Source organism: Salipiger aestuarii (assembly GCF_003259905.1).
Classification (GTDB): Bacteria; Pseudomonadota; Alphaproteobacteria; order Rhodobacterales; family Rhodobacteraceae; genus Salipiger; species Salipiger aestuarii.
The window spans coordinates 1-92,877 of sequence record NZ_QLMG01000012.1 but is presented as its reverse complement, the minus strand read 5'-3'; the positions used below and the strand labels follow the sequence as shown (position 1 = coordinate 92,877).

Below are 92,877 nucleotides of genomic sequence, written 5' to 3'. Positions count from 1 at the left end.
TCGACGCCATCCTTGACATCGAACGCCAGATCAACGGTCTGGACATCGCCAGTCGGCTCGACGCCCGGCACCGGCTGGTCCGCCCCCTGGTCGAGGACCTGCACGACTGGATGCGGGCCGAACAGGGCACCATGTCGAAGCACAACCCCGTCGCCAGGGCCATCAGCGACATGTTCAAGACGGACCGGTGGAACGCCTTCACGTTGTTCCTTGAGGATGGGCGCGTCCGCCTGACAAACAACGCGACCGAGCGCGCGCTGCGCGGCATCGCCTTGGGGCGCAAGTCTTGGCTCTTCGTCGGCTCCGAGCGTGGAGGCGACCGTGCCGCCTTCATGTATTCCCTGATCGTCACCGCCAGGATAAACGACATCGACCCGCAAGCTTGGCGCGCCGACGTCCGCGACAAGCTCCCCAACACAACGGCTTCACGGGTGCCGGACCTTCTGCCATGGAATCGGCAGACATCGCAGCGCCAACTCGCTACATGACCGCGGCCTACGCCGGATGCTTACGCTCGGTCTGCTGGCAGATCGGACAATATGCGGGCTGTCGGCCTTTTTCATCGGCACGAGCGCATTCCTGCGCCATTCGCGTTACGGCGAGCGGTGCCACCACGCCATGCGCGGGTCGATGGTTCGGCTGCGGGCGTCCGGGTCGATTTCGAGATCTATGACCGCAAGCCGAACTCGGCGCGAATGGCAGCGCCATCCGCATCGAACGCAGGAGAGAGGCCAAGAGCGGTCTCAATGTTGCTGCGCCGAATCGGAGGCATCGCGACACTGATCGGTCCGGAAGGGGTCTCGATGGTCGAACGGTCAAGTTGAGGGTGATCTGACAACGCGGCCACATCGTTCACCGCCGCCGAGGCAATTCCGGCACCGTCCAGTAAGTTCAGCAGTTCGGCACGGTCATGCGCCCCGAACGCGGTTGCAATAAGCGTTTCCAGCGCGGATTTGTTGTTAATTCTGGCGGAATTGTCATGAAAGCGCGGGTCGGTGGCCAGCGCCGGGTCTCCTAGAATTTGCGCGCAGAACCGATCCCATTCGCGGCTGTTCTGGACCGATATGACAACCTGGTCGCCGCCCCGGCAGCGAAACGCGCCGTAGGGGCATATGACCGAATGTCCAAGTCCGGTCCTGGGTGTGGGCAAGCCCGCGTAGTCGTGAAAGAGAAGGGGAACCGCCATCCAGTCTGCCATCACGTCGAACATCGCGACCGAAACGCCGCTGCCGGTGCCGGTGCGGTCGCGCGCGACCAAGGCTTCGCAGATCCCGGCATGGGCGGTCATGCCGGTGGCAATATCGCAGACCGAAACGCCAACCCGGCCCGGCGCATCGGGCGTGCCGGTCACCGAGGCGAGGCCACTTTCACACTGCACCAAAAGGTCATAGGCCTTGGCGTTTCGCATCGGGCCGTCTTCGCCGTATCCGGTGATGTCGCAGGTCACGAGGCGCGGAAATTTTTCCCGCAGGGAGGCGGAATCCAGCCCCAGCTTTTTCAGCGCGCCGGGCAGCAAATTCTGGATGAACACATCCGCGCTTTCCAGAATCTTCAACAGGATCTCCCGGTCGTCTTCGGCCTTAATATCCAGCGCGACGGATTCCTTGCCCCGGTTCAGCCAGGTGAAATAGGCACTCTCGCCGTTTGCGGCGGTATCGTAGGCGCGGGCGAAATCGCCGGCGCCCTTGCGCTCGACCTTGATCACGCGCGCTCCGGCGTCGGCCAGCCGCGATGAGCAGAAAGGCGCAGCAACGGCCTGTTCGAGCGCAACAACAAGTTTGCCGGAAAGAGGAGCTGGGTTCGTGTCTGACATGGGTTTCTCGCGGATCATCCTAAGGGCTTGACAAAATCTAACATATGTTAGAATTAGGATCAATGCGCTTTGCCGCAAAACCGATCACCCCGTCATCGGAAGGAGACCGCAAGTGTCGAACACCACAGGGCCAGACCAGATTTTCAGGACCGCGCTCGCCAAGAACGATATCGTGCTTCCCAGGTGCGATGACTGCGGAGCCTTTCATTTCTTTCCCAGGGTCCTGTGCCCGCATTGCCATGGCACCGCGATCTCGTGGAAACCCGCCAGCCGCAAGGGCAAGGTCCACACCACCACCGTCGTGCGCCAGAAGCCCGAGCGCGGCGGCGACTACAACGTGTGCATGGTCGAGCTGGAGGAAGGCGTTCGGATGATGAGCCGCGTCGACGGAATCGCCCCCGGCGAGGTTGTCATTGGCATGGACGTGACCGCCTTTGTGGGCGAGGCCGACGGGGCCCCGGCCGTGTTTTTCAAGCCGGCGGAGGCATAACGCATGACCGATCAACTTCGGGGAAAATCCGCGATTGTGGGCACCGGCCACGCCGGTTTCGGCGAGGCGCACGGCCTGACGGCCTATGACGTCATGGCGCAATCCGCGCTGGCGGCTCTGGGCGATGCCGGGCTGAAGCTGTCGGACGTGGACGGGCTGTTCTGCACCATGATGGAAGACAGCATGCCGGCGCTGATGGCTGCCGAATACCTGGGCATCCAGCCCCGCTTTATCGACGGCACCATGTCGGGCGGGTCATCCTTCGTGAACTACCTGACATCCGCGACGATGGCGCTTGACGCAGGCCTGTGTGATGTCGCGCTGATCGTTTACGGCTCGAACCAGCGCACCGGGTCGGGAAAGCTGGTAACGGCGTCGCGCCCGCCGGCCTATGAAGCGCCGTATAACCCGCGCTATCCGATCTCTGCCTATGCGATGGCGGCGGCGCGGCACATGCACGAATACGGCACCACCCGCGAACAACTGGCGGACGTGGCAGTTTCTGCCCGGGCCTGGGCGCGGCACAACCCCGAAGCGTTCGAGCGCGGCCCGCTGACCCGCGAGGACGTGTTGGGCGCGCGCATGGTGGGGGATCCGTTGACGGTGCGTGACTGCTGTCTGGTGACCGATGGCGGTGGCGCGGTGGTGATGGTGCGGGCTGACCGTGCGCGGGATTTCCCCAAGCCACCGGTCTATGTGCTGGGCAGTGCGGCCGAAAGCTCGCACAGGCAGATTTCGCAGATGAAGGATTTCACGGTGACCGCGGCGCGCGCATCGGGCCAGCGCGCCTTTGCGGCGGCGGGGGTTTCGCCGGGGGATATACAGGCGGTCGAGCTGTATGACGCCTTTACCATCAACACCATTCTGTTTCTCGAAGACCTTGGTTTCTGTGCAAAGGGCGAGGGCGGGGCGTTTGTGGAAGGCGGGCGTATCGCGCCCGAGGGCGTCTTGCCGGTAAATACGAATGGCGGAGGTTTGTCCTGTGTACACCCCGGCATGTATGGCATTTTCACCGTGATCGAGGCCGCGCGCCAGATTCGGGGCGACGCGCCGGGCATTCAGTTGAACGATGTCGATCTGGCGCTGGCGCATGGCAACGGCGGTGTGCTGTCCAGCCAGGTCACGGCAATTCTGGGGTCACAAAACACGCTCTGACAGCGATCAAGGGAGGAAAGATCATGCCATTGGATTTCGAAGCTCTTTCAGACTGGGATTTCGAAGAAATCCGGCAAACTCTGACCCAGCGGGATACCATCCTGTATGCGCTGGGGCTGGGGTTCGGCGAGGATCCGACCGACAAGAAGGAACTCGCCTTTGTTTATGAGGACGGTCTGAAGGCTGTTCCCTCGATGGCCGTCACCATGGGGTATCCCGGCTTCTGGCTGCGCAACCCCAGGACCGGCGTGAACTGGCAGAAAGTGCTGCACGGCGAACAGTGGCTGGATATCTACAAGCCGCTGCCCGTGAACGCCAATATCATCGGCCGCAGCAAGATCGACTTCATCTCGGACAAGGGCGAGGGCAAGGGCGCGGTCATCTATCAAAGCCGTGACATCATCGACGCAGACACCGGTGACAAGCTGGCGCGGGTCGCGATGTCGGCCTTTTGCCGGGGCGATGGCGGTTTCGGCGGCGAGAACCGGCCGGGCCCGAAGCCGGCGAGGCTGCCGGACCGGGATCCCGATCACATATGTGATATCGAAACGCTTCCGCGCCAGGCGCTGATCTACCGGCTCAGCGGCGACATGAACCCGCTTCATGCCGACCCCGATGTTGCGCGCTCGGTCGGATTCGACCGGCCGATCCTGCACGGTCTGGCGACCTATGGTCTGGCTGCCCGCGCGATCCTCAAGTCGGTGCTGGATTACGACTCCGCCCGGCTTGTCGGGCTGGACGTGCGGTTCTCCGCGCCGGTCTATCCCGGCGAAACGGTACGGTTCGAAATCTGGGAAGAGGGCGGCGAGGCCCGGTTCCGCGCGTCGATCCCGGCACGCGATGTCCTGGTGTTGAACAACGGCGCCGCGCGCTTCGCATGAGGTAACGGCGATGACCCAACCGCTCAAGGACATACTGGTGCTGGATTTCAGCACCCTTCTTCCCGGCCCGATGGCAACGCTCATGCTGTCCGAGGCCGGGGCCGAGGTGGTCAAGTTCGAACGACCCGTAACAGGCGAGGACGCGCGCCATACGGATCCCAAGATCGACGGTGAAAGCATCGGGTTTGCCGTGCTGAACCACGGCAAGCGATCTGTGGCCATCGATTTGAAATCGAACGACGCGCTCGATGCGCTGCGTCCCTTGCTTGAAAAGGCCGATGTTCTGGTCGAGCAGTTCCGCCCCGGCGTGATGGAGCGGCTCGGGCTGGGATACGAGGCGGTGCGCGCGATCAATCCGCAAATCGTCTATTGTTCGATCACCGGCTACGGGCAGACCGGGCCAAAGGCCACGGCGGCGGGGCATGATCTCAACTATGTGGGCGATGCGGGGGTTCTGTCGTTGAGCCGCGGGCCGGATGACCGGCCGACGATGCCGTTCGGGCTGATGGCCGATATCGGGGGCGGCACCTATCCGGCGGTCGTCAATATTCTGCTTGCCCTGATGGCGCGGCAAAAGACCGGACAGGGGGTTCATCTCGATATCGCCATGTCCGAGGGCGCATTTGCCTTTGCCTATTGGGCGCATGCGGAAGGCGTGATCGCCGGGCAGGAAATTGCCAGCGCCGACAGCCGTCTGACCGGTCGCCTTGCGCGCTATCGGCTTTATTCGGCTGCGGATGGCCGGCAGATCGCGGTCGGCGCGCTGGAAGAGAAATTCTGGCAGGCCTTCTGTGATGTCATTGGTCAGCCGCAGGATCTTCGCGACGACTGGGTCGATCCCGTTGCCTGTGCCGCAGAGGTCGCGCGCCGTCTGGGGCGCCAGCCGTCAACGCATTGGGGGCCGCTGCTGATGGCGGCGGATTGTTGCTGTTCGGTGGTGAAAACACCCGCCGAATCCGCAGCCGATCCGCATTTCACCGCGCGGGGTGTGTTCGAGCGAAAGTTGGACATTTCCGGTCGGGAGGTGCCAGCCCTGCCGCTGCCGATCGCGCCCCAGTTTCGCACTGGCGCGGGGTCGGTCGGACGCGCGGCGACTCTCGGAGAGGACAATGCCCGCTTTGGCGTGGATCCGCGAAAGACAGAATGAAACCCGTTGACGGGCAGATTTTTAGCCCTTATTCTAACAATCGTTAGAAAACGGGGGGGACACAGGGATACAATGACTCAGTCGAAAGATGACCTGTCGGCAGAAGCAGATCGCTATGTCATGCCGTCGCATTTTGTCGAAAGCGACAACCCTGAAGTGCAGGGTTTCGTGACCAGGGCGTTGCGTGATCTTCCTGCGGATGCATCCAGCCGTGACAAGGCGATTCGTCTGTTCGAAGCGGTTCGTGACGATATCCGTTACGATCCTTATTGCTTCGCGCTGGACGAAGAGTCGTATCGGGCCGGCCGGATTGCCGGGGCAGAAGCGGCGTTTTGCGTGCCCAAGGCAATCCTTCTCGCGGCCTGTCTGCGGGCTGTCGGTATCCCTGCCGCGCTGGGGTTTGCGGATGTGCGCAACCACCTGAATACGCCCAAGCTGCAAGAGCTGATGGACAGCGACCTGTTCATCTATCACGGCTACGTCCAGTTGTGGCTCGACGGCGAGGCCTACAAGGTCACGCCCGCGTTCAACATGGAGCTGTGTGAAAGATTCGGGGTCAAGCCGCTGGTCTTTGACGGGCATCACGACGCTCTCTTCCACGAGTTCGACGAACAGAACCAGCGGCACATGGAATATGTGAATGACCGCGGGCTCTATGTCGATGCGCCGATCACGGAGTTCCTCGCGGCCTTCCGGGAAACCTACCCGAAACTGGAAGAGTTCAACCGCGTGCGAATTTCGAAAGATTCGAGCGGGTACGATGCCGGGTTCTCCAAGGAGGGCGCGTCTTGAAGTATCTGGACGATTTCGCGCCGGGCCAGGTTTTTCGCTTCCGCAGCGACCCGATGAGCTCGGACTCTATCAAGGCATTCGCCCAGGAATGGGACCCGCAAAGGCTGCACACCGACGAGGACTATGCCACCGGCATACACGGCAGCCTGATCGCGTCGGGCTTTCAGACGATGCTTGAAGTGTTCAAGCCGGTCATGACGGAAATGATGGTCGAAACCGCCAATATCGGCGGCATGGGCTTTGACAATCTGCGTTGGCTGCGGCCCGTGCGCCCGAACGAAACCCTCGATATCGAATTGAAGGTCAACACGGTCACACCGTCGAAAAGCAAGCCCGACAGAGGCGTTTTGCACTATACGCTCAGCGCCAAAAACCCCCAGGGCGAGGTCGTTTTTACAACCGACACCCCCGTTATGATCCAGCGAAAACAACATGACACAGACTGAATTGCCTACCAGCGACCAGGAAGACCTTCGCTTGCTGCGCGAAAGCGCGCGCACCTTGTTTGAGCGCGCGGGCGGTAGCGGAAGATCCAGAAAACTGCGTGATTCCGGTGGCGGCTGGGACGCGGACATGATCCACGAACTGGCCGAGGCCGGCGTTTTCGGCGTGACCGTGCCAGAGGAAAACGGCGGGCTTGGCATGGGTCTGGCTGCCGGGGGCGTCATCGCCGAGGAGGTCGGCCGGGTGATCGCCCCGGAACCGGTGGTGGTGACAGTCGGACTGAGCCTTGGCCTTCTTCGCCGGCTCTGCCCGGATCACGCCAAAATGGAACAGCTTGTCGGCGGCGAAACCGTTCTGGCCGTCGCCTGGCAAGAGCGCGGACCGAACGGCGGCCCCGCCGAGGCAAGCTGTCGTTACGCCGACGGAAAACTGACCGGCGGCAAGGCCTGGGTTGTTGGCGCGTCCAGCGCGCAGGGTTTCCTGGTGGTGGCCCAGGGGGATGCCGGCCCGGTTCTTGTGCTGGCACAGGCCGGTGCGGACGGGCTGTCCGTTGACGCGCGCAGGCAGGCCGATGGCAGCGCCATGGGAGAGCTTTCGTTCTCGGGCACCCCGGCCGAGCAACTGGCCAGCGGCGACACGGTTCAGGATGCGCTCGCCGACGCGGTCAGCGATACAACGGCGCTTGCCGCCGCGGAACTTGTCGGCCTGAGCGCGCGCGCCTTCGAGATCACGCTGGAGTATATCAAGACCCGCGAGCAGTTCGACAAGCCTATCGGGTCGTTCCAGGTCATCCAGCACCGTGCCGTCGATCTGAACGTGATGTGCGAGGTCGCACAGTCCGGCGTGCGCGAAGCTCTGGGGCTGATGGATGGCGAAGCCGATCCAAAAGTCCGGGCGCGGCTTGCCAGCCGGGCCAAGGCTCGCGCGGTCACCGCCGCCAAGAAGATCACGCGCGACGCCATCCAGCTGCACGGGGCCGTCGGTTATACCGACGAGTTCGACATCGGGCTTTATCTGAACCGAGCGCTGGTTCTGTCCGCTTGGCTGGGCGACGACGCCTATCACAGGCGACTTTGGTTCATGGCGCGCGAAGCGGAGGGAGCCGCATGATGACCGACTGGAACGCAATGAGCGATGCGGATTTCCGCAAAGAGGTGCGCGGGTTCTTCGAAGCGGAATATCCCGAAGAGCTGCGCAACCTGCCGCACCGCCCGAAATTCGCCGAGATCGCGCACTGGCACCGCAAGCTGCACGCGAAAGGCTGGGTCGCTCCGGCCTGGCCCGCGGAATACGGCGGCATGGGGTTGAATGCGGCGAAATTGCTGATCTTCTACGAAGAACAGCAACGCTGGGGCGTGAACCGCGGGCGCGACATGGGCGTGCAGATGGTCGGCCCGCTGATCATCAAGTTCGGCACCCAGGAACAGAAAGACTATTGGCTGCCGCGTATCCTGAGCTGCGAAGACATCTGGTGCCAGGGCTATTCCGAGCCGGGCGCCGGGTCTGATCTTGCCAATCTGCGCACACGCGCGGAAATTGACGGCGACGACTTCGTCATCAACGGCCAGAAGATCTGGACGACGATGGCGCATGATGCCACGCACATCTTCATGCTGGTGCGCACCGATCCCGATGCGCCGAAGAAACAGCAGGGCATCAGTTTCCTTCTTGCACCGATGGATCAGTCCGGTGTCGAGGTGCGCACGATCACCACTCTTTCGGGTGAGACCGAATTTTGCGAGGTGTTTTTCGACAACGCCCGCACGCCTCGGGAAAACCTTGTCGGCGAGCTGAACAAGGGCTGGACGATGGCAAAGGCGCTCTTGAGCTTCGAGCGCATCTTCATCGGCTCGCCAAGTCTGGCGCAGAACGCTCTGGGACAGCTGGAAAGCTTTGCCCGCGGGCGCGGCGCGTTCGACGATCCTGTGTTTCGCGACCGTTTCGCGCAGGCCGCGCTTGACGTCGAGGACCATGCCGCGCTTTACGCGCGCTTTGCCGACCAGCTCAAGCGCGGCGAGACGCTGGGCGCCGATGTCTCGATGCTCAAGATCTGGGTGACCGAGTGTTTTCAGCGCATCACCGAACTGATGATCGAGGCTGCGGGTCCCGATGGCGGAACGATCGGTCCGCTACAGGTCGGCAACGTTGGCGTGGACGTCCTGTCGAGTTTCTACAAAGCCCGGCCGGGAACGATCTACGGCGGATCGAACGAGATCCAGCGCAACATCCTGTCCAAGGCCGTCCTCGGACTGCCTGGTTGAACCAATATAGGCACCAAAAAGGGAAACGAAGTATGTCTGACCGTTATGCAAAATACGACAAGTTGAAATTCGACTATCCGGCGGATCGCGTTCTGCGCATCACCTTCGACCGGCCCGAGACGTTGAATTCCGTCGATGCGGAAACCCATACCCAAATGACGGATATGTGGATCGACATCGACCGCGACCCCGACATCAACTCGGTGATCGTGACCGGTGCGGGCAAGGCGTTCTCGGCAGGTGGTGATTTCAGCCTGATCGAAAACATGATGGGCAACTCGCACGAGATCATGAAGACGTGGAAAGAGGCCAAGGATCTCGTCTACAACATCATCAACTGCAACAAGCCGATCATTTCGGCGATCAACGGCCCCGCTGCGGGCGCTGGCCTGGTCGTGGCGATCCTTGCGGACATCTCGATCGCCGGTAAAAGGGCCAAGATCGTCGATGGTCACCCGCGTCTGGGTGTCGCCGCCGGCGACGTCGCGGCGATCATCTGGCCGCTGCTGACCTCGATGGCCAAGGCGAAATACTACCTGATGACCTGCAAGCCGGTGTCCGGCGAAGAGGCCGAGCGCATCGGTCTTGTGTCGATGTGTGTCGAGGATGACGAGCTGCAGCAGATCGCCCTGGATACCGCTGTCGAGCTGGCCAACGGCTCGCAAAGCGCGATCCGCTGGACCAAGTATTCGTTGAACAACTGGCTGCGCCAGGCCGGTCCGATCTTCGATGCCTCGACCGCACTGGAAATGCTTGGCTTCATGAGCGAGGACGTCAAGGAAGGTGTGCTGTCGCACCGCGAAAAGCGCGCGCCGAACTTCCGCAAGGACTGCCCGCTGTAAATCCGGATTGGACAAAGAGGCATGAACATGTCTGAAGACATCTACAGAGACATCGCTCAAGCCTATGCCGCCGCGGCGGAAAAGGCCCCGGGTCTGAAATCACGATTTGCGGCTGCCGGATTCAATCCGGCGGCCGTGACCTCATTGGCGGATTTGTCGCGTCTGCCGGTGATGAAAAAAGAAGACCTTCTGAAGATCCAGCGCGACAATCCGCCCTTCGGCGGTTTCCTCGCCTCCGATCTGAAGAATGTCGGCCGGATCTACGTCTCGCCCGGCCCGATCTTCGAACCGGCGCTTCCGGGCGCTGGCGGGCACGGGCTGGACCTGCTGTTCAAGGCAGCGGCAGTGGGTGCGGGGGACATCATCCTCAACACCTGGATGTATCACCTTGTGCCGGCGGGCCTGCTGTTCGACGAGGCGGCACAGGCCGCCGGCGCGACGGTCATTCCCGGCGGCGTGGGCAATACCGAACTTCAGGCACAGATCGTCGTGGAAACCGGTGTGACCTCGATCTGCGCCTCGACCGCCTTCTTCCTGACACTCGCGGACAAGGTGATCGAAACCTATGGCCGCGACGCGTGGAAGGTAAAGACCGCCTTCCTGGGCGGCGAGATGGGCGACTGGATGGCCAAGCGCCGCCGGATCGAGGCGGACTACGGTGTGTCGACCTGGGCCGCCTACGCCACCGCCGATCTGGGCCTTGTCGGCTATGAGGATGGCGGCGAAGGCTATGTGGTCCATCCCGACCGCGTGGTGCAGATCTGCGATCCGGTCAGCGGCGCGCCGGTGGACCAGGGCGAACCGGGCGAGGTTGTCGTCACCGCCCGCGACGCGACCTGGCCGATGATCCGGTTCGGCACCGGCGACAGCGCATTCGCGCTGGAAAGCAACGAGGATGGCAGCGTCAGCCGCCTGTCCGCCTTGCAGGGCCGGGTCGGGGCGGCGGTCAAGGTGCGCGAGATTTTCGTCTATCCGCGCGTGATCGAGGAAGTCGTCATCGCCACGCCGGGGGCAAAGGCCGCGCAGGCCGTGGTGACGCGGGAAAACGACCGCGACATGATCCGCGTTTCTCTTGTGTTGGAGGATGGCGCCGACGCGGCCGAGGCTCAGGCCGCCGGAGCCGAGGCTTTCAAGCTGCATTCGAGAATTCGGGCCGACGCGGTGACGGTCGTCGCGGGGTTGCCGGAAAACGCGGACCTGATCGTCAATCAGAAAGACAACTGAGACCTTCTGAACCGTCCGAAGTCGGCGGTTGCAACAGCGAAGGGCGGCGGGGCAACCTGCCGCCCTTGTGCGTCGTCAGGCGCACAGCGCCGTCTTCGCAGCATGGTATTCCCTGTCGAGACGGTCAACATACGCCGCTGTCGTCGTCACCGCGTGCACGGCGCCGATCCCCTGGCCGCTGCCCCAGATGTCGCGCCAGGCCTTCGGACGGATGTCGCCGGTGGCCAGATCCAACTTGTTCCCGTCGCCGGACAGGTTGTCCGGGTCAAGCCCAACCGCACGGACAGACGGTTTGAGATAATTGGCGTTCACGCCGCTGAAATGGCTGGTGTAAACAATATCATCGGCCCCGCTGTCGACGATCATCTGCTTGTAGCCCTCCGACGCGGCGGCCTCGGTCGTCGCGATGAAGGGCGATCCGATATAGCCGAAGTCGGCACCTATGGCCTGCGCGCCCAGAATGGAGCTTCCGGTGGCGATGGAACCCGACAGCGCCAGCGGACCGTCGAACCATTCGCGGATTTCCTGCACCAGCGCAAAGGGCGACAGCGCGCCCGCGTGGCCCCCAGCACCGGCGCAGACCGCGATCAGCCCGTCTGCGCCTTTGTCGATGGCCTTTCTGGCGTAGCGGTTGTTGATCACGTCGTGCAACACAACGCCGCCGCAGCCATGTGCCGCCTGGTTTACGTCTTCCCGCGCGCCCATCGAGGTGATCCAGACCGGCACCTTCCAGCGGGCACAGATCTCGATATCGCGTTCGACCCGGTCATTCGAGCGGTGCACGATCTGATTGACGGCGAAGGGCGCGGCGGGCCGGTCGGGGTTGGCCTGGTTATGCGCGTCGAGCTCTTCGGTGATGCGCTTGAGCCAGGCGTCCAGCAGGGGTGGTTCGCCCTCGGCCTCGCGCGCGTTCAGTGCCGGAAAGCTGCCGATCACGCCGGCCTTGCACTGGGCGATGACCAGATCCGGGCCAGACACCAGAAACATCGGAGAACAGATCACAGGCAGGCGCAGGCGGCCCAGAGGGGAGTCGGAGTACATGGCCAAATTTCTTCATTGTTTCTATAAGGTTCGGCGAATCTGGGGCCTCACCGAAGTGTATGGCAGACAGACATTCAGAGCGAAACATCCCTGCCGGAAGATCACAACGGGAAAAGCCTGCGCCGCGAATTTCACATGAGTCTGTTTTTCGACGCCAGCATATGTGCGCCGAGCCAGCGCACCCTTAGCTTGGCAGAAGCCGACTCATTCGGGAGGAAGAAGCGGTGCCATTGCTCTACAGCCGCTCGGAGGGGGTCGGTCGAATGACCTTCGACTTTCCCGAGAAAAAGAATGCACTCGACCAGGATGCACGCAAGGAGATGGAGCGTATCGTCACGGAAGTGCGGGATGACGACCGGGTCCGCGCGCTGCTGATCAGCGGAACCGGGGGCGCGTTCTGCGCGGGCGGTGACATCAACACCTTTGCCAGCTCGACGCCCATCGCCATGCGCGACCGCATGAAGCAGCAGCATCGCGTCACACGGATGCTCTATGATCTGGAAAAGCCGGTGATCGCGGCGGTTGCCGGGCCTGCGTTCGGTGTGGGGTTCAATATCGCGCTTCTGGCCGACGTGATCCTCGCCGCACCTACGGCCAGATTCTGTCAGGCCTATGCGCGGGTTGCGATCGTGCCCGATGGGGGCGGGCTGTACCTGCTGGCGCGGGTGGTCGGGACGCAGCGCGCCAAGGCCATGTTCATGACCGCCCAGGTGATCGGCGCGCAGGAGGCGCGCGATCTGGGAATCGTCCATGCGATTTACGACGAAGACGCGCTGGAGGCGGAAGCCGCGGCACTTGCCACGCGTCTGGCCGAGGGGCCGACCCGTGCTTTCGGGCTGGGCAAGGCGATGCTGAACCGTGGCATGGATTGCGACCTTGCGACATATCTTGAGATCGAGGCCACCGCCGAAGCCTTTATCATGCAGACCGAGGATCATCGCGAGGCGGTCGCCGCCTTCAGGGAAAAGCGCCAGCCGCGCTTTCGTGGATCATGACGGCGGCGGGGCCCCTGTCCGGTCTCAGGGTGATCGACCTGGGCCAGGTTTATCTGGGGCCGTATTGCGGTCTTATGTTCGCGCTTATGGGGGCCGAGGTCATCAAGGTCGAACCGCCCGGCGGCGACGGCATCCGCGGCATCGCGGGCGGGCGCGAAAACCCGGCGGCAATGATGCTGAATTCGAGCAAGCAAAGCGTGACGCTCGATCTTCAGTCGGACGAAGGGCGGTCCGCGCTGCTGGCGCTGGCCGATACCGCCGACGTGCTGATCGAGAATTCCCGGCCCGGCACGATGGAAAAGCTCGGTCTGGGGTGGAAGACGCTCTCGGCGCGCAATCCGCGTCTGGTCATGGGATCGGGCAAGGGCTACGCCGCCGATTCCGTCTACCGCGATGCGCCGGCGATGGATTTTCCCATTCAGGCGCTGACCGGGCTGATGTCGGTGACCGGATTTCCCGATGGCTCGCCAGTGAAATGCGGTGCGGCGATCACCGATTTCCTTGGGGGGATCCACCTGTTCGGCGGGATCATGGCGGCGCTGCATGCCCGCGGCACGACCGGGCTCGGCGACTTCGTTCAGATCGCGATGCAGGACGTGGCGCATCACGCGCTGGCGTCGAACATCTCCAGCTTCCTGCTGGCGCCTGACGGGTTTGCCGACCGTGCCGGCAACAGTCAGGCGGTGCTCAAGGTCGCGCCCTACGATCTGTTTCCCGCGCGGGACGGGCAGGTGGCGATCATGTGCCTGAACGACCGCCACTGGCAGCAATTGAGCCGCGCGATGGGCCGGCCGGATCTGGCCGAGGATCCCGAATTGGCCGAGGGCCCCGCGCGCTGTGCGCGGCGCGCCGAGGTCGATGGCTGGGTCTCGGACTGGACCACCGGGCACACCCGCGCCGAGATTTTCGCGGCGTTGAGCGATGCGCGCGTGCCGGGCGCCCCGGTGCGCACGCTGGCTGAGGTGGTTTCGGACGACGACATGCGCACCCGCGGCATGATCCACGACCTTCCGCACCCGGATCTGGGTACGATCCCTGTTCCCGGATTGCCGATGACATTCGCGCGTCATGACCGCGTGCCCCCCAGGCCCGCCCCGGCAGCGGGTGTCGATACGGCGCGCGTTCTGGGCGCATTGCGCCAGGCCGGGCTTTCCACACCATCAGAGGATTCAAACTGACATGTTCAAGCTCGATCCGGAACTGGAAGATTTTCGCCACGAGGTCCGCAAGCTGGCGGAACGGGAATTCGCCTCAAAGGCTGCCTATTGGGACGAGAAAGAGGAATTTCCCGCCGCCAATCGCGACAAGCTGGCCGACCTTGGCTATCTGGGCATGTTCATCCCCGAGGAATACGGCGGCTCCGGCGCGCCGGTGGTGCAGGGCACCGTCTTTCTGGAGGAAATGGCGCGGGTGTGTTTCAACACCGCGCTGGTCTCGCAGCTTTACCTGAACGGTCCGTCGCGGGCGATCAGCGTGTTGGGCAACGACGAACAGAAAAAGCGGTTTCTGCCGGACATGGCGGCGGGCAGGAAATTCATCGCCATCGCCATCAGCGAGCCCGAAGCGGGATCCGCGGTCACCGATCTGCGCACCACGGCCACCAAGGATGGTGACGGCTGGGTGCTGAACGGCAATAAATGCTGGTCCACCGGGGCGCACATCGCCGATTACGCGCTGGTCTTCTGCCGCTTCGGCAAGGCCAGCGGGGCAAAGGGGATCGGCGCCTTCGTCGTTGATCTGAAGAAACCCGGCGCGCGGATCGGCCACATATCGCTGAAGATGGGGGGCCGGGGTCTGACCGAGGCCGAGATCATCCTTGAAAATTACAAGGCCGGTCCCGAGGATGTGCTGGTCGAGGGGGATCCGGAAAGCTCGCGCTCCTTTGCGCTGTTGATGAGCAGTTTCGGGCCCGAGCGTGTGGGCAATGCGGCGATGTGCGTGGGTCTGGCGCAAGGCGCCTTCGAGGCGGCCAAGGAATATTCCGAGATCCGGCATCAGTTCGGCCGTCCCATCAACGAATTCCAGGGCCTGCAATGGAAGATCGCCGACATGGCGACGCAGATCCATGCCGCGCGGCTGATGGTCTATCGCGCCGCCACCAACCCGGCGCCGAACGGCTTTCCCGATCCGATGGACGCAACCATGGCCAAGCTCTACGCCAACGAAATGGCGCAACGGGTCACGAACGAGGCGCTGCAGATCCACGGCCACAATGGCTATACGCGGGAATACCCGCTGGAACGCATGGTGCGCGACGCGCGCGGCTTCGCGCTTGGCGGTGGCACGGTCGAGATCCTGCGCAACACGATCGCCGCCATGGTCTATGGCCACAGCTTCAACCAGCGGCGGGGAGGGTAGGGCACATGCATCCCTCATTGCTGAACGAGGAACAGATCGCGCTGAAAGACGCGGCGCGCAAGCTGGCGCTGGGGGAATTCCGCGACCGCGCCGCGCGCTGGGACCGCGAGGGCATCTACCCCGACGAAAACCACCATCGCCTGAGCGAACTTGGCTATCTGGGTATGACCATCCCCGAGGAATATGGCGGCGGCGGCGTTTCGCTCGTGGATTGCTATCTGGTGGTCGAGGAACTGGCGAAGGTGGATTTCAACACCGCGCTGATCGTCCACGATCAGAACGTCTCGCCCCGGATCATCGCCACCTGCGGCAGCGACGCGCTCAAGCGCGCCTTTCTGCCGCGCTTCGCGGCGGGCGAGATCGAATGCGCGATTTCCTGGACCGAACCCGAGGCGGGGTCGGACGCCACGGCAGTGACGACCTCACTGCGACAGGACGGCAACGGCTTTGTGCTGAACGGCGGCAAGATCTTCACCACCTTCGGCGACCGGGCCGATTACCTTCTGGTCTATGCGCGGTTCTGCGACAGCAAGGGCGCGCGCGGCATCGGCACGGTTCTGGTGGAACGTGACAGCCCCGGCGTCACGGTGCACATCCTCGAACAGAAGATGGGCGCGCGCGGCTGCAACGAATGCGAGATCCATTTTGACGATGTGCGGGTGCCGGCGGAAAATATCGTGACCGAAGGTCTGGCCGGAAATTCCAGCGGCTTTGTCCGCCCGCTGGGCGTGTATAACGGCACCCGCGTCGGCATGGGGGTTCTGGCGCTTGGTGTGGCCGAAGGCGCGTTCGACCTTGCCTGCGATTACATGAAAACCCGCCGCCAGTTCGGCAAGGCGCTGTCGGACATGCAGGGCCTGCAATGGATGATGTCGGACATGAAGGTGCAGATCGAGGCCGCCCGGGCGCTTTGCTACACCGCGCTGTCGCTGATCGACCGGGGCCAGCCCGATCCGACGCTGTCTTCGATCGCCAAGGTTCAGGCCACCGAGATGGCGCAGCGCGTGACCCACGACGCCATGCAGATGTTCGGCGGCTACGGCTATTTCGGCTCGCTGCCGCTGGAGCGGATGGTGCGCGACGTGCGGATGCTGACAATCACCGGGGGCACGACCCAGATCCACAAGAACGGGATCGCAAGGGCGCTGTTTGCCGATTGACAGATTTTCGCCTTGGGGAGGGGCGGTCATGGCAAGTGAAATCACAGTTGAACGCAAGGGCGGTCTGGCCGTTGTATCGTTGAATCGGCCGGACAAGCTGAACGCGCTGACCCTTGAAATGCGGGTCGAGCTGATGGAGAGCTTCCGCCAGATGCACACCGACCCCGAGGTTCGGGCGGTGCTGCTGAGAGCCGAGGGCCGTGCCTTTTGTGCTGGCGCGGATATTTCCACCATGGGCAAGGACGATGTCTGGGGCGACCGTGCGCGTCTGCACCGGGCGCACCAGATGATCCTGTCCATATACAACTGTGAAAAGCCGGTGGTGGCGGCGGTGCGCGGTCCGGCGGTGGGGATCGGGCTGAGCATGGCGCTGGCCTGCGACGTGCTGCTGCTTTCCGAGACAGCGAAACTTGGTCAGGTCTTTCGCAAGATCGGCCTGGCCCCGGATGGCGGCGCGGCGTTCTTTCTTCAGAACCTGATCGGACGGCAGCGGGCGACGGACCTTGCTTTCTCGGCCCGGCTGGTGCCGGCGCCAGAAGCGCTGAGCCTGGGGCTGGCCAGCCAGGTGCATCCCGACGTCGCGCTCGATGACGCCGCCACAGAATATGCGGCGGACCTGGCTGCGGGGCCGACCTTTGCGCTGGCCGGGGCCAAGCGGTTGATGCGCGCCGCGCTGCAACCCTCGCTTGAAAGCTTTCTGGAAACCGAGGTCATCATCCAGGGCCAAATCATCAAGAGCGCGGATCACGCCGAAGGCATCGACGCCTTTCTGAGCAAGAGACAACCGGTATTTCGAGGGGCATAGCCATGCGGACCGAGACCTTACCATGACAGGGGAGATACAGCGATGGAATCCGTAATTGTCCGTCTCGGCTGGGTGTCGCGGATCATTACCTATGCCGCCACCGCTCTGGCGACCCTGATGATGGTCCACGTCACGCTTGACGTCATCCTGAGCCAGTTCATCGCCGAGCCGCTGCCGGGAACGGTGGATTATGTGTCCTATTATTACATGGTCGGGCTGGTCTTTCTGCCGCTTCCGTTCGTGGAATATGGCAACGAACATATCAAGGTCGACCTGATCCACGATCTGCTTCCGACGGGGGCGAGGACCGTTCTCGACATGCTGGCTCTGGCGCTCTCTGCGGTGTTCTACGGGCTGCTCACGTGGCAGACCTCGATCGACGCTGTCGAGAAATACCTCATCGGAGAGCAATCGATGGGCATGGCGGCGGTGACCGTCTGGCCCGGTCGGTTCTTTCTGCCGATCGGCGCGGGGCTGATGGTGCTGCTTCTGCTGGCCAAGTTGATCCAGAGGCCGTTCACCGACGCTGGCATGGCCGGCCCCAATCACGACATGTACGAATAGGAGCGGAACGGTGAGCTTTTTCCAGATCGGCCTTTGCGGCGTCGTCTCTGTCATTCTGCTGGTCTTGCTGCGCGTTCCGATCGCGGTGGCCCTGGGCATCGTGTCCTTCTTCGGGTTCTGGGCCATGCTGGGCAGCGGCGCGGCATTCGGCCTGCTGACCGCCGTGCCCTATGATTTCGCCGCGCACTGGACGCTGAGTTCGATCCCGATGTTCCTGTTGATGGGCTACGTCTGTTACCAGACCGACATCACGCGCGGGATCTTCAAGGCCGCGCGGGTCTGGCTGTCGTTTCTGCCGGGGGGGCTGGCGGTCGCCAGCGTGGGCGGCGCGGCGCTGTTTTCGGCGGCGGCGGGTTCCAGCCTGGCCTGCGCCGCGGCCATGGGCCGGATCGCGGTGCCGGAAATGCTGAAACGCAACTACGATCCTGGTCTGAGCACCGCGGTGGTGGCCGCGGCCGGCACCATGGGTTCGCTCATTCCGCCGAGTATTCTTCTGATCATTTACGGAATTTTTGCCGAGGTCGCGATCAGCAAGCTGTTTCTGGCGGCGATCGTGCCGGGCGTGCTGACGATGCTGGGGTACTGGGCCGTGATCATCGTTCGCACGCGGCTCAATCCCGCGCTTGCGCCGCCGCTCGACGAACGAGCGACCTGGTCCGAAAGGCTGGAGGCCCTGAGCGAAACATGGCCGGTGATCTTGCTGGTGCTGGGCGTTTTTGGCGGTCTGTTCACCGGGATCTTCACACCGACACAGGCGGGCGCCGTCGGCGCGGCCTTGTCCTTCGTGATCGCGGCGGCGCGCGGCACCCTGAACTGGAGAGTTTCGAAAATCGCGCTGATGGACACCGCAAAAATGACGGCGGCGATCTTTATCATCGCGGTTGGCGCCAACCTGTTTTCCCGGTTTCTGGCGATCAGCGGCATCCCCGAAGCGATGTCGGATCTGGTGATCGATCTGGGGGCCAGCTATGTGATGCTGGTTTTCGGCACGGCGGTGCTTTTTTGCCTGCTGGGTATGATCCTCGATCCGCTGGGTATCCTGCTGCTGACGCTGCCGATCCTGCTGCCGATATACGAGGCGAACAATATCAGTCTGATCTGGCTGGGCGTGCTTGCGACCAAGCTGGTCGAGATGGCGCTTATCACGCCGCCCGTGGGGCTGAACGTCTTCGTGATCAAGGGCATTGTCGGAGACGCGGTTCCGATTTCGCTGATTTTCAAGGGCGTCATGTGGTTTCTGGCTGCCGATGTGGTGGTCCTGATCGTCATGGTCGCCTTTCCCGAACTGATCATGTTTCTGCCGGAGCTTGGAAATTGAACTTGCGGTGACGAAACCCGCGCAACAGCGGGACTTTGACAAGGAGGAGGAGACCACATGAAACTGACGAAAATCCTGACGATAGTGGCGACGGGTGCCGCAATCTCGGCCACGCCCGCCCTGGCCGAAAAACGGGTAACGGTGAGCAACTGGACCTCGCCCAATCATGCGACATCGCGCGGCCACGCTGCCTTTGTGGAAATGACCGAGGCCGAATTTCCCGACGCCTTCGATTTCAAGCTGTTTAACGGCGGGGCCCTGCTCGCGGCCAAGCCGACGCTTTCCGGTCTGCGCGACGGTGTGGCCGATGTGGGCCTGCTGGCGCTGACCTATTTCCGCTCGGAAATGCCCTATGCCCAGCTTGTTGCCGATATGGCGCTCTTGGGCGATGATCACTATGCGATGGCGGGTGCCACCAGCGAATTCGTGATGCTGCACTGTCAGCCCTGCAAGGACGAATTCGCCAAGAACGGCATGGTGGCGCTCAGCGGGATCAGTACCGCGCCCTACGTTCTGCTGACGACCAAGCCGATTGTGAACATCGAGGACATGCAGGGCGTCAAGCTGCGCACCGGCGGCTCGGTCTGGGACCGCTGGTCGACACGCCTTGGGGCGGAGCCGGTCAACGTGCCAACGAGCGAGATGTACGATACGATGAGCCACGGCGTTGTCACCGCCGCGGTGCAGCCGGTCGGGGCGCTCAAGGGGCACAGCCTGATCGAAGTTGCCAAGCACCTGACAGAGTTGCCGCTGGGCACCTATCATTCCGGGTCGATCTTTGCCCTTGGCCCGAAGTTCTGGCAGTCCCTGTCGAGCGAGCAACGTACGCAATTCGTCAAGAATATCCCCGAGGCCGTGGCGCAGACGACGGTCAATTACGAAACCGACGATCTGGATGTGCTGAAAGAAGCCGCGGGCCTTGGATTGACGATTCACGAACCTTCGCCCGAGTTCCTTCAGGATCTGATCGATTTCCGCACCGCTGATCTTGAAGAAATCGCCCGCATCTCGCGCGAAGAGCGCGGCATCGAAGACCCCGAGCCGCTGATCGCGACCTATCGCGAACTGATCGAGAAATGGCACGGGCTGGTGGCGCCATTGCAACCGATCCGCGACAACCCGCAGCCCTATGCCGATCTTCTGCGTCAGGAAATCTATTCCAAGATCGACCTGGCAACATATCCGAACTGAGCCACCTCAGGCAGAAATGAAAAGCGGCCCTCCGAAGGGGCCGCTTTTGCCTTGGGGCGATCCTTCGATCAGAGCGTCGACTCGGTGCCCAGGATATTCGTCACCTGACTGGACAGGACACCGCCGTTGCCGTGCGCCAGTGCCAGCTCGGCACCCGCGATCTGGCGGTCTCCGGCCTCGCCGCGCAGCTGACGCACCGCTTCGACCAGCGTGAAGATGCCGTACATGCCGGGATGCACGCAGGACAGCCCGCCGCCGTTGGTGTTGACCGGCAGATGGCCGCCGGGCGCGATGCCGCCGTTTTCAACAAAGGCACCACCTTCGCCTTTCTTGCAAAAGCCCAGATCCTCAAGGAACAGGATCACGTTGATGGTGAAGGCGTCGTAAAGCTGTACAACGTCGATGTCGGCGGGCTTGACGCCGGCCATCCCCATCGCGGACGCGCCCGATTGGGCGGCCCCGGTCACGGTCAGGTCCGGCATCTCGGAAATGTCGCGATGGGTCGTGCCTTCGCCGCCCCCCAAAAGATAGACTGGCGGCTTCGGATGGTCCTTTGCCGCTTCGGCCCGCCGCATCACGATTGCGCCGCCACCATCGGTGACAAGACAGCAGTCACGCACCCGCAGCGGATCCGAGACCAGCCGCGAGGCGATGACATCCTCGCGCGTCAGGGGGTCGCGTATGAACGCTTCGGGGTTCTTCTGCGCCCATGCACGCGCGGCCACCGCCACGTCGGCCAGCTGTTCGCGCGTGGTGCCGAACTGGGTCATGTGACGGTCCGCGGCAAGCGCGTAGGACGACAGCGGGAACAGCGGCTTGTAGGGGGCCTCATAGGTTGGCAGGCCAAGCGCGGTCATCAGCTTGCCCGAGGCGGTGCGCTGGTTCGACCCGTAGCAGATCAGCACGGTGTCAGCGAGCCGCAGCTCCAGCAGCATGGCGGCCCAGAGCGTGTGCGACAGGAACGACGAACCGCCCATGCGGTTGTTCATGGTGAACTTGGGGTTCAGCCCAAGTTCCTGCGCCAGTGTCAGCCCCGACAACATGTCCAGCGGCTGACAGGTGGCGATGGCATCGACGTCGCCAAGCGACACGCCGGCATCGGTCAGCGCGCCATGTACGGCCTCGACGGTGATCTCCATCGCGCTCTTGCCATGGGCCTCGCCACAGCCGGCCAGCGCGGCGCCGACGATGGCGGCTTTTCCCCGCAAACTCATGATGCACCTCTTTCGGGCCGGAACACCACGGCGGGTTCGCCGTTCGCGCCTTCGGCGATCGACGCGCTGACCTGCAGCCCGGCGGCGATTTCGTCATGCGCGATGCCGTCAACGCGCGCCATCATGCGCACACCTTCTTCAAGGTCCACAAGCACCACGTTGTAATCGCCGCCCCTTTCGGGTTTTCGGCGTACGATTGTCCGCGCGTAGATCGTTCCCCGCCCCGTGGGCGCGACCCATCCAAGGTCTGCGCTGCCACAGGCCGGGCAGATCACGCGCGGGTGAAAGACATGCGCACCGCAGCCATTGCATTTCTGAATCTCGAAGACGCCCTCGGCCAGCTTGGCGGCAAAGACGGCGTCGGGCCCCTGGTCCTTTTGCATGCCTGTCATCTCAGAATCCGATGTGGAACCCGCCGTTCACGCTCAGGTGCTGGCCGGTGATGTAGGAAGCTGCGTTTGACAACAGGAAACAGACCGGCTGCGCCACTTCGTCCGGGGTGCTCATCCGGCCCATTGGGATCTGTGCCATGTACTTGTCGGCGAACTTGTCCGAGCGGATGGTTTCGGTCATCGGCGTTTCGACCATTCCGAAACACACAGAGTTGACGTTGATCCTGTAACGGCCCCATTCCCGCGCGGCGCTCATCGTAAGGCCGAGCACGCCGGATTTGGCGGCACCATAGTTGATCTGTCCGATCGTGCCGCGCCGGCCGGCGTCGGAGGAAACGTTGACGATGGCACGGCGCGCCGCGCTGTCCGGGTCTTTCTGGGCCTGATCCCTGTAATAGCTGCCCACGGCCTGCAGGCAGGCGAAGACGCCGGTGAGGTTGACGTCGATGACCTGCTGCCATGTGGCACGGTCCATCTTGTGGATCATCGCGGCGCGCACGATGCCGGCGTTGTTCACCAGCCCGTTGATGTCCCCGAATTCGTCAAGCGCGAATTTCACCAGTTTCTCGGGAAAGTCCGGGTCAGCCACGTTCCCGACGAGGGCGCGGGCATTGCCACCGATCTTTTCGGCGGTTTCCTTGACCCCGTTTTCGTTAAGATCGTTCACGACGACCCTGGCACCCAGCTCGGCCGCCAGTTGCGCCACGCCGCGGCCAATACCCTGACCGGCGCCGGTAACGATAACCACCTGATTTTCCAATGACATCGGGTTGATCATTTCTTTCTCCTCACTTCATGCGTTGTTGCGACTCGGTTGTCGCCGCCCGGCTCGGGCTGGGCCGATGGCGGCGTGACCCGCTTGATTACGGCATCGCCATGCGCCAGGCGGCGCCCGTCCTGATTGACGATCTCGCCCTGCACGAACACCAGCTTGCGCCCGCCACCGGCAATGTGCGCGCGTGCCGTCAGCACGTCGCCCTCGACCGCCGGGCCGACGAAGCTCGTGGTGAGCGAGAGCGTCAGGCAGCGATGACCGGGGCGGCCTTCGCCCGCAAAGGCGGCGCAAAACGTGACCGCGTTGTCCAGCATGGTCGCGAACACCCCCCCATGCACCGCGAAGGCGCCGTTCAGGTGGTCGTGGGTGATTGTCAGTTGCAGCTCGGCGTTGCTCTCGGACCAAGAGATGAAACGGACGCCCAGCAGGGTGTTGAACGGGGCGGGAACCTCGGGTTTGCCATCCTGTGCGCTCATCTCAGGCGGCCTTTCGGTTGCGCGAGAACGTCACGATGACCGCCGCCAGCGCCGTCACCGCGACACCGACGCCCACCGCCGCAGCGATCGGAATTGCCAGAATCGCGGTCGACGGCAGCGCGAAAGCCAGACCGGCAAACCCGAGCAGAAGCCGCGCAATCGCGCCCGTGGGGCCGGGTTCGATACGGCCGACACCCAGCAGGTACCCTTGCAATCCGGCGCAGATCAGCAGGACTCCGACACCCGCGCGCAGGACCGTGAAGGCACTGTCAAACAGCCCCGCCTGCAAGGTATACGCGGGGTCGAGCACAAAGAAGAACGGCACGATATAGATGATGGTGCCGAGCTTCATCGCTTCGAATGCCGCAGCGAAGGGCCGGGCCTGGGCGATCGCCGCCGCGGCGAAAGCCGCCAGCGCCACGGGCGGGGTGATGTAGCTCAGCATGCTCCAGTAGAGGATGAACAGATGCACGCCGATCGGGTCAAGCCCGCCGGCGATCAGGGCCGGGGCCAAAGACACGGCAAGGATGACATAGGCCGCCGTTACCGTCATGCCCATCCCAAGGATGAAGCTGGTCAAAGCCCCCAGAAGCAGCAGCAGGAAGGTGTTGCCGCCCGCAATGAAAAGCAGATCGTTCGAAATCGTGCCGGACATGCCGGTCACCGCCAGCCCGCCGACAATCAGCCCGACCGCCGCGAGGATCGCCACCAGTTCGACAAACAGCCGACCCGTCGCGATCAGGAAGTTCATCAGCTCCTGCCGCCCCCAGCGCGATTTCGACATCAGTTGGTTCAGGCCGATCAGCAGCGCGGTCGCATAGAACGGGGCAATCGCCTCGCGCTTGAGATAAAGCAGCATCCAGATAAGCAGCCCGAAGACGGCGAGAAAATACCAGCCCTCGCGCAGGACCTTTCCGAACCTGGGAAGATCGGCGCGCGGCACGCCTTTCAGCCCGTGGCGCGCCGAATAGGCGTCGATCTGGGCGAACAGGCCGAAGAAATACAGCAGCGAGGGCAGCACCGCCGCAACCACGATGTTGGCGTAATCGGTCAGCAGAAAGCTTGCCATGACAAACGCCGTGGCCCCCATGATCGGGGGCATCAACACCGCCCCGGTCGAGGCCGCGGCCTCGATCCCGGCGGCATAGCTGGGCCGGAACCCCACCTTTTTCATGGCCGGAATGGTGATCGACCCGGTGGTCAGCACATTGGTGATGACGCTGCCGCTCATCGAGCCGGTCAACGCGCTGGTCAGGACGCCGACCTTGGCGGGCCCACCCCGGACATGCCCGAGCGCGGCAAAGGCGATGTCGATAAAGAACGGCCCCGCGCCGGTGTGCTGCATCGCCACCCCGAAGATCATGAAGCCGACCACAAGGTTGACGAAACTGCGCATCGGGATGCCCAGAACGCTTTCGCCGCTCATGGCGTGGAAGATCGCCGTTTCAACCGGCGGGCGCTGGAACCCCTGGATCGGTCCCGGCGCATAATTGGCGACCATCGGATAGACGGAAAACACCAGGATGACGCCGAACAGCATCCAGCCCCCCGTGCGCCGCGCCGCCACCAGCAGCAGGAACCAGAACGCGAAGCTGGCAATCACCGCATGGGTGGGGGCCGAAAAATCCCAGCCCTTGTTCACGACGCTGCGCCCGTAATAGGCAAAGAACGCGCAGGTGCTCAGCGCCAGGAGAGCCAGAAAATAGTCCCACCATCGCGTTGATCCGTACGGGTTTGTCCTGCTGCACGGAAAGATCAGGTAAACAAGCGGCAAGGTCAGCAGCAGCATCACATAGAGGTAGTGAATCTCGAGCAGGCGGACGTTCATGAAGAACCCGAGATTGAAGAGATGGTTGATTGACGCCGTCGACAACAGTATGGCCGATGCGGCAAGCAGCCAGCGAAGGTAAGGGGGCAGGGTGCCCATGCCCACCGGCTGCGCCGCGTCGTCCTGTATTTCCTGTGACATGCCTGATTCCCCGTGTTGTGCCGGCCTTTCCGATTATACGCGGCGCCACAAAAGCGCCGCGCAGCGACGTGTCAGCGGAAAAAGACTTCGTGACCGGCGCTTTCCAGCGCTTCGGCGCGCACCTTCATCCAGCTTTCGGCGAACGCTTCCTCATCGTCCGGGGCGCCGTCGACAAAGCTTTCCCAGGAGTCGATCAGAACCTTCTGCCGGTCCACCAGCCTGTCCTGGTTTTCCTGAGCCTCGGCTGTCCAGAGACCCTTTTCCTTGAAATAGGCGACGCTTCCATCGCTCCACGGCATCACCCAGTTCAGGATCTGGCGATCTATTTCGTAGGCATTGGCGCCGGGCGCGGCATCCTTGAAATCGTCGAACCCGGCGTCAAGCGCGGCCACGATGTTGCGCACCTCGGTGGTGTCCTGAGCGGCTTCGGTGACGAGGATCGGATAGGGGTACAGCGCCATCGGCAGCGGTGAGGCGGGGTCGATGGCCGGCCCCACCGACACCATGTGCGGCGTTACGAAGGGCGTGACCCCGGTATAGCGGGCCCAGGCTTCGGTATCCTCCGCCGGGGTTTCGAGCCACTTGAGACCCCGGGGGCTGGATTCGATCTGATAGTTCACGGTGGTTGTCGTCAGCGCAAAGGCGGCATCCACGCGATCTTCGAGAATGCCCTTGAGAGAATTCACATAGCCCGAGAATTCGACAGCCTCCACGTCATCCCATGTCAGGTCCGCAAAAGCCAGCAGACCCTCCATATTGACATCAATCGCGGGCGAGCTGACGGCGCGGCCGACCCGTTTGCCCTTGAGATCGGCAACCGTCTCGATCCCGGCATCGGCCGCGACGGCTACACCCAGACCGTAATCGCCGACAGCCTGAAGCACCGCGCGGATCGGCTGCGGGCCCCATTCCGGCGCGGCGAACAGGAACACCCCTTCGCCGGCAAAGTAGGACGCGATGCCGCACAGGCAGTAATCCACCGTGCCATTCTTGAGAGGCGTCATCCGCGAGACGTCGTTGCGCCCCGGAAGCACCCGGATCGTCGTGCCGTAACGGCTGCGCATCATGTTGCCGATGGCGATCGAATGCGCGTGGCCCGCCGATCCCGTGTCATAGGCCGACCAGGCGATGACGTCGGGCAATTCGATGTCTTGCGCGCCGACCGGCGCGGCCATCGCCAGACACCCGGCAGCCGCGATGCTTGTCCATCTGAAATTCATGGTATTCTCCTCCTTGTTGGTTCTTTCGGCGCAGCCGGGCGGTCAGCCTAGAGTTCCGAAAATGGCACGGTCTTGTCCACGCGCATTTCCGGCGGCAGCCCGAGAATGCGTTCGCCGATGATCGTGCGCTGGATCTCGTCGGACCCGCCGGCGATGCGGTTGCCCGGCGCCGTAAGATATTCGTTGCGCCAGCGCGCGGCGTCGTCGTCAGCCACCGCCGACACGCCCGCCGCGGTCCCGGCCAGTTCCAGCCCGAAGGCGCCCATTTCCTGGCGCAGCTTGCCCAGCAGCAGCTTTCCGATCGAGCCTTCCTCGCCCGGAGCGTCGCCGCGCGACAGAGACGTCATGACCCGGTAGGAGGTAAATTCGAGCCCGCGTTGCCGTGCGACGAAATCCGCGATACGCGCGCGCACTTCGCCGTCCTGGATAGCCGGGCGCCCGTTGCGTTCGACACGGGCGGCAAGGGCAATCAGTTCCTCGGCGCGCGCCCCGCCGCTGGCGCGACCGACCGAGATGCTGAACCGTTCGTTCATCAACGTCGTCAGCGCCACCTTCCAGCCTTCGGATTCGCCGCCCAGACGGGCGCTGTCGGGCACGCGCAGGTCGTCGATGAACACCTCGTTGAAGCTGGCACCACCCGAGATCTGGCGGATCGGACGCGTTTCGATGGCCGGATCGGACATGTCCACGAGGAACATCGTCATACCCTTGTGCTTGGGCACCTGCGGGTCTGTGCGTGCCAGAAGGATGCCGTGGCTGGAATAATGCGCGCCCGAGGTCCAGACCTTCTGGCCGGAAATCACCCAGTCGTCGCCGTCGCGCCGCGCACGGGTGCGTATGCCTGCCAGATCGGATCCGGCAGCGGGTTCGGAAAACAACTGACACCAGATATCCTCGCCGGTCAGGGCGCGCGGCAGAACCGCGGTTTTCTGGCTCTGGGTGCCGTGGATCATGACCGTGGGCCCGACCAGCCCGATGCCGATCAGGAAGACGTTGGGCGGCACGGCATAGCGCCCTTCCTCCTGGTTCCAGATCACCTGTTCGATCGGAGTCGCGTCGCGTCCGCCAAAGGCGCGCGGCCAGGTCAGTCCGGCCCAGCCCGCTTTGGCCTTGCGGGCCTGCCAGTCGCGCGCCCGCGCGACCTCGTCGGCGTCGCGGGCCATAAAGTGATCCTGAGCTTTCTCGCTGCCGTCCCGCAGGGTTGCGTTGGCATTCAGCCAGTCCCGCGCTTTCGCGCGAAAGGTGGCTTCTTCGGGGCTGTCGCTAAAATCCATGTGTCTGATTTCCCTGTCAGCTTGCGGCCCATGGGGCGTCGGCCAGATTGTCAATCAGCCGTTCGCGCCACAGAACGGCCGGGCCAAGTTCTGCCTTCAACTGCCAGCCACGCCGCAGAAACAGATGCGGGTCGGCGGCCCATGTGAACCCGATACCGCCGTGCAGCTGGATCGATTCCTCGGTGACGAATTGCACCGCATCAAGCGCCGACAGGCGCGCGACGGCGGCGGCTTCGGGCAGTCGACTGTCGCCGCTCGCCAGCGCCCAGGCACCGAAGAAGGCGTTGGACCGCGCCAGCTCGATCTTGGCGAACATGTCGGCGAGCCGATGCTTGACCGCCTGAAAGCCGCCGATCGGACGCCCGAAAGCGTGCCGCTCGCCGGCATAGGCGGTGGTCAGGGCAAGGGCGCGCCCGGCAAGGCCGATCTGTTCGAAGGCGGCCAGCACCGCGGCGCCGCTCAGAAGGCGATAGATCGCCGCGGGATCCGAGCCGGGCAGCAATTCGACCGGCGCGTTGTCGAAGACGATCTCGGCCGTCGGGCGTGTGCGGTCGATCGGGTCAAGCGCACTGGTCGTCACACCCGACGCGGTGAGATCCGCAAGATAAAGACGCGGCGTGTCCTCTTCATCGGTTGCGGCGACAAGTGCGTGGGTCGCCTCGGCGCCAAAGGTGACCGGCGATTTTTGTCCCGAAAGACGGCCCTGCGCCACTTTTGCCGATACGGTGTCCGGTGCCAGACCCCCGCCCTCGGCAAGCGCCATGGCGATGATCGTGCGGCCCTCGGCGATGCCGGGCAGAAGCGATCTGCGCTGGTCTTCCGTCCCGGCGGACTGAAGCGCCGGAACCGCCATGCACAGGACCGGGAGGCAAGGTACGGCGGCCATACAGCGCCCGACCTCCTCGGCGAGGATGGCCAGTTCCACCGCACCCATCCCCGAGCCGCCATGTGCTTCCGACATGGCAAGGCCAAGCCAGCCGCCTTCGGCCAGTGCGGACCAGGTGGCCGTATCGAACCCTTCTCCGCTGTCGAGCCGGGTGTGCGCGACCTCCAGGGTCGCGTGATCACCAAGCATCCGGGCCAGGGTTTCGCGTATGGTATCCTGCTCCTCGGAAAAGCCGAAATTCATGCCAGAGTACCTCCTTGCGATTGTGGATGCCGAACGATTGTTGGCAGACCGTAGGTTGGCGGCCGCGCCCGACCAAACGCTAACCGCCGGCGGTTGTGCAAAAGCACATATGTGCAATGTCGCGTTGAGAACGGCGAAACCGACCGACAGGCCGAATTCATCATGAATGTGCTTGATTCATCCCGGACCCGCAAAAACGGTCGCTTCGATTGATTGGTCTGGCGCTTGCACTCTACCCTGCCGAGAACGGGAAATCTCCCGGTTGTGGGGCCGGCGCGGCCGAGCCTTCGCAGAAGACTGGACCTAACGAGGGAACGAACGGCATGGAAACTGTGGGCCTTGGATTTTGTTACGAAGATTTGCCGGTGGGGCGCAGGTTCCGGACCATCGGTCGCACCGTGACCGAAACAGACATCACGAATTTCGTCAGCGTCACCGGCATGCTTGAGGTGTTGTTCATCAACAGCGAGTTTCGCGAAAAGGAATCCAACATCGCGGGCTTTGCCGCCCCCGGCGCGCTGGTCTACACCCTCATGGAGGGTCTGCTGACACAGTCCACGATGCAGCACACGGGCTTTGCCTTTCTGGAAATGGAACTCAAGGTTCTGGGACCCACGTTCGCGGGCGACACGATCCATTGCGAAGTCGAGGTGACGGAATCGCGCCGCTCGAAAAGCCGGCCGAACCGCGGCCTGGTCCGGACCCGGAACAAGATCTTCAAGCAAACTGGCGAGCAGGTGCTGGAATACACACCCCTGCGGATGATCAAGGCACGCACGACGGACAAGGAGCCGGGAGAGGCATAGACCCGTTTCAGACGCGCTGTGGAGGGCCCGGTCCGGTCCGAATATGGCTGGACTGCCGCTTCGGTTTTGCCAATACCCGGTCGCATCGCGAAACTGGAGACGATGACCATGACAACCGCGCAATCTGACGGAATCGAACCTGCCGGGCGCACGTCGGAAGGGCCGCGATCGCTGAACCGCATCCTGGCGCTTTTCGATGTGGTGGCGCAAAGCGACCGGCGCATGTCCCTGTCCGAGCTCAGCAGCGCGTTGGATTGCCCCAAGAGCAGTTTGCTGGTGCTGCTGCGCCCTCTCACCGAAAAGGGTTACCTGATGCGCGAGAACGACGCGTATTTTCTCGGCCCGAGAATTTTCCAGTTCGCGCAGACCATTCTGACAAAGCACCCGTTCGCGTCGGTCCTGCGCGGGGTGATGAGCGACCTTGTGAAACAGACCGGCGAGACGGTTCTTTTTGCGGTTCGCGATGGTGATCGCGTCGTCTATTCGTCGGTCATCGAAAGCCCGCAGCCGGTGCGGTACGTTGCCCAGACGGGGGCCGACCGGCCCCTGTTCTGTTCGGCATCGGGGCTTGTCATGCTGGCCTACGACACCCCCGAGGAGCTTGACGCGTATTTCGCGCGGACCGAACTGACGCCGCTTACCGGCAATTCGATCACCGACGAAAACGCATTGCGGCGCATGATATCGGAAATCCGCAAAACCGGGTACGCCAGAACGGTCGGCACGGCGCATGTCGACGCCGCGGGCTTCGGTGTGCCCGTGTTTCGCGCCGATGGGAACCTGGCAGGGGCGCTGGTGATCGGCGCGCCCCTGGAACGCGCCGCCCGGAACCGGAAACTGTGCGTGACAGCGGCCAAAGCGAGCGCCGAACAGCTTTCGCTGGCGCTAGGCTATCGTCCGGGCGGGACCGGAACGGCCCTGAATTAGGCGCGCGCCGATCCTGCAGGTCGCCCCCGTCACCGCAAGCCCAGTCCGCGTGCGATGATGCCGCGCAGAATCTCGCGGGTGCCCCCCCGAAGCGAGAAAGACGGCACCGCAAGTTCGGTATAAGCCAGCACCGCCGCATAGCTGTCGCGCCCTCCGGGCACCGCCGGGCGGGATACGAGGCTGCGCGCCAGACGCGGGATATCCTGTTCATAGAGCGCGCCGAGATCCTTGACGATGGCGGCCTGAAGCGCGGGGTTTTTGCCCTCGTTCAGCATGCCGGCCACCGAGCGCGACATTTGCCGCAGCACCATCAGATGCGCGGACAGGCGGCCGATCTCGGCCTGCTGGGCCTCGGTGGCGTCCTGGCGCAGCACCCGGATCAGTTCCTCGATCAGGGCGAAGGACGACAGGAACCGTTCCGGCCCGCTGCGTTCGAAGGCCAGTTCGCTCATGACCTGCGACCAGCCCTCGCCCTTTTCGCCCAGCAGCGCGTCGGATGGCAGGAACGTGTCGTCGAAGATGACCTGGTTGAAATGATGTTCGCCGCCCAGGTCGATGATCGGGCTGATCTGGATGTTTTCGGTGGCCTTGAGATCAATGAGGAACTGGCTCATCCCGCCGTGGCGGTCGTCGCTCTTGCCGGTTCGGCAGAACAGGATCATGTAGTCGGCCACATGCGCATAGGTCGTCCAGACCTTGGTGCCGTTGACACGAAAACCGCCTTCGACCTCGGTGGCGACGGTGCGCGTTGCAGCAAGGTCCGAGCCGGAATCGGGCTCGCTCATCCCGATGCAGAAACACAGCTCGCCCGCGGCGATGCGCGGCACGATCGCGCGTTTCTGTTCCTCGGTTCCCTTGGCCAGAATGAGCGGGCCGCTCTGACGATCGGCGATCCAGTGCGAGATCACCGGCGCGCCGGCGGCCAGCAGTTCTTCGGACACGACATACCGTTCCAGCGCGCTGCGCGCGTGCCCGCCGTATTCCCTGGGGAACGTCATGCCGACCCAGCCGCGCTGCGCCAGCTTGCGCGAAAACGCGCGACTGAACCCGTTCCACGATTCCGCGCGCTTTTCGGGCGGGAAACCGGCCAGTTCCTCGGCCAGAAACGCGCGGACCTCTTGGCGCAGATCGTCGTAATCGGCGCCGGGCGGGGGCGGGGGAAATGCGGTAAGGGTCATGCCGGGATGCCTTGTGCAGTGCTGTCGGTGATGAAATGCCAGAACGTGTCGCGGGGGCTCGACAGGGCGGCCCGCCCCAGCTCCCTTGTCCAGTCCAGCTCGGTGCCGAACTCGTCGCGCCAGCTCCAGATCCGTTTGGTGAAATGGTGCAGCGCGTGTTCCTGGGTATAGCCGATGGCCCCGTGAACCTGATGGGCCAGCGCACCGACTGTTTCCGCGGCTTCCCCGGAGCGGCTCTTGGCGGCGGCAACGGTCAGCGCAAAGGCGGGTGTATCGTAGCTGTCGGCCGCCATTTCGGCGGCGGCGCGCGACGCGGCGGTTTCTCCGGCCATCGTCGCGAGGTAGTGTTGGATCGCCTGAAACTTGCCGATCGGCCGTCCGAACTGGACCCGGTCGTTGGCATATTCGACAGTCATCGACAGGATGGTCTCCATCGCGCCGGCGGTGGCCAGACTGCGGGCAAGCGCCCCCAGCCCGCGCATTCCGCCAAGCGACCGCGGCAGGGGGGCGGCATCGGCATCGGTCAGCGCAAGGTCGACCCCGGCATCGTCGCGCGGCATCCCGGCGAGATCCTGCGCCGGGGTGACTGTCAGATCCTTGACCGGCAGGGACAGAACATGATCGACGCCGTCCAGCGCGGCGATGGTCACGATCCGGTCCGCCCAGCGGGCAAAAGGCACCAATGTCAGCGGCCCGCTTGCATGGATGGCAGCCCCGCGCCGGTCCAGCCGCAGCGCAGCACCCTCGGCGATGGTCAGTCTGCCGCCGGGCAGCGTGAGCCCCGCGCGCGCCAGCACCGCGTTCGCGATCAGGGTTTCGGCCAGTGGCAGCGGCAGGCCATGCGCCCCGGCGATGCGCACCAGCCCCAGCGCCTCGGCGGCGGGCACGCCGAAACCGCCGGCCTCTTCGGGCACCAGCGCCATGGGCAACCCGGCCTCCTCGATCCGCGTCCAGAGCGCCTCGGGGCATTGCCCGGCAGCGGCGCCCTCGCGCAGGCCGTGGCCGATGTGGTCGCGGAACAACCGCTCGGCCATGTCATGGATCATCGATTCCATCAGGCGGTCCTTTCAGACGGTGCATGGTTGGCGGCGGAGCTGCCGTGTTCCGGCTTGCCGGCGGGGGCGGTCGAATCGCGCAGCGGCGGCAGATGCAGCCGTGTGCGCAGATCCTGACGGAAAACCGCGACAGCAGGCGGCGTGCCCCCGTCCCTGCGGTATTTGTCAAGACAATCGGCAATCTTGTCGCCGATCTCGGCAGGGCTCGCCGGGTCCGAGGGCGAACCGGGATGCGCCGCGACCGACGTTTCGGCCAGGGTTTCGTTTCCGTGACGCAGGCGGACATGGACCGCCCCATGGTCCACACCGACGCGATCCTGCCCCGCGTCCGGTTCGGTTTCGATGGTTACCATGTCCATGAGACGGCGGATCTCGGGGCGGTGAGGGCTGTCGTCCTCGAAATCCGCAAGCCCGACCCGGCCCTGGTGCAGGGCCGCCGACAAGGTATAGGCGGCGCAGAACTTGGCTTCCATTCCATCCTTGGGATCCATGACATGCAGGGGCACCATAGCGCCCTTGGGCGCCGTCATTTCGATCACCGAGCCCTCGGGCACCGCGTCTCCGCCGCGTTGGGCGTAAAGGTGCCGCCCCGCGGCGATCATCCTGTGCGTGAGATAGCAGCAGGGATAAAGCTTGCGCGACACGCTGCCCAGATCGATCCTTGGCTCCACCCCGGCGGGATCGCCCGCAAGCCCGTCCGGGCCGGCATAAAGATCGAAAAAACCGCGCGGCGCAAAGATATCGGGGGCGCCGGTAATGCCGGCCTCGGCCATACGGGCGGCGCGCAGTCCGACAAGGGCGGCGTTGCCGGCCTGGATCGGCTTGGCCATCGCCCCGAAATTTATCTGCAATCCGCCCGCCAGCGACGCGGCCAGCGACAGGGCGTTACCGATGGCGTCTTCGTCAAGGTCGAGCTGATGCGCGACCGCCGCCGCGGCGGCCACTGCCCCGATCGTCGATGTGGCGTGCCAGCCCTTGTCGTAGTGGCCAAAGCCCAGAACCTGTCCCAGCGCGACATTGACGGCCGCTCCCACCGCAAGCGCGGGGGCAATGCGGTCGGCGGTCTCGGGCCGCGCGTCGGCCATCGCCATCAGCGCCGGCACGAAGACCACACTGGGATGCGTGACGCTGAGTGTGTGAACATCGTCGAAATCCAGCGCATGACCGGCGACGGCATTAAGGAACCCGGCCCGTTCGACCCCGCCCTGTCCGACCGTGCTCGCGGGTGTCGCCGCTTCGTCCCCGTCAAGTGCCGCCAGCCGGCGGACCACCGGCTCGTGCCATCCGCCATAGATGACAGCCACCGTATCCTCCACGCAAAGCGCGGCCTCCTCGGCATTTGCCGCGTCCAGCCGATGCCGCGCGGCGATGAACCCCGTCAGACGGCGGGTGAAATCATTGGTCATGTTCTGATCCTCTCTGGTACTGTACTTTGCCTCATGTCGGGAGGTGCTATCAATTCGGGTGGCCACCTGTTTGCACATATGTGTTGAACTGGGCTATCGCGTTGTGATCGCCACCGGGATGAGGCAGCCTGCGTGCAAACCCTCATTTGAATCCCTCATTTGAATCCCTTTGAGATCGGGCGCCGGGCGTGTCAGAAAAGCTGCGACAAGAAGGGCGAGCGCGGCTGGAGGTCTCGGCGTGAATGGACTGGAAGGCAAGGGCGCGAATTCGCCAAGGCATTGTACCACACCGTATCCGTCAGACGTTCTTTTCGCAAAGACCCGCTACCGGGGCTATCGGGCGGTTGCTCTCGCCGGTCCCGCGCCGGCGACAGGGGCGCGTTGCGCGCCGCACGGGATGAGGCAGGAACTGACGACAGCGCTGCCCGCCCGGCGTGTCGGGCGCGGCCGGATCTGGCGCGGCCTTGCAGAGAGGCCATATGGCTTTGGAAAAGCGGGTGCAGATGTCGGCCATTGATGTTCTGAAACGGTCCGCCGTACGCAACCCGGTTGCCGCTGTCTGTCTGATGATCTGTCTTGGCGGTGGTATCGCGCAGGGTGTCTTTCCCGGCAGCGGTGTATCGGCTGCGGTCGTACCGTTTTTCGGCATCTATCTCGTGATCGCGTTCCGCAACATTGCCCGCGTCGGATGGGTGCTGCTTTTCTTTTCGTTCGCGATTGCCGGTCTGGCGCTGGCCGATGGTATCGAAGCGCGCATTTTCGCCGAGGCGGCGGGGCGTGTCGTTTTCCTGTCAGCGCTGCTTACGGCTGTCGCCTTCTTGCGCATCGCGGCCACGCAGGACCCGGTTGTAGAGGTTGCCGGAGAGTTCCTGACGTTGCAGCCGCCGACCCGCCGCTACGCCTCTCTGGGTGCGGGGGGCCACCTGTTCGGCGTGCTTCTGAACCTCGGCGGGCTGGGCGTGATGCTTGAAGTCATCATGAAAGGCTTGGAGGCCCATCGCCATGAAATGGACGATGTGGTGTACGAGGCCCGCAAGCGCAGGATGGTAAGCGCCTGTATGCGGGGGTTTTCCTCGATCGCGTTCTGGACGCCGTTCGGCGTCGCCCTGAATCTGATGATTCTCACGATTCCGGATCTTGAATGGGCGCATCTGGCGCCTTTCGGAATCGCGCTGGCCGGGGTGCTTTTCCTTGTCGGGTGGCTGTTCGACACGGTGGAATGGTGGCGCCCGCCGTCGGCGCGCGGTCGGGTCGCGGCCCTGACCGGGGACTTGCCGGGCTGGGCGCATTGGTCGGTCGTGATCGTTGCCGGTCATATCCTTATACTCGGGGGCGCTGTGGTGGCACTGGACAGGGCGACGGAATACAGTTTCCAGACCGTCCTGATCGCCATCGTGCCGGTTTACGCGCTTCTCTGGCTGGGTCTGCGAAAGGGCACCGGCAGCATTCCGGACATGTCGCGCCGGTTCGTGACGCAGGCACCGGGATTCGCGACCGAAATGAGCGTTATCGCGTCGGCGGGGTTCATCGGCCTCGTCGCGCTGGAGGTCGTTCCGGTCGAATGGATTGCCGACCATCTTGGCTGGATCGCAACGCGGCCTGTGCTGACCGTTGTGCTGTTGATTATGACGGTATTCCTGACCGGGCTGCTGGGTGTGCATCCGATGATCTCGGTGGTGCTGCTGGCGGAAGTGGTCAACCGCATCGGCGTGGATGGGTTGTCGCCGCTTGCTCTGGGCCTTGCGCTGGCTGGAGGCTGGAGCAGCATCATTTGCATGGGGCCCGCCATCACAGCCGTCGTTTATGCGTCTTCCATCGTGGGGGAACGGCCCCTGACCATCGGGTTGCGCTGGAACGGACTGTTCGGTCTGGCCAGCATCCTCCTTATTGCTCTCATTGTCGCTGGCGGTGTCGCGGCGGGGCTGCTCTGATGTCCTGATCCCGCACCCGGAGCGGCCAATCGCACATATGTGTTCGATCATGGCTGTCACACGCCGGAAAGTGCCGGATCGTGTCCGTTCCAGTACAGTTGCTCTGCGCAAATCCCCCGGCGGTCCGCCGGGGAAACAGAAGCATCGGAGCGACGATCCACACCATGCAAGGCCACACGAAACCCACGCGGCGCAGCAAGATCACGGCGCTGCACGACGCAGCGCGTCTGGCCCGGAGCGCTTTGCTGGAACGACCGGAACTTTGCCTTGGCGGTCTGTTCAAGCAGGGCCGGCCGGTCGCATTGGTGCGCGCGCTGCTGGCTGCGGGCGCAAAGGACCTGCATGTCTATTCATCTCCCGGCGCCGGCTATGACGTCGATCTGATGATCGCGGCGGAAGCGGTCGAACAGGTGTTCATTCCCGGCGTCACGCTGGAAAACCGTCTCTGCCCCAACTTCCGAAGCGCGGTCGAGTCAGGGCAGGTGACGGCCCATGCGCTGGATGCGCTGACCGTGGTGGGGGGGCTTATGGCCTCGGCCCATGGTGTTCCGTTCCAGCCGATCGACGCGCTGCGCGGGTCGGACGTGCTGAAGCACAACCCGCTTCTCCGCGAAATCGACTGTCCCTTTTCGGGTCGCCGCATCCACGCCGTCGGCCCCATCCGGCCCCGCGTCACGTTTCTGCACGCGCAAGAGGCCGACCGCTGGGGGAACCTGCGCCATCTCAGCACGATGGTCTATGCCGATCAGCTGATGGCGCGCGCCTCGGACATGGTCATTGCCAGCGTGGACAGGATCGTGCCGGACGAGGTGATCCTTGACGATCCATCGCGGGTCAGCGTGCCATCGCACTATGTGGATGCCGTGGTCGCGGTGCCTTACGGCGCGCATCCCACCGCGAGCTTCCCCCATTACGCAATGGACGAGGATCATATCGACGCCTACGCCGATCTGGGCGATGCCGCCCGGGCCGGCGACCGCGCGGGTCTGGATGCCTACATCGCGCGCCATGTGACAGGCCCGACGACCCAGGAAGACTATATCAATGCGGTCGGGGGCGCGGACTATTTCGCCCGGCTCGAAGCGGAGGCCCGGCAGGAATGAGCGCGGCGATTTCCCCCCTTGAGCAAATGGTCGTCGTGCTGGCCCGCGACCTGGCCGATGGCGAACTGGGCGCCGCGGGTGCTGCGGCCCTGGTGCCGATGGCGGCGATCGCCCTGGCGCGCGAACTGCACGCACCCAACCTGACAGTCGGCGGGGAGATGTTTTTCAACCCCGAGCCGGGACGGCTCTATCCCTCGATGCTCGACGACCGCGCCCTGGGCCGCTGCGAGGCTGCCGAGACGTTCATCGAGCTGTTCGGCCACAGCCATCACGGGCTGGATTTCTTCTTTCACAGCGGGTTGCAGCACGACGCCTTCGGTAACATCAATCTGCATCACGTCGGTGGCACGCTGCACGCGCCCAGGATGCGCGGACCGGGGGCGGCCAACCTGTCCTACTGCCACACGTCGACGCGGTTCTACATCTGCCCCACCGTTCATACGGCGCGAAATTTTGTCGAGAAAGCGGATTTCATCACCATACCGGGGCATCTTTCCGGCCCCGAGGCGAAGCGCGCCGCCGGCTTGACCAAGGAAGGGCCGCGGTTCGTGGTGACACCCCGCGCGGTCATGGATTTCGACCCGGAGACGCTGCGGATGCGGCTGAAATCGGTCCATGCCGGCAATACCGCCAAGGAGGTTCAGCGTCACACCGGGTTCGATCTTGGGATCAGCGGAGACGTGCCACAGACCCCGCCGCCAACAGAGGAGGAACTGACTGTCCTGCGTGCGCGGATCGACAAGACCGGAACCTTGCGCGCCTGACGCGCGGGGGCCGACAATTTTGAACAACGACTGGGAGGAAGACATGTTCAAACTCATAACAAACGGAAGCCGGGGGACCATCGGTGCCGCGGTCGTCCTGAGTGCCATTCTTGTGGGCGGGTCGGTTTCGGCCAAGGATCTCACGATGGGGACCACAAGCCCGACGTCCAGCCATTTCACGATCTCGGTCGCGATGAGCAAGGCGATCGAGACCGGTCTGGAAGATGCCACCGTCAACGTGATCGAGACCGGCGCCAGCGTGGACAATGTCCTGCGCCTCGCGCGGGAAGAAATTGATCTGGGTCTTGCCACCACCGACATCCTGATCTCGGCCCGCAACGGAACCGGCAAGTTCGAGGGCAACGCCATTGCCGATACGGTTGCGCTTTATCCCTACAGCGCATCCGTGCTGTTGATTGCCGCAACCGAGGAATCGGGCGTGACCTCGCTTGACGATCTGGATGGCAAGAAATTCAATCCCGGCATCCGGGGATCGGCCGCCGAGACCCTGACCACCAACGTGCTGTCGATGTTCGACATCAACGCAGACCTCGTGCACGGCGCCGTCGGGGACGCGGTGGAAGGTATCAAGAACCGCCAGATCATCGGCTACAGCAAATACGGTGCCGCAAACTCTGTCGATGCGACCCTGCAAGAGCTGATGACAAGCACCAGGATGCGGTTGATCGGCTTCTCCGAAGAGCAGGAGAAAGCGGCGAGGCAAGCCATGGAAGGCGTCGGTTTCACAACCCTTCCCGCCGGGCTTATTGCGGGGTCCGAGGCGATGCGGGTGCCCAAGCTCAATGTCTTCTTCCTGACCCGCACCGGCGTCATGGACGACGAGACCGCCTATGACATCGCCCGCAGCATCCACCAGAACATGGACCTTCTGGTCGAGGCCTGGCCGCAACTGGCAGAGTACGACATCGCCGCCGATGCCGTCGCCACGATGGAGGCCGGTATCGCCTATCATCCGGGCGCGGCGCGATACTGGAAAGAAGCCGTCGGCAACTGAATCCGCGCTGCGCGGTCGTACCGCCGGTCGAACGGACCGGCCCAGCGGGGCGCCACATGCGCCCCGCCGTCTCGGGAGGAAACATGAAACACTCATCGACCGAAGCTTCGCTCTGGGAACGGCGCGGCGCGCAGGCGCTCGGCGCGTTGTTTGCGGCATTCGTCGCGCTGCATTTCTACAATGCCCTGTTCGGACAGTTCGAACCGCTGGTTCAACGACCGATCTTTATCGGCTTCGGTCTGGGCGGTGCCTTTTTCCTGTACGCCGCGCGCGCGTCGCGGACGGGCGGTCGAAACCGCCTGGAACGGGCCATCGACATCACGCTCGGGCTGCTGGCCTTTGGCGTTTGCCTCTATGTGATCGTCAACCGGGATCGCTTTTCCGACATCATGGTGCAGTACGGCCCGCTTGACAAGGCTGCCGGGTTGCTGGCCGTTCTGCTGACGCTTGAAGCGGCCCGCCGGGTGATCGGCTGGTTCCTGCCCCTGCTGGCACTGATCACCGTTCTTTATTATTACTTCGGGTACGATCTGATTGACGGGGGCTGGCGCCCGCCGCGTGTTTCGGCCCGCACAGCGGTCGAGACCTTCTACAGTTCGACCACCGGCATGTTCGGCTATCTTGCCGATGTAGGCGCGCGGGTCATCACGATCTATGTGCTTCTGGGGGCGTTGTTGCTGTCCACGGGGGCAACCGACGTGTTCATGAAAATGGCCACCTGGATCGCCGGACGCACGTTTGGCGGCCCCGCCAAGGTCTGCGCCCTGTCCTCGGCGATGTTCGGGACAGTGACCGGATCGGCGGTGGCCAATGTGATGGCGACGGGTTCGATCACCATCCCCACGATGAAGCGGCTGCGCTATCCGCCGGCCTTTGCCGGGGCGGTCGAGGCCGTTGCGTCTTCCGCCGGTCAGCTGACGCCGCCGGTGATGGGGGCGGGGGCGTTCATCATGGCCGAGTTCCTGAACATTCCCTACACCCAGATCGCCGTGGCAGCGGTCGGTCCTGCGTTTCTCTACTACCTCGCGATATGGCTCGGGGTGGACCTTTATGCGCGCCGCGCGGGCCTTCAGCCCACGCCGAAAAACGAAATGCCGAAACCGGCGGATTTTCTGGCGCCCGACAAGGCGATCCCGCTGTTTCTTCCTATCGCGACAGTGGTTTACTTTCTGTTCCAGGGTTACACGCCAAGCTTTGCCGGTGCCGCGTCGATCATCGTTTTGATCTTGGCCTGTGCGGCCGTGCGCCCCTTTGGCCGCGCCACAAGGGGGCAGGGGCTGAAGGCATGTTGGACCGGGCTGGCCCGCGACGTTTACGAGGGGATGGTCGAGGCCGGTCGCGCGCTGGTGATGATCGCCGCGCTGCTGGCCTGTGCCGCGATCGTCGTCAAGGTTCTGACAGCGACGGGCGCGGGGGTGAAAATCTCGAATCTGCTGTTTTCGGTGTCCGATCAGGGCCTGATCGTCGCCCTGCTGCTGGCGGCTGTGCTGTCGATCGTGCTGGGCATGGATGTGCCGACCACGGCCTCTTATGTTCTGGCGGCGGCGGTTGCCGCGCCCAGCCTCGTGCGGCTTGGCCTGCCGGAACTGACGGCGCATCTGTTCGTCTTCTACTACGCGATCCTGTCAGCCATCACGCCGCCGGTCTGCGCCAGCGTCTACGCCGCCGCCGCGTTGGCCGGGGCCAATTTCTGGAAAGTGGCGGGTCGGGCGCTGTCGCTGGCCGGGGCGGTCTATGTGGTGCCGTTCCTGTTTGTGTTCCGGCCGGGGATCCTGGCACAGGGCGGCACCGGTCAGGTCATTCTGGACGTTGGCGTGGCAAGCGCCGCGGTTTTTGCTGTCAGTGTCGGGTTCAGCGGTTACCTTCGGGGAACGCTGTCCTTTATCGGCCGGGGCTTGTTTCTGGCGGCGGCCGCGCTGCTGTTCTATGCCGCGCCGATGGCCGATATTATCGGCGGGCTGGCATTGACCGGTCTCATTGCATGGCGTTTTCTTCGCGGAGAGCGAAAGACCCTCAGTTCCGGGTGACAGGTGACATCTGCGCCTTTTTCACAAAGAAGGGCCGCCGCAGGTATTCTGCGGCGGCCCTCTTACGATTGGTTGCGCGGACCTGTGCCCGCTGTCTCAGGTCATCCTGAAATAGGGAAAGGTGATCTCGTCGGTGGCTTTCACGAAGGTCACTTCGACCTTGGCCCCGATATGCACTTTCTCCGGGTCGTCGGTCTGGATCCGGCTCATCATCCGCGGGCCTTCTTCCAGTTCGATCAGCGCGACGACATAGGGAACGTTGTCGGCAAAGGCCGGGCCTGCCGGGCGGCGGGCGATGGTGAAGGTATGCACCTCGCCACGCCCGCTGACCGTGTCGAATTTCAGGTTGTCGGAATGGCAATGCGGGCAGATCGCCCGCGGATAGAAGTGATGCTTGCCGCAATCGCCGCACAGCGGGATGTCAAGACGGCCCTCGTGTGCGGCCTGCCAATAGGGGGCGCTGTCGTGGTCGATCACCGGAAGCGGTTTTTCAGTGCTCATCGGCTCAGTCCTTCTGCAAAATCACGGTCGCGCCAGAGGACAGCGTGCCCCCCGTGCCATGCACCAGCGCGGTCTCGGCACCCGCGACCTGCCGGTCGCCGCAGACGCCCCGCAACTGGCGGGTGGCCTCGATCAGCAGGAACATCCCGTACATGCCCGGATGCAGCGCCGACAGGCCGCCGCCATTGGTGTTCATCGGAAAGGCGCCGCCCGGCGCCGTGCGTTGGCCAGAGACAAAATCGCCGCCTTCGCCGATCTTGCAGAAACCCAGCGCCTCCAGCGTCAGCAGGACGGTGATGGTGAAACTGTCATAGACCTCGACCACGTCGATGTCGGAATGGCTTACGCCGGCCATTTTCATCGCGGTTTCGCCAGCCTTTTGCGCCGGCAGCAGGCGGGCGAGATCGGGCATCTCTCCGATGGCCCAATGGGTGTGTGCCTCGCCATAGCCCTTGACCGCGACGGGTTTGGTCTTGAGGTCCCTGGCGCGTTCGGCGGTGGTCATCACGATGGCGCCCGCGCCGTCGGTGACAAGGCAGCAATCAAGCAGGTGCAGCGGTTCCGAGATCATCGTGCTGGACAGGACGTCGTCGACGGACAGCGGATCGCGCCGCGTCGCGGCGGGGTTCAACTGCGCCCATTTCCGGGTGGCGACGGCGATCTCGGCCAGGTTCTCGGAGGTGGTGCCGTATTCGTGCATGTGGCGCTGCGCCGCCATCGCGTAGCCACCCACCGGCGTCGGCATCCCATAGGGTGTTTCATGCTGCATCGACAGGACCGAGGGGCGCCCCCCCAGATTGCGGCTGCGCAAGGATTTCTGGTCGGAGCTGTAGACGATCAGCGCCACCTCGCAATAGCCCTCGCGCAGCGCCATCGCGGCATGGGCGACATGCGCCTCAAACGCCGAGCCGCCGATATTGGTGCCGTCGACATAGGTTGGCATGATGCCGAGATATTCGCCCAGCGTCACCGTCGCAAGCTGCCCCGGCCCCGGTACGCCCCACATGCCGGCGGTCAGAAGACCGTCCACATCGTCCAGCGTCAGGCCGGCTTCTTCGACGGCGGCCTTTGCCACCAGGGCGGCATGGCCCAGAACCGAAGCCTTCGTGACAAATTTCCCGTCCTCGATTGGCGCGTCGGCAAGGCCGACGATCACCGGATCGCGTCCGTTCTTCATATGCTCTTTCCCTTTGTTGTGCGGTCGTGTCCCCAAGCGGCCCCGATGTCAGTTCGGGCGCATGGTCTTTGCGATCAGCGTGCGCTGAATCTGCGAGGTCCCGCCACCGATGGTGCTTTGCATTCCTTCGCGGAAATAGCGTTCCATATCCGCCTCGGGCAGCATGGAATGGCCGCCGAGGATCTGCATGCCGTTGCGCGTGACGGTTTGCAGGGTCTCGGAGGCAAAGAGCTTTGCCATCGACACTTCGCGCGTGCAGGGCGTCTTGGCCGCGGCCAGGCTGGCGGCGCGATAGACCAGCAGCCGCGCGGCGTCGACCTGGGTCTGCATGTCGGCCAGCATGTGGCGGATCACCTGAAAGTCAAAGATCGGCTTGTCGAACTGAATCCGCTCATGGGCGTAGCGCAGGGCATCGTCCACCGCTGTCTGGGCGTTGCCGACATAGGCGGCGGCCACGGCGACACGTTCCAGTTCCAGGTGGTCGGTGATGATTTTCCAGCCTTCGTTTTCGGTGCCCAGCAGGGCATCGGCGGGCAGTTTCACGTCATCGACGAAAATCTCGGTGGTGCCTGTTGCGCGCCGTGCCAGGGTCGGCAGCTTGCGGATGTCCAGCCCTTCGGTGTCGTTGGGGATCAGGAACACCGACAGGCCCTTGTGCTTGGGGGCATCGGGATCGGTGCGGGTCAGCATGGCAAGGATCGCATTGTCGGCCTTTGCGCCCGAGCACCAGAGCTTTTGCCCCTTGACCACCCAGCCGTTGCCGTCGCGCCGCGCGCGAGTCTTGGTCGAAGCCGCGTCCGACCCGGCGCCGGGCTCGGAAATCGAGATCGAGAAGCGGATGTCGCCATCGAGGAACGGCCGGATGTAGCGCTCTTTCTGTTCGGGCGTGCCGAATTTCTCGATGTTCATCGCGGTGAAGGTGGCGACCATCAGGCCGGTGGAAAAGTCGAAACCGTATTTCGCCAGCCCCTCGCACATCAGGGCGTAATCCATGATGTCGCCGCCCAGCCCGCCGCTTTCCTCGGAAAACAGGATGCCCAGCCAGCCCTGCTTGGCAACCTTTTCGTAGGCCTCATAGGGGTATTCGCGATCGAGGTCGCATTTGCGGATGTAGTCGCGACCGATCTCTTCGTCGATGAAACGCTCGACGGTCGCGCGCCACATTTCCTGTTCGGGTGTCAGAAAGTTCATGCGCTCTCTCCTTGCGTGGCGTCGTGCGCGGCCCTGACTTTGGGCGGTTCTCCGGGACGATCGAGGCGGGTCTTGCGGATCAGCAGGCTGAACTCGCAGCGCATCACCGTTTCGTCACGCTGGTTGATGCCTTCCAGCTTGCTGGTCACGACACCGTGCTTTTCGTCATGGTCCTTGAGATTGACGATTTCCACGCGGGCCCAGAGGGTGTCGTTGATGAAGGTCGGGCGCAGAAAGCGCAGCCTGTCGCAGCCGTAGAAGGCAGCGAGCACGGAGCTGTCGAAGGGAATCATCGCGTTGACGATGGAAAACACGAGGCTGCCCTGAACGAGGCGCTGGCCGTAGATCGCCTCCTTGGCATGCTCGATGTTGGAATGCAGCTCAAGCCAGTTCCCGGTGAGCATGCAGAAATTGACGACGTCGGTTTCCGTCATCGTCCGCCCGCTCGAAACGCCGGTCTGGCCCAGTGACAACTCTCCGAAAGGGTGACGTATCACGTTAAACTCTCCTGTTCATCCGCGTTGGGTGACAACACGATCAAGGCGTCGGCAGCGGCCAATCCTTTCCCGTCCGCCCGAACCATCACAGGGTTGATTTCAATTTCCGAGATCAGATCGGCGTTTTCGGCGAAGAAAACAGATATGCGTGAAATCAGGTCCGCCAAAGCCCCCTTGTCGGCGGGTTCCGCGCCGCGCAGCCCCGCCAGCAACCTGGCACCGGGGCCCGAATCCACCATCGTCTCGGCGGTTTGCGGCCCCGCGGGCGCAAGCCGGATTTCGGCCGCGTCGATCAGTTCCACCAGAATGCCGCCTGGACCGGCCAGAACGATCGGGCCAAAGGTGTCGTCGCGTTTGCAGCCGATGATCCATTCGGCCACCGACCCCTCTTCCATTTCCTCGATCAGCGGGGTGCCGCCCGCAAACCGTTGCGCCATTTCGGCCGCGGCCTGCTGCGCCTCTTCGGGCGCAAGACCCAGACGGACAAGGCCATGATCGGATTTATGCGGATAGTCGTCGTGACAGAGCTTGGCGACACAGCGCCCCTCGGTGGGGTCGCGTTTCGGCACCGGTATGCCGATGCGTTGCAGCAGGTCCTTCGCGTCGGCCTCGTGCACCACTTTGCGCCCGGCACGCTGCCAGTTTTCCAGTGTTTCCCTCGGGGTCATGCCACTTCTCCCGTCATGGCCGCCAGCGCCGCAAGCCCCGACGCCGCACGCGCCGGCGAATCATACACCGGAACAGCCCGTTCGCGCAGCGCCTCGCCCGAGGCATTGCTGCGCGCCGCGCCGGTCCAGACGATCAGGATCGGCTTGCCGGTGCTGTCGAACGCCTCGGCCAACGCCTCGATGAACTGCTGATCCGGCACAAATGTGATAATTGCGATGGCGATATCCACGCCCGGATCAGCTGCGACGGCCTTCAGGCAGCGGCCCACATAGGTGGGATTCGCCAGAACGACGCCGGTCAGATCGACCGGATTCGACACCGAGCCGTAGAACGGCACATAGTGCGACAGCGCGGTCTGCGTCGCCTCGTCCAGGACCGGCACCTCGAACCCGGCGCTTTCGGCAAGGTCGGTCATCTCGACGCCGAGCCCGCCGGTGACAGAGATGATGCCGACCCGGTTGCCGGCAGGCCGCCGCCCCGCGGCGAGGGCCGTGACGGCATCGACGGCGGCCACGGATTCCCGCGCGCGGATAACCCCGGTTTCACGAAACACCGCGCTGATCACCCGGTCGTCCCCGGCCATCGCGCCGGTATGCGACTGGACCGCGCGCGATCCGGCGCGGCTTCGCCCGCCCTTGACCGCAACGACATGCTTTCCGTCCTGCGTCAGCCGCCGGGCCACCTCGGCGAACCGTCGCCCGTCGCGCAGTTCCTCGACGTAGCACAGCACCACGCGGGTCTCAGGGTCGTTGCCCAGATATTCAAGCAGATCCGCCGCGGTCAGATCGGTTTCGTTGCCGCTGGAGACGATGGCATTGATCCCCACGCCGCGTTCGCCCAGACGCAATGCCATAAGGCCCGCAAGCGCGCCGGACTGGGAAATCATCGCGACCGGGCCGGGCCTGAGACCGTTGAACATCGGGCTGAAAGTCAGTTGCAGGTCCGTTGCGGGGCGCACCACGCCTTCGCAGTTCGGCCCGACCAGACGAAAGGGCGCGTCCTGCATGATCCGGCGCAGCCGCATCTCGTTGCTGCGCCCGTCTTCGCCGGCCTCCGAAAATCCCGAGGTCACCCCGACCACGGCCTTGACATCGAGCCGGGCGCAGCTTTCCAGCGCATCCAGAGCGACACCGACCGGGGTTGCCAGAACGACCACGTCGATCGGGCCGTCGATCTCATCCAGACTGCGCACAGCCGCAAGCCCCTCGATCTCGCCGCCCGACGGGTTCACCGGGATGATCTTGCCGCGATAGCCGTTGCTCTTCAGCAGCGCCAGCACGGCCTGCCCGAGCTTGCCCTTGGTGCGCGACGCCCCGACCACCGCGATGGTGCGGGGATCAAACAAACCATCCAATGCCTGTGCAACCGAAGGCCGGCGTGTCGCCATTCGATTCGTCTCTGGTTCAGCCATTTCTTTCTCCGTCAAGTGAAAATTTCACCGCCCGTTTCGAAGATCTAACGGGCGTTCGATTATTCTCGCAATGGATTTCGGTTCCGGGGAGAATAGGGGCGCTGGACCCGGAGATTGGGGCTTGACGATCGAGAAATGGCAATCTGGGAGAAGACCGCGTGACGATAAAAGACGGGCCGCTGAGCGACCTCAGGGTGATTGAAATGGGGCATGTGATTGCCGCGCCGATGTGCGGCGCTCTGCTCTCGGATTTCGGCGCTGAGGTGATCAAGATCGAACGACCGGGGCAGGGCGACATGCTGCGGGTTCTGAGCGCGCGCGCCAAGGATGGCGTCGGCGTGTGGTGGAAGACGCTGGCCCGAAACAAGCGACTGGTGGCGCTGGACTGGAAGACCGACGACGGCCGCGAGGTTCTGCGCCGCCTGGTCGAAAACGCGCAGGTTCTGATCGAGAACTTCCGCCCCGGCGTGCTTGAAAGGGCGGGGTTGGCGCCAGAGGTTCTGCATGAATGGAACCCGGATCTGGTGATCGTGCGGATCTCGGGCTATGGGCAGACCGGGCCGCGTTCCTCCTGGCCGGGTTTCGGTCGGGCCGGCGAGGCCATGAGCGGGCTGGCCAACATGACCGGCTTTGCCGACAACGCGCCGATGCACCCCGGCTTTCCCGCCGCGGATTCAACCACGGGCCTCATGGCGGCCTACGGCGCGATGATGGCGCTTCATGCGGTGCGCAACGGCAGCGCCAGGGGCCAGGTGGTGGACCTCGCCATCTTCGAGCCGCTGTTGCGCCTGATCGACTATCACGTTCCGACGCGGACCGGCGCGGGGCTTCCGGTTGACCGAAACGGGCTTCAGGCCCCCAATTCCTACGCCCCGGCGGGGGTGTTTCGCGCCCGGGACGGGAAATGGGTCACAATCAGCGCCGGCAGTGCGGCGACCGGACGTCGGCTTCTGGAGGCCGCGGGCGGAAAGGAATGGGCGGAACAGCCGCAATTCCAAAATCTGGACGGCTTCGTGGAGCACATGGACGAAATCGTGGACCGGCTTGGGGCATTCGTGGCCCGGCATGACGCGCAGAAGGCGATCGACATCTTCCAGGCCCACGATGCCGTGGCGGCGATGGTCTATGACGTCGATGACATCCTGGCCGATCCGCAGATCGCGGCGCGCGGCGATATCGTCGGGGTCGAGGGCGACGACACCAAGGTCGTTGGCCCCATCCCAAAGCTGGACAAGACGCCGGGGCGGCTGCGCTGGCTCGGGCGCAGCGAGCTGGGCGTCGACAGCCGCGCGGTGCTGGAAGAGCTCGGATACGACGCCGGGCAGATCGACACCCTCACCCAGAACGGCACCATCGCCGGGCCGGACCGCTGAGAGCGGATTGCGAGATTCGAGGAGAACACCATGACCTATCAGATGACATCCGATCAGCAGGGAATCCGCGATGCGATCCTGCGGGTTTGCGCAGAATTCGACGATGAGTTCTGGCAAAACCGGGATCGCGAAGGCGGTTTCCCGCACGAACTGCACCAGAAGCTGGCCCGCGATGGCTGGCTGGGAATCGCCATCCCCGAGGAATACGGCGGGGCCGGTCTTGGAATCGTCGACGCCGCCATCATGATGCAGGCGATCGCGGAGTCCGGTGGCGGCAACAGCGCGGCTTCGGCGGTGCACATGAACATCTTCGGCCTCAATCCGGTCGTCAAGTTCGGCACCGACGACCAGAAGAAAAAGTACCTTCCGCCGCTGGTGGCCGGTGAGCAAAAGGCCTGTTTCGGCGTCACAGAACCGACGACTGGCCTGGACACGACGAAGCTGAAAACCCGCGCCGTGCGCCAAGGTGACCGCTATGTCGTGCACGGGCAAAAGGTCTGGATTTCGACCGCCCAGGTTGCGGACAAGATCCTGCTGCTGGCGCGCACCACCCCGCTTGAGGATGTCAAGAAACCAACCGAAGGCCTAAGCCTGTTCTACACCGATCTTGACCGGACATTCGTCACCGTGCGCGAGATCGAGAAGATGGGCCGCAAGTGTGTCGATTCAAACGAGCTGTTCATCGACGGGCTGCCGATACCGGCCGCCGATCTGATCGGCGAGGAAGGTCAGGGCTTTCGCCAGATCCTGCACGGGCTGAATCCCGAACGGGTGCTGGTCGCCGCCGAGGCTGTGGGCATCGGGCGCAACGCGCTGCGCCGCGCCGCCAATTACGCCAATGAGCGCGTCGTGTTTGGCAGGCCGATCGGCCAGAATCAGGGCGTGCAGCATCCGCTGGCCGCCTGCTGGGCGGAACTGGAAGCGGCCAATCTGATGGCGATGAACGCCGGCGCGCTTTACGATGCCGGCAAGCCCTGCGGAAACGAGGCCAACGCGGGCAAATACCTGGCCGGCGAAGCGGCGGTCAAGGCGACGCAGACCGCGCAGCTGACTTTCGGCGGTTTCGGATATGCCAAGGAATACCATGTCGAACGCCTTGTGCGCGAAGCCATCCTGTTCCGCATCGCGCCGGTAACACCGCAACTGGTGCTGTCGTTCATCGCGGAACACGCGCTCGGCCTGCCGAAATCCTACTAATTCGAACATCAAAGGAAGACCCATGCGTATTGACGGAATGGATGCCATTTTCGCCCCTCGTTCTGTTGCCGTGATCGGCGCGTCGAGCGACCCGAAACGCATCGGCGGACGGCCGGTGGATTTTCTCAAACGGCATGGGTTCCAGGGCACGATCCTGCCGATAAACCCGAAATCGCCCGAAGTGCAGGGCCTGACGGCGTATCCGTCGATCACCGAGGCCCCGTCGACACCGGATCTGGCGGTGATCGCGCTGCCCGCGCCGCTGGCGGTTCAGGCGGTCGAGGATTGCGCGGCGCGCGGCGTGCGGGGCGCGGTGATCTTCAGCTCTGGGTTCTCCGAGGTTAATGCCGAAGGGGCCGCGCTTCAGGCGCGAATGGTCGATATCGCGCGCGAAGGCGGTATGCGGCTTGTCGGGCCGAATTGCCTGGGCATCGCCAATGTGCGCCACAATCTTTACGCCACCTTTACACCGGGGGTCGAAAAGCACCTGCCCAAGCCCGGCGGCGTGTCGATCGTCAGCCAGAGCGGCGCCTTCGGGTCGTATTGCATGACGCTGGTCAGGATGCGCGGACTGGGTGTGAACCTCTGGGCGACGACGGGCAATTCCTGCGACGTCGATTTCGCCGATGCGGTAGCCTATTGCGCGCAGGATGACGAAACCCGCGTAATCATGGGATACCTCGAAGGCGCGACTGACCGCGACAGGCTGGTCGAGGCCCTTGAACTGGCGCGCGCACGGGAAAAGCCGGTGGTCATGATGAAGGTCGGCCGCAGCGCGGTCGGTGCCGAGGCCGCGCAATCGCATACCGCCTCGCTGGCGGGGTCCGACGCGGTCTATGACGCGGCTTTTCGGCAATACGGCGTGTACCGGGCGCAATCGGTCGATGAAATGTTCGATGTGACCTATGCCTGCGCCGAATCCGCGTCGATGATGCAGGGCGACCGACTGGGCCTTGTGACGGTGTCCGGCGGCGTTGGGGTGCTGATGGCCGACGAGGCCGAGAAACTGAAACTGGACGTGCCCGCGCTTCCCGATCACGCGCAGAAAAAGCTGAAAGAGGTGCTGCCTTTCGCAGGCGTCCGAAACCCGGTCGATGTGACGGCGCAGCTGGTCAACCAGATCGACCTGCTGGAAACCAACATGGATGTGTTGTTTGGCGACGGCGAAATTGACGGTGCCATCATCTTCATGTCCACGGTCGGTCTTGTCGCCGACCTGAACGAAGCCATCCGGACCGGGCTGGAGCGCATCCGCGAGAAGTTTCCCGGCCGGCCGATGCTGTTCTGTTCGCTGACCGAACCCGAGGGCCGTGCCGCATATGAAAAGTCGGGGTTCATCGTGTTCGAGGAACCGACCCGCGCGGTCCGTGCCATGGCCGCATTGCGCTATTTCGCCAGATCCTTCGCGCGGGCCGGCGAACATGACCCGATACCCGAACTGTCCGACCTGTCGCCGTTGCCGGACGACATGGTGAACGAGATCGAGGCCAAGGCGCTGCTGGCCGAAGCGGGCATCGCAATCGTGCGCGAAACCCTGGCCAAGACCCCGGAGGCGGCAGCCGAGGCGGCGCAGGAGATGGGCTTTCCGGTCGTGCTGAAGATCGCTTCGCCCGACATCTTGCATAAATCCGATATCGGCGGCGTGGCGCTGAACCTGCGCTCGGCCGAAGACGTCCGGTCCGCCGCGGTGCAAATCCTGAAGCTGGCGTCCGAAAAAGCGCCCGATGCGCGGATCGACGGTCTGGTCGTGGCGGAACAGGCCGCACCGGGGCTGGAGGCCATACTCGGTGTGACCCAGGATCCGGCATTCGGCCCGGTGGTCATGTTCGGCCTGGGCGGCGTGCTGGTCGAGGCCCTGGGGGACGTGTCCTTCCGGGTTGCCCCTTTCGGGCCCGCCGAAGCGCGTCGGATGATCGACGAAATCCACGGTCGCAAACTGCTGGACGCCTTCCGCGGCGCGCCCGAACGCGACATCGGCGCGCTTGCCGACGCCCTTGCGCGCCTGTCCGCCTTTGCGGCCCATCACGGGGCAGCGCTTGAGACCATTGACGTCAACCCGTTGATCGTTGGACCCAGCGGCCAGGGTGCCGTGGCTGCGGACGCCGTAATCGTTCCCACCAGGCGAGGAGGCCACTGACACCCGGACCCGGCATCTTTCCGATCCCCTCGCGGCATGCGGCGCGTCTTCTGCGATCTTCTACCAGTTGACAGAAATCACATCCGCAGCCATTCTACTTTCTGAATACTGTTCATATAATAGTATGCTGGGAGGGGATCATGGAAGACGCGGAACAGACTTCGGTGAAGACACGCGGGGACAATATCGTAAAATCGGTCGCCCGCACCTGTGAAACGCTGGTGTATTTCGACGAGGTGCGGCGCCCGCTGTCGGTCGTGGAAGTCTCGAAGAAACTGGGGTATCCGCAATCGAGCACTTCGGCGCTCTTGAAGAGCATGGTCAAGCTCGGCTTCCTGAGCCACGATGCCCGGAACAAGAACTACTTTCCCACCGAACGCGTCCCGCTTCTGGGCTCTTGGATGAGCCCGGATCTGTTCGGTGAAGGCATCATCCAGCGGCTGCTCAAGGCGATCGCGCAACGGACGCAGCATGTCGTCGTACTGGGAACAAAGAACGGCGACGAAGCCGAGTATGTGCAAGTGATCCGTCCAAAGAAGTCGCCGATCCACCACATTTCACTCGGCACGCGGCGTCCGCTGGGGAATTCCGGGGTGGGGCGGGTTCTGATGAGCCGCTTCAGCGATGAAGAAGTGTGCCGCCTGTTACGAAAGATCAATGCCTATCGTGCGCCCGACAAACCGGCGGTGGACGTGAAGACCTTCGTCGCCTCCTTGGCCGAGACCCGCGCCAAGGGGTATTATCTGTCAACCGATCAGGTCGTCAAAGGCGCCGGGTTGATCTCCATGCCGTTTCCCAGCCACCAGAGTTCTCGTCTGTTTGCCGTTGGGGTTGGCGCACCGACGGATGTCATCCTGCGATCCGAGAACGAGATTGTCAGGATCATGCGTGAAGAAATCGTTCAGCATCTGAGAAAGAAAGGTCAAGACCCCAGGGTTTGCTGAACGCCGGTGTTCTTATCCACCATGACCCCCGCCCGGCCCAAGATCATGCGGCGGCGATTCCCCCCGATCTGATTGTCGGGGTCCGGGCCGGGTGCCGCCCCTCTGCCGCAGGTGGCCGTTCTGGCCACGGCGCCACCACCCTGTCGTAAAATGACGTTCAGAAACGTGCCAGTGTTCGATATTCGATCCGGGTATCTTCTGGACGGGATTTCAAAACCTGTACGACACCCGACGATTTCCGACAGCGCGGTCGGGTTGCGGATGCACCAGATCGCGGTGCCGCACGTCCCGAAATGCCCGATCGACCAGCTTGCGGGATAATGCGGGATAATGCGTCCGCCGGGAAGCGCCGCAGGCCATCGCCCGGCGCGGATCGTCAGCTGCCCCGCCATCAATGTCCCTCCGAAAACTGTCATCCGGCCATTCGACTGTCGTGCCCACATCCCGCAACTGTCAGCCTCAGGGAGGCGATGCAGATGGCCGTGTGGCGCGCCGCATTCTTTGGCTGGACAGGCGCCCGAAGCGTGAGTGCAAACGGGGTAGAGCCCCTGCGCGCGCCGGGCCCCCGCGCAATCGCATATATGTGCGATCTGGTGGCCGGATCGGGGCGGTCGGCGCTTCCGCATTGACCGGATGGCCTGCCGTTTGGTTGGCTCGGGCGAGGAAGGCCGACCAACGGACGGGTCCGTGAGGCTCTCGCCAAAACAAGGGAGAGGGCCTGGTTCGGGGAGCGTCGGCTGACGCAGGGAGGAAGACTTACGATGAGCATTTTGAACGGACTGGATCGGCTTGCCGCAGGCGCGGCGCTGATGGTCGCGGGCGCGCTGACGCCGCAGATGGCCCTGGCCGAAACAACCCTCAAGGTGGCGGACACCTTTCCGCCGGGCCACTACATCGTCGAGACCGGCACCAACTACTGGATGGAGCGGGTGACCGAACTGACCGACGGCGAGGTCAAGTTTCAGTATTTTGGCGCCGGGCAGATGGGCTCGCTTCGCGACATGTTCTCGATGGTGCAATCGGGCGTGGTGGACGTTGGCTATGTTCCACCGGCCTATAACGGAGGCACCATGCCGCTGGCCGGTGTGCACACGCTGCCGGGCCTGTTCTCGCAAAGCAAGGTCGGCACACCGGCATTCTACGATACGGTGACCTCGGAGCCGATCCTGGGGAACGATTTCCTGAAGAACGGGATGCGTCCCCTCTGGGGCGTGATGACCTCTACCTACAATCTTTTTACCCGCGGCAAAGAGATTGACGGCCTGGAGGATATCAACGGGCTCAAGCTGAAGATCATCGCCGGCAACATGTCGGAATCGATCAAGGCCCTGGGCGGGGCTCCGGTGGATATTCCCAGCCCCGAAACCTATCAGGCGATCCGCACCGGCACGGTTGACGGCGCGATCTTTCCGACCACGAGCGTCTATTCCTACAAGCTCGAAGAGGTGATCGATACCGCTGTGCTTGGGCTGGATGTCTTTGTGTACTGGGCGCCTTATGTGATCCGCGAAGAGGTCTGGCAAGGGCTTGCGCCCGAGCATCAGCAGGCCATGCAGCAGGCGGCTCAGGAGGCGATGCAGCGCGTCGCCGAGGAAACCGACCGCTCGGCAGCCGAACTTGAAAACAAGATGCGCGAAGCCGGTATCAAAGTCATCGTGCTGGACGAAGCGCAGCGCGAACAGGTCAGGGCGACCACGGCGCCGGTCTTCCATGCCTGGGTTTCGGGACTGGAAGGGCGCGGCATGCCCGGCGGCGAGGTGGTGGAGGCTTTTCGCGCGAATATCGAAAAGTACCAGACGCAATAAAGGAGCTCGTCCGTGCATCCCCATGATCTTGATCCCGAAGGGGAAGCCGTGCCGCCGCCCAAGGCAGGACTGCACGGCCCCCTTGGCCGCGCGATGGACCGGGTCGACACCTGGGCGAACTGGCTGTCGCGTGCGGCAATGATGGTCATGCTGGTGCTGATCCTCGTCCAGGTCTTCACCCGCTATGTCCTGAACGACCCGATCGAGGGCGTCATAGGGATCACCGAACTTTATCTGATGCCCATCATCGTGTTCGGAAGCCTGAGCTATCTTGAGATGCACGATGGCCATGTGCGGGTGGGGATCCTGTTCGAGACGTTGCCAGACAGGCTGCGCGCCGGTCTAGACGTGGTCCTGCGCCTTGTGGCGGCCGCGTTCTTCGCACTGGTGTGCTACGGCGCCTCGCGCGAGGCGCTCAAGGCGTGGGATTTCGGGTATCGCACGTCGGGCGACATTGACGCGCCGCTCGTTACCGCCCTTGTGATCGCGCCGATCGGTTGCCTGCTGATTGTCCTGCGGCTTCTGGTGAACGCGGCCGGCGACGTGCAGCGGCTTCGCCACACCCCGGATCGGACAATCTGAATATGGAATATCTCGCACCCGTGTCCTTCCTGCTGGCGGGACTTCTTATCGTCGGAACGCCGATTGGCTTTGCAATGGGCATCGCCGGCACTGTCGGGCTTTATCTGATCGGCGGGCTCAACCTTGCGCTCGGGATCCTGTCGGTCGCTCCCTATCGCAACACAGCCTCCTGGTTGCTGACCGCCATCCCCCTGTTCATCCTGATGGCCGAGATCCTGTCGGCCAGCCGGATCTCGTCGGACATGTTCCGCGCCGCCAACAAATGGGTCGGGCATCTGCCGGGCGGGCTGGCGGTGGCCACCGTGTTCACCAGCGCCGGTTTCGGTGCGGTGTCGGGCTCGTCCACCGCCGCCACCGCGACAATGGCCCGCACCGTCGCGCCCGAGGCCAACAAATACGGCTATGACCGCGGTATGATCGTGGGCACGGTGGCGGCCGCCGGCACGTTGTCGATCATGATCCCGCCGTCGGTGGTGCTTATGGTCTATGGTATTATTACCGAAACCTCGATCGGCGGGCTCTTCATCGCCGGCATCGTGCCCGGACTTATCACCGCGCTGTCCTTTGCCGGCATCACCATGGGCTGGGCGGGCCTGAACCCCGATCTTGCGCCGCCGGTGCAAAGCCACAGCTGGCGAGAGCGCATCCTGTCGCTGCGCGAGCTTTGGCCGGTGATCGTATTGTTCGTGTTCGTCGTGGCCGGAATCTATTCCGGCGCCGTCACCGTCACCGAAGCCGCGGCGGCGGGCTGTTTCGGCGCGATCCTGATCGCCGCCGTGATGCTGCGGCGCATGGGCTGGCGCGACTTCATGGACGCGCTTGAACGCACCACCCGCCCCACGGCAATGATCTTTACCATCATCATCGGGGCCCATATCTTCGGCTATTTCGTGACCCTCACGATGGCGCCGCAAGCGCTGGTTTCCTATGTGCAGGGGCTGGAGGTCAGTCCGGGAATGGTGATCCTGATCCTGATCGTGATCTTTGTGCTGCTGGGCTGCGTCATGGATCAGCTGGCGATCCTGATCCTGACCATGCCGATCGTCTTTCCGATGGTGATGGAACTTGGCTACTCGCCGATCTGGTTTGGCATCCTCATCACCAAGACCGTCGAGATCGGGCTGATCACGCCGCCCATCGGCATGAACGTCTTTGTCGCCAGCTCGATCACCGGGGTGCCGCTCAAGCGGGTCTTTGTGGGTGTGCTGCCTTTCGTTCTGGCAGAGTTCGCGGTTCTGGCGTTGATCGCCTTCTTCCCGGAAATCGTGACCGCGTTCTCGGGCGAATATTAAACAACGCAAAGGAGCCGAAAGTGGAATTGGGACTGAAGAACAAGGTGGCAATCGTCACCGGATCGGGGCGCGGAATCGGTGCAGTGACGGCGCGCGCGCTGGCCGAGGAAGGGGCAAAGGTGGTGATCACCGATATCGACGCGGAAACCACCGAAGCCACCCGCGCCGAGCTGGAGGCCGACGGTTACGCAGCGATCGGCGTCGTCTGCGACGTCACCGACGCGGCACAGGTCGATGCGCTTGTCGCCCGCACGGTCGAGGCATTCGGCGCCGTCCATATACTTGTGAACAACGCCGGCTTTCCGCGCGACAATTACATCACCAAGATGCCGGAGCAGGATTGGGATGCGGTGGTGGGGGTGATCCTGAAAGGGGCCTACAACTGCTCGCGCGCCGTGGTGCCCCATTTCATGGAACAGCACTGGGGCCGCGTGGTCAACATTTCGTCGCGCGCCTATCTCGGCAATCCCGGGCAGACCAACTATGCGGCGGCCAAGGCCGGCATCATCGGTTTCACCCGTGCGCTTGGAATGGAGCAGGGGCGTTTCAACGTCACCGTCAACGCCATCGCGCCAGGCTTCATCGCAACCGACATGATCGAGGCGCTTCCGAACTACGACCGGATCAAATCCCGCGCGCTGGCAATGAACACCGTGCCGCGTCTTGGCACCGAGCGCGACATCGCCAACGGCGTGGTGTTCCTCGCCTCGGATGCGGCGGAATACATCTCGGGCGAAACGCTTCACATCACCGGGGGGCGGTATGGCTGAATACATCGCGCCACCCGCCGATGATCAGGAACAGGAGACTCGGATGCTGAGGGACAGCATCCGGGGTTTCATGGCGCGCGAGCTGACCGAGGCGCGCATCGCCGAATGCGAGGCGGCGGGCGAGCTGCCATGGGAAATGGTCGGCGCGCTGCGCCAGTTCGGCTATCTCGGCGGGCTGCTGCCCGAGGAGGCGGGCGGCTACGGTCTCAGCTACCGCACCTGGGCGATGATGATGGAGGAGGCGGGGTATCGCTGGCTGTCGCTTCGGGTGCTGCTCAACACCGTCAACATCGTCGCCGCGCTGCTGCACCATCTGGGTGACGCCCGGCAAAAGGAAAAATGGCTGAACCCCGTCATGGCCGGCGAAATGCCGGTCTGGGTAGGGATCACCGAACCCGACCACGGCTCCGACGTCGCCTCGGTGCAGACCCGTGCCGAGGACAAGGGCGACCACTGGCAGATCAACGGCGGCAAGCTGTGGACGACAAACGGCGTTCACGGCCGGGTCGGCATCCTGGTTGCGCGCACCTTCACCACCGGCTGCGATGGCGATCTGAGCCTGTTCATCGTGGACCCTGAGGAGACCGATTTCGAAGCCTCGCGGGTGGGCACGATGTTCATCAAGGCCACGGCGACATCGCAGCTGGCCTTTCGCGACGCAAGGGTGCCCAAGGAAAACCTGCTGGGTCCGGCGGGCAAGGGGCTGAAGGCGATCCTCACCGGGCTGAACTACGGTCGGCTCAACGTGGCGGCGGGCGCGGTGGGCGCGGCGCAGCGGTCGCTGGACCTGTCCACCGATTACGTCAAGACGCGCAAGCAGTTCGGCAACGTGATCGGACGCTATCAGCTGGTGCAGAAGCTGATCGTCGACATGACCATCCGCACCGAAGCGGCGCGCGCCCTGACTGACCGGGCTGCGCTGGCGCTTGATGCGGGGCTGCCCGGGCGCAAGGAATGCTCGATCGCCAAGCTTTATGCCAGCGAGGCGGCGCATGAGGTGGCCTCGATGGCGCTGCAGGCGCACGGCGGGCTGGGATATTCCACCGACTACCCGGTCGAGCGGTTGTTCCGCGACACGCGCGGCGGGCTGATCCCCGAGGGCACGTCGGAAATCCAGACATTGATCATAGGGCGCGAGGTTCTCGGGATCTCGGCCTTTACCTGAGGAGGCGGCCATGCCGATGACCTTTCTCCATGCCCTCAGGCTGAATGCACGGCGGTTTCCGACGAAACCGGCGGTGGTGTTCGAGGGGCACGGCCAGACCTATACGGAGCTCCTCGACCGGGTGGAACGGATGATGACGGTGCTGGCGCGACGCGGCACCGGGCCCGGCGACAAGGTCGCGGTGATCTCGGAGAACCATCCCGATTTCCTTGCCGCCTATGTGGCGGTGACCGGGTTGGGCGCGATCCCCGCGCCGATCAACTATCGCATCGCGCCCGAGGTCATGGCCGATGTGGTCGCCCGCTCGGACAGCAAGACGCTGCTGCTGGGCGACGCGGCGCTGGACCATGCCGATCTGTTCCGGACCGTGGTGAGCGACATCATCGCCCTGGGCGATGTGGCGGAGGGTGCGCAAGGGCTGCCACGGCTGTCGGACCTTCTGGCAGACACCCCGCCCGATCCGCCGCAAGGACAGGATGGCACCACGATCATGCTGCACACCTCGGGGACCACCGGCAAGCCCAAGGGTGCGCTGCGCAGCCTGTTCGGCATGGAGGAACGCGCTATCGAGCAACGCTTCCGCCCCGACGATCGGGCGCTTTCGGCGCTGCCGATCTGCCTGTCGGCTGGCTGCACCTACACGCTGCTGCCGCTTTACCTGGGCGCCAGCGTTTACCTGATGCGCCGGTTTGACGGGGTCGCCGCGCTGCGCCTGATCCAGGACGAACGGCTGACCGCCACCATGTTGCTGCCGGCCATGCTTCAACGGATGGTCGAGGTCGAGGGGTTCGCGAACGCCGACCTGTCGTCGCTGCGCACGCTGCAATCGGGCGGCGGCGAGATGTATCCCGACCTCAAGCGCGCGGCGCTGGACAAGTTCGGCGACGCGCTGATGATCTATGCCGCCTCCAGCGAAGCGGGGCCCTACGCCAACCTCACGGCGCGGGATCTGCGCCGCAACTTTACGGGCAATTGCGTCGGACGGCCGTTCTTCGGGGTCGAACTCAAGCTTTTGGACGACGATGGCACCGAGGTGCCGCAGGGCGAGGTCGGCGAGATCTGCACCCGCAGCGAGAGCCGCTATGACGGGTATTACAAGGACGAGACGCTGACCGCCGAAACCCGGCGCGGCGATTATCTGACCGTGGGCGATCTGGGCCGGATCGACGCCGAGGGGCTGCTCTGGTTCACTGGCCGCAAGCGCGACATCATCAAGAGCGGCGGCATCAACGTCTACGCCCCCGAGATCGAGGAGGCGCTGGCCGGTCACCCGGCGATTGCCGAGGCGCATTGCATCGGCCTGCCCGATCCGCGCTGGACCGAGGCGATCTGCGCGGTGATCGTGCCCGCGCCGGGCGCCGGGCTGACAGCGGCCGATGTGATCGCCCATGCCGAGGCCCGGCTGGACCGCTACAAGCGCCCGCGCCGCGTGGTGTTCATGACAGCGGTGCCGCGCAACCTGACCGGCCGCGTTCTCAAGGCCGATCTCAAGGAGGCGGTGCTGGCGCTGCCCCAGGAGGAGGAAAGCCGATGACCCGCCCCGACCTTTCAGCCCGGACGGGCCAGCAGCTCTACTGGGAGGATCTCAGCGAGGGAGACGCGTTCGACAGCCCCACCCGTACCATAACCGAGGCCGATGTGACGGGATTTGCCTGCCTTTCCGGCGATTTCAACCGGCTGCATGTCGATGCCGAGTACGCCGCCGGATCGGCCTACGGCCAGCGCATCGCGCACGGGCTTCTGGTGGTGTCGGTGATGTCCGGGCTGACCACGCGGATGTTGATGAACAATTTTCTCGAACCTTCGCTTCTGGGGCTTCTGGACATGCAGTGCAGATTCCCGAAACCCACCTTCATCGGCGACACGATCGGCGTGCGCGTCACCGTGACCGAGAAACGCGAGACGTCGAAACCCGAACGCGGCATCCTGTCGTTCCGGCGCGAGGTCATCAACCAGCGCGGCGAAACCGTGGTGGAAGGGATCTGGAAACTGCTCGTGCGGCGGGCACCGCAAGGTGCCTGAACGAATGGGAGCGGGCGGTTTCCCCAGTCCTGCGCGGGTTCCTGCACGGCGGATCGTGGCGATTCCCGGCCTCGGCGACCGGCCCGCGGTGCGGGCTGCAAAATCGCGCCGCGCATTGCGACTGCGACAGAGACGTCTTCCCGTTCAATCCCGGGCCCGAGGAGGTTTCGGGTCCGAGCGTCGATTTGCCCCGTCGATGCGGCCATGCCGAGGCGTCCCACCGGGGCGTTGGCCACCATCGCGGCGATGGACCTCACTCCGGCGCGCGCCGGTCCGGCGGGCACCATGGGGCTGGGCGCAATGATTCCGCGTGCGGCCACCGAAACACAAGGAAGAGCAAGGCAATGACGGTCAAGACGAAGATAGGCTTCACCACCCGCGACCGTATCTTCGTGCGCGGGCGCGACCTGGCGGATGACGTCCTCGGCAAGATGGATTTCATCGACATGATCTATTTCACCGCCACCGGAACGGAACCCGACGCCCGCACCCGCGCGATGACCAACGCGATCATCGTCACCGCCACCGACCACGGCCTTACCCCCAGCGCAATTGCCGCGCGGATGACCATTCTCGGCGCGCCGGAATCGCTTCAGGGCGCTGTGGCCGCCGGCTTGCTGGGGGCGGGAAACCATTTTCTCGGCACAATGCAGAACGCCGCCGCCTTTACCCGCGACGAGATCGGCGGGCTGACCGACAACGACGACGAGGCCGCCTATGCCGCCCACGCGCGCGAGGTGGTGCGCACCTTTCGCGCGGCGCGGCGCGTCCTGCCGGGCATCGGCCATCCGATCCATGTGGCGGGTGACCCCCGCACGCCGGTCCTGCGGCGCATCGCGGGCGAGAACGGGTTCGACGGGCGGCACTGGCGGTTCATGGCGGCCGTCGAGTCCGCCGCGCGTGAGGAATATGGCCGCCTGCTGCCGATCAACGCCGCCGGCGCGGTCGGGGCCACCGTGTCGGACATGGGGCTTTCCCCCATCTGGGCGCGGGCCTTCGCGCTGATCGGACGCTCGGCCGGGCTTCTGGCGCATCTTATGGAAGAACTCGACAACCCGCAGGGTCAGAAGATCTGGGACATGATCCTGGAGCAGGACGATTCGGCGGAATGCGCCGGCATCGCCGACCCGGCCCGCGGAGACAGAAAGGAACAATGAAAATGACCGGCACTGCACCGCTTTCAGGGCTTCGTGTCCTGGATCTGACCGAGCTTCTGCCCGGTCCCTATGCCACGCAACAACTGGCCGAGATGGGGGCCGAGGTCATCAAGGTCGAGCGCCCCGCGGGCGACGCCGCGCGCGTCATGTTCCCCGGTCTCTTCGCGGCGGTGAACCGCGGCAAGAAAAGCATCGTGCTGAACCTGAAGGACGACGCGGACCGCGCGGCTTTCCTGCGGCTGGCCAAGCGGGCGGACGTGGTGATCGAGGGCTATCGCCCGGGTGTGACCGCGCGGCTCGGGATCGACTACCAGACGCTTTCAACGCTCAATCCCGGCCTCGTCTACTGCTCGGTCAGCGGATATGGTCAGACCGGGCCAGCGCGGGACTGGCCGGGGCATGATCTGAACTACGCGGCGATGGCGGGCGCGGTGGCGATCTCGGGCGCGCCCGACGGACCGCCAGAATACACGACGGGCGTGCCGATCGGAGATCTGTCGGCAGCGATGTATGCCATCATCACCATCCTGGCCGCGCTGCGCGGACGCGACGCCACCGGGCGGGGCCAGTACCTCGACGTGGCGATCACCGACGCGCTGGCCAGTTGGATCGCCCCGCGCTACGGCGTATGGGATGCCGGACGCCAGGCCGGGCGCGAAATCACCAAGGCCGACATTCTGCGCCGGGCCGCCTATGGCATCTTCGGGACGGCCGACGGCAAATACATCACCATCGGCGCGATCGAAACGCATTTCTTCCGCCGCCTCATCCGCGCAACCGGGATGACGGGGTTCGACGATCCGGCGCTTGACGACTTCGCCGCACGCACAGATCGCACGGATGACATCCGCGCCGCCCTGACCCCGCTGATCGCCGCGCGTCCCTATGCGCATTGGGCACGGGTTTTCGAGGCCGAGGACGTTCCCTTTGCCCCGGTCAACCGACTGGAGGATCTGGCCCAAGACCCGCATCTCAAGGCGCGCGGAATGGTACGCGCCGCCGGTGCGGCGCAGGTGATGGCCTTTCCGGTGCCGATGGCGGGGATAAGCGAGCCGGCCGGCCAAGTCCCGGCGGTGGGCGAGCATCAAACCGAAATACTGGGCCAAGCCGAAGAAGCCGACTGAGCGCCTCTGCAATTCGACCGGAACGACTGACAGGAACCGTGCGGCGGAGGTCCTGACACCGAGATGGCACCCCGGTCGAGCGGCGCAGGGTTGTCCGCCGTCGAAATGATGCAAGAACCGGGTACGTCGGCCTTCGGGGTTGCCTGCTGCCCCAGGCGCGGCGGGCGGACCGCCTCGGCTGGCGCACTCGCAAATTTATGTCGGATCGCCGCTGCGCAGCCCCGTCAGCCCGAGAACCCGGCCCTGATGATCCGCCCGTTGCGCGAATGCCCATAGCAGCAGAAAAAATGGCGGATCGGTTCGCAGTTTGCGCGGACTCCGCCGCCGGTCTGCGTTGCAAGCGAAATGCGCGCACAGGTCGGATCACATTCCCAAATGGGAACGGCACACGCGATTGTCGCGGCGTTCAGGGGTAACGCGGGATCATGACATCTCGAAGCGGCGGGAGTGCCCGGTTGCCGGTGGCAATCATGGGGCATGAGACCGAAAAGGCGAAAGTGGACGGTTTTTAGTCCGCCCGGAGTCAGGTCATCCCGCCATTCCCAAGGGCGAGACTGTCACTGCCGTTCACAGAGGGCCAACGCTCAGGTTGTCAGAAAGGGCGGCACGGCTTCTGTGATCGTTAACTTCGATGAATTTTCCGAGCAATCGAACAAATTCCTTGGCCTCTTCCGGTTCGAATGCTGCCATAATATCATCATGCAGAATCTTTATGCGCGGATAGAACGCATGAACCAGTTTATCGCCTTTGGTGGTGGTATACACCCGCCGCTCGCGTTTGTCGTGCGCACTGCGCACAACGCGGATCAGGCCAGAGCCTTCAAGATTGCGTATAGTGCGACCCGTTGAAGCTTTGTCCACGCCCGTCATAAAGGAGACCTCGGCCATCGAGAGGCCGGGACGCAAGCGAATTGTCGCGATGAGAATCCAGCGCACCGGAGAAAGGTCGACGTCCTTTCCGACTGCCTCAAACATTGAAAGGAATATCTGATAGCTACGACGGATCAAGTGCGCGGGGTGGCTTCGCAAAGTGTGTATATCAATTTCGCTGTGTGTTGCTTCGTTCATGCTAACGGTGCCATATAAGATTCCAAGGTGACGTTATTGAATCACAAGCGTCCTGAAGTCGCGGTGAATTCTGCAATACACATGTTCGGCGACTTCAGAAAACGTGACTTGATGGAAAGAATAGCGCAACAATCTGGGTGTTACTACAGGTCCCCTCGAAAAATTACCTTGTTCTTGACGCTGCGACATCAATAAATCGGTACAGCGCATGAAGCGATGGCGCAGATGGGGTTCTTCGATCTTTGAAAACGCTGCGCGACTCTCGATGCCACGACAGATCCGCTGATCGATGCGCTCGTGCGGTCAGAGGAGTTTCGCCTGGCGCTTGAGCAGGGCCACCGCAAACCGGGTGCGGAAAGCGAGTCGCGCGTCGATGGATGCGGTCGCTGATGTTCAAGACGCTCGTGCTGAACACGGTCTACACCCTGTCCGGCAACCAGATCAAGTATCAACTGCGCGAGCGGCTGTTGTTCATACGCTTCTTTGGCCTCGATCTCGTGGGCCGGTGCCGAATGATATAGCGGTAATAATTTACCGCTATACGCTTTCGCACGCGGGCAGGACAGATCCTCGGCGCGGCCGTCGTACAACCTCAACATGCGAGACGAGAACGGCAGGGAACCCGAGGGCCGGGCGGACGGACCCTGACGATCGCCGGAAGAAGAAGCACGGCAAGCGCCACTACGGCGAGAAGAACCACGTCAGTGTGAAGCGAAAGCACAGGCAGCTGCGAGGCTACATGGACCTGTCGCAGTTTCGTGCCGCCCCAAGTGCTCGTTTAAGCGTATCCCTCCGGCGGGGGCCGTCTGACGGGGCGTTGGAGGCGATGATAAGTCCGACGTTATGGTCGACCTTACGTTCACACCCCGGATCGAGATCCTGTCCACCGAGGATGCGCCGCGTCGTCGGCACTGGAGCGATGCCGACAAGATCAGGGTGGTCGAGAAAGCCTTGGGGGACATCGGCAGGTCTCAGCGACAGCGCGGCGGCATCGGGAGAACCAGCCTGCAACAGAGTGCCTGTGAGCACGCGGTGTTGATCTGGACCCGACCTTCGCACACCATACGGGCCCGCGGCATGTTGATGGCCGCATCATGAGACCGGTCTTATGTCAGCATCCGACAACGCGCCAAAATCAGATCTGAAGATACCTCTTGCGCTTGGGGCGGTTACATATGTTGCAAAACTGGCGCCAAAGGCGTGACTTCGCCTTTGCCCACCGACGCCATCCCACGCGGACAATTTCGGGGATTTCGCCGGCACTGACGCGGTTCATGAGTGCGGTTTGGAACAGCCGACATCGTTCGCGTAGCCTGAACAGCGAACGCCACCCGCACCGTTGCGCGGCCGCCAAATTGGCAGGAATGTAAGTCCCCTATGGCTTCATTGTCCGTCCTCAAGTCAGGTCGAACTTTAATCAACGGGGGAGGAACAATCCCGTGGCAGATCAGATACGGTCGCGCGGGAGGAGACTTCGGGCTAGAGATCGTCCACCGGCAGAGCGGTTCTATATTTCACCTGTTTGAGCGCAAAGCTTGAACGAATGTTGGCCACACCCGGAATATTTGACAATTTCTGCAGGATGAAGCGCTGGAGTTCAGCGATATCGCGGACAACCAGGCGGATCAGATAATCGCTGTCTCCGGTCATCAGAAAGCACTCCATAACTTCCGGGTAAGCCTCCATCCGGTTTTCGAACGTTTCCAACGCCTGCTCGATCTGACGCTCCAGGGTGATCTGGATAAAGACGTTGACGCCCAATCCGATGGCTTCGGGGTTTACCAACGCAACATAGCCGGAAATCACGCCAGACTGCTCCAGCGCGCGCACTCTTGAAAGACAGGGGGACGGAGACAGCCCGATCCGGTTTGAAAGCTCGATGTTGGTTAGTTTGCCTTCATTCTGCAGCTGCTTCAGGATTCTTCGGTCTGTCGCGTCAAGATCACTCACCGGCATAATTCTCTCCAATTCATGCATGTTGAGGCAGTTCATGCCGCAGACTGCGGAGCTACACCATCATTTTAGCGCCACCTGCCGGTCAAGTTGCGCTATGCAGAGCAACCAGTAACGTGAAGCCGAGGACAGCCCCGATGAGCATCCAAGTACCGACCCAAGATATTGACGCAGTCGAGACACAGGAATGGATCGATGCGCTTACGGCTGTCACCGCGGCCAACGGCAGTGAGCGCGCGCAATACCTGCTGCGCCGACTTGAAGACGTGGCGCGCCGCAACGGCGTCTTCACCGGGGGGCAGCCGTTCTCGTCCTATCGCAACACCATTCCGGTGGCCCAGCAAGGGCATTATCCGGGCGACCTTGACGTCGAAGAGCGGCTCACCTCGATCATTCGCTGGAATGCGCTTGCGATGGTGGTGCGCGCCAACAAGGCCTATGGCGAACTGGGTGGCCATATCGCCAGTTATGCCTCGGCGGCCGAGATTTTCGAGACCGGGTTCAACCACTTCTTCCGCGCTCAATCAGACGATTTCGGGGGTGATCTGGTCTATTTTCAGCCCCACTCGGCGCCAGGCGTATACGCCCGCGCCTTTCTGGAAGGCCGCCTGAGCGAGGAAAGGCTGGCGAATTACCGCCAGGAAGTGGGTGGAAACGGGCTGTGTTCCTATCCGCATCCGTGGCTGATGCCGGATTTCTGGCAGTTCCCGACAGGTTCCATGGGCATCGGCCCGATGAGCGCGATCTATCAGGCGCGCTATATGCGTTACCTCGAAGGGCGCGGATTGGCCAACACCGCCGGGCGGCACGTCTGGGGCGTGTTCGGCGACGGCGAGATGGACGAGCCGGAATCCATTGGCGCGCTGACGCTGGCGGCGCGCGAGAACCTCGATAACCTCACCTTCATCGTGAACTGCAACCTGCAGCGCCTGGACGGGCCGGTACGCGGCAACGGCCAGATTATTCAGGAGCTTGAGAGCCTGTTCATCGGCGCCGGCTGGAACGTTATCAAGGTGCTTTGGGGCTCGGAATGGGACAATCTCTTTGCCCGCGACAAAGACCTCGTGTTGCTGCGCCGTTTTGCCGAAACCGTGGATGGCGAATATCAGGATCTGGGCTCCAAGGACGGCGACTACAACCGTGCCAAGTTTTTTGATCGCGACCCCGCCACCCGCAATCTCGTCATGCATATGACCGATGGTGAAATCAACGCGCTGAAACGCGGCGGCCACGATTTTCGCAAGCTGTATGCTGCCTTCGCAGCCGCCAAGGCACACAAAGGCCGCCCGACTGTGATCCTTGCCAAGACCAAGAAAGGATTTGGCATGGGGGACGCGGGCGAAAGCCGGATGACAGCTCACCAGTCGAAAAAACTGGACATGGAGGCGTTGGTCGCCTTCCGGGACCGGTTCGGCCTGCCGCTGACGGAGAAGGATCTGGAAGAACTCAAGTTCTACAAGCCCGCCGCCGACAGCCCCGAGATGAAATATCTGCACGCGCAGCGCGAAACCCTTGGCGGCTACATGCCAAGACGGCGCGCCAAAACCCCGGAACCCAAGCGTCTGATCGTGCCCGACCGCAGCAAATACGCCAGATTCGCGACCGAGGCAGACGGCAAGGTGATGTCCACCACAATGGCCGCGGTGCGGATGTTGGGCGGGCTGCTGAAAGACAAGACATTCGGCCCACGCATCGTGCCCATCGTGGCCGACGAGGCCCGCACATTCGGCATGGACAACCTGTTCCGCCAGATCGGCATCTATGCGCCGCAGGGGCAGCTTTACGAACCCGAGGATGCGGGGTCGATGATGTTCTACAAAGAAGCCAAGAACGGCCAGTTGCTGGAAGAGGGTATAACCGAGGCCGGGGCGATTTCGTCATGGTCGGCCGCTGCGACCTCTTATTCCGTTCACGATACACCGACGTTGCCGTTCTACATCTACTATTCGATGTTCGGGTTTCAGCGGGTGGGCGACCTGATCTGGGCCGCGGCCGATCAGCGGGCGCGGGGCTTTCTGCTTGGCGCCACCGCAGGGCGCACCACCCTGTCGGGCGAAGGGCTTCAGCATCAGGATGGCACCAGCCACGTCATCGCCGCGACCGTTCCGAACTGCCGCGCCTATGATCCGGCCTATGCCTATGAACTGGCGGTGATCATGGACGACGGCATGAAGCGGATGATGGAAGATCAGGCCGACGAGTTCTATTACCTGACGGTGATGAATGAAAACTATGCCCAGCCCAGCATGCCTGACGGTGCCGAACAAGGCATCCTGAAGGGGCTCTATCAGATTGGATCGCGCGGCGAGGGCGGCGCCAAAGCGCGCCTGATCGGCTCGGGCACGATTCTGACCGAGGTGATCGCCGCCGCCGATATGCTGGCGACGGATTATGGGATCGCCACCGATCTTTTCAGCGCCACCAGTTTTTCCGAACTGGCGCGCGACGCGCGCGCGGTGGAGCGGGAAAACCGTCTGGGCGGCACCACGACCCCGACTGAAGCCTATGTGTCCCAGACACTGGCCGGTTCTGCCCCCATCGTGGCGGCCACGGATTATGTCCGCGCCGTACCGCAGATGATTGCGCCCTACGTCGATGCAAGGTTCATCGCGCTCGGCACCGATGGCTTCGGCCGTTCGGCCAACCGGGCCGACCTGCGCGCCTTCTTCGAGGTGGACCGCAAGAACATCGCGCTGGCGGTAATCGAGGCTCTGGTGCGCGCAGGCGACGAAGAACCGGCCACGCTGGCGAAGGCTCTGGACGCATTCAGCCTGGATGCTTCGGCACCGGCGCCCTGGACCGTATGAGAGGGGGAGGCGACATGACCAACACCATTGACGTGAAAGTGCCTGATATTGGCGATTTTTCCAATGTGCTCGTGATCGAGATCAACGTCTCTGTAGGCGATATCGTCGCAAAGGACGACCCGATCTTGATGCTGGAAAGCGACAAGGCAACCCTGGATATTCCCGCACCGACCGGCGGTAAGATCGCCGCCATCCATGTGGTCGAGGGTGACAAGCTCAGCGAGGGCAGCCTCGTGATGACACTGGAGGCCGCGGGCGAAGTCCCCGAAGCTGACACCACCCGGCCTGATGTGCGCGAGGCCGCCGATGCGGTTCCAGAGCTGAGCGCCTCTGCCGCCGCACCCGCCGAAGGTGCGGGCCTTACTGGAAAAATCGAGCTTCTCGTGCCCGATATCGGTGATTTCACCGATGTGCCGGTGATCGAGATCGTGATCGCGGTAGGCGACATTATTGACGTTGACGACACGGTGGTGATTCTTGAATCGGACAAGGCCACGCTCGATGTGCCCTCGGCCGTCGCGGGCCGGGTTGTCGAGTTGCTCGTCGCCGAAGGCGACAAGGTGAGTCGCGGTAGCCTGCTGGCGGTGGTCGCACCCGAAAGCGCGGCCCCGGCGCCCACGCCGACAGCTGTTCCGGCGGCTGCGGCTGCGGCGACCGTGGCCAGGCCGACCCCGACACCCAGCGCACCGGCTCAGCCGGCCAGGCTGGCGCATGCCTCGCCCGCCATCCGCAAATTCGCCCGCGAGCTTGGCGTTGATATCAACGCTGTTTCCGGCACCGGCCCCAAAGGCCGCATCACCCGCGAGGACGTGCAGGATTTCGTCAAGACGGCGCTGGCCGCGCCCTCTGCCCCTGCGGCGAGCGGCGCCGACAGGGGGCTTGACCTGCTGCCCTGGCCCAAGGTCGATTTCGCCAAATTCGGCGAGATCGAGCGCGTGCCCCTGTCGCGGATCGCCAGAATCTCGGGGCCAAGCCTGGCGCGCAACGCCACGATCATTCCCCATGTCACCAATTTCGAAGACGCCGATGTCACCGATCTCGAAGCATTCCGCAAGATGGTGAACAGCGAGGCGAAGGATGGCACGAAACTCTCGATTCTTCCTTTCGTGGTGAAGGCGGCTGTCGCTGCCCTCAAGCAGTTCCCCAAGTTCAACGCATCGCTCGATGGCGATGGCCTGATCCTGAAGAAATACTATAACATCGGTGTCGCGGCGGACACGCCCGAAGGGCTTGTCGTGCCGGTGATCAAGGATGCCGACAAGAAGGGCATCTACGACATCGCAGCCGAAATGACCGAACTTGCGGGCGCTGCGCGTGCAGGCAAACTCAAGGTCGGGGACATGCAGGGGGCGACCTTTACCATCTCGTCGCTCGGCGGGATCGGCGGCACCAACTTCACGCCGATCATCAACGCGCCGGAGGTTGCGATCTTTGGCATGACCCGGTCCGCGATTCGGCCGGTCTGGGATGGCGCGGCGTTCCAGCCCCGTCTGGTTCAGCCGATGAGCCTAAGCTGGGATCACCGCGTGGTCGACGGTGTGGCGGCGGCGCATTTCCTGGTGACGATGAAAACAATCCTGTCGGATTTCCGGCGCATCAGCCTGTAAGGGGAAACGCGATGAAGATTGATGTGCAAATCCCCGATATCGGCGATTTTTCCAATGTGCCAGTGATCGAAGTCACCGTGGCATTGGGCGATATCGTCGCCGAGGATGATCCGATCCTGATGCTGGAAAGCGACAAGGCGACGCTGGATATTCCCGCGCCTGCGGCAGGCAAGGTCACCGCTATCCATGTGTCCGAAGGCGACACGGTCAGCAAGGGCAGTCTGGTGATGACGCTTGAGGCCGAAGGCGAAGCGACCGCAGAAGCGCCCCCCGAGGCTGCGCCCGCACGGCAGCCCGTGCCGGCCCTGCAGACCGCCGCCTCTGCCAGCGGCGCAGACAGCCACGCGGAATTCCTGGTGCTTGGCGCTGGACCGGGTGGCTATACAGCCGCCTTCCGCGCCGCCGATCTCGGACTCAAGGTCACGCTGATCGAACGCTGGGACAGGCTGGGGGGCGTCTGCCTGAACGTGGGGTGTATCCCGTCCAAGGCACTGCTGCATGTGGCCAAGGCCATGGACGAAGCGCAGGCGTTATCCGCCCACGGGGTCAGTTTCGCCGCCCCGACGGTCGACCTGGACGGCGTTCGCAGCTTCAAGGATGGGGTGGTCGGCAAGCTCACCGGCGGACTGAATGGTCTGGCGCGCAAGCGTAAGGTCACCGTCGTCAGGGGCACCGGGCGGTTCGCGGGCCCCAATGTCATTCGTGTAGAGACTGCCGAGGGCACGCAGACCGTCAGCTTTGATCATGCGGTCATCGCCTGCGGGTCGGAACCCGTGCGCCTGCCGTTCCTGCCCGACGATTCGCGCGTGATCGACAGCACCGGGGCGCTGGCGCTTGCCGATATCCCTGAACGGATGCTGGTGGTGGGCGGCGGGATCATCGGGCTCGAAATGGCGCAGGTCTATGATGCTCTTGGATCGAAAATCACCATTGTTGAACTGATGGATCAGATCATCCCCGAAGCGGATCGCGATCTGGTAATGCCGCTGATGAAGCGGATCGAGAAACGCTATGAACGCGTCCTTCTGAAGACCAAGGTCACCAAGGTCGAGGCCACTGATGCAGGTCTTGTGGCCACATTCGACGGACCGAACGGCATCTTTGAAGCTGAATTTGACAAAGTTCTTGTCGCCGTTGGCCGCAAGCCCAACGGAGCGCTGGTGGCTGCCGACGCGGCAGGCGTAACCGTGGATGAGCGCGGGTTTATCCCGGTGGACACGCAGATGCGCACCAATCAGCCGCATATCTTTGCCATCGGCGATGTGGTTGGCCAGCCGATGCTTGCGCATAAGGCCGTGCATGAAGCCAAGGTTGCGGCCGAAGTGGCCTGCGGCGAAAAATCTGTGTTCGATGCACGGGTTATCCCGTCCGTGGCCTATACCGATCCGGAAATTGCCTGGGTCGGCATGACCGAGGCCGAAGCGAAGTCAAAGGGTGTGAAGGTCCGGAAAGGCGCATTCCCTTGGGCGGCCTCGGGGCGGTCTTTGTCGCTGGGCCGCGATGAGGGGGTCACCAAGCTGTTGTTCGACCCCGATACCAAACGAATCATCGGCGCCGGGATCACCGGGCCAAATGCCGGAGACCTTCTGGCCGAGGCTGTGCTTGCGATCGAAATGGGTGCCGATGCCGAAGATCTGGCGCTGACGATCCATCCGCATCCGACCCTTTCGGAAACCCTGGGGCTGGCCGCAGAGGTGTCTGAGGGGACCATTACCGATCTGTAAGCCCCGCAAGACCGGGTGGCAGCCGAGCAGCGTCATTCCGGCATTTCGTGGATGTTCATACGATCCATTCCGACGTGGCTGGAGCTGCCAGTCACCATCACTTTTTGGGAAAGATCGACCACCGTTCTGCTGAAATCTCCCGTCTGAGGAGAGCCCCGCGCCGTCATGGTTCGGGCCGCGTGCCCGGGCGAAAACAGGGCCGGTTCAAGTGCCTTGACAAGAGTTTCAACGGACTTTAGTGACTATGCATACTAATTCGAACCAGGGGGCTTCAGGTACTCCGATACCTGAAGGAAATATGCAGTGAATTGGTGCCGTGAGGGTTCTGCCCAAGCTTGGGCATCACTCATGGCTGAGAGGAAAGGGAGGTGGATATGACTGTATCTGTAGCATTCATCGAATACGACGGGACACGTCGGGAGATTGATGGCCAGGAAGGCTCTTCGGCAATGGAGGTCGCCTCGAATAACGGCGTGCCCGGAATCGATGCCGAGTGCGGCGGGGCATGCGCCTGTGCAACCTGTCACGTTTATGTGGGCGAAGAGTGGATCAACGAGCTTGATCCGCCGTCGGATAACGAGCTTTCGATGCTCGAATTCGCCGCCAACAGGCAGGAGAACAGTCGTCTGTCATGTCAGATAAAGCTGAGCCCCAAAATCTCGGGGATTGAGTTGACGACACCGGAATTTCAGTTCTGAGGCGGCTTGCGCTTTTAGGCTAAGAAGGAGGCTCCAATGTCGCTGACAGAGGCACCCGAAGAAACGGCGGAACGCAAAGCGTTCTACGAGAAGATCGACAGCAATTCCTACACCCCGCTCTGGGCTGTGTTGAATAGCATCATTACACCCGAGCCGAAGAGCGACTGCGTTCCCCATGTCTGGCGGTTCCAGGTTGCAAAGGACTATCTGCTGGAAGCGGGCGGGCTGATCACGGCGAAAGAAGCTGAGAGGCGCGTGCTTGTCCTGGAAAACCCCGGCCTGCGTGGTCAATCACGGATCACCACGTCACTCTACGCCGGCCTTCAGATCGTCATGCCCGGAGAAGTCGCCCCGGCCCACCGGCACAGCCAGTCGGCACTTCGCCTGGTGCTTGACGGTGAGGGGGCGCACACCGCCGTGAACGGCGAGCGCACCATGATGTCTTTCGGTGACTTCGTCATCACGCCGCCTTGGGGCTGGCATGACCATGGCAACAGTTCCGATGAGCCGATGATCTGGCTTGATGGTCTCGATATAGCGGTGGTGTCACTGTTCGACGCGTCGTTCGCCGAAGAGCATGGCGAAGACGAGCAGCCCATCACGCGCCCACTCGGCGACAGCACCGCGCGTTTCGCCGCGAACATGCTGCCTTATGACTATGAGCGTAAGGGCTTGGCATCCCCGATCTTCAACTACCCCTATGATCGCTCGCGCGAGGCCCTAGAAAAGCTGAAGTCGGCCGAAGATGCCGACCGCTGCCACGGATTTCGCATGCGCTATGTGAACCCGCTGGACGGCGGATGGGCCATGCCGACAATCGCCCCCGGTCTCCAGCTTCTGCCGAAGGGGTTCGAAACCGCGCCCTACCGCTCGACGGACGCAACCGTGTTTGTCGTGATGGAAGGTCAGGGCAAGTCGCAGATCGGCGACGAAGTGCTGGAATGGGGTCCCAAGGACGTCTTTGTCGCGCCGAGCTGGAAATGGATCAAACACATGCCCGACGGAGAAGCGGTGTTCTTCACCTACTCCGATCGTGTGGCACAAGAAAAGCTTGGTCTGTGGAGGGAGGATCGCGGAAATCAGAAATGATCGCTTCATCGAGATGCGGGACGCATCCACATGTATACTAGATCGTAGGTCACATATCCGTCTTGTTGGAGGGGCGGATCACAAAGTTATCACCAAGGGAGGAAAGACATGACAAACGCGCCCCATACGGCTTCGAGCAAGACGTATACCGACGAGGACATCAAAAACCTCGTCGACACCAAAACCGGAAAATACAGCCCCGAGATCTACACCAGCGAAGAGCTGTATCAGCTTGAGCTTGAGAAGATTTTTGCTCGTACCTGGATTTGCGTCGGACACGAGTCGCAGCTTCCGAATTACGGCGATTTTCAATCGGCATACATTGGTGAAGACCCTGTCGTTGTCGTGAGGCAAAAAGACAATTCGATCCGCGTTTTCCTCAACCAGTGCCGGCATCGTGGCATGCGCATCTGCCGTGTCGACGCCGGTAACGCGCGTGCGTTCACTTGCCCTTATCACGGGTGGGCGTATGACTCGGCGGGAAATCTCGTCAGTGTGCCGATGGAGACAGCGGCCTTCAACGACGCCCTGAAAAAGGATGAATGGGGTCCGAAACAGGCACGGGTCGAGACCTACAAGGGCCTTATCTTTGCCAACTGGGATGAGAGCGCACCCGATCTCGATACCTATCTCGGCGACGCCAAGTTCTACATGGACACCATGCTGGATCGTGTTGAAGGCGGAACGGAGGTGATCGAGGGTATCCAGAAGTGGGTCATCCCTGCCAACTGGAAATTCGCGGCAGAGCAGTTCGGCAGCGATGCCTATCACGCCGGCACCACGTCGCACATTTCGGGCATCATGGCAGGGGCGCCGGCCGGCACCGACTTGACCAAGATGCAGCCGCCGACTGACGGCTTGAATGTGTATATCGGCAATGGCCATGCGTGCGGGCTTTTCCTGCGCAACCCGATGTTCTATCAGGTCATCGTCGGACCCGCCGTCACCGAGTATCTCACACAGACGAGCTACCCGGAAGCCGTGGAGCGTGTTGGCAAAGAGCGAGCCGACATCAATCTGTGTCACATGAATGTCTTCCCGAACCTGTCGTTCCTGACCGGGATCAACACGGTGCGCATGTGGCAGCCGAGGGGCCCCCACGAGATGGAGATCTGGTCCTTTACGATTGTTGACAAAAAGGCGCCCGACGCCATCAAGCAGGAATGGGCCCGTCACAACGTTCGGACCTTCTCGGCCGGCGGTGTGTTCGAACAGGATGACGGCGAGAACTGGAATGACATCCAGCACGTCCTGCGCGGTCATGTCGCCAAACAGCAAAAGTTCAACATCCAGATGTCGGATCATACGGTACGCGATGCGGAACCCGGCTACCCCGGAAAGAGCTTCGCCAACACATATGGCGAGGAAGCCGCGCGGAATATCTACGCTCATTGGGCGCGGATGTTGACGACCTCGGATTGGTCGGCTCTCGATTCTGTGGCCACTTTGAAAGCAGCTGAGTGACATTAAAAGCGAACGGCAGGCCCAAAGATGGGCCTGTCGGCAAGCTATAGGGAGGAAACCATGCTTGATATCGTTACCAAGAGCAACTTCTCGGTGAAGCCCGCGCCGGTGCCGGTCGAACTTCAACAAGAAATCGAACAGTTTTACTTCTGGGAAGCAAAGCTGATGGGAGACCGGCGTTGGGAAACCTGGTTCACCCTGATGTCGAAGGAGATCGAATATTGGGCGCCGCTTCGCACGACCAGAATCATGCGTGAAGCGGAAAAGGAATACACCGACGAACACGGTTACGCCCATTTCTTCGACGACTGGAACATGCTTGAGGGACGTATCCGCAAAATCATGTCGGATGTGGGTTGGTCTGAGAACCCCGCGTCCCGGTTGCGGCATATCGTCAGCAACGTCCTGATCTGGAAAGGTGCGGAAGAAGGCGAATACGACGTGAGCACGTCGGTAATCACCTACCGCAACCGTCAGGAGCGCCAGGCTGATATTTTCTCGGCAGAGCGTCAGGACAAGATCCGCCGGGTGGACGACGAGCGCGGGTTCGAAGTTGTGAAGCGCAAGATTCTGCTGGATCAAAGCACCGTGCTGTCGAATAACATCAGCTTCTTTTTCTGAGCTGAAAGGTAAATAAATGGCATGGCACAAAACGTTCCCTCTGGCAGAAGTGCCAGAGGGAGAAATGGTCCAATACACCGGCTGCTCGGAGCCGATCTTGGTATGTCAGGTGTCCGGGACGGTGTACGCCGTTCAAGACACCTGTACGCACGACACCTGGTCTTTATGCGACGGCTATCTCGACGGTCATATCGTCGAGTGCTCTTTGCACATGGCGAAATTCGACGTTCGCAACGGTGAGGTCACGGCACTCCCCGCTTGCGAGGCGCTGAAGGTTTTTCCCGTCAAAGTAGAAGATGGCCACGTCTATGTAGAATATCAAGAAGAAGAAATGATGGGGAGGGGATAAACCATGCGTATGAAGGATCAGGTCGCACTTGTGACCGGCGGGGGTTCGGGACTTGGCAAGGCGATCGTCGAACGGTTCGTGAAAGAGGGAGCGCGTGTCGCGATACTTGATCGCTCGCCCGAGCGTATCGAAGAGGTGGTTTCGGCCCATCAAGGAGCCGTGGTCGGCGTCGCAGGCGATGTTCGCAGCATGGACGACAACAAGAATGCTGTTGCCGAATGTGTGAAAGCGTTTGGAAAACTCGATACGCTTATCGGCAACGCTGGCGTCTGGGATTATAACGCGACGCTTGCAAGCGCCGACGACGACCGGATTTCGGACGCGATCAATGAGCTGATCGGAATTAACCTCAATGGTTATATTCTCGCCGCCAAAGCTGCATTGCCCGAACTCTACAAGAGCAAAGGCAACGCGATTTTCACCGTTTCGAACGCCGGATTATATCCTGGCGGGGGCGGGGTTATCTACACCGCTGCCAAGCACGGCGTCATCGGCATGATCAAGCAAATGGCACATGAATGGGCCCCACATATTCGGGTAAACGGTGTCGCACCCGGCGGCATTGGCGGATCGAATCTGGCAGGACTTGCCAGCCTGTCCCAGGAGAACAACAGCTTTTCCGACTTGCCTCTCGATGATTTGATGAAACAGATCCTGCCCCTGGAAAAAGCGTTTTATGCAGATGAATACGCCGGCGCCTATGTCTTCTTTGCGGACCGCAACGACAATGGCCCAGCCACAGGCGCGGTCCTGAACTTCGACGGCGGGATTGGGATGCGCGGCTTCATGTCGCCCAATATGGGCGCGGAACTGGTGGAAAAGTTTGGAGCAATCTGAGCTCCGGGGCGCTGCCCGCTGATAAATGCCGGACACCTGGGACGGGGATTAGGTGTTCGCGCAAAAACAAAACAAAAGGGAGGTTACTATGAAAGATGTGTTGCTGCAGATCGACGGCAAAGAAACACCGGCTAGCGGGGACCGCACGTTTGAGCGGGCGTCTCCCGCAGACGGGGTAATGGTAACACGGTACGCTGCCGCGACGCTTGAGGATGTGGACGCCGCAATCGCCTCGGCGGATCGTACGTTCCAAACGTGGTCAAAATCCGGGCCCAGCGAGCGCCGCGGGCTCCTGTTGCGGGCGGCCGACGAGATTGAGAAACGCGGCGACGACTTTGTGGCAGCAATGAAGGACGAAGTCGGTTCCGGCGAACTCTGGGCACGTTTCAATGTCATGTCCGCCGCCAACGTCTTCCGCGAAGCCGCTTCGATGGCAACACAGCTTCAGGGGGAGACCATTCCGTCCGACAAACCCGGCACGATGTCCATGACCGTCCGGCAGCCGGTTGGCGTGATCCTGTCGATTGTGCCTTGGAACGGACCGATCGTTCTGGCAGCCCGCGCGATCGCATATCCGCTCGTCTGCGGCAACACAGTGGTTTTCCGCGCCTCGGAGACATCGCCGCGGGTCCATTCGCTGATTGCCGAAGCGGTGCATGCCGCCGGTTTCCCGGCAGGCTCGGTCAACATGATCGTCAACCGGCCCGAGGAAGCGCCTGAACTGGTCGAGGCGATGATCGCCGACCCGCGCGTGCGTCGGGTGAATTTCACCGGATCGACACGCGTCGGAAGGATCATCGCCGCCAGTTGCGGCAAGCATCTCAAGCGCAGCATTCTGGAACTCGGCGACAAGTCTCCACTGATCGTTCTGGCCGATGCCGATGTCGACGCAGCGGTAACCGCAGCGGTTTTCGGTGGCTTCCTGTATCAGGGACAAATCTGCATGAGCACCGAACGCGCCATCGTGCACGAGGCGATCGCGGATGATTTTGTCGCCAAGCTTGCTGCCCGCGCGTCGCAACTTGAGACTGGCGACCAGCGCGCGCAATCTTCCTGCGCACTCGGCCCCGTGATTAGTCAGGGCGCCTCGGATCGCATCAACGCCCTGCTTGACGATGCCATCGCAAAGGGTGCCAAGATCAAAGCCGGTGACCGGGCTGCGACCACACTCATTCCCGCGACAATCCTGGACCATGTCACACCGGACATGGAGATCTACAGCGAGGAATCCTTTGGCCCGGTCCTTCAGGTCATTCGCGTGAAAGACAATGATGAAGCCGTGAAGGTGGCCAACGATCCCAACTACGGTCTTTCGGCGGCGGTCCACGGGACCGATATCACCGCGACCCTCGACGTTGCTATGCGGATCCAAACCGGTTCGGTGCACGTCAACGGCGCGACCGTCGCAAACGAACCGCAGGCACCTTACGGCGGAACGCGCAATAGCGGCTGGGGCCGTTTCGATGGCCGCGCGATGATCGAAGAATTCACGGAACTGAAGTGGCTGACAATTGAATCGCCCAAACAACAGTATCCGTTCAGCTGACACTGATCTGGAGCGCCTTTTCGGGCGCTCCACGCCTCCTTAGATTGCCGGGGTAACGGCAAGAAAGTTGAGATATGACCCTGAAAACAGAAACAGCGGACACAGACGCTGCAAAATCCTTCGACTTGCTCAACGTACCGGACGAGTATTTCGAAAATCCATATCCCTATTTTCGGCTGTTACGCGACGCCGATCCCGCTCACTGGAATTCCGACGGCAGCGTGCTGCTGACCCGGTATGCAGATGTTCGGCAGGTCTGGCGCGACATCAGCGGAGAGGTGTTCAAAGGGGAACAATTCGGCCAGCGGTTTGGCGAAGGTCCGCTTCTTGAGCATCACACATCCACGATGCTTTTCCGCGATCCACCGGATCACGACCGGCTGCGCAACATCGTCAACCCGTTTTTTTCGCAGGCGTCCATTCAATCCGTGAGGGGCTTTATCGAAGAAACGGTTGAGAAATATCTCGATGTCGTCGCCGAAAAACGCGATATCGACTTTGTGTCGGACTTCGCCTTTCGGCTGCCGGTTGCCGTTATCTGCAAGTTGATTGGCGTCCCTGTCGAAGATGCGGACTATATCCAGGGCGTCGGACGCAAGGTTCTTTTCCCGCTGAACCCCGCTGTCCCGGCCGAGGTGATCGCGGAAGGGCACGATGCCACTGCGGAATTCAAGTCGTACCTGCGTCCCTTCCTCGAAAAACGCCAGCGCAGCAGTGACATCGACCCGATGAGCGATGTGCTAAGCGCGATGGTCGCTGCTCAGCGGAATGGCGTCACGGTTAGCGACGATGAAATTCTGCATATGTGCATCGTCACACTGAACGGCGGTCACGAAACCACCACCAACCTGATTTCGCAATCGATCCACTATCTTCTGGATGACCCCGAAGCCATGGCGCAAATGCGCAACGGTGACGTCCCCGTCAACGTTGCGATTGAAGAACTGGTCCGGTTTATCACGCCTCTCCAGCTTCAAGGCCGCCGCGTGACGCGCGACATCGAACTCGACAGTGGAAACGGCACAATCCCGAAAGGCACCGAGGTGATAATTTGCCAGGCCTCTGCAAATCGGGATGACCGGGTGTTCGACAATCCTGAAAAGCTCAACCTTGCGCGCAAGCCCAACAATCATATGGGTTTCGGTGCAGGCATTCATGTTTGCATTGGCCGTCCCCTCGCGCGGCTTGAGGCATCTGTTGCTGTGCCGGCAGTTCTGCGGCGGTTCAAGACCATAGAGCGGACGGGACCTGCGCATTTCAATCACAACACGCGGTTCCGTGGTCTCGCCGACCTGCCGCTGCGCCTCGCGTGACGCGAACACCGAAGCGCCATCGAAAGCCGCTGGCTGAAAGATAACTACATGAAACTCTGCATTTTTGATGAGGACCGGATCGGCCTTATCGACGGTGAAACTGTCATCGATGTCACGTCGGCACTCGACGAACTTGCCCCGCTGCGGTATCCGCTGCCACGGCAGGACCGGCTCATTTCGCATTTGTCCGAACTGAAAACGCCGATTGAAACAGCAAGCCAGTCCGGCGCGCGCAAGCCGCTTTCCGATGTTCGTTTGCACCCGCCGGTCGCCAATCCTGGCAAGCTGGTAGCTGCGCCTGTAAACTACACCAAACATCTGCAAGAAGCGCGCGAGCAGGAAGAAATCCATCAAAACAATGCAGCGCAGGTGCGTGTCATTCAGGAGGTCGGGCTTTTTCTGAAGGCGACCAGCAGCCTGATTGGCGCTTCGGACGCGGTTGCTGTGCGCTTCCCCGAAAGACGCACGGACCACGAGCTTGAACTTGCCGTGATCATCGGGCGCACCGCGGACCGCGTCAAAGCAGAACAGGCGCTTGATCATGTCGCCGCCTACGCGATCGGTCTCGACATGACGGTTCGCGGGTCCGAAGAACGCAGTATGCGCAAGTCGATTGATACATACTCGGTGCTCGGCCCGTGGCTTGTGACTGCGGATGAGATCAACGATTCGGGAAATCTCGACATGGAATTGTCTGTAGATGGCATGGTACGGCAAAAGGCCAATACGCGTGATCTCGTTCTGAGTATTCCCGAACTAATCGAAATGGCTTCGAGTTTCTACACCCTTCATCCGGGCGACGTGATCTATACGGGCACACCCGAAGGCGTTGGGCCAGTCACTCCTGGCAACTCCATCGACGCGTGGATCGAGGGCATCGGCTCAATGTCGATACAAGTTTCCTGATACAGTTTCCCGAGGACGTAAGTTGACTCCGAAACCCAATTCTTTCGGCCCGCTTTCCGGTATTCGAATTCTGGAAATCGGGCATTACATCGCGGCGCCATTTTGCACGCGCATCCTAGGCGACCTTGGCGCGGAGATCATAAAAATCGAGCCGCCCGCTGGAGACCCCGCGCGAGACTGGGGAGCGAAACAGAACGATCGCTCGCTATGGTGGAGCGTACACGCTCGCAACAAGCGTTCCGTCGCGATCGACATCAAGTCCCCTGAGGGGCTGGAGGCCGTCCAAAAAGTCATCGCGTCTTGCGATGCATTGGTCGAAAACCTCCGCCCCGGAGCGCTTGCACGACTTGGCCTTTCTTACGAGGTTCTCGAAACGCTGCGCCCGGGTCTTGTGGTCGCCCATATCTCGGGTTACGGGCAAAACGGTCCCGAACGGGATCGCGCCGCATTTGGCGTTATTGGCGAGGCAATCGGCGGTCTTCGCTACCTGACAGACCATCCTCAGGGGACAAGCGATTTGCCGCCGGTCAGGGTGGGGGTCTCGTTGGGGGATTCGGTTGCCGGGCTTTATGCTGCAATCGGCGTGCTGGCCCAGTTGCTGGGCCGCGCAGAGAACAAATCCGCGTCCTGTCATGTGGTCGATGTGGCTCTCACCGAGAGTGTGCTGAGCCTGATGGAGGATATGCTGCCTGCTTACGGTGCGCTTGGCCAGATCAAGAAACCGACGGGCGCGCGCATTTCGACCGCCGCACCCACCAGCGCCTATCCGACGCGGGATGGTCGCTGGCTCTTGATCGCTGCCAATTCCGACCTTCTCTTTGGTCGCCTGATGGCTTTGATCGGTCGCGATGACTTCGCCTCCGATCCGGAACTGTCCACCAATTCCGGCCGCGTGGCGCAGGCTGACCGGCTGGACGCAGCCATAGCGGAATGGACCCGACAGCACGACGCAAACGACGCGGCGCGCATAGTCGCCGAAGCGGACATTCCTTCGACCCTGATTTACACCGCCGCCGAAATTGTCGCGGACCCGCAATTCCAGGCGCGCGGTATGATCCGCAAGGTCACGGATGCCGAACAGGGCACGGTCCTCCACCCCGGAATCGTGCCGCACCTACCGGATTGCCCCGGAGCCATTCGTTTTGCCGGCCAAAACCTTGGGCAAGACACTGATGATGTCCTCCGCGAGTTTGCCCACATGACGGCGCAGGAAATCGGTCGGCTACGGTCGGAAAAGGTCATCACATGACGGCGCGACCGGTCACCATCGTCGAAGTTGGCCCCCGAGATGGGTTTCAGGGAATTGTTCCTTTTATCCCGACAGAGCGCAAGATCCAGTTCATAGAGCGGCTTGCTGCGACCGGACTGGAACGGTTCGAAATCACGTCCTGCGTCAGCGACAAGGCAGTGCCACAACTGGCCGATGCCAAAGACGTTATTGCCGCAAGCCAAGGCGTGCCGGGTGTTCACGGGCAGGTTCTCATTCCCACGGCGTCTCGGGCGCGGCAGGCACTGGCCTTTGGAGCTCGATCGCTTGCCTATGTGCTGTCTGTATCTGAAAGCCATAATCGGAACAATGTGCGTCGTACGCCGGAAGAGTCGGTGTCCGATTATGCAGCGATGATCGCTGACCTGCCTCCGGGCATTTCACTGCGCCTTAATATAGCGACAGCGTTCGACTGCCCGTTTGAGGGGAGGATCGGAACAGAACAGGTGTTGACGTTGCTCGATCAACTGATTCCGCTCGCTCCGACAGCGGAGATCGCGCTGTGTGATACGACGGGCAAAGCGGTTCCCGATCAAGTCGGGGAGGTATTCGACGCGGTGATCTCTCGATTTCCGGAAGTGCGCTCTTGGGCTGTGCACACCCATGACACTTACGGACTTGGCCTGGCCAATGTCCACGCTGCTTGGGAGGCTGGCGTGCGCGTCGTGGATGCGGCCTTTGCCGGACTTGGCGGCTGTCCCTTTGCCCCTGGCGCAAGCGGCAATGTTGCAACCGAAGATGTTGTTTGGATGTTCGAGCGGCGTGGAATCCAGACGAATGTGGATTTGTCCGCGTTGATCGAGATTGCAAAAGACGGCGCGTGCATCCCCGGCGCGTCTGCCGGCGGTCGCGTTCGCAAAGCTCTCGCCGGCTGTGCATGACCTCCGGAGTTATCCGGAGGTCATGTCTGGTCCAGTCACTGGGCGTCGGGTTGCCTTGATGGCGCGGCGTCGCTGAAGGCGGGCAGGGCGTCGCACGCAGCATAGATACGTGCGATGGTCGGCCAGGCGTCCAGTGGAATGTCGAAACGCCGGTTGTTCCAGACCTGCGCATACAGACAGATATCCGCCATTCCCGGTTCATCACCACAGCAGAAACGGCCGGTTTCAGGGTTTTGTGAAAGCTCGGCCTCCAGTGCGTCAAAGCCCAGATTCACCCAATGGGTGAACCATGCCTTCTGCGCGTTTTCGTCAGCCCCGAACTGCTCACCAACGCGCATCAGCACCCGCAAGTTGTTCAGGGGATGGATTTCCATGGCAATCATGTAGCTCAGCGCGCGAACGCGGGCGCGGGCCCCTGGATCACGGGGCAGTAGCGCCGGCTGCGGATGGGTTTCATCAAGCCATTCGATGATGGCGAGGGACTGGGTCAGGTGTTGACCGTCCTCGAGTTCGAGGACGGGAACCAGACCCTGCGGATTACGGCGCAAGAACTCGGGCGTGCGAGTCTCTCCCTTCCGCAACGCATAGGGAACGTAATCGTATGCCAGTCCCTTCAGGTTCAGAGCTGCCCTGAGACGGGTCGACGTGGACGAACGAAAGAAATTGTGCAGACGAAGTGTCATGCCTGTCCTTTCACGCGTTCGGTGATGGGCGTTTCGATCTTGCCAAGTCCCTCGATCTCGATCACGCAATGATCGCCGGGAACCAGCGGCCCAACCCCCTCCGGTGTTCCGGTCATGATGATATCGCCTGGCTTCATCTCCATCGACTGCGACAGGATCGAGATGATCTCTGGAACGGACCAGATCAGATTTGCCAGATCCGAGTCCTGTTTCAGCACATCGTTGACGGACAGCGAGATACGCCCACGCCCGAGATGGCCAACCTGTGCGACAGGATGAACGGGACCAATCACTGCCGAAAAGTCGAAGGCCTTGCCCCAATCCCACGGCCGACCCTGCTCGCGTGCGGCAAGCTGAAGGTCGCGGCGCGTCAAATCATTTCCGACAGCGTAGCCCCAGACATGGTCCAGGGCGTGCTGGGTCGGAATGTCCCGGCCAGCTTTCCCGATGGCAACCACCAGCTCGGCCTCGTAGTGAAAATTCGAGGTCTCGGCAGGATAAGCCACCGCGACACCGGAATCCACGACAGCGTCAGCGGGTTTGGTGAAAAAGAACGGCGGATCACGGTCAGGATCCTTGCCCATTTCTCTTGCATGCGCGGCGTAGTTGCGGCCGACGCAGAAGACGCGGCGCACTGGCAGCCGATCATCGCTCCCCGCCACGGCAACTGAAGGTTGGGGGATTGGATCAAAGACGAAAGCCATATTATTCCTCATGCGAAGTTACATTGGCAGGGATGTTCACTGAATGACGCGATCGCGCCCGAAATGTCAGGAACAGCCCACTGAGCAGCAGGAAGCCGCTTGCGTTGAGTGCGACCGTCATGTTGTCACCCGGCGCAGCGGGGATGAGTAGCGCCGCCCCGGCACATCCGAGAAGCAGGCGGATGCCGATGCTCAGCCGCCCCGCCATCCAGCCTACAAAGGCGGCAGACACTGCATAGACGCCCAGACTGGCCGTTACGACCGCAATGACGACCTCGACCGGATCACCATTGAGCAGCAGTGCCGGTGAGAAAACGAAAATGAAGGGTACAATGTACGCTGTCCACCCCAGCCGTACCGCTTCCAGTGAGGTTTTCATTGGCGGCGCCTTGGCGATGACGGCGGCAAAGAACGCGCCAATACCGATTGGCGGTGTTACCATCGACATCATACCGAGATAGAATATGAAGAGATGCGCGGCGATAGGATCAATACCCGTTCCCACCAATGCCGGAGCGATCAGCACAGCAAGCAGCAGATAAACACCGATCGTCGGCATACCCATTCCGAGAATTAGACTGGCGACGGCAGCTATAAGCAACAGCGCAAACAAACTTTCGCCGCCCAGGGTGACCAGAGATGCCGTCATCGCAAATCCAAACCCACTGACGTTGAGCATGCCGATTATCAGACCCGCTGCGGCGGAAATCATCAAAATGTCAGTCAATGAGCGTCCGGTTTCACTTAGCGCACTGGCAAATTGGCGCAACCTGATCCGATGCCCTCCATAGCCGGGATAAATACCGACCAGCAAGGCCAGTCCCGAACCGATCAATGCCGCAAATTCCGCTCGCTGATTGAACTGGAATATCGCAAGTATGATGGCGGCAAATGGAAGGGTAAAGGGCCAGCCCTTGCGCATAACCTCGCCCAGGGATTTCAATTGGCTGCGGTCAAGAGGTTTGATTCCGTCGCGCGCCGCAGAAATGTCCACCTGAATGAACAATGCGAGATAATAGAGAAAGGCGGGAACAATGGCGGCAATGACGATCTCGGAATAAGGCCGCTGAAGGATGTCAGCCATAAGGAATGCAACCGCGCCCATCACGGGGGGGACTATCTGCCCACCCGTCGAAGCGACGGCCTCAATCGCTGCGGCACGGGCGCGCGAAAACCCGGAATTGATCATCAATTTGATCGTTATGACCCCGGTGGCGACGATGTTTGAAACCACCACGCCCGAAATTGTTCCAAACAACATGGAACCGATGATAGACACTTTTGCCGCACCGCCCCGACGGCTGCCCATGGAAGAACTGGCAAGATCGTTGAAAAACTCTCCCCCACCCGAACGCATCAGCAGCGCGCCAAAGAACACAAAAGCGATCACGATTGTCGCCGCGACATTCAACGTAAGGCCAAGGAGGCCGTTTGCGTCAAAGATGAGATAGAGAAACAGCCGATCCGCATCGACTTGACGGGTTTGCAGGGTGCCTTGCAGATTATGCCCAAACAGCCCGATCGCGAGCATCAGCATCACGAGGATTACAAGCGTCCAGCCCGTAGTGCGACGTAACGCTTCCAGGACCAGCGGCAACAGAAGCGCGGCCACCACCATCGCATCAACCGGTTTCGCGAGCCAAGCGCTGCCGAGTTCGGGATAGCGCAGCGCGAGGTAAAGCGCCGCGCCGAAACTCAGCGCCGCAAAGATCCAGTCAGAGGCTATGAGCAGTATGCGCGGTATCGTCCGATTGCCATCGCGGCTCTTGCCAAGAAATACCACGGGCAGTCCAAGGGCAAGGACCACAGCAAGGAACTGTTCGGTATAGAACAGGTATCCCAACATTGACGGTACATTCGCAACTTGCACTAACGCCGCCAATGTCAGAAGCGCGGCGAGAACGGGCACGACAAGGCGCCGAACCCGTTCTGCGGGAGTCATGATAGTCTGGTCCATGGAAGACATCTTGTCGGTGTCCTATAAAAGCGAGCCTAAATGGCCGGACCTATTTCTGAGGCACCTGCTCGACGCCGCGGCTTTCGAAGAAGGCAACCGCCGCGGGATGGTATTCGAGTCCGGAATACTCACGGTAGGCGGTTTCAAGCGATATGGACGCGAGCGGGGGATAGCTTGCGACGATATCTTCCTTGCGATCAAAGATTGTGGTCAGCATCGCCGTCACGCTTTCATCGGAGACATGTTCCCCTGCGACGAGCACATTGTCCCAGGCAATCATCTGGATCGGCTCGGTGATACCAACCCGCACCGGACTGGGTGAAACTTCGGTGAAGTAGTAGTAGGGCCGGTATTTGCGCACCACAGCAAGGGTTTCTTCGTTGGCATCAATACCCAGGTATCGGATGCCCCCCAATGCGGCGTTGGCTTCGGCAACCTTTGGTGCGCCGACCGCGAAGAACGCGGTATCTACCCTTCCGGCAATGAACTCATCCGCGCCCCTGATCAATTCGGGAACCAGGACAGGCGTGACATCGTCGAGCGATAGCCCGGCGGTCGCGATGATCGCTTGCGTCAACGGAATGCTGAGGGGGAAGGCATTCCAGCCAACCGGAAAGCGCTTGCCCCGCAGATCCTCAAGCGATTTGATGTCGGAGTCGTCGCGCACAAAAAGCCCAACCGGGAAGGTATTGATCTGCGCGACGATCCGAAGTTTCGGCATTTCCCTGGTATAGTCGCCAGTGCCGGTGACCGCTGTATAGACATCGTTCGCGTCATTGAGCGTGAATTCGGCAATACCGCTGTCGAGCGCCTCCATGGTGATGGCATTCCCGCCGAAAGGCTGCACGATGATGTTTTGGCCCTCGCCGCGCGCGGCGTTCGAGATGGCCCCTGCCATGGTATTCCACACAGAACCTTGCGGTGACGTCGCGAACGAGACAGTTTGTGCTGCCACCGGCGACGATAGCGCGATGAGCGCTGCAAATAGGGTATGTCGTATGCGTTTCATTTGGTTTCTCCCTGCGAACCATGGTCAAAGTCCGGCGTGACGAGGGCCGCGCTCTTTGGTTGCTTTACGCTAAGCCTTCGTCTTTCAATGCCTGGATCACTGCGGGACGAGAACCGATACGACCGGCATATTCTCCCAGCGCCGGAGCAAAACCCAGGTCAATTTTCTGGAATTGCGCCCAGCCCAGAAGCGTGAAGAGGTAAGCATCCGCGATCGTATAATCGTCGCCGACGAGATACCCCGATTGACCGATCATGTTTTCCGCAAGATAGCTCAGACGCTTTTTCAACAGATCTTCAAACAGCTGCCGGGCGTCGGCCTGAAGAGAAGGATTGAACAACGGCGTGAAATTTTTGTGAACTTCCGTCGACAGGAAATTGAGAACTTCCAGAAGTCGCCAGTGCAACATCCCTTCATCCGGCGCAAGGTTCTTTTCGGGAACCTGCGCTGCCAGATATTGCATGATGACGGCCGCTTCGGTCAGCTTGGTGCCGTCATCGAGAATAAGGGTCGGCACCAGCGATGTCGGGCTGATGTTGGCATAGTCCTCCCCATCAACGAACTTGCCTTTCTCGGACATGTCAACTTTGTGGAACGAGAGCGGAATGCCTGTCTCGAGTGCGACAATATGCGCCGCCATCGAGCAAGCACCAGGGATATAGTAGAGTTTCATACGCGGCTCCTTTAGGGTCTAATTGCGGTCGGAATGCACTTCGTGCGCAATCCTAAAACCGCCAGATTATTCCAGTACCAACGATGAGCGGGTCGAGCGTGACCTCCGCATCGAATGGTGCGCCACCGATAGATCCGGAGACATCGGCTTCGGCCCAGAGTTTCTTCACATCAAAGTAAAGACCGACGTCTTCAGTGACCATCGATTCAAAGCCGATCTGCACCATCGGACCAACCTTAGTTTTGACTTCCAGGTCCGATGCCGCCCCATCGCTTTCGCCAAGATTGACCACATAGTTCAAGCCGGCCCCGATATATGGCTGAAAGCGCGGATTGTTTGACTTGAAATGGTACTGACCGGCCAGGACCGAAGGACCATAGCGCAATTTGCCGAGCTCGACCGGGGGCAGGCTGCCAGCCCCGCGCAACTCCGCTTCCGGCGGGGTTCCAATCGTCAAGGTAGCCGACCACTGTTCACTAAAGCGATAGCCGATATCCACCGAAATGGCATAGTTTTCGTCTACCTTGACATCCGCTCCGGGCACAGATGCCCCGCCGATGGAAAGGTCGGCACTTGGCCTGAAAAACACCCCTGCGGGGCCTGTCCGAAGATACCACCCTTCAAAGGCTTGTTCCTCTGCGGCAGCCCATCCACCCTGAGTTGCGATAAGTACGGCCGCTAAGGCCGACTTTGTATATACGTTATTGCCCATGCTTTATCCTCCCGGTCAGCATCAATAAGATTTCAGTCTAGAAAGCGCGCGAGACAGGTTGCCAAATCTCCCAATTCCGGCAACCTGAATACTTCAGATGAGTTTCCTCAAGTTCTCTGTTGTCACCAACTCGTCGCCCGTGACTTCATAGCCTTTTTGGATCAACTTGCGCGCAAAGGACATGTCGCGCGGCTGCCCGAATGTGATGACTCCGTCGATCCGACCATTCGTGACGTAAAAGTTCGTGAACCTGCCATTCTCACCGGGACGCGTGTGAACGGTCGCTCCGGGGTCGGTAATACGGCCGATCATCTGAATGTTGATGTCGTATTGATCCGACCAGAACCATGTATTCGGTTCATAGGAAATGTCCTGACCCAGCATGTTTTTGGCTGCTGCAACGCCTTGATCCTGTGCATTCGCCCAAGATTCAAAACGGACAAGATTCGCACCTACCTTGACGACAGCGACATCGCCGCTTGCGTAGATGTGCGGATCGGATGTGCGGGTGAACCGATCCACGACGATACCGCCGGTGTCCACCACCTCAAGCTCGGCCGCGCGTGCAAGATCATCATTTGCCACTGCACCGATGCCCACGATCACTGCCGAGATATCGAGAACTTCTCCGTTGTTCAGCGTGACGCGTTCGACTTTGTCGGTCCCTTCGATCGTCGAGACCTGCGTCGCCAGAAGTACACGCGTCCCGTGCCCCTCGTGCAACTTGATCAAGGCTTCACCGACCTCGTTCGGCAAGCTTCGACCGCAGGCCCGATCCGCCATTTCGACGACGACGACATCCATGCCAAGTCGGCGGGCGGTAGCCGCCACTTCCAGGCCGATCCAACCGGCACCGAGTGCCAGAAGCGTGCCGCCAGGCACAAGCGCGGAACGGATCGCCCTGGCATCCTCAATCGTTCGCAGATAAAAAACGTTCGATTTGGAGTCCAGGTCATTGCCCAAATGACGCGGATGACTTCCCGTTGCAATCAGAAGCCGATCATAAGGCACTTGAGCGCCATCCGAGAGAATGACGTGCTGCGCTTCCCTATCAATACTTCTGGCACTGACATTTCTTCGGAAGTCGATATCATGCTGCTCGACAAAACTTTGCGTAAGCAGGCAGACACTTTCTTCTGTTGCTGTCCCCGTCAAAAGCGCCTTGGACAGCGGCGGCCGCTCGTAAGGTAAATGATTTTCTTCACCTATTAGCGTCAGATCACCTGTATATCCTCCATTTCGCAGCGTCTTCGCTGCGGATGCGGCTGACTGTCCTGCGCCGAGAATGACGATGTGATTGATGGCGGAGTCCGTACTCATGTCTTTTCCGTTTTTCCGTCTAGAGCCGAGAGGTAGCAGTACCTCTCGGCAATTTTGAACCTAGGCGCAGCTGGGCCGCCGCTTTCCTGATACCAGGGATCAGGAGCCGGTTTTGAAGCTTTCGGGGAACGGGGCGCCCCATGCACTGAAAATGCCGGGCTCGTCGGCCCGCCAGAGCTTCGGGCCAGCTTTGCGATCAACGCAGCGCGGCATCTCTCCGGAAAGTTCGTAGCGATTTCCATCCGGCGTGATGAAATAGGAGTAAAGGTTGTTGCCGACACCATGACGCCCAGGCCCGGCTTCGGTCTCAACGTCCGAGTTCGCCATCTGGTCAAGCATCATCTTCATGTGCTCGATATTCGGGAACGTCCAGGCCAGGTGATCCAGCGTTTCATGCGGCGCACCGGCAAACATAGCCACGTCGTGATGATAGTCGCCCACATGGAGCCAAGCGGCCATACGACCTTGTCCACCGGGGAATTCGACGACATCCGAAGCGCGGAAGCCGATGACGTCGCACAGGAAGTTCATCGTCGTCGTGACGTCCGATCCGGCGCGCAGGGTAATGTGGTCCAGATCTTGCGGTGCCAGTCCGCCGCGCAGGTTCTTCTGACGCGCGCCCGGAGAGTAGTAATGTTGACGATGGGACTCGTCGATCAAGACGATCTGCATCTTCTGCCCCTGGGGCGGAAGATCGAACTCGATGGCGCGAGCGACACCGGGCTCGCAATCGCTCATGTCGCGGACTGCGACACCCGCGGCCTCGACCGCCTTGCGGATCCGGGTCAGATCTTCCTCATCGTCCGCCGCGATTGCCAGGCTCTCACAGCCCGTGCCGCCCGCGGTCAGCGCAACATCGAACATCCCGTCGATGCCGCAAGTAAGATAGACCGTGCCATCGGCGCGCGTGACCTCTTCGAGGCACAGCACCGACTTGTGGTACTCAACCGATTTTTCAAGATCCGGGACCCGCAGAGTCGCGTGCGAAAGTTTCTGTAAAGCCAAATCGATATCTCCCTTGTTTGTCTTATACGCCCGATTTCAGAGCTTCGGCTAGAAAATCGAGGCGATCATTCCCCCACCACATCTTGTCACCAAGAACCATGGTTGGCGCACCGAATACGCCAGCCTCGCTGGCCTGCTGCGTCAAGCTCTCCAACCTTGTCGCAGCGTCGCCGGAGCGGGCGAAGTTCAGTAGCGGAGCGGGGTCCGCTCCGATTTCAGCGCTGGCGCGTTCAATGATCCCCGGATCCTCCGGATCGCCCCCACGCCCCCAGATTTCATCCCAGACGAGTTTCACAAAGCGCTGAGACTGCTCTGCCGAGACCGTCTCGATCACGCGCACTGCCGCGGCATTCGCCTGCGCGGACTTGAGCGAGGCCGGAAATGCCAAAGGCACACCATAGCGAAGCGCCCAGCGGTCGAGATCTTCGCGCAGATAGGCGATCTTGATCGGTATGCTGACATTCGCCGGGCCGGTGTTGCCGGCGAGGACTTTCAGACGAGGCAGATCGACCGGGTGCAGGACGATGGAAATCCCATGATCCTGCACGACCTCAGGCAACTTCTGAAAGGCCAGATAAGCGAATGGACTCATGAAATCGAAGTAGAAGTCCAGCTTTCGCATCAATTGCCCGCCCGCAGGCTTTCAGCGAGTTCAGCCCACTTCTGACCCGCAATGCGCCCACCCTCAAGGATCGGCTCCGGCGTGACATGATAGGGGGGACGGCAAGGACCCGCCTTCATCCAACCCGCAGCGTCCATCCGGATCTTCTCAATCGAGATATTGTAACGCGAGAATTCCTTGAACGACCCGTTCGGGAACAGCGTCTTGTAGGTCATGCCGATCCGGTCGGTCAGTGCTTTCGCCTCGGCCCAGTCTCCGGACTTGCGCGCCTTCTCCATAAGATCGCGCAGCAGGATCGCAGGCTCAGGGCCGCACACTGCGCCGCTTGTCCAGAAGGCGGTGCAGTGATCGGGGTCGATACGCGCTGCGGCATAGTAATCCACATCGAGGGGCATCAGGCGAATGCGACGCTTCGACAGGTTAAGATCTGGGTACAGCCCACCCATGTTGAGATATTTCGCCGAGACGATCTGCGGCAGATCGGAAACCTGGGCCCAGAAGGCACGACCGAACTCGTACTTGAACGCCTCGGGATTGGCGTAGGCACAGATTGCCACATCGGGACATGCTTCGGTTACATCGCGGTAAAACTGAACCGCGGTTGCGGTGTCGGCTTCCACCCACATCGGAATGCCCAGCATCACGCCATCAACGCCGATGTCACGCACGATGCGCATCTGGCGAATGGTCTCACGGGTGTTCAGGCTGGTAGTGCCGGCGAAAAAGGGAACCCGCCCGGCCACTGCATCCACCACCGTGCGCACATACGCTTCTTTTTCTTCCCAGGTCAGCGTGGCGCCTTCGCCAAATGTACCCAAGGCAAGAATACCGTCCACCCCGGATTCCACCAGAGCATTTGCGACACGCGCCGTTTCGTCCAGATCCACGGAAAACTCGGTGCGCCAGTCGCTTGCGTCGTCCTTGGCCGGGGTCGGCATAATTGCCCAACAGCCAGTTACATCGTCTACAGTAAGCAGAGTTCTCTTCGCGGACATTTCGCCACCTCGTTTGATTGTGCGCGACATCTTCACGCAGCTCAGTAAATTTTCGGAGAGCATAAAGAATGTAAAGCGCGCATACGATGCGTCGCGAAACTAGGCGAACATCCCTCCCCCTGGATGACCTACGCATGCTTACTAACTGCAAATGGTACCTGTCAAGCCGCTTCTGGATATTGAGATCGGCAGGCCCTCGCGCCGCAAAGAGGTCGCGCTTGGCGCCGCGCCGACCCCCCGCAACCAGGCGTTGAACATCTGGATGGGCTGACCAGAGAACATCCGCCTTGCGCGAGACAGGATCGCGCGGGGCTGCTGATCTTGCGCATACTATAGGGCTTTGTTGTGCAGAGCCGAGGGGGGTTTTATCTCGTGAATCCGGCATGGCAGCTGGTCTGCATGAGCAGGCCCATCCCGCCGACCTGCAAGACCAGAAACTGGCCAGCCTACAACAACGCGCTGAAGCACCGTGGCTCCCTTACGATCTGGTTCGATCCGGACATGGTGTGGGTGCCACCGCCAACCGGCAAGCGAAGCCGACCGCCTCAATATAGCGATGCCGCGATCCAGACGTGCCTGACGTTGAAAGCCCTGTACGGCATGGCCCTCCGGCAGACGACCGGGTTCGTCGAGAGCCTGCTGCGGCCGATCGGCCTTGACCGGGGCCGTGCCGGACTTCAGCACGCTGAGCCAGCGCCAAAGGACTTTGGCAGTGACCACCCCCTGTCGCGGCTCAAAAGGCCCGTTGAACCTGCTGGTCGACAGCACCGGCATCAAGGCCGCGGGCGAAGGAGAATGGCGAATGGCACGCGACTTTGATCGCCAAGTCGCCGAACTCCGGGTCCGCGCCGCCGTGCTGAACGGCGACACCGCGCTCGGCATCCCTGTCACCGAGCCCGTGGGATAAGTGC

86 protein-coding genes and 2 pseudogenes are annotated in these 92,877 nt (G+C 62.2%); 57 read left to right on the top strand and 31 right to left on the bottom strand.

Annotated elements, in window-relative coordinates; all coding sequences use genetic code 11:
• Positions 1 to 488: IS66 family transposase (locus tag ATI53_RS08855; protein ID WP_146609900.1), on the top strand; the 488-nt coding region annotated here is incomplete at its 5' end.
• 179 nt (positions 489 to 667) lie between these two features.
• Here the strand turns inward: ATI53_RS08855 and ATI53_RS08850 are convergent.
• Complete coding sequence (locus ATI53_RS08850) at positions 668 to 1,831, bottom strand: CaiB/BaiF CoA transferase family protein (RefSeq protein WP_111550216.1); 1,164 nt, start codon at positions 1,829 to 1,831, stop codon at positions 668 to 670.
• A gap of 94 nt (positions 1,832 to 1,925) precedes the next feature.
• Between ATI53_RS08850 and ATI53_RS08845 the strand changes: the two genes are divergently transcribed.
• Genes ATI53_RS08845 through ATI53_RS08800 form a run of 10 tightly spaced genes read left to right on the top strand, consistent with a single transcriptional unit; the run spans position 1,926 to position 11,049 of the window.
• On the top strand, positions 1,926 to 2,303 hold the full coding sequence (locus ATI53_RS08845) for a Zn-ribbon domain-containing OB-fold protein (RefSeq protein ID WP_009504555.1): 378 nt from the start codon (positions 1,926 to 1,928) through the stop codon (positions 2,301 to 2,303).
• A gap of 3 nt (positions 2,304 to 2,306) precedes the next feature.
• The gene (locus tag ATI53_RS08840; protein WP_009504556.1) at positions 2,307 to 3,458 is read left to right on the top strand and encodes a thiolase family protein; all 1,152 of its coding nucleotides are present in this window, start codon (positions 2,307 to 2,309) and stop codon (positions 3,456 to 3,458) included.
• Positions 3,459 to 3,481: 23 nt separating this feature from the next.
• A complete protein-coding gene (locus ATI53_RS08835) occupies positions 3,482 to 4,339 on the top strand; it encodes a MaoC/PaaZ C-terminal domain-containing protein (RefSeq protein ID WP_240778578.1) in 858 nt (285 codons plus the stop codon).
• Between the two features lie 10 nt (positions 4,340 to 4,349).
• Entirely contained in the window at positions 4,350 to 5,486 is a 1,137-nt protein-coding gene (locus tag ATI53_RS08830) for a CaiB/BaiF CoA transferase family protein (RefSeq protein ID WP_111550215.1), read from the top strand.
• Positions 5,487 to 5,492: 6 nt separating this feature from the next.
• A complete protein-coding gene (locus tag ATI53_RS08825) occupies positions 5,493 to 6,278 on the top strand; it encodes a transglutaminase-like domain-containing protein (RefSeq protein ID WP_240778577.1) in 786 nt (261 codons plus the stop codon).
• Positions 6,275 to 6,724, top strand: coding sequence for a MaoC family dehydratase (locus ATI53_RS08820; protein ID WP_009504560.1), 450 nt, complete (start codon positions 6,275 to 6,277; stop codon positions 6,722 to 6,724). The genes ATI53_RS08825 and ATI53_RS08820 overlap by 4 nt, the downstream gene beginning before the upstream one ends.
• Complete coding sequence (locus ATI53_RS08815; RefSeq protein WP_111550214.1) at positions 6,711 to 7,832, top strand: acyl-CoA dehydrogenase family protein; 1,122 nt, start codon at positions 6,711 to 6,713, stop codon at positions 7,830 to 7,832. Before ATI53_RS08820 ends, ATI53_RS08815 begins: the two co-directional genes overlap by 14 nt.
• A complete protein-coding gene (locus ATI53_RS08810) occupies positions 7,832 to 8,983 on the top strand; it encodes an acyl-CoA dehydrogenase family protein (RefSeq protein ID WP_034452460.1) in 1,152 nt (383 codons plus the stop codon). The genes ATI53_RS08815 and ATI53_RS08810 overlap by 1 nt, the downstream gene beginning before the upstream one ends.
• Positions 8,984 to 9,015: 32 nt before the next feature.
• Positions 9,016 to 9,825, top strand: coding sequence for an enoyl-CoA hydratase/isomerase family protein (locus ATI53_RS08805; RefSeq protein WP_009504563.1), 810 nt, complete (start codon positions 9,016 to 9,018; stop codon positions 9,823 to 9,825).
• A gap of 27 nt (positions 9,826 to 9,852) precedes the next feature.
• Positions 9,853 to 11,049: a phenylacetate--CoA ligase family protein gene (locus ATI53_RS08800; RefSeq protein ID WP_223870718.1), complete on the top strand. Its 1,197-nt coding sequence runs from the start codon at positions 9,853 to 9,855 to the stop codon at positions 11,047 to 11,049.
• 75 nt (positions 11,050 to 11,124) lie between these two features.
• On the opposite strand, the gene ATI53_RS08795 is transcribed toward ATI53_RS08800, so the two are convergent.
• Positions 11,125 to 12,090, bottom strand: coding sequence for an NAD(P)H-dependent flavin oxidoreductase (locus ATI53_RS08795; RefSeq protein ID WP_009504565.1), 966 nt, complete (start codon positions 12,088 to 12,090; stop codon positions 11,125 to 11,127).
• Between the two features lie 263 nt (positions 12,091 to 12,353).
• Here ATI53_RS08795 and ATI53_RS08790 point away from each other — a divergent pair, with 263 nt between their 5' ends.
• The 8 genes from ATI53_RS08790 to ATI53_RS08755 are packed head-to-tail and all read left to right on the top strand — an operon-like array spanning position 12,354 to position 20,481.
• Positions 12,354 to 13,085: an enoyl-CoA hydratase/isomerase family protein gene (locus ATI53_RS08790; RefSeq protein WP_089962705.1), complete on the top strand. Its 732-nt coding sequence runs from the start codon at positions 12,354 to 12,356 to the stop codon at positions 13,083 to 13,085.
• Positions 13,082 to 14,263, top strand: coding sequence for a CaiB/BaiF CoA transferase family protein (locus ATI53_RS08785; RefSeq protein ID WP_089962703.1), 1,182 nt, complete (start codon positions 13,082 to 13,084; stop codon positions 14,261 to 14,263). The genes ATI53_RS08790 and ATI53_RS08785 overlap by 4 nt, the downstream gene beginning before the upstream one ends.
• A 1-nt stretch (position 14,264) precedes the next feature.
• Positions 14,265 to 15,443 (top strand): acyl-CoA dehydrogenase family protein, encoded by a 1,179-nt coding sequence (locus tag ATI53_RS08780; protein ID WP_009504568.1) that lies wholly within the window; start codon positions 14,265 to 14,267, stop codon positions 15,441 to 15,443.
• Between the two features lie 5 nt (positions 15,444 to 15,448).
• Positions 15,449 to 16,603 (top strand): acyl-CoA dehydrogenase family protein, encoded by a 1,155-nt coding sequence (locus tag ATI53_RS08775; RefSeq protein WP_089962699.1) that lies wholly within the window; start codon positions 15,449 to 15,451, stop codon positions 16,601 to 16,603.
• A gap of 28 nt (positions 16,604 to 16,631) precedes the next feature.
• Positions 16,632 to 17,408 carry an enoyl-CoA hydratase/isomerase family protein gene (locus ATI53_RS08770; RefSeq protein ID WP_111550213.1) on the top strand — a complete coding sequence of 259 codons (777 nt, stop codon included), beginning with the start codon at positions 16,632 to 16,634 and terminating at the stop codon, positions 17,406 to 17,408.
• A 42-nt stretch (positions 17,409 to 17,450) separates the two neighbouring features.
• Positions 17,451 to 17,972, top strand: a complete 522-nt coding sequence (locus tag ATI53_RS08765; protein ID WP_009504571.1) for a TRAP transporter small permease subunit — start codon at positions 17,451 to 17,453, stop codon at positions 17,970 to 17,972.
• A 10-nt stretch (positions 17,973 to 17,982) separates the two neighbouring features.
• Positions 17,983 to 19,290 (top strand): TRAP transporter large permease, encoded by a 1,308-nt coding sequence (locus tag ATI53_RS08760; protein ID WP_089962697.1) that lies wholly within the window; start codon positions 17,983 to 17,985, stop codon positions 19,288 to 19,290.
• A gap of 57 nt (positions 19,291 to 19,347) precedes the next feature.
• On the top strand, positions 19,348 to 20,481 hold the full coding sequence (locus ATI53_RS08755) for a C4-dicarboxylate TRAP transporter substrate-binding protein (RefSeq protein ID WP_009504573.1): 1,134 nt from the start codon (positions 19,348 to 19,350) through the stop codon (positions 20,479 to 20,481).
• A gap of 68 nt (positions 20,482 to 20,549) precedes the next feature.
• On the opposite strand, the gene ATI53_RS08750 is transcribed toward ATI53_RS08755, so the two are convergent.
• The 8 genes from ATI53_RS08750 to ATI53_RS08715 all read right to left on the bottom strand — a co-directional run bounded on the left by ATI53_RS08750 (position 20,550) and on the right by ATI53_RS08715 (position 28,930).
• Positions 20,550 to 21,695 (bottom strand): thiolase family protein, encoded by a 1,146-nt coding sequence (locus ATI53_RS08750; protein WP_111550212.1) that lies wholly within the window; start codon positions 21,693 to 21,695, stop codon positions 20,550 to 20,552.
• Positions 21,692 to 22,087 carry a Zn-ribbon domain-containing OB-fold protein gene (locus ATI53_RS08745; RefSeq protein WP_111550211.1) on the bottom strand — a complete coding sequence of 132 codons (396 nt, stop codon included), beginning with the start codon at positions 22,085 to 22,087 and terminating at the stop codon, positions 21,692 to 21,694. The genes ATI53_RS08750 and ATI53_RS08745 overlap by 4 nt, the downstream gene beginning before the upstream one ends.
• A gap of 1 nt (position 22,088) precedes the next feature.
• Complete coding sequence (locus tag ATI53_RS08740; protein WP_009504576.1) at positions 22,089 to 22,865, bottom strand: SDR family NAD(P)-dependent oxidoreductase; 777 nt, start codon at positions 22,863 to 22,865, stop codon at positions 22,089 to 22,091.
• On the bottom strand, positions 22,862 to 23,338 hold the full coding sequence (locus ATI53_RS08735; protein WP_009504577.1) for a PaaI family thioesterase: 477 nt from the start codon (positions 23,336 to 23,338) through the stop codon (positions 22,862 to 22,864). Before ATI53_RS08735 ends, ATI53_RS08740 begins: the two co-directional genes overlap by 4 nt.
• 1 nt (position 23,339) lies before the next feature.
• On the bottom strand, positions 23,340 to 25,307 hold the full coding sequence (locus ATI53_RS08730; RefSeq protein ID WP_009504578.1) for a TRAP transporter permease: 1,968 nt from the start codon (positions 25,305 to 25,307) through the stop codon (positions 23,340 to 23,342).
• Between the two features lie 71 nt (positions 25,308 to 25,378).
• Positions 25,379 to 26,527: a TAXI family TRAP transporter solute-binding subunit gene (locus ATI53_RS08725; RefSeq protein ID WP_009504579.1), complete on the bottom strand. Its 1,149-nt coding sequence runs from the start codon at positions 26,525 to 26,527 to the stop codon at positions 25,379 to 25,381.
• A gap of 47 nt (positions 26,528 to 26,574) precedes the next feature.
• Positions 26,575 to 27,801 (bottom strand): acyl-CoA dehydrogenase family protein, encoded by a 1,227-nt coding sequence (locus ATI53_RS08720; protein ID WP_111550210.1) that lies wholly within the window; start codon positions 27,799 to 27,801, stop codon positions 26,575 to 26,577.
• A 16-nt stretch (positions 27,802 to 27,817) separates the two neighbouring features.
• A complete protein-coding gene (locus tag ATI53_RS08715; protein WP_089962692.1) occupies positions 27,818 to 28,930 on the bottom strand; it encodes an acyl-CoA dehydrogenase family protein in 1,113 nt (370 codons plus the stop codon).
• 323 nt (positions 28,931 to 29,253) lie between these two features.
• On the opposite strand from ATI53_RS08715, the gene ATI53_RS08710 reads away from it, so the two are divergent.
• The gene (locus tag ATI53_RS08710) at positions 29,254 to 29,736 is read left to right on the top strand and encodes a MaoC family dehydratase (protein WP_009504583.1); all 483 of its coding nucleotides are present in this window, start codon (positions 29,254 to 29,256) and stop codon (positions 29,734 to 29,736) included.
• A 102-nt stretch (positions 29,737 to 29,838) separates the two neighbouring features.
• Complete coding sequence (locus ATI53_RS08705) at positions 29,839 to 30,663, top strand: IclR family transcriptional regulator (RefSeq protein WP_009504584.1); 825 nt, start codon at positions 29,839 to 29,841, stop codon at positions 30,661 to 30,663.
• Positions 30,664 to 30,692: 29 nt separating this feature from the next.
• Here the strand turns inward: ATI53_RS08705 and ATI53_RS08700 are convergent, their stop codons facing one another.
• From ATI53_RS08700 to ATI53_RS08690, 3 genes are read right to left on the bottom strand one after another with little or no spacing between them, the layout of a single operon-like run.
• Positions 30,693 to 31,841 (bottom strand): acyl-CoA dehydrogenase family protein, encoded by a 1,149-nt coding sequence (locus tag ATI53_RS08700; RefSeq protein ID WP_009504585.1) that lies wholly within the window; start codon positions 31,839 to 31,841, stop codon positions 30,693 to 30,695.
• Positions 31,838 to 32,896: an acyl-CoA dehydrogenase family protein gene (locus ATI53_RS08695; protein WP_009504586.1), complete on the bottom strand. Its 1,059-nt coding sequence runs from the start codon at positions 32,894 to 32,896 to the stop codon at positions 31,838 to 31,840. The genes ATI53_RS08700 and ATI53_RS08695 overlap by 4 nt, the downstream gene beginning before the upstream one ends.
• Positions 32,896 to 34,302 (bottom strand): MmgE/PrpD family protein, encoded by a 1,407-nt coding sequence (locus ATI53_RS08690; protein ID WP_111550209.1) that lies wholly within the window; start codon positions 34,300 to 34,302, stop codon positions 32,896 to 32,898. Before ATI53_RS08690 ends, ATI53_RS08695 begins: the two co-directional genes overlap by 1 nt.
• Before the next feature lie 479 nt (positions 34,303 to 34,781).
• Here ATI53_RS08690 and ATI53_RS08685 point away from each other — a divergent pair, with 479 nt between their 5' ends.
• From ATI53_RS08685 to ATI53_RS08665, 5 genes are all read left to right on the top strand, one after another.
• Positions 34,782 to 36,233: a hypothetical protein gene (locus tag ATI53_RS08685; RefSeq protein WP_223865948.1), complete on the top strand. Its 1,452-nt coding sequence runs from the start codon at positions 34,782 to 34,784 to the stop codon at positions 36,231 to 36,233.
• 164 nt (positions 36,234 to 36,397) lie between these two features.
• Entirely contained in the window at positions 36,398 to 37,336 is a 939-nt protein-coding gene (locus tag ATI53_RS08680) for a CoA transferase subunit A (protein ID WP_111550208.1), read from the top strand.
• Positions 37,333 to 38,100 (top strand): hypothetical protein, encoded by a 768-nt coding sequence (locus ATI53_RS08675; protein WP_009504590.1) that lies wholly within the window; start codon positions 37,333 to 37,335, stop codon positions 38,098 to 38,100. The genes ATI53_RS08680 and ATI53_RS08675 overlap by 4 nt, the downstream gene beginning before the upstream one ends.
• 43 nt (positions 38,101 to 38,143) lie before the next feature.
• The gene (locus tag ATI53_RS08670) at positions 38,144 to 39,115 is read left to right on the top strand and encodes a TAXI family TRAP transporter solute-binding subunit (protein ID WP_009504591.1); all 972 of its coding nucleotides are present in this window, start codon (positions 38,144 to 38,146) and stop codon (positions 39,113 to 39,115) included.
• 83 nt (positions 39,116 to 39,198) lie between these two features.
• On the top strand, positions 39,199 to 41,142 hold the full coding sequence (locus tag ATI53_RS08665) for a TRAP transporter permease (protein ID WP_223865947.1): 1,944 nt from the start codon (positions 39,199 to 39,201) through the stop codon (positions 41,140 to 41,142).
• A 96-nt stretch (positions 41,143 to 41,238) separates the two neighbouring features.
• Here the strand turns inward: ATI53_RS08665 and ATI53_RS08660 are convergent, their stop codons facing one another.
• The 6 genes from ATI53_RS08660 to ATI53_RS08635 are packed head-to-tail and all read right to left on the bottom strand — an operon-like array spanning position 41,239 to position 46,522.
• On the bottom strand, positions 41,239 to 41,643 hold the full coding sequence (locus ATI53_RS08660; protein ID WP_111550207.1) for a Zn-ribbon domain-containing OB-fold protein: 405 nt from the start codon (positions 41,641 to 41,643) through the stop codon (positions 41,239 to 41,241).
• Positions 41,644 to 41,647: 4 nt separating this feature from the next.
• Positions 41,648 to 42,820, bottom strand: coding sequence for an acetyl-CoA acetyltransferase (locus ATI53_RS08655; RefSeq protein WP_111550206.1), 1,173 nt, complete (start codon positions 42,818 to 42,820; stop codon positions 41,648 to 41,650).
• A gap of 48 nt (positions 42,821 to 42,868) precedes the next feature.
• Positions 42,869 to 44,011, bottom strand: coding sequence for an acyl-CoA dehydrogenase family protein (locus tag ATI53_RS08650; protein WP_089962683.1), 1,143 nt, complete (start codon positions 44,009 to 44,011; stop codon positions 42,869 to 42,871).
• Positions 44,008 to 44,445 (bottom strand): MaoC/PaaZ C-terminal domain-containing protein, encoded by a 438-nt coding sequence (locus ATI53_RS08645; RefSeq protein ID WP_009504597.1) that lies wholly within the window; start codon positions 44,443 to 44,445, stop codon positions 44,008 to 44,010. The genes ATI53_RS08650 and ATI53_RS08645 overlap by 4 nt, the downstream gene beginning before the upstream one ends.
• A gap of 59 nt (positions 44,446 to 44,504) precedes the next feature.
• On the bottom strand, positions 44,505 to 45,176 hold the full coding sequence (locus tag ATI53_RS08640; protein WP_089962681.1) for an acetate--CoA ligase family protein: 672 nt from the start codon (positions 45,174 to 45,176) through the stop codon (positions 44,505 to 44,507).
• Complete coding sequence (locus tag ATI53_RS08635; protein WP_223870714.1) at positions 45,173 to 46,522, bottom strand: acetate--CoA ligase family protein; 1,350 nt, start codon at positions 46,520 to 46,522, stop codon at positions 45,173 to 45,175. The genes ATI53_RS08640 and ATI53_RS08635 overlap by 4 nt, the downstream gene beginning before the upstream one ends.
• Before the next feature lie 224 nt (positions 46,523 to 46,746).
• Between ATI53_RS08635 and ATI53_RS08630 the strand changes: the two genes are divergently transcribed.
• From ATI53_RS08630 to ATI53_RS08565, 14 genes are all read left to right on the top strand, one after another.
• On the top strand, positions 46,747 to 47,961 hold the full coding sequence (locus ATI53_RS08630; RefSeq protein ID WP_009504600.1) for a CaiB/BaiF CoA transferase family protein: 1,215 nt from the start codon (positions 46,747 to 46,749) through the stop codon (positions 47,959 to 47,961).
• 30 nt (positions 47,962 to 47,991) lie between these two features.
• Positions 47,992 to 49,158: an acyl-CoA dehydrogenase family protein gene (locus ATI53_RS08625; protein ID WP_009504601.1), complete on the top strand. Its 1,167-nt coding sequence runs from the start codon at positions 47,992 to 47,994 to the stop codon at positions 49,156 to 49,158.
• A gap of 22 nt (positions 49,159 to 49,180) precedes the next feature.
• A complete protein-coding gene (locus ATI53_RS08620; RefSeq protein WP_240778575.1) occupies positions 49,181 to 51,295 on the top strand; it encodes an acetate--CoA ligase family protein in 2,115 nt (704 codons plus the stop codon).
• Positions 51,296 to 51,435: 140 nt separating this feature from the next.
• Entirely contained in the window at positions 51,436 to 52,239 is an 804-nt protein-coding gene (locus ATI53_RS08615) for an IclR family transcriptional regulator (RefSeq protein ID WP_009504603.1), read from the top strand.
• A gap of 150 nt (positions 52,240 to 52,389) precedes the next feature.
• Positions 52,390 to 52,560: a hypothetical protein gene (locus ATI53_RS23245; RefSeq protein ID WP_170134545.1), complete on the top strand. Its 171-nt coding sequence runs from the start codon at positions 52,390 to 52,392 to the stop codon at positions 52,558 to 52,560.
• A gap of 440 nt (positions 52,561 to 53,000) precedes the next feature.
• Positions 53,001 to 54,044 (top strand): TRAP transporter substrate-binding protein, encoded by a 1,044-nt coding sequence (locus ATI53_RS08605; RefSeq protein ID WP_111550202.1) that lies wholly within the window; start codon positions 53,001 to 53,003, stop codon positions 54,042 to 54,044.
• Between the two features lie 12 nt (positions 54,045 to 54,056).
• Positions 54,057 to 54,626 carry a TRAP transporter small permease gene (locus ATI53_RS08600; protein ID WP_009504605.1) on the top strand — a complete coding sequence of 190 codons (570 nt, stop codon included), beginning with the start codon at positions 54,057 to 54,059 and terminating at the stop codon, positions 54,624 to 54,626.
• A 2-nt stretch (positions 54,627 to 54,628) separates the two neighbouring features.
• Complete coding sequence (locus tag ATI53_RS08595) at positions 54,629 to 55,918, top strand: TRAP transporter large permease (protein WP_009504606.1); 1,290 nt, start codon at positions 54,629 to 54,631, stop codon at positions 55,916 to 55,918.
• 20 nt (positions 55,919 to 55,938) lie between these two features.
• A complete protein-coding gene (locus ATI53_RS08590; RefSeq protein ID WP_009504607.1) occupies positions 55,939 to 56,688 on the top strand; it encodes an SDR family NAD(P)-dependent oxidoreductase in 750 nt (249 codons plus the stop codon).
• A complete protein-coding gene (locus tag ATI53_RS08585; RefSeq protein ID WP_009504608.1) occupies positions 56,681 to 57,853 on the top strand; it encodes an acyl-CoA dehydrogenase family protein in 1,173 nt (390 codons plus the stop codon). The genes ATI53_RS08590 and ATI53_RS08585 overlap by 8 nt, the downstream gene beginning before the upstream one ends.
• A 10-nt stretch (positions 57,854 to 57,863) precedes the next feature.
• Positions 57,864 to 59,387, top strand: coding sequence for a class I adenylate-forming enzyme family protein (locus ATI53_RS08580; RefSeq protein ID WP_089962671.1), 1,524 nt, complete (start codon positions 57,864 to 57,866; stop codon positions 59,385 to 59,387).
• Positions 59,384 to 59,875, top strand: coding sequence for a MaoC family dehydratase (locus ATI53_RS08575; protein WP_111550201.1), 492 nt, complete (start codon positions 59,384 to 59,386; stop codon positions 59,873 to 59,875). Before ATI53_RS08580 ends, ATI53_RS08575 begins: the two co-directional genes overlap by 4 nt.
• A gap of 344 nt (positions 59,876 to 60,219) precedes the next feature.
• Entirely contained in the window at positions 60,220 to 61,032 is an 813-nt protein-coding gene (locus ATI53_RS08570; RefSeq protein ID WP_009504611.1) for a citryl-CoA lyase, read from the top strand.
• A 2-nt stretch (positions 61,033 to 61,034) separates the two neighbouring features.
• Complete coding sequence (locus ATI53_RS08565) at positions 61,035 to 62,156, top strand: CaiB/BaiF CoA transferase family protein (RefSeq protein WP_165617171.1); 1,122 nt, start codon at positions 61,035 to 61,037, stop codon at positions 62,154 to 62,156.
• A 567-nt stretch (positions 62,157 to 62,723) separates the two neighbouring features.
• Here the strand turns inward: ATI53_RS08565 and ATI53_RS08560 are convergent.
• Positions 62,724 to 63,224: a MarR family winged helix-turn-helix transcriptional regulator gene (locus tag ATI53_RS08560; protein WP_083840614.1), complete on the bottom strand. Its 501-nt coding sequence runs from the start codon at positions 63,222 to 63,224 to the stop codon at positions 62,724 to 62,726.
• Positions 63,225 to 63,440: 216 nt separating this feature from the next.
• Between ATI53_RS08560 and ATI53_RS24580 the strand changes: the two are divergent.
• Positions 63,441 to 63,783, top strand: a pseudogene (locus ATI53_RS24580) (transposase); the annotation flags it as partial.
• Between the two features lie 284 nt (positions 63,784 to 64,067).
• The gene (locus tag ATI53_RS23600; RefSeq protein WP_190323916.1) at positions 64,068 to 64,322 is read left to right on the top strand and encodes a hypothetical protein; all 255 of its coding nucleotides are present in this window, start codon (positions 64,068 to 64,070) and stop codon (positions 64,320 to 64,322) included.
• 381 nt (positions 64,323 to 64,703) lie between these two features.
• Here ATI53_RS23600 and ATI53_RS08545 read toward each other — a convergent pair whose 3' ends face one another.
• Entirely contained in the window at positions 64,704 to 65,180 is a 477-nt protein-coding gene (locus ATI53_RS08545) for an Lrp/AsnC family transcriptional regulator (protein ID WP_009505793.1), read from the bottom strand.
• A gap of 134 nt (positions 65,181 to 65,314) precedes the next feature.
• On the opposite strand from ATI53_RS08545, the gene mdeB reads away from it, so the two are divergent.
• From mdeB to ATI53_RS08475, 14 genes are all read left to right on the top strand, one after another.
• Positions 65,315 to 67,984 carry an alpha-ketoglutarate dehydrogenase gene (gene mdeB, locus ATI53_RS08540; protein ID WP_111550199.1) on the top strand — a complete coding sequence of 890 codons (2,670 nt, stop codon included), beginning with the start codon at positions 65,315 to 65,317 and terminating at the stop codon, positions 67,982 to 67,984.
• A gap of 14 nt (positions 67,985 to 67,998) precedes the next feature.
• Positions 67,999 to 69,591 (top strand): dihydrolipoyllysine-residue acetyltransferase, encoded by a 1,593-nt coding sequence (locus ATI53_RS08535; RefSeq protein WP_009505792.1) that lies wholly within the window; start codon positions 67,999 to 68,001, stop codon positions 69,589 to 69,591.
• A gap of 11 nt (positions 69,592 to 69,602) precedes the next feature.
• Positions 69,603 to 71,315, top strand: a complete 1,713-nt coding sequence (lpdA, locus tag ATI53_RS08530) for a dihydrolipoyl dehydrogenase (protein WP_111550198.1) — start codon at positions 69,603 to 69,605, stop codon at positions 71,313 to 71,315.
• A gap of 374 nt (positions 71,316 to 71,689) precedes the next feature.
• The gene (locus tag ATI53_RS08525; protein ID WP_009505790.1) at positions 71,690 to 72,013 is read left to right on the top strand and encodes a 2Fe-2S iron-sulfur cluster-binding protein; all 324 of its coding nucleotides are present in this window, start codon (positions 71,690 to 71,692) and stop codon (positions 72,011 to 72,013) included.
• Between the two features lie 36 nt (positions 72,014 to 72,049).
• Positions 72,050 to 73,102, top strand: coding sequence for a gentisate 1,2-dioxygenase (gene gtdA, locus ATI53_RS08520; RefSeq protein WP_009505789.1), 1,053 nt, complete (start codon positions 72,050 to 72,052; stop codon positions 73,100 to 73,102).
• Positions 73,103 to 73,210: 108 nt separating this feature from the next.
• Positions 73,211 to 74,566 carry an aromatic ring-hydroxylating dioxygenase subunit alpha gene (locus tag ATI53_RS08515; protein WP_009505788.1) on the top strand — a complete coding sequence of 452 codons (1,356 nt, stop codon included), beginning with the start codon at positions 73,211 to 73,213 and terminating at the stop codon, positions 74,564 to 74,566.
• A 60-nt stretch (positions 74,567 to 74,626) separates the two neighbouring features.
• On the top strand, positions 74,627 to 75,187 hold the full coding sequence (locus tag ATI53_RS08510) for an aromatic-ring-hydroxylating dioxygenase subunit beta (protein WP_034453106.1): 561 nt from the start codon (positions 74,627 to 74,629) through the stop codon (positions 75,185 to 75,187).
• Positions 75,188 to 75,203: 16 nt separating this feature from the next.
• Complete coding sequence (locus tag ATI53_RS08505) at positions 75,204 to 75,536, top strand: non-heme iron oxygenase ferredoxin subunit (RefSeq protein ID WP_009505786.1); 333 nt, start codon at positions 75,204 to 75,206, stop codon at positions 75,534 to 75,536.
• Between the two features lie 3 nt (positions 75,537 to 75,539).
• Entirely contained in the window at positions 75,540 to 76,373 is an 834-nt protein-coding gene (gene hcaB, locus ATI53_RS08500) for a 3-(cis-5,6-dihydroxycyclohexa-1,3-dien-1-yl)propanoate dehydrogenase (RefSeq protein ID WP_009505785.1), read from the top strand.
• An 88-nt stretch (positions 76,374 to 76,461) separates the two neighbouring features.
• Positions 76,462 to 77,919, top strand: coding sequence for an aldehyde dehydrogenase (locus ATI53_RS08495; RefSeq protein ID WP_009505784.1), 1,458 nt, complete (start codon positions 76,462 to 76,464; stop codon positions 77,917 to 77,919).
• A 74-nt stretch (positions 77,920 to 77,993) separates the two neighbouring features.
• Positions 77,994 to 79,232 carry a cytochrome P450 gene (locus ATI53_RS08490; protein WP_009505783.1) on the top strand — a complete coding sequence of 413 codons (1,239 nt, stop codon included), beginning with the start codon at positions 77,994 to 77,996 and terminating at the stop codon, positions 79,230 to 79,232.
• Between the two features lie 48 nt (positions 79,233 to 79,280).
• Positions 79,281 to 80,138: a fumarylacetoacetate hydrolase family protein gene (locus ATI53_RS08485; RefSeq protein WP_111550197.1), complete on the top strand. Its 858-nt coding sequence runs from the start codon at positions 79,281 to 79,283 to the stop codon at positions 80,136 to 80,138.
• 22 nt (positions 80,139 to 80,160) lie between these two features.
• Positions 80,161 to 81,387, top strand: coding sequence for a CaiB/BaiF CoA transferase family protein (locus ATI53_RS08480; protein WP_047998182.1), 1,227 nt, complete (start codon positions 80,161 to 80,163; stop codon positions 81,385 to 81,387).
• Positions 81,384 to 82,286, top strand: a complete 903-nt coding sequence (locus tag ATI53_RS08475; RefSeq protein WP_111550196.1) for a hydroxymethylglutaryl-CoA lyase — start codon at positions 81,384 to 81,386, stop codon at positions 82,284 to 82,286. The genes ATI53_RS08480 and ATI53_RS08475 overlap by 4 nt, the downstream gene beginning before the upstream one ends.
• A gap of 35 nt (positions 82,287 to 82,321) precedes the next feature.
• On the opposite strand, the gene maiA is transcribed toward ATI53_RS08475, so the two are convergent.
• The 10 genes from maiA to ATI53_RS08425 all read right to left on the bottom strand — a co-directional run bounded on the left by maiA (position 82,322) and on the right by ATI53_RS08425 (position 91,996).
• On the bottom strand, positions 82,322 to 82,969 hold the full coding sequence (gene maiA / locus ATI53_RS08470) for a maleylacetoacetate isomerase (protein WP_111550195.1): 648 nt from the start codon (positions 82,967 to 82,969) through the stop codon (positions 82,322 to 82,324).
• Positions 82,966 to 83,673: a fumarylacetoacetate hydrolase family protein gene (locus tag ATI53_RS08465; protein ID WP_047998180.1), complete on the bottom strand. Its 708-nt coding sequence runs from the start codon at positions 83,671 to 83,673 to the stop codon at positions 82,966 to 82,968. Before ATI53_RS08465 ends, maiA begins: the two co-directional genes overlap by 4 nt.
• Before the next feature lies 1 nt (position 83,674).
• Positions 83,675 to 85,630: a TRAP transporter permease gene (locus ATI53_RS08460; RefSeq protein ID WP_205912161.1), complete on the bottom strand. Its 1,956-nt coding sequence runs from the start codon at positions 85,628 to 85,630 to the stop codon at positions 83,675 to 83,677.
• Between the two features lie 49 nt (positions 85,631 to 85,679).
• Positions 85,680 to 86,639, bottom strand: a complete 960-nt coding sequence (locus ATI53_RS08455; protein ID WP_111550194.1) for a TAXI family TRAP transporter solute-binding subunit — start codon at positions 86,637 to 86,639, stop codon at positions 85,680 to 85,682.
• Between the two features lie 64 nt (positions 86,640 to 86,703).
• Positions 86,704 to 87,312 carry a glutathione S-transferase N-terminal domain-containing protein gene (locus tag ATI53_RS08450; protein WP_111550193.1) on the bottom strand — a complete coding sequence of 203 codons (609 nt, stop codon included), beginning with the start codon at positions 87,310 to 87,312 and terminating at the stop codon, positions 86,704 to 86,706.
• 52 nt (positions 87,313 to 87,364) lie between these two features.
• The gene (locus ATI53_RS08445; protein ID WP_034453097.1) at positions 87,365 to 88,024 is read right to left on the bottom strand and encodes an OmpW/AlkL family protein; all 660 of its coding nucleotides are present in this window, start codon (positions 88,022 to 88,024) and stop codon (positions 87,365 to 87,367) included.
• Positions 88,025 to 88,117: 93 nt separating this feature from the next.
• Positions 88,118 to 89,344 (bottom strand): NAD(P)/FAD-dependent oxidoreductase, encoded by a 1,227-nt coding sequence (locus tag ATI53_RS08440; RefSeq protein ID WP_047998175.1) that lies wholly within the window; start codon positions 89,342 to 89,344, stop codon positions 88,118 to 88,120.
• A 99-nt stretch (positions 89,345 to 89,443) separates the two neighbouring features.
• Positions 89,444 to 90,349, bottom strand: coding sequence for a VOC family protein (locus tag ATI53_RS08435; protein WP_009505771.1), 906 nt, complete (start codon positions 90,347 to 90,349; stop codon positions 89,444 to 89,446).
• 22 nt (positions 90,350 to 90,371) lie between these two features.
• Positions 90,372 to 90,971: a 2-hydroxychromene-2-carboxylate isomerase gene (locus ATI53_RS08430; protein WP_111550192.1), complete on the bottom strand. Its 600-nt coding sequence runs from the start codon at positions 90,969 to 90,971 to the stop codon at positions 90,372 to 90,374.
• Positions 90,971 to 91,996 (bottom strand): dihydrodipicolinate synthase family protein, encoded by a 1,026-nt coding sequence (locus ATI53_RS08425; RefSeq protein WP_205912162.1) that lies wholly within the window; start codon positions 91,994 to 91,996, stop codon positions 90,971 to 90,973. Before ATI53_RS08425 ends, ATI53_RS08430 begins: the two co-directional genes overlap by 1 nt.
• A 369-nt stretch (positions 91,997 to 92,365) precedes the next feature.
• Here ATI53_RS08425 and ATI53_RS08420 point away from each other — a divergent pair.
• Positions 92,366 to 92,765: pseudogene (locus ATI53_RS08420) on the top strand (transposase); the annotation flags it as partial.
• Positions 92,766 to 92,877: the final 112 nt, after the last annotated feature.

Bases quoted from the DNA above. Each gene is read 5' to 3' on its own strand.
- ATI53_RS08850 (WP_111550216.1), bottom strand. From the start codon at position 1,831: ATGATCCGCGAGAAACCCATGTCAGACACGAACCCAGCTCCTCTTTCC.
- ATI53_RS08840 (WP_009504556.1), top strand. From the start codon at position 2,307: ATGACCGATCAACTTCGGGGAAAATCCGCGATTGTGGGCACCGGCCAC.
- ATI53_RS08835 (WP_240778578.1), top strand. From the start codon at position 3,482: ATGCCATTGGATTTCGAAGCTCTTTCAGACTGGGATTTCGAAGAAATC.
- ATI53_RS08830 (WP_111550215.1), top strand. From the start codon at position 4,350: ATGACCCAACCGCTCAAGGACATACTGGTGCTGGATTTCAGCACCCTT.
- ATI53_RS08815 (WP_111550214.1), top strand. From the start codon at position 6,711: ATGACACAGACTGAATTGCCTACCAGCGACCAGGAAGACCTTCGCTTG.
- ATI53_RS08810 (WP_034452460.1), top strand. From the start codon at position 7,832: ATGACCGACTGGAACGCAATGAGCGATGCGGATTTCCGCAAAGAGGTG.
- ATI53_RS08805 (WP_009504563.1), top strand. From the start codon at position 9,016: ATGTCTGACCGTTATGCAAAATACGACAAGTTGAAATTCGACTATCCG.
- ATI53_RS08800 (WP_223870718.1), top strand. From the start codon at position 9,853: ATGTCTGAAGACATCTACAGAGACATCGCTCAAGCCTATGCCGCCGCG.
- ATI53_RS08795 (WP_009504565.1), bottom strand. From the start codon at position 12,090: ATGTACTCCGACTCCCCTCTGGGCCGCCTGCGCCTGCCTGTGATCTGT.
- ATI53_RS08790 (WP_089962705.1), top strand. From the start codon at position 12,354: ATGACCTTCGACTTTCCCGAGAAAAAGAATGCACTCGACCAGGATGCA.
- ATI53_RS08785 (WP_089962703.1), top strand. From the start codon at position 13,082: ATGACGGCGGCGGGGCCCCTGTCCGGTCTCAGGGTGATCGACCTGGGC.
- ATI53_RS08780 (WP_009504568.1), top strand. From the start codon at position 14,265: ATGTTCAAGCTCGATCCGGAACTGGAAGATTTTCGCCACGAGGTCCGC.
- ATI53_RS08775 (WP_089962699.1), top strand. From the start codon at position 15,449: ATGCATCCCTCATTGCTGAACGAGGAACAGATCGCGCTGAAAGACGCG.
- ATI53_RS08770 (WP_111550213.1), top strand. From the start codon at position 16,632: ATGGCAAGTGAAATCACAGTTGAACGCAAGGGCGGTCTGGCCGTTGTA.
- ATI53_RS08765 (WP_009504571.1), top strand. From the start codon at position 17,451: ATGGAATCCGTAATTGTCCGTCTCGGCTGGGTGTCGCGGATCATTACC.
- ATI53_RS08755 (WP_009504573.1), top strand. From the start codon at position 19,348: ATGAAACTGACGAAAATCCTGACGATAGTGGCGACGGGTGCCGCAATC.
- ATI53_RS08750 (WP_111550212.1), bottom strand. From the start codon at position 21,695: ATGAGTTTGCGGGGAAAAGCCGCCATCGTCGGCGCCGCGCTGGCCGGC.
- ATI53_RS08745 (WP_111550211.1), bottom strand. From the start codon at position 22,087: ATGACAGGCATGCAAAAGGACCAGGGGCCCGACGCCGTCTTTGCCGCC.
- ATI53_RS08740 (WP_009504576.1), bottom strand. From the start codon at position 22,865: ATGATCAACCCGATGTCATTGGAAAATCAGGTGGTTATCGTTACCGGC.
- ATI53_RS08735 (WP_009504577.1), bottom strand. From the start codon at position 23,338: ATGAGCGCACAGGATGGCAAACCCGAGGTTCCCGCCCCGTTCAACACC.
- ATI53_RS08730 (WP_009504578.1), bottom strand. From the start codon at position 25,307: ATGTCACAGGAAATACAGGACGACGCGGCGCAGCCGGTGGGCATGGGC.
- ATI53_RS08725 (WP_009504579.1), bottom strand. From the start codon at position 26,527: ATGAATTTCAGATGGACAAGCATCGCGGCTGCCGGGTGTCTGGCGATG.
- ATI53_RS08720 (WP_111550210.1), bottom strand. From the start codon at position 27,801: ATGGATTTTAGCGACAGCCCCGAAGAAGCCACCTTTCGCGCGAAAGCG.
- ATI53_RS08715 (WP_089962692.1), bottom strand. From the start codon at position 28,930: ATGAATTTCGGCTTTTCCGAGGAGCAGGATACCATACGCGAAACCCTG.
- ATI53_RS08710 (WP_009504583.1), top strand. From the start codon at position 29,254: ATGGAAACTGTGGGCCTTGGATTTTGTTACGAAGATTTGCCGGTGGGG.
- ATI53_RS08705 (WP_009504584.1), top strand. From the start codon at position 29,839: ATGACCATGACAACCGCGCAATCTGACGGAATCGAACCTGCCGGGCGC.
- ATI53_RS08700 (WP_009504585.1), bottom strand. From the start codon at position 31,841: ATGACCCTTACCGCATTTCCCCCGCCCCCGCCCGGCGCCGATTACGAC.
- ATI53_RS08695 (WP_009504586.1), bottom strand. From the start codon at position 32,896: ATGGAATCGATGATCCATGACATGGCCGAGCGGTTGTTCCGCGACCAC.
- ATI53_RS08690 (WP_111550209.1), bottom strand. From the start codon at position 34,302: ATGACCAATGATTTCACCCGCCGTCTGACGGGGTTCATCGCCGCGCGG.
- ATI53_RS08685 (WP_223865948.1), top strand. From the start codon at position 34,782: ATGGCTTTGGAAAAGCGGGTGCAGATGTCGGCCATTGATGTTCTGAAA.
- ATI53_RS08680 (WP_111550208.1), top strand. From the start codon at position 36,398: ATGCAAGGCCACACGAAACCCACGCGGCGCAGCAAGATCACGGCGCTG.
- ATI53_RS08675 (WP_009504590.1), top strand. From the start codon at position 37,333: ATGAGCGCGGCGATTTCCCCCCTTGAGCAAATGGTCGTCGTGCTGGCC.
- ATI53_RS08670 (WP_009504591.1), top strand. From the start codon at position 38,144: ATGTTCAAACTCATAACAAACGGAAGCCGGGGGACCATCGGTGCCGCG.
- ATI53_RS08665 (WP_223865947.1), top strand. From the start codon at position 39,199: ATGAAACACTCATCGACCGAAGCTTCGCTCTGGGAACGGCGCGGCGCG.
- ATI53_RS08660 (WP_111550207.1), bottom strand. From the start codon at position 41,643: ATGAGCACTGAAAAACCGCTTCCGGTGATCGACCACGACAGCGCCCCC.
- ATI53_RS08655 (WP_111550206.1), bottom strand. From the start codon at position 42,820: ATGAAGAACGGACGCGATCCGGTGATCGTCGGCCTTGCCGACGCGCCA.
- ATI53_RS08650 (WP_089962683.1), bottom strand. From the start codon at position 44,011: ATGAACTTTCTGACACCCGAACAGGAAATGTGGCGCGCGACCGTCGAG.
- ATI53_RS08645 (WP_009504597.1), bottom strand. From the start codon at position 44,445: ATGACGGAAACCGACGTCGTCAATTTCTGCATGCTCACCGGGAACTGG.
- ATI53_RS08640 (WP_089962681.1), bottom strand. From the start codon at position 45,176: ATGACCCCGAGGGAAACACTGGAAAACTGGCAGCGTGCCGGGCGCAAA.
- ATI53_RS08625 (WP_009504601.1), top strand. From the start codon at position 47,992: ATGACCTATCAGATGACATCCGATCAGCAGGGAATCCGCGATGCGATC.
- ATI53_RS08620 (WP_240778575.1), top strand. From the start codon at position 49,181: ATGCGTATTGACGGAATGGATGCCATTTTCGCCCCTCGTTCTGTTGCC.
- ATI53_RS08615 (WP_009504603.1), top strand. From the start codon at position 51,436: ATGGAAGACGCGGAACAGACTTCGGTGAAGACACGCGGGGACAATATC.
- ATI53_RS23245 (WP_170134545.1), top strand. From the start codon at position 52,390: ATGACGTTCAGAAACGTGCCAGTGTTCGATATTCGATCCGGGTATCTT.
- ATI53_RS08605 (WP_111550202.1), top strand. From the start codon at position 53,001: ATGAGCATTTTGAACGGACTGGATCGGCTTGCCGCAGGCGCGGCGCTG.
- ATI53_RS08595 (WP_009504606.1), top strand. From the start codon at position 54,629: ATGGAATATCTCGCACCCGTGTCCTTCCTGCTGGCGGGACTTCTTATC.
- ATI53_RS08585 (WP_009504608.1), top strand. From the start codon at position 56,681: ATGGCTGAATACATCGCGCCACCCGCCGATGATCAGGAACAGGAGACT.
- ATI53_RS08580 (WP_089962671.1), top strand. From the start codon at position 57,864: ATGCCGATGACCTTTCTCCATGCCCTCAGGCTGAATGCACGGCGGTTT.
- ATI53_RS08575 (WP_111550201.1), top strand. From the start codon at position 59,384: ATGACCCGCCCCGACCTTTCAGCCCGGACGGGCCAGCAGCTCTACTGG.
- ATI53_RS08570 (WP_009504611.1), top strand. From the start codon at position 60,220: ATGACGGTCAAGACGAAGATAGGCTTCACCACCCGCGACCGTATCTTC.
- ATI53_RS08565 (WP_165617171.1), top strand. From the start codon at position 61,035: ATGACCGGCACTGCACCGCTTTCAGGGCTTCGTGTCCTGGATCTGACC.
- ATI53_RS08560 (WP_083840614.1), bottom strand. From the start codon at position 63,224: ATGAACGAAGCAACACACAGCGAAATTGATATACACACTTTGCGAAGC.
- ATI53_RS23600 (WP_190323916.1), top strand. From the start codon at position 64,068: ATGGTCGACCTTACGTTCACACCCCGGATCGAGATCCTGTCCACCGAG.
- ATI53_RS08545 (WP_009505793.1), bottom strand. From the start codon at position 65,180: ATGCCGGTGAGTGATCTTGACGCGACAGACCGAAGAATCCTGAAGCAG.
- mdeB (WP_111550199.1), top strand. From the start codon at position 65,315: ATGAGCATCCAAGTACCGACCCAAGATATTGACGCAGTCGAGACACAG.
- ATI53_RS08535 (WP_009505792.1), top strand. From the start codon at position 67,999: ATGACCAACACCATTGACGTGAAAGTGCCTGATATTGGCGATTTTTCC.
- lpdA (WP_111550198.1), top strand. From the start codon at position 69,603: ATGAAGATTGATGTGCAAATCCCCGATATCGGCGATTTTTCCAATGTG.
- ATI53_RS08525 (WP_009505790.1), top strand. From the start codon at position 71,690: ATGACTGTATCTGTAGCATTCATCGAATACGACGGGACACGTCGGGAG.
- gtdA (WP_009505789.1), top strand. From the start codon at position 72,050: ATGTCGCTGACAGAGGCACCCGAAGAAACGGCGGAACGCAAAGCGTTC.
- ATI53_RS08515 (WP_009505788.1), top strand. From the start codon at position 73,211: ATGACAAACGCGCCCCATACGGCTTCGAGCAAGACGTATACCGACGAG.
- ATI53_RS08510 (WP_034453106.1), top strand. From the start codon at position 74,627: ATGCTTGATATCGTTACCAAGAGCAACTTCTCGGTGAAGCCCGCGCCG.
- ATI53_RS08505 (WP_009505786.1), top strand. From the start codon at position 75,204: ATGGCATGGCACAAAACGTTCCCTCTGGCAGAAGTGCCAGAGGGAGAA.
- hcaB (WP_009505785.1), top strand. From the start codon at position 75,540: ATGCGTATGAAGGATCAGGTCGCACTTGTGACCGGCGGGGGTTCGGGA.
- ATI53_RS08495 (WP_009505784.1), top strand. From the start codon at position 76,462: ATGAAAGATGTGTTGCTGCAGATCGACGGCAAAGAAACACCGGCTAGC.
- ATI53_RS08490 (WP_009505783.1), top strand. From the start codon at position 77,994: ATGACCCTGAAAACAGAAACAGCGGACACAGACGCTGCAAAATCCTTC.
- ATI53_RS08485 (WP_111550197.1), top strand. From the start codon at position 79,281: ATGAAACTCTGCATTTTTGATGAGGACCGGATCGGCCTTATCGACGGT.
- ATI53_RS08475 (WP_111550196.1), top strand. From the start codon at position 81,384: ATGACGGCGCGACCGGTCACCATCGTCGAAGTTGGCCCCCGAGATGGG.
- maiA (WP_111550195.1), bottom strand. From the start codon at position 82,969: ATGACACTTCGTCTGCACAATTTCTTTCGTTCGTCCACGTCGACCCGT.
- ATI53_RS08465 (WP_047998180.1), bottom strand. From the start codon at position 83,673: ATGGCTTTCGTCTTTGATCCAATCCCCCAACCTTCAGTTGCCGTGGCG.
- ATI53_RS08460 (WP_205912161.1), bottom strand. From the start codon at position 85,630: ATGGACCAGACTATCATGACTCCCGCAGAACGGGTTCGGCGCCTTGTC.
- ATI53_RS08455 (WP_111550194.1), bottom strand. From the start codon at position 86,639: ATGAAACGCATACGACATACCCTATTTGCAGCGCTCATCGCGCTATCG.
- ATI53_RS08450 (WP_111550193.1), bottom strand. From the start codon at position 87,312: ATGAAACTCTACTATATCCCTGGTGCTTGCTCGATGGCGGCGCATATT.
- ATI53_RS08445 (WP_034453097.1), bottom strand. From the start codon at position 88,024: ATGGGCAATAACGTATATACAAAGTCGGCCTTAGCGGCCGTACTTATC.
- ATI53_RS08440 (WP_047998175.1), bottom strand. From the start codon at position 89,344: ATGAGTACGGACTCCGCCATCAATCACATCGTCATTCTCGGCGCAGGA.
- ATI53_RS08430 (WP_111550192.1), bottom strand. From the start codon at position 90,971: ATGCGAAAGCTGGACTTCTACTTCGATTTCATGAGTCCATTCGCTTAT.
- ATI53_RS08425 (WP_205912162.1), bottom strand. From the start codon at position 91,996: ATGTCGCGCACAATCAAACGAGGTGGCGAAATGTCCGCGAAGAGAACT.